Origin of the sequence: Delftia sp. 60 (assembly GCF_002754395.1) — a bacterium.
In the GTDB taxonomy this organism is placed as follows: Bacteria; Pseudomonadota; Gammaproteobacteria; order Burkholderiales; family Burkholderiaceae_C; genus Comamonas; species Comamonas acidovorans.
Genome location: NZ_PEFD01000001.1, coordinates 181147 through 295147, shown reverse-complemented (window position 1 = coordinate 295147; position 114001 = coordinate 181147). Strand labels below are relative to the sequence as shown.

Below are 114001 nucleotides of genomic sequence, written 5' to 3'. Positions count from 1 at the left end.
GCAGGCCATAGCGGCCCGCCTATGCGCGATTGCGAAAGGCGGGGTTGCAGCGCTGCGAAGCCGGGTTTGCCCCGACTCCGGCCCGCCGCCGCGCTCAGTCCGCCTGGATGCCGGCCACCTTGACCACCTGGGCCCATTTGCGCAGCTCGCTGCTCAGGCGCTCGCGCATCTGCTGCTGGGTGCCGGGGTCGGCCTCGGCGCCCGCCGTCAGCAGGCGCTGGCGCACGGCGGCATCGCGCAGCGCGGTGTTGAAGTCGGCGTTGATGCGCGCCAGCACGGCGGGCGGCGTGCGGGCCGGCGCAAACAGCGCGGCCCAGGAATAGGCCTCGTACTCGGGCAGGCCCGACTCGGCAATGGTGGGCACCTCGGGCAGCATGGCCGAGCGCTGGCGGCTGGCCACGCCCAGCACCTTGATGCGGCCGGACTTGATGTGCTGCAGCGCGCTGGGCGCATCGGCAAACATCAGCTGCACCTGGCCGCCCAGCAGGTCGTTCATGGCCGGCGCGCTGCCCTTGTAGGGAATGTGCTGCAGCTTGATGCCTGCATGCATGTTGAACAGCTCACCGGCCAGGTGCGTGCCGCCGCCATTGCCCGAGGAGCCGAAGCTCAGGCCGTTGCCGGACTTGGCCAGCGCGATCAGCTCGCGCACATTGCTGGCGGGCACCGAGGGATGGGCCACCAGGAAGACCGGGAACATGGCCGCAAAGCTCACGGGCGCGAAGTCGCGCTCTATGTCGTAGGTCATCTTCGGCTGCAGCGCCGGGTTCACCGCATGGTGGATGGAGCCCACGAACAGCGTGTAGCCGTCGGCAGGCTCCTTGGCAGCGAGGGCCGCGCCCACCATGCCGCCGGCGCCCGCGCGGTTGTCCACCAGGTTGGGCTGCTGCCAGATCTCGCCCAGCTTCTGGGTGAAGGCGCGCGCCGTGGTGTCCACGGGACCGCCGGGCGGAAAGGGCACGATGAAGCGCACGGGCCGCGTGGGCCAGGCATCGGCCGCATGGGCCACCCGGGCTGCGGGAAACAGGCTGCTGGCAGCCAGCGCGCCGCCGGCGGACAGCAGGCGGCGGCGCTGCGACGAAAAGGAAGACGGGCAAGAGGATGGGAGGGAAGACGGGGCATGGCGAAACTCCGGGCAACGGGCGGCGGCTTGCCGCGCGGCCCATTCTGGGCAAGCCGACCTGCGCCGTGTTTCGCGAATGTGGAAGGCGCGCTTCCAGGGCTCCCAAGCGGTGGAAACCCTGGGAAGCGGTCCACTCCGATGCCGCCTAGTGGCTGATCATCCAGGGCCGCCGCGAGGGCGCGGACTTTGCGCCGTTGGGCGCCGTCACCGTGGCGCTGCGCCGCCCCGATCCGCAGCAGCCGCAGCCTGCCGGGTGCCTGAGCCGCGCATAGTCATAGTCGCGCGAGCTGGCGGGCTCGTGGCGCGCGCGCTCGTTGGTGTCCATGGCGCGGCGCGTGCCGTCGGCCATCAGCGCCAGCCGGGGCGCGGCGGCCAGCACGCGCGCAGCAGCCGTGCCGCAGCCGGGGCAGGCCGCGGGCTCGTCGCGCAGGCGCAGCGGCCGCAGGGCCTCGAAGCCGCCGCATTGCACGCAGTCGTAGTCGTAGGTGGGCATGGGCGGACTCCTTGGCGTCAGCGCAGGTCGGGAGACAGGGGCATGTCGATGCTGCCGTCGAACTGGACGACCGGCCCCGCCGCGTTGGGGTTGATGTCGAAGTCGAAAATGCCCGTGGGCAGCCACAACGTGGCGCAGGAGTTGGGCACGTCCACCACGCCGCTGATATGGCCCTGCACGGGCGCCGTGCCCAGGATGGAATACGCCTGGGCGCCGCTGTAGCCGAATTTCTTCAGGTATTCGATGGCGTTCAGGCAGGCCTGGCGGTAGGCCACGTTGACATCCAGGTAGTGCTGCCTGCCGCTCTCGTCCACCGAGATGCCCTCGAAGATCAGGTAGTCGTCATAGCGCGGCGTGATGGGGCTGGGCTTGAAGATGGGGTTCTTGATGCCGTACTTGGCCATGCCGCCCTTGATGAGGCTGACCTTCATGTGCACCCAGCCGGCCATCTCGATGGCGCCGCAGAAGGTGATCTCGCCATCGCCCTGGCTGAAGTGCAGGTCGCCCACGCTCAGGCCGGCGCCATCCACATAGACGGGGAAGAACACCTTGGCGCCGCGCGAGAGGTCCTTGATGTCGCAGTTGCCGCCATGCTCGCGCGGCGGCACGGTGCGCGCGCCTTCGGCGGCGGCCTTGTCGCGGGCCTCGCCGCGCATCTGGCCCATGTGGGCCGTGCCGGCCGACGGCGGGTTGGCCAGGCCGGGCACGCGTTCGGGGTCGGTGGCGATGAGGGCGCGCTCGCGCTCGTTCCACATCTCCAGCATGGGCCGGTCAGGCAGGCAGCCGATGAGGCCGGGATGGATGAGGCCGGGGAAGTTCACGCCTGGTATGTGGCGCGAGCTGGTGAACATGCCCTTGAAGTCCCAGATCGATTTCTGGGCCGAGGGGAAATGGTCGGTCAGGAAGCCGCCGCCATTGTTTTTGGAGAAGAAGCCGTTGAAGCCCCAGAGGCTGTCGGGCTTGGCGCCGATGTCCAGCAGGTCCACCACCAGCAGGTCGCCGGGCTGGGCGCCCTTCACGCCCACGGGGCCGGACAGGTAGTGCACCGTGGTCAGGTCGATGTCGCGCACATCGTCGGCGCTGTCGTTGTTCTTGATGAAGCCGCCGGTCCAGTCGTAGGTCTCCAGGATGAAGTCGTCGCCGGGCTGGACCCAGCAGGCCATGGGAATGTCCGGGTGCCAGCGGTTGTGGACTCTTTCGTTGTCGGTGGGCGGGCGGTTCAGGTCCACCTTGATCAGCGTATCCGTCATGTGCAAAAACCTCCTGGGTGGGTGGGGATCGACAGCGGAGAACGGGCCGGAGTGCGGCGCGCCATTGCCGACCTTCCTGTGGCGCCACGCTAATGCCAAAGCGGCGGCGCGCCCTCGGTGCGCCGGCAGGCGGCGCAGGGCGGGTATGAAGAAAAGGCCGGGAATGCATAAACACCATAGCAGCCGTGCCCGCCGGCCCGCCTAGGCAGCAACCCTGGGTTGACAGCCGGGCGCCGGCACTGGTGAAGCCACCCTTCCAGATTGGCGAATTGAAGCGGCCCCGCGATGCGGGCATGCTGGCGGACAGCCGCTGCGCCCGCGTGCCGGGTGCAGCGCCAAGAACACCGAGAACGGAGACACCGCCCATGCACCTGAGCGCACAGACCCACTACCAGGCCGAACTCGATGCCGGCCGCTTCTGCATACAGCAGTGCCCGCAATGCACGCGCCATGTCTTCACCCCGCGCGAGCTGTGCCCGCACTGCGGCGCCAGCCCGCTGCGCTGGGTGCGCGCCAGCGGCCAGGGCACGGTCTACTCCACCAGCACCGTCGCGCGCAAGAGCGATGCCGGTGGCGACTACAACGTGGCCCTGATCGACCTGGACGAAGGCGTGCGCATGATGGGCCGCGTCGAAGGCATTGCGCCGGCCGACGTGCGCATAGGCCAGCGCGTGAGCGCCCATGTGGCGAGCAAGGACGGACGCGGCCTGGTGCTGTTCCAGCCCGCGCTGCAACCGGCTCCACAGGTTTCCCATGGAGGTGCAGCATGAGCGCCCGCATCCCCCAATCCACCCTGGACGCCGCCGCCGTGAACCGCCCGCTGCGCGGGCGCGTGGCCATTGCCGGCGCCGCCACCTATGGCTGTGGCGAGGCGCCCGGCATGGACGACATGACCCTGCTGGTGCGCGCCGCCCATGCGGCCGTGGCCGATGCGGGCCTGACCATGCAGGACATCGACGGCCTGGCCACCTGCAGCGTCAACGCGAGCATGTGGACCATGCCCGTGATCGAGCACCTGGGCATCAACCCCACCTATGTGGACGGCACGATGATCGGCGGCAGCAGCTTCATCGCCCACCTGCTGCCCGCCATCCGCGCACTGGAGGCCGGCCAGTGCAAGGCCGTGCTGGTGTGCTACGGCAGCGCCCAGCGCTCGGCCACCTTCGGCCGCAAGGAAGGCCAGGCGGCGCGGCGATTCCTGGACCCGCAGCCCTACGAGTTCCCCTACGAGCCCGTGCTGCCCGTGACCGCCTATGCGCTGGCGGCCGCGCGCCACATGCACGAGTTCGGCACCACGCGCGAGCAACTGGCCGAGGTGGCCGTGGCCGCGCGTGCCTGGGCCCAGCTCAACCCCGAAGCCTTCATGCGCGACCCGCTGACCATCGAGGACGTGCTCTCGGCCCGCCCCATCGCCAGCCCCTTGAGCGTGCGCGACTGCTGCCTGGTGACGGACGGCGCGGGCGCCATCGTGCTGGTGCGCGGCGAGCGCGCCCGCGACCTGCCGCGCCCCCCGTCTACGTGCTGGGCAATGCCACGGCCATCTGGAACCGCCAGATCTCCTGCATGCCCGACCTGACCACCACGGCCGCCGCGCAGTCGGGCGCCCAGGCCTTTGCCATGGCGGGGCTCACCGCTGCCGACATGGACATGGCCCAGGTCTACGACGCCTTCACCATCAACACCCTGCTGTTCCTGGAGGACCTGGGCTTTTGCGCCAAGGGCGAGGGCGGCGCCTTCGTGTCCAAGGGCGGTATCGCGCCCGGCGGGCGGCTGGCCGTCAACACCAACGGCGGCGGCCTGTCCTGCGTGCACCCGGGCATGTACGGCATCTTTGCGCTGATCGAGGCCGTGCGCCAGCTGCGCGGCGAGGCCGGCCAGCGCCAGCTGGGACGCCACCGCACGGCCGTGGTCCATGGCAATGGCGGCACCCTTTCCAGCCAGTCCACGGCTGTGCTGGGTACGGCCGAGGCGCTTTGATTCCGTAGAGAGAAGAAAGAACACCGCAATGATCCGCGACCAAGAAACCCTCGAAGCCCTGCTGGACAGCGTGCGCCGCTTTGTGCGCGAGCGCCTGGTGCCCGCCGAGAACGAAGTGGCCGAGACCGACGAGATTCCCGAGTCCATCGTGCAGGAGATGCGCAACCTGGGCCTGTTCGGCATGACCATCCCCGAGCAGTTCGGCGGGCTGGAGCTGACCATGGAGGAAGAGGTGCGCGTGCTCTTCGAGCTGTGCCAGACCGCGCCGGCCTTCCGCTCGGTGATCGGCACGACCGTGGGCATAGGCTCGCAGGGCATCCTCATCGACGGCACGCCCGAGCAGCAGGCGGCCTGGCTGCCCAAGCTGGCCACGGGCGAGATCATGGCCTCGTTCGCGCTGACCGAGCCCGAGGCGGGATCGGACGCGGCCTCGCTGCGCACCACCGCCATCAGGGATGGGGACCACTACGTGGTCAACGGCAACAAGCGCTTCATCACCAATGCGCCGCATGCGGGCATGTTCACGCTGATGGCGCGCACCGACCCGGCCAACAAGGGCGCGGGCGGCGTCTCGGCCTTCATCGTGGATGCGAAGTCGCCGGGCATCAGCTTCGGCAAGAACGACGTGAAGATGGGCCAGAAGGGCGCGCACACCTGCGACGTGTTCTTCGACAACGTGCGCGTGCCGGCGGCCAACCTCATCGGCCTGAAGGAAGGCCAGGGCTTCAAGACCGCCATGAAGGTGCTGGACAAGGGCCGCATCCACATCGCGGCCGTGAGCGTGGGCGTGGCGCAGCGCATCCTGCGCGACGCGCTGAACTATGCGCTGGAGCGCAAGCAGTTCGGCCAGCCCATCTGCGAGTTCCAGCTGGTGCAGGCCATGCTGGCCGACAGCCAGGCCGAGCTGTATGCGGCCGAGTGCATGGTGATCGACGCCGCGCGCCGCCGCGACGAGGGCCGCAACGTCTCCACCGAGGCCTCGTGCTGCAAGATGTTCGCCACCGAGATGGTGGGCCGCGTGGCTGACCGCGCCGTGCAGATCCTGGGCGGCTCGGGCTACCTGGCCGAGTTCGGCATCGAGCGCTTCTACCGCGACGTGCGGCTGTTCCGCCTGTACGAAGGCACGACCCAGATCCAGCAGATCATCATCGCGCGCAACATGGTGCGCGAGGCGCGCGCCGCATGAGCGCACCGGCCCCCGACCGCAATGCCTTCATGCGGCTGATCGGCGCCTCGCAGGTGCCCGCGCCGCCCGGCAAGGTCCATGTGCGCCTGCCCCACATGCGCGAGGAACTGCTCAACCAGCTGCCCGCCGCGCACGGCGGCGTGCTCATGACGCTGCTGGACTCCGTGATGTCGCGCGCCGCGGGCGAGCTGCCCGGTGCGCCATCGCAGACCGCCGTGACGGTGGAGATGAGCAGCCGCTTCCACCGCCCGGGCAAGGGCGCGCTGCTGGCCGAAGGCTGGGTGGTGCATGCCAACCGCAGCCTGTGCAGCTGCGCGGCGCAGTTGCTCGATGAAGACGGAAAGCTGGTGGCCACGGCCACCGGCACTTTCAAGTACTGGCTGGCACCGACCACGCTGGACCGGGGCACGGCCCAGGCCGACTGAGCGGGCGGCGGTCGGGGGGCGGCTGTTGGCCGGCGGCTACTCCAGCGTGAGCCGGCCCTGTGCGTCGGCCACCAGCAGCTCCACCAGCTCCTGGGCGAAGGACGGCAGGGCCTCCAGGCTGCGCACGCAGATCTGCATCTCGCGCACCGACCAGGCATCGGACAGCGGCACGATGGCGATGTCCATGGAATGCGCATGGCGGCTGGCGGCCGACTCGGGCAGCACGCCCACGCCCACGCCGGACTCGATCATGCGGCAGGCCGTCTCGAAGTTGCCCACCTGGATGCGCTGCTTGATGGGCCGGTGCAGCTGGTCGCTGGCCTGGCGCAGGAAGGCATGGATGGCGCTGGATTCGTGCAGGCCCACATGGTCCAGGTCCAGCGTGTCGGCAAAGGCCATCTGCATCTCGCCATCGAGCGCATGGCCGCGCGGCACGACCAGCACCAGGCGGTCGCGGCGGTAGGGCAGGGTCTCCAGGTTCTCGGTGCGCACCAGGCCGGCGACGATGCCGATGTCGGTCTGCCCCTCGGTCACGGCGCGCACGATGTCGTGCGACAGGCGCTCGCGCAGGTCGATGTTCACGTCGGGATTGCGGCGCAGGTAGTGGCGCAGCACGGGCGGCAGGAACTCGCCCAGCGAGGTGGTGTTGGCAAACACCCGCACATGGCCCTTGATGCCGCGCACGTACTCCTGCATGTCGCCGCGCAGATGCTCGATCTGGCCCAGCACCATGCGCGCATGGGTGACGAAGGCCTGGCCCGGCGGCGTCAGCGTCACGCCCTGGCTGGTGCGGTACAGCAGCTTGGTGCCGATGCTCTCCTCCAGGTTCTTGATGCGGGTGCTGGCCGCCGGCAGGGAGATGAAGGAAAGTTCCGCGCCACGCGTCATGCTGTTGGCGTCGGCGATGTGCACCATAAGGCGCAGATCCACAAGATCGAAATGCATGGCCATCCGGCATTGTAGAAAGCCGCAGGCTCCGGCACTGAGCCGCGCGCGTCAGTACAAACCGCAGTGCCGGCCCGTGCGCGAACGCGCGCTTTCACAAATGCGAAGCCGCAGCAGGCCCGCGCGCCGTAGCATGGGCCCATCTGCCCGGGATAGCCGCCTCAGCCCATGAACCACACAGAAACCCCCTCCCCCAGCCCCATCCACACCACGGCCACCCAGACCGCAGGAGCGCTGGGCCATCTGCGCGTGCTCGACCTCTCGCGCGTGCTGGCCGGCCCCTGGTGCACCCAGAACCTGGCCGACATGGGGGCCGACGTGATCAAGATCGAAAAGCCCGGCGAGGGCGACGACACGCGCCACTGGGGCCCGCCCTTCTTTCCCGATGCGCAAGGCAATCCCTCGGACAACGCCGTGTACTTCGCGGCCTGCAACCGCAACAAGCGATCGGTCACCGTGGACATGGCCACGGCCGAGGGCCAGCAGCTGATCCGCGAGCTGGCCATGCAAAGCGATGTGGTGGTGGAGAACTTCAAGACCGGAGGCCTCAAGCGCTACGGCCTGGACTACGCCTCGCTGAGCGCGCTGAACCCGCGCCTGATCTACTGCTCGGTCACGGGCTTCGGACAGACCGGGCCCTATGCGCCGCGCGCCGGCTACGACCTGCTGGTGCAGGCCATGAGCGGCCTCATGAGCATCACGGGCCGCGCCGACAGCGAGCCCGGCGGCGGCCCGCTGCGCGTGGGCGTGGCCGTGATCGACCTGTTCACCGGCATGTATGCGACCACGGCCATCCTGGGCGCCGTGGAGGCGCGCCACCACACGGGGCGGGGCCAGCACATCGACATGGCCTTGCTGGACGTGGCCATGGCCGTGCTGGCCAACCAGGGCGCGGGCTTCCTGAACACCGGCCATGTGCCGGGCCGCCAGGGCAACACCCACCCCAGCGTCGTGCCCTACCAGGACTTCCCCACGGCCGACGGCCGCATGCTGCTGGCCATCGGCAACGACGGCCAGTTCGCGCGCTTTTGCGGGGCGGCCGGCGTGGACTGGGCGCGCGACGAGCGCTTTGCCACCAATGCCGGCCGCGTCATCCACCGCGACGCGCTGATCCCGCTGATGGCCGAACTCACGCGCGGCCGGCCCACGGCCGAGTGGATCGCGCTGCTGGAGGACAAGGCCGTGCCCTGCGGCCCCATCAACCACATCGGCCAGGCCTTCGACGATGCCCAGGTGCGCGCGCGCGGCCTGCGCGTGGAGCAGGAGCGCTATCCGGGCGCCACGCCGCCTGCGGGCGAGACCATCAACCGCGTGGTGACCACGGCCAGCCCGCTGCGCCTGTCGGACACGCCCACCACGCTGCGCCATGCGCCGCCCGCCCTGGGCCAGCACACGGACGAGGTGCTGCGCGAGCGCCTGGGCCTGGACGCACAGCAGCTGCAGGCCCTGCGCGGCAAGGGCGTGGTCTGAGCGACTGGCGACAGACGCCGGTCGCCTTGATGCGCTGAAGTTTCCGATGCCCTGAAACCGGCCATCCGCAGACGCGGATGGCTTGGCTGCGGGCCTGCAAACGGCTTTTAGGACACGTCCTATCCAAAATCAGATGGCGGGCATCCTCATCCTCAGACGGTGCGGAAATAATTCCCACCACAGATGCAGATAGCCACTTTTTCCCTGTCCGAAGTCCCTAGGACAACTACCCGCAATGCCCGCCCCCAGCGCGCGGCAGCCGTCGCCGAACGCCTGGCTGCAGCGGGTACCCGCTTGCCAAACGGTGCAGGCGGATGGTTCGCAATCCTCTGCATCTTCCCCGCTGCTGCGGCATGCCCGCGAAGCGCCCGCCGCAGCGCAGGCGCACGGACAGGGCCTGCGCCATGAGGCCCCGCATCAAGGGCCGCATCTGCCGGACCTCGGGCTGGTTCCCCCCTGAGCGGGCACTGCGGCCCTCGTTTTCTCTTTCGCTGATACCCGTTCCACCTTGCTCTGCACGGCAGGCAAGGTGCGCCCTGCTGCACGCCTTTTTCCCCCTTGCCGTTCAAGGGACACGCCTACAGGACTTCGCCATGCAAGCCTTTCGCAATCTCAAGATCTCCTCCAAGCTGCTGCTGGCCTTCGTGGCCGTCCTGGCGCTGACCACCTTCGTGGGCCTCTATGCCGTGCTGCAGCTCAGCCGGATCAACCAGGCGTCCATCGATATCGCCACGCGCTGGATGCCTTCATCACGCATGTTGCTCGACATCCGCGCCACCACGGCCCGCTACCGCGTCAACGAGCTGCAGTACCTGATATCCACCAGCGAGCAGGACATCGGTGCCTTCGACAGGATCATGGGCGAGCTGTGGAAGAAGACCCAGACCAGCTACGACAACTACGCCAGCTTCATCAGCTCCGCGCCGGAGAAGGCCGCCTACGACGAACTGGGCCGGCTGCGCAACGAGTACGCCAAGGAGCACGCCATGGTCATGGCCCTGGCGCGCAATGACCGCAAGGACGAAGCCCTGGTGCTGGCCCAGGGCGAATCGCTGGAGCTGAGCCGACGCCTGTATGACCAGATCGACCGCATGGTGCAGATCGACCACGAAGGCGGACAGCAGGCCAACGACCACGCCAATGCCCTCTATCGCAGCGCACGCATCTGGGTGGTCGGCCTGCTGGGAGCCAGCATTTTGCTGGGGCTGGCCCTGGCGCTCACGCTGGCGCGCATCGTGGCGCGTCCGCTGAACGAGGCCCTGGGCGTGGCCCAGGCCGTGGCCGAAGGCGACCTGACGCGCCGCATCCAGGCCACCACCACCGACGAGACAGGCCAGCTGCTGCACGCACTGCACCGCATGGACCAGAGCCTCATCCACATCGTCCGGCAGGTGCGCAGTGGCACGGACTCGATCGCCACGGCCTCCAGCCAGATCGCCTCGGGCAACAACGATCTTTCGGTGCGCACCGAGCACCAGGCCAGCTCGCTGGAAGAAACCGCTGCCTCCATGGAGCAGCTCACCGTCACGGTGCGTCAGAACACCGACAACGCGCGCCAGGCCAACCAGCTGGCGGCCTCGGCCTCGGCCGTCGCCCAGCAAGGCGGCGAGGTGGTCTCCCAGGTGGTGGACACCATGGGCGCCATCCATGCCTCCTCGCGCAAGATCGCCGACATCATCGGCGTGATCGACGCCATCGCCTTTCAGACCAACATCCTCGCGCTCAACGCGGCCGTGGAAGCCGCGCGTGCCGGCGAGCAGGGCCGGGGCTTTGCCGTCGTTGCAGCCGAAGTGCGCGCCCTGGCGCGGCGCTGCGCCGATGCGGCCAAGGAGATCAAGCTGCTCATCGAGGACTCCAACGGCAAGGTCAGCACCGGATCGGCCCTGGTGGCGCAGGCCGGGCAGACCATGCAGAACATCGTCAGCAGCGTGCGCAACGTGACCGACATCATGGGAGAGATCACGGCCGCCAGCGTCGAGCAGACGGCGGGCCTGGAGCAGATCAACCAGGCCATCTCGCAGATGGACCAGGTCACCCAGCAGAATGCCGCCCTGGTCGAGGAAGCCGCCGCCGCCGCCCAGTCCCTGCAGGAGCAGGCCTATGGCCTGCAGCAGGCCGTGAGCGTCTTCAAGCTGGAGCAAGGCCTGGAACTCACCGCCCTGCCCGCAACCCCTCAGCCCATGCCGGCTCCAGGCCTGGCAAGGATCACCAGCGCTGCCCAGTCAGGCCGCTGGGAAGCGCATTGATCAGAAGGAATGGGCCATGCCCACGCCGAAAGCGGTGCGCGAGCTCTGGTTCTCGTAGCGCTGGTGTCCCAGGCTGGTGTAGAGCATGGTGCGCTTGGACAGCGCGTACTCGGCGCCCAGCGACAGCATGTTGTTGGTATCGCGGTCCAGCCGCTGGCGTGCATAGCTGGCCTTGAGCGTGGTCGCCCCGATGCCGTAGGTGGCGCCCAGCGAGACCATGCGCGACTTGTCGGGCCCCGTGCCGGGCGTGCCCGACTTGCTGCGGTCATAGGCCAGCATCACCGCTGCCGTGCCGATGCGGTACTTGCCGCCCATGTACAGGTCGGTGTCGCCGCTGCCGTTGCGCTCGTGCGCCAGCATGGCCGCCACCGCGCCCTGGTCGTAGTTGACCGACACCGAGCGCGCACGGCCCTGGCGGCCCGGCGCCTCGGTGCGCTCGGGCGAGGCGCTCAGGTGCAGCGAAAATCCGCCGAACTTGGGCGAGTCGTAGAACACGCCGTTGGACATGCGGCCGTACTCGGGCGAGCCGTTGTTGCTGGCGCGGTCGGTCGGCGTCAGGTAGTGGGCCATGTGCCAGGCCGGCGAGGCGATGCGGTTGAAGTTGCCCCAGGGATCGAACTGCCACTCCTGGCTCCACATGGCGCTGAGCGCGCGGCCCAGGCGCAGATGGCCCCAGCTGCCCTGCAGGCCCACGGTGGACTCGTCATGCCAGAAGGGCTTCTTCGGATAGTCCTCGGTCAGGCCCGTGTCCAGGTCGAAGCGCGTGCTCAGCCGGAAGGTGGCCTTCAGGCCACCGCCCAGGTCCTCGAAACCGGCAATCGCCAGGTTGCTGCGCTGAATCGTGCCCAGCTTGCTGGTCTTGTCGAAATCCCGGAACACGCCAGCGTCGAGATAACCGCTGATGGTGACGTTGGAGCCTGTGGCAGATGACTGGGCAGCCACCGGCAGGGCAGCCGCAACGGCGAGAGAAGCAAGGGTCAAGCGGGAGGTACAACGCATCCTGAACGGGTTCCTGGAAATGAAAGATGGCACAACACCGGCGCGGCCCGGGGGCATGCGCAAACGGCGACGGGGGTTGCCACGACAGAGGTGGCTGGAAGGTGCGCGGCGGGCTGGTGGCTTGCAGCGACTTGGAGGCAGCCAGGATGCAGATCGCAGCATGATCGCTGCACATTCATTACACATCCCGGCCAAAGACGTCATCCGCGCAGATGGCGAACGACAGCCGGCATTATGAAAGCTGGGGCCGGCGATGACCACGCCACCGTCAGGCCCGGTCAGTTTCGTAGCGTGGCGGCCCCGGGCCGGGGCCAGGTCGTCAGCGGCTGCGCTCGGTGCGCGAAACGTCCCAGAGACGGTTCATCTCGCTGCAAAAAGGCTGGGCGCAGGGCGCGCGGCCCTCGTACTGGCAGCCTTCGGTGGTGCAGAAATGCGACTGGTGCTCGAAGGCGCGGCGCTCGCGCGGCAAGGCGCCCGAGGCCTGGGCCGCCGCCATGTGCAGCCAGGGATCGTTGCGCTGCTGCAGCATCTGCTGCACCTCCTGCGCAAGCGCAGGCGAAAGCGAAGCCACCGAGGCCAGGCCGGCCGGCGACGCCATGGCGCCGCCCGCCTGGCGCAGCGGCTGCAGCTCCAGCAGCAGCAGGGCGCTGGTGCGCAGCGCATCGGCGCCACGCGGCTGCACCACCACGGCCACCGGCCCCGAGGCCAGCGATTGCAGCGAGGCATCCAGCGGCAGGCGCAGGCCCGGCTCCGTGGCCTGCGCGCCCGCCAAGGGCAGCGCGGCGCCCGCAGGCAGGGCCGCCGCCGCCGTGAAAGGGGCCGCACCCGGCGCGGAAGCCGATGCGGCCGCCAGCGCCATGGCCGCGCCCTGCGCCTGGGCCCAGGCCTGGGGCACCTGCAGGCTCAGCGTGAAGCCGCGCTCGCCCTGGGGCGTCAGCAGCGTGCCCTGCTGCACCCACCAGCTTTGCAGCGCGGGCAGGGTCTGGGTTGCGCCGCCTGCAACACCTCCAGGCGCGCTGGCACCGGCCTGCGGCGCCAGCCCCGATCCGGCCAGCAGCGCATCCACCACCTTGGCCTTGGCGGTTGCCACGGCCAGCGTCACTGCGGCAGCAGCGGGCTGCAGGGAGGCTGCGGCCTGCAATGCAGGCGAGGAAGATGCCGCCTGCGGCGCGGCGCCGGCCTGGGCAGAGGCCGATGTCCCCGTCTGCGGACTCTGGGATGGCTGCGCTTGCCCTCCGGCCGGCGCTGCACCAGCTGTCGTGCCGGCGGCCAGCGCCTGCAGCAACGCGGCCGATCCGGGCTGGGCCGCGAGCAACTGCAGGGCCTGGCCCTGCTGGGTACCTACTTGGGCCAGCAAGGCCTCCAGCAGCCGCCCCAGCGCCTCGGACACGCCGCTGGCCGGCCACTGCGGCGCGGGCGCGCCGGGGCTGGACTGGACCTGGCGCGCCAGCTGGGCCACCAATTGCTCGAAGGCCTGCAGGCGCAGGCTTTGCAGCATCTCGGGCGACCAGCGCACGGCCGTGGCCGCTGGCGGCGTGACGGGAATGGAGGGTGACGCGGGGGAAGCGGGTGACGCGGGGGAAGCCGGCGCCAACGCAGCGGACGGAGCCTGTGGCGCCACCGGCGCGCCAGCGGCCGGGCCGGAGACAGGCGCCGCCACTGGCAGCGGCAGCCCTGCGGCTGGGGACGGGACGGGCGGCAGCGGCGAACTCATGTCAGAGGCTCCGCCCGGGCCATCAGGCCGATTCCGGGTAGAACAGGCGGCGCGTGGGCGTGCTGCCCACGGCCTTGGCGATGGCGCCGATGTGGTCCGGCGTGGTGCCGCAGCAGCCGCCCACGATGTTGACCAGGCCTTCGGACGCGAATTCGTGCACCAGGCGGCTGGTGACTTCGGGCGTCTCGTCGAAGCCCGTGTCGCTCATGGGATTGGGCAGGCCGGCGTTGGGGTAGCAGCTGATGAAGGTCTCGGGCGCGGCCTTGTTCAGTTCCTGGACGTAGGGGCGCATCAGCGCCGCGCCCAGCGCGCAGTTCAGGCCGATGGACAGCGGGTTGGCATGGCGCACGCTGTGCCAGAAGGCCGTCACCGTCTGGCCCGACAGGATGCGGCCCGAGGCATCGGTCACCGTGCCGCTGATCATGATGGGCAGGCATTCGCCGCTTTGCTCGAAGGCCTCGTCCACCGCGAACAGCGCGGCCTTGGCGTTGAGCGTGTCGAAGATGGTCTCGACCAGGATGACGTCGGAGCCGCCCTCGATCAGCGCCAGCGTCTGCTCCAGGTAGGCCTGGCGCAGCTGCTCGAAATTCACGTTGCGCGCGCCCGGATCGTTCACGTCGGGGCTGATGCTGGCCGTCTTGGGCGTGGGGCCCAGGGCGCCGGCCACGTAGCGCGGATGGCCGGGCGTGCTGTACTTGTCGCAGGCCGCGCGGGCCAGTTGGGCGCTCTTGAGATTCATCTCGCGCGCCAGATCGGCCATGTGGTAGTCGTCCTGCGCAATCGTGGTCGCGCCGAAGGTGTTGGTCTCGATCAGGTCGGCGCCGGCGGCCAGGTACTTCTCATGGATGTCGCGGATCACGTCGGGGCGGGTGAGCGACAGCAGCTCGTTGTTGCCCTTGACGTCATGCGGGAAGTCCTTGAAGCGGTCGCCCACGCTGCCGGGGCCCGTGTAGCCCTGGCCCCGGTACTGGGCCTCTCCCAGCTTGAAGCGCTGGATCATGGTGCCCATGGCGCCGTCAAGAATGACGAGGCGCTTGGCAAGAATGGCGGGAAGCTCTTTGGCGCGGGTGTACTGGGGCAGGCTCATGGGCAGCGATTGTAGGAACTCCGGGGCGGCCGTGCCGGGCACGAGGATTCCCCCAGAAAAACTGTCTGCGCCCCAAACAAGAGGCGCGACCTATGAAACTAGCGCACCCCCACGCCAGAGACACCGAGGAAGGGCCTATGCCGGCCGCGCCGCCCCGCACCGAGGGTGTCGTCCCCCTCCCGCGTAGCGAGAGAGGGGGAAGCGGCGCAGCCGCTCAGGGGGTGCTAACCATTTCAGGTGCAGACAGAGACGACTTGAGCCGGCTGGCGGCTCAGGCTCACATACACATGGCCCACGCCGCTGTCGAAATATGCGGCCTCGTGGCGGCCCAGCTCCACCGATTCGCCGTTCTCGAACAGGATGCGCACCCGGCCCGAGAGCACCATCACGAACTCCTGGCCCGCATGGCGGATGGTCTCCGAGAATTCGCCGGCCTCGCGCGCATTGATCACGGCCACCAGGGGCTGCATCTTCTTGCCCGGGAAGGCGCCGCACAGCACGCTGTAGAGGTACTGGTCGGTCTCGTAGCGCTGCACGTCCTCGAAGCAGTCCTTGACCACGGTGGGCGTGTCGCCGGCCGCCTGCTGGGCGTCACCGACCATGAACAGCCGTGTCATGTCGATGTCCAGCGCATTGCCCAGCATGAGCACCTTCTCGTAACTCAGCGCGATCTGGCCGCGCTCGGCCTTGGAGATGGTGGACACGGCCAGCCCGCTGCTTTCGGCCACCTGCTGCAGCGTCAGGCCGCGCTCCTTGCGCGCCTTGCGCAGCTTGGCGCCCACTTCGTGCTTGCCCGCAGGCATGGCGGCGGCCGTGCGGGCGCCCGGCAGCACGGCGGCGAGGACCTGGTCCGGCGTGGGGAGAGTGCTGGACCTGGGGCTGGACCTGGGGCTGGATCTGGTGCGGGGGCTGGGCATGAAGCGGGCGATCGGGGCTGGCGACCGCCCGATTCTAGGGTCAGGCCCGGCCGTCAGGCGCCGCGCAGGCCGGCCCCGGGCGCCTGCCTGCGGCCCATGCGCAGCCAGCCCACCAGCGCGCAGGCCATGAGGGCGAAGCCGATGTAGCCATAGACCGGGTAGACCATGCCCACCAGCGTGATGAAGCCCGCGAAGCTGCCGCCCAGGGCCAGCACGCCCGCCACGCCCGTGCCCCAGCGAAAACGCGGCGTGCCGGCCGGCAGGATGCGGGCCACGAAGGCATAGAGCATGCCCACGGCCGTGTTGAGGATCATGCCGAAGATGACCAGCGACATCAGGTGCCCCAGCCAGGGCGAGATCTGCGTGGCCAGCGACAGCATGGGCATGGACAGGCCGCCCAGCGTGTCCATGCGCCAGTACATCGCGGCCGCGATCATCAGCATCAGCAGGCCCAGCAGCAGCCCGCCCGCCACGCCGCCCCACAGCGCCACGCGGCGCGAGCTGGCCTGCCCGCCCATGATCACCAGGAAGGGCATGCCCGCCACCACGTTGTAGGAGACATAGAGCAGCGCCGCCACCAGCCAGTGGCCGGCGCCCCGGGGCTGGGAGGCGGCGGCGGCCTCCAGTGCGGCCATGTCGCCGTGGGGCGTCAGCAGCACGTAACCGGCGACCACCACGGTCATGAACACCAGCAGCGGCGTGACGGCGCCGATGAAGGCGATCACCCGGCCCACGTCCAGGCAGACGATGAGCACCGTGGCGACGGTGGCCAGCACGCTGCCCCAGACCTCGGGCAGGCCCAGCCACTGGTGCAGCAGCGAGCCTGCGCCCGCCAGCATGACCACGGTGATGGCAAACAGGAAGAAGGTGATCAGCACATCGAACACCATGCCCACATGCCGGCCCAGCAGGGCCTGCACCACCTCCTTGTGCGAGCCGGCCTGCAGGCGCTGGCCCATGGTGGAGAACGCCATGGACAGGAAGACGAAGGCCAGGGCCGCCACCAGGCAGCCTGCCAGGCCGATGGCGCCAAAGCCCGCGAAGAACTGCAATATCTCCTGCCCCGAGGCGAAGCCCGCCCCGACGATGACGCCGACGAAGGCGCCGGCAATCCTGCTCACTTCCTTGAATGCACCCATGCCTGTCTCCTTGGATTGTTGTGTGTTGCGGGGGCTGAAAAGGTGAAAAAGGGATGACGGGTCAGGCCGCGAAGCGCGCCGGACTCAGCCGCAGGGCATCGACGCCCTGCGCCAGCAGCTCGGCGGGCAGCGGCTCGCGCATCAGCAGTGCGGCCGCGGCGGCCGAGGCGCCGGCCGCCGTCTGTATGCCGTAGCCGCCCTGCCCGGCCAGCCAGAAAAATCCCTCGCGCTGCGCATCCCAGCCGATCACGAAGTCGTCGTCGGGCGCAAAGCTGCGCAGCCCGGCCCAGACATGGCGCGGCCGGCGTATGCGCAGGCGGGTCAGTGTCTCGATGCGGTCTATGCCCATGGCCACGTCCAGCTCCTCGGCCACCACGTCGTGCGGCGGCACGGGATCGGCATTGGCGGGCGAGCCCAGCAGCTGGCCTGCATCGGGCTTGAAGTAGAAGCTCTCGTCCACGCCGATCACGGCAGGCCAGCCGTGGATGTCCTCGCCCTCGGGTGCGGCAAAGGTGAAGGCCGAGCGGCGCCGGGGCTCGATGCCCAGCGGCCGCGCGCCGCACAGCCGGGCCACGGCATCGGCCCAGGCGCCTGCGGCATTGACCACGGCGCGGGCGCGGACCTGCGACCCGTCCTGCAGCACCAGGGTCCACAGGCCCTGGCCATCACCATCCACCTCACGCTCGGCGCCGGACAGTTCGGCGCCGCAGCGCAGCCGCGCACCGGCACGCGCCATGCCGCGCAGAAAGCCCTGGTGCAGTTCGGCCACGTCGATGTCCATGGCGTCCAGGTCATGCACGGCGCCCACGAGCAGGCTCTCCTGCAGGCAGGGCACCAGGGCGCAGGCCTGGCGCGCGTCGATGCGCTCGGCGCGCAGGCCGTCACGGCGGTACATGGCCAGGGCCTCGTCCAGCTGGGGTTCCTGGCCGGCCGTTCCTATGTAGAGCACGCTGCGCGGCTGCAGCAGCGCGTGCTCGCAAAAACCTTCGGGCGGCGCGCTGTAGAAGCCACGGCTGGCGCGTGTCAGCGCGCGTATCTGCGCGGTGCCGTAGCTCTCCATGAACATGGCGGCCGAGCGGCCCGTGGCGTGGTATCCGGGCTGCGGCTCGCGTTCCAGCACCACCACCGAGGCGCCACCCCCGGCCAGCCGCCAGGCCACCGAGGCGCCGGCCATGCCGGCACCGATCACGGCGAAATCCAGAACCTGGCTTTCCATCATCCATCGCTCCATTTTTTTCCAATGAGAAAATTATCCGATAAGAAAAAATGAGGCAAGCCCCTGGTCCTCGTGGTTTTCACCGGGTACGCAGCACAAGAAAAAAGGGACGGCGCCTGGCCGTCCCTTGTGGCAGTGCGCGCCGCACGCTCAGGCCGGCGGCAGCTTTCCGTCCCAGCCACCGGCCAGGGCCTGGTACAGCGCCACGGCGGCGCGCAGGCCGCGCGCACGGCTGTCGGCAGCCGCGTCCTGGGCCGCATACAGGTCGCGCTGCGCATCCAGCACTTCGTACAGGCCCACGCTGCCCAGCTGGTAGCGGCGCTGCGCCAGTTGCTCGGCACGCTGGCGCTGCTCGGCGGCCTGCGCCAGGTGGGCGTCTTCGCTGCGCGTGCGCTGCAGGCGCACCAGGGCGTTCTCCGTGTCCTCCAGCGCCAGCAGCACGGTCTGCTGGTACTGGGCCAGCGCGGCCTGGGCGCCGGCCTCGCTGGCCGCGATGCGCGCCCGCACGCGGCCCACGTCGAGAAAGGACCAGTCCACGCCCAGGAACACGCTGCTGCGGGCGCTGGCGCCCTCGAACAGCGAGCCGCCGTGCAACGCCGTGCTGCCCAGCAGCCCGCCCAGCGACAGGCGCGGGAACAGGTCGGCCGTGGCCACGCCGATGCGTGCCGTGGCCGCATGCAGCCGTGCCTCGGCCACGGCCACGTCCGGGCGCCGGCGCAGCAGGCCGGCCGGCGTGCCGGGGTCGATGGCCGGCGGCAGCTGCGGCAGGGCGGCAGGCACATCCAGCGCGGCAATCAGCGCCTCGGGCACCTGGCCCGTGAGCACGGCCAGCCGGTGCTGCGCCATGGCGATCTGCGCCTGCAACGCGGGAATGCGCGAGCGCGTGGCCTCCAGCTGGGCCTGGGCGCGCGCCAGGTCGAACTCGGTGCCGCTGCCGTGCGCCAGGCGCAGCTGCACCAGGCGCAGCGTGTCCTGCTGGTTGGCCGCGTTGGCCTGCGCCAAGGCCAGGCGCTGCTGCCAGCCGCGCAGGTCGGCGTAGCTGCCCGCCACCTGGGCCGCAATGGCCACCTGCAGGGCCGCAAGGTCGGCCGCATCGGCGCGCAGGTCGGCATGCCGCGCCTCGATGCCGCGCCGCACGCGGCCGAACACGTCGATCTCCCAGCTGGCGGCCAATCCGGCCGTGTAGCTGCGCTGGCTGCGCGGGCCATAGAAAGCCTCGCTCTCGCTGAGCTTTTGCTGCGTGGCCCGGCCCGACATCGTGACCGTTGGCAGCTGGTCGAAGCGGCTTTCGCGCAGCAGCGCCTGGGCACCGTCCAGCCGCGCCAGCACCACCTGCAGGTCCTGGTTGTCGCCCAGCGCGCGCTCCACCAGCTGCGTCAGCTGCGGGTCCTGGAACTGGCGCCAGAAGGCGGCGTCAGGCTCGGCCTGGGGGGTGGCCGGTGCAGGCTCGGCCCGCGCGAACTGCGCTGCGGCCCGCGGCGCCGCAGGCGCCTTGAAGTCAGGGCCGACCGCGCAGCCGCCCACCAGGGCGGCGGATGCCAGCGCCAGCGCGTGGCGGCTCAGGGACTTGCGTATCTCAGGCATGTGGGGACTCCAGGGAGACGGGCTGGGCAGGCCCGGTGGAATGCGCAGGCGCATGCCCCGTCAGCGCGCGGCCCGAAAGCCGGCGCAGCGTGACGTAGAACACCGGCGTGAGGAACAGGCCGAACAGGGTCACGCCCAGCATTCCCGAGAACACGGTCACGCCCGTGGCCGCGCGCACCTCGCTGCCCGCGCCGCCACCGATGAGCAGGGGCACGGCCCCGGCGATGAAGGCGATCGAGGTCATGACGATGGGCCGCAGCCGCAGGCGGCAGGCCTGCAGCGCGGCATCGACGATGCCCACGCCGCGCAGCTCCAGCTCGCGCGCGAACTCCACGATCAGGATGGCGTTCTTGCAGGCCAGCCCCATCAGCACCACCAGCCCCACCTGCACGAAGACGTTGTTGTCGCCGCCGGCCAGCCAGACGCCGAACAGCGCCGCGCAGATGCACACGGGCACGATGAGGATGACGGCCAGCGGCAGTGTCCAGCTTTCGTAGAGCGCGGCCAGCACCAGGAAGACCAGCATCACGGCAATGGCGAAGACCACGGCCGCCGCATTGCTCTGCTCCACCTGCTGGTAGCTGAGGTCGGTCCAGGCCAGCTCGATGCCGCGCGGCAGCGTGCGCTGCGCGATCTCCTGGAGCTTGGCCAGCACCTCGCCCGAGGACAGCACGCGCGGGTCGGAGTCGCCGATCAGATCGGCCGCCGGGAAGCCGTTGTAGCGCAGCACCGGGTCGGGGCCGAAGCTGGGCACCACGGTGACCATGGAGCCTATGGGCACCATCTCGCCGCGCGCATTGCGCGTGCGCAGACTGGCGATGTCCTCCACGGTCTGGCGGTGGTCCGCGTCGGCCTGCAGCATCACGCGCCAGACGCGGCCGAAGGCGTTGAAGTCGTTGACGTAGACCGATCCCAGGTAGGCCTGCAGCGTCTGGAACAGGTCGGTCAGCGCCACGCCCTGGGCCTTGGCCTTGGTGCGGTCCACCTTGACTTCCAGCTGCGGGATGTTGGACTGGTAGCTGCTGACCGGGTAGGTCATGCCCGGCGTTTTGGCGATCTCGGCCTGGAAGGCCTGCAGCGCCTGCTGCAGCGCCGCGTAGCCCAGGCCCGCGCGGTCCTGCAGGAACAGCGAGTAGCCCGAGCCGTTGCCCAGGCCCTGGATGGGCGGGGGCATCAGCGCATAGGCGAAGCCGCCCTCGATCTGCGAGAACTTCGCGCCCAGCTCGGCATTGATGGCCTCGGCGCTGCGCGTGCGCTCGCCGAAGGGCTTGAGCATGATGTAGGCGCTGGTCAGGTTGGGCGTGGTCGTGGACTGCAGCGCGTTGAAGCCCGCGAAGGCGGCGACCATGTCCACGCCTTCCACGCTTTTGGCGGCATCGACCATCTGGCGCGTGACCGCATCCGTGCGGTTCAGCGAAGCCCCCTCGGGCAGCTTGGCGCCGCCGAACAGGTACAGCTTGTCCTGCAGCGGGATGAAGCCGCCCGGCACGGCCTGGAACAGCACGGCCGTGCCCGCCAGCAGCGCCGCATAGACCGCGAACACCAGGCCCCGGCGGCGCAGCGAATGCCCCACAGAGTTCTGGTAGCCGTGGGCGCTGCGGTCGAAGAAGCGGTTGAAGGGCCGGAAGAGCCAGCCCAGGCTGCGGTCCAGCCCGCGCGCCAGCGGATCGCGCGGCGCGCCGCGCGGCTGCAGCAGCTTGGCCGCCAGCGCGGGCGACAGCGTCAGCGAGTTGATGGCCGAGATCACCGTGGAGATGGCAATCGTCACGGCGAACTGCTTGTAGAACTGACCCGTCACGCCGCTGAGAAAGGCCATGGGCACGAAGACCGCGCACAGCACCAGGGCGATGGCGATGATGGGGCCCGAGACCTCCTTCATCGCCAGGTGGGCCGCCTCCAGGGGCGTGTGCCCTTCCTCGATGTAGCGCTCCACGTTCTCCACCACCACGATGGCGTCGTCCACCACGATGCCGATGGCCAGCACCAGGCCGAACAGGGTCAGCGTGTTGATGGAGTAGCCCAGCAGGTACAGCCCCGCGAAGGTGCCGACAATGGACACGGGCACGGCCAGCAGCGGGATGATGGAGGCGCGCCAGGTCTGCAGGAAGACGATGACCACCAGCACCACGAGGATGACGGCCTCGATCAGCGTGCTCTGCACCGCCTTGATGGAGTCGCGCACGAAGACCGTGGGGTCCCAGACCGTCTCGAAGGCCACGCCCTCGGGCAGGTCCTGGGACAGCTTGTCCATGGCCGCGTAGACCTGCTCGGCCACGCCCAGCGCATTGGCGCCCGGCGACAGGAAGATGCCGACGGCCGCCATGTTCTTCTTGTCGCTCCACGAGCGCAGCGTGTAGTCGCTGGCGCCCAGCTCGATGCGCGCCACGTCGGCCAGGCGCACGACCTGGCCGTCCGCGCCGCCCTTGAGCACGATGCTGCCGAATTCCTCGGGCGTCTTCAGCCGCCCGCGCACGTTGATGGACAGCAGCTTGTCCGCGCTCTGCGGACTGGGCTGCGCGCCCAATTGCCCGGCCGAGACCTGGATGTTCTGCTCGCGGATGGCGGCAATCACCTCGGGCGCCGTGAGCTGGCGCGCGGCCACCTTGTCCGGGTCCAGCCACACGCGCATGGCGTAGTCGCCCGCGCCGTAGATGCCCACATCGCCAATGCCCGGAATGCGTGCCAGCACGTCCTTGATCTTGAGCGTGACGTAGTTGCGCAGGTACAGCGCGTCATGCTGGCCGTCCTGCGACACCAGGCCCACGTACATCAGCGGCGTGGACGACTGCTTTTGCGTGGTCACGCCGAACTGGCGCACCTCCTCGGGCAGACGGCTCTGGGCCTGGCTGACGCGGTTTTGCACGCGCACGGCGGCCGTGTCGGGGTCGACGTCGGGGCGGAAGGTGGAGACCACCTGCAGGCTGCCGTCGGACGCCGCGACCGACTTCATGTACATCAGGCCTTCGACGCCGTTGATGGCCTCCTCCAGCGGCACGGCCACCGACTCGGCGACCTCCTTGGGATTGGCGCCCGGATAGGTGGCGCGCACCACCACGCTGGGCGGCACGACCTCGGGATACTCGCCCACGGGCAGCTGCGGAATCGCGACCAGCCCCACGGCGAACAGGATGATGGAGAGCACGACCGCGAAGATCGGCCGGTCTATGAAGAATTTGGAGAAGTCCATGGTGCTTCCCGGTTCACTGCGCGGCCACGGCGGGCGCCTTGGCCACCGCCGCCTGCCCATCGCCGGGCGCAGGCTTGGGGCTGATGGGCATGCCGGGGTAGTAGATGCGCTGCAGGCCGCCGACCACGAGGTGGTCGCCCGCCGCCAGCCCCTTGTCCACCACGCGCCGGCCATCGACCATGCGGCCCAGCTCCAGGTCGCGGCGCTCGGCCTTGTTGCCCTCGCCCACCACATAGACGTACTTGCGGTCCTGGTCGGTGAGCACGGCCTTGTCGTCGATCAGCAGCGTCTGCCGCTCGCCGCCCACGCCCTGCGCGTCTTGCAGTTGCACGCGCGCGAACAGGCCCGGCGTCAGCAGGCGGTCGGGATTGGGCAGGCGGGCGCGCATGCGCACCGTGCCCGTGCCTGCGTTGAGCTGGTTGTCGGTGAAGTCCAGGCTGCCCGCATGCGGAAAGCCTTCGTCGCCAGCCAGCCCCACACGCACGGGCCGCTGCACGGCGGGCCGCCCCTTGGTGTCCTTGGCGGCCTGCTGCTGCCGCAGGAAGCTGTGCTCATCCGCATCGAAGTAGACATACACCGGGTCCTGCGAAACCACGGTGGTCAGCACGCTCTGGTCGGCCTGGGCCAGGTTGCCCACGGTGAGCAGGGCGCGGCCCGCGCGGCCGGAGACCGGCGCGCGCACCTCGGTGAAATCCAGGTTGAGCCGGGCTGCCGCCAGCGCGGCCTCGGCAGCGCGCACCTGGGCGGCGCTCTGGGCCAGGGCGCCGGCGCGCGTATCGGCCTCCTCGCGCGAGACGGCATGCTCGGCCACCAGCTGGCGGGCGCGCTGGTCCTGGGTGCGGGCCAGCGCGGCGCCTGCGCGCGTGCGCTCCAGCTCGGCCTCGGCGCTGGCCAGGGCGGCGCGGTAGGGCCGCTGGTCGATCACGAACAGCAACTGGCCCTTCTTCACCTCCTGCCCCTCGCTGAAGGCAATGCGCTCGATATAGCCCGACACGCGCGGGCGCAGTTGGACCGACTCCACGGCATCGATGCGGCCGTTGAACTCGTCCCAGACACGCACGCTGGCCGGCACGACCTCGCTCACCAGCACCTCGGGCGCAGGCGGCGGGCCGTCGCTGGCGTGGGCATCGCCCACGGCCTGCGGGCGGCAGCCGGCAAGCAGGGCCAGCGCCGCCAGGGCGCCTCCAAACAGGGCACGCCGCAACGGCGGCGGTGGAAGAACGGGCATGGATCGACTCTCCTTGAGGGGGATGGGCAAGGCCCTGCTGCCGGGGCTGCGGCGGGGCCGGAAAAAGGGGCGGGACCGCAGGCTCTGGAGGCCTTCCAGGCGGTTGCTCACAATGGGTTGCATTCTTCAAGTTCAAGTGAACTTGAAGTCAAGATCCGCGCGCAAAGACACCACGAAAATTGAGGACGGTTTGCCGGGGACATTGCTGGCCGGATCGGACAAGCGCAGCGGCAATTGACCAGGAACGACCTGAAAAGACCTGGACAGGCGCGCACAGACGGACACACGCGCGTTGCCGCACCTGCAGGACGCCACCACTACACTGCAAGGCCATCTGACCCAGGGTGGCGGCCAGGTTTCACCAGGAACCGCCAGGTACCGCCAAAAGCCGCCGACTACTGCCGACGAACGCCGACACCCTCCATGGAAAAGCACTGGATGCCTGCCGCATGAATCTGCTTGCTCACGCCACACTGTCCCGGCCACAGGGACGCAACGAACGCATCAGCACCGTGAGGGTGCTGGCCCTGGAGATGCCGGGCGGCGACACCACGGCCACCGCAGCGCGCCATGTCGTGACCTTGCAGGTCACGCAATTGAAGGCCGGCGTCGTCGCGCAGGTCGATGACAGCACGCTCACCCCCTTGCCCCAGGCGCTGGAGCCTGCACGCCAGCGCGCGCTGGCCTACCTGCGCCAGCGCCTGGGCGCGGGCGATGTGCTGCAGTCCCATGAGGGCTTTGCGGAGCTGGATGCTGAAGCAGGCCCGGCGCCCTCCCCCGACCCGGCCCCGGGACAGGCCACGGTGCCGCCAGGCCTGCCGGAGTCGGCCCTGCAGGCCGGCGCCATTTCCGCCCTGTGCAAACGCCTGGACGGCAGCGCCTGGCGGCTGATGCCCTCGGGCCAGCAGGCCCGGTTGGTGTGGCGGCTGGCCGAGTATGCGGACCCCGCGCGCGGCGGCGCCGCCCAGCGCCTGCTGCATGCCCAGGTTCCACGCCTGGTGGCGCTGCTGGGCACCGGGGACGATCTGCTCGACTACTGCCTGGCCTACCTCATCGGGCGCCTGGGCGATGGCGGCGCAGCGGTGGCCCTGCAGGCGCTCTCGCAACGCGGCACCAGCGAGGCCACGCGCGATCTGGCGCACCAGGCCTGGCTGGCCCTGCTCGCGCCGCAGGAACGCCAGGCGGCGCTGCAGGAGTACCAGGCGCAGTGGGCCGGGATCCCCCCGCAGGAAAACGGCCCGAAAGAGGACGGACCGCAGGCCGAACAGGCCTTCTTCCAGGCACTTGGGCCACAGGCGCTGCTGGCGGCCGATGCGCTGGGCGCGCACGACGGCGCCGTCCACCAGCAGCTGCTGGCCTGGATGGAGCGCATCCCCTTCACACGCGCCTGGTGGCCGGCCCTGCGGCGCATCCACAAGCGTGCCGAGTGGCGGCGCGACCACGCCCTGCTGGCCGTGCTGCATGCGCGCTTCGATGGCCCGCGCGACGAGGGTGCCGTCTTCAGCCGCGACACCTCGCTGTACCTGCGCCTGCGCGGCTGGCGCCAGCTGCGGCGCATGGCCTCGGCCGACCACAGCGAAAGCGCCGCCCATGCCGCAGCCCTGCTCCAGGCCATGGACCGCTGCTGCGCGGGCCTGCCTGCCTCGCGCTCCGGCCGCCTGCCCGAATCGCGCTGGCTGCTCGCCGCCCGGCTGCTGTTGCCGCGCTGGCCGCAACTGCATGCCTCGGCCCGCGCCCACACCTGGTACACCGACGAGCCGCTGGACCTGCAGCAGCTGCCCGCGCAGCGCGTGGAAGGGCTTTCGGCCATGTGGGACGCCCACCCCGGGCAACTGCTGCAACTGGTGGTCCGTTCGCAGTCCACGCTGCTGCTGTGGTCGCTCACGCGCGCCCTGCAGGACCAGAAGGCCTTTCTGGACGGCCTCGATGCAGCGGCCACCGCGCCGCTGCTGCAGAAAACCTATGCACCGGCGGCTGCGCTGGGCCTTCAGATCGCGCAGCAGCGCATGGTCTCGCTGACCGACGATGCGGCGCGCCGGCCCTGGCTGCTGGCGCTTGCGCAATGCGGCGACGGGCCTGCCGCCAGCTACCTGGGCGCCTGGCTGTCGCGTGACCGCGCAGGCGCCGCGCGCGATGCCGAACTGGTGGCCGCCCTGCTGCTGTCACCGGCCGCCAGCTCGCGCACCCAGGGCCTGGCCCTGCTGTTTTATGCCGATGGTGCAGCCGTGGCCCTGGCCTTGCTGGCGGCGCTGCCCACGCTGGACACCGAAAGCCCCGCGCTGGCCGATATCCGCGATGCCGTGCAGGCGCTGTTCGATGGCAACGGTCCGCTGGCCTCGCAGGCCGCCAGCGTCCCGGCCCCGCCGCTGCACCACCTGCTGGCGCACTCGGTGACGGCGCTGGTGGAGATGGCCACCGCCTGGCTGCTGGCACACCCGCAGGGCCTGCAGACCCTGCCCCCGGCGGCGTTGCGCGGGCTGCTGGAATCCGAGGAACCTGCGCGCATGGCCTGCGGCATACGGCTCATGGGCAGCCTGGCCGATGACCTGCTGTGCGAGCAGGCCGCCATGCTGGCCGAATTCGCCGTATCACCGCATGCCGCCTTGCGCGCAGCGGCAGCGCCCCTGGTCGAGCGCCTGGCCGGCACTCCCCTGTACAACACGCGCTGCAATGCCCAGATCGCCGAACGCCTGCACGAAGTGCTGTTCCGCGCGGAAAAGGCCGAAGGCGTCCACGACGCGGCGCTGCGGCTGCTCACCGGCCCGCTGGCCGCCGTGGCCCCGGCCCGCGATGCCTCGGGCATCTGGCGCGCCCTGCAGGCTCAGGCCAAGGGCGCACAGCGCTACGGCGCCTGGGGCCTGAAGGCGCTGGACCTGCAGGCCTACACGCTGCGCCAGTGGTCCACGCTGGCCCGGCATGCCGATGCCGACGTGCGCGCCTTGAGCCGCCAGAGCATCGATGCGCAGCTCACCCCCATGGACCGGACCCTGCCCGAGCAGGCCGAACAGCTGCTGCCGCTGGCCGACGCCCTGTTTTCCGACACGCAGCAGTACGCACGCGAGATGTTCGGCCAGCGGCTGCCGGACGGCGCCCTGTCGCCGCAGCTGCTGCTCGGCTGGGTCGATCACGCCCAGCCCTGGGTGCAGGCCCTGGGCCGCCAGCGGCTCGCGCAGCACATGAGCGCGCCCGAGGCCAGCCTCTTCCTCACGCGCCTGGCCCAGCACCCCGCCACCAGCGTGCAGCTGTTCGTCACGCAATGGCTGCTCGCCCTGCCCGACGAGCCCGCACCGCAGCGCGCGGCGCGCCTGCAGGAGCTGCAGCCCTACTTCCTGGCCGTGCTCAGCCAGGTGCACCGCGCGCGCGCCAGCAAGACGCGCGTGCTGCATTTCCTGCGCAGCCAGGTGCAGGCGCCCGAGACCGCCGCCGTGGTGGCGGCCATCTTTGCGCGGCAGGTGGTCAGCGCCAGCCATGCCGACCAGCCCGACTATGTGGCCGGGCTGCGCGACATCGTGCAGCGCCATCCCCAGCTGGCGCAAAGCTTCATGCAGCCCCTGGCGGCGGAGCGGCGCGGCCAGGCCCCGTCTTCAACCTGAGCGCCGCAACAAGGCACGGAGTCGATCGGACATGGAATTTCGCTATCAGTACTACGGCAGCACGCAGGTCAACGACACGGCGGCCGAGCAGGCCTTCTCCTTCGCGCCCGACCTGCTGCGCCCACCCACGCGCTTCGACGGCCTGCTCCGGCGCGACGGCCCGGCCTACCTGCAGGTGCGCGAAGGGCTGTCCGCGCTGCACAGCGTGGTGGTCAGCGACCTGCGCACGCGCGGCCGCGACAAGACGGCCTACCGCGAATGGCTGCAGGAGCACGAAGCGCAAATGCTGGCCACCTTCATGGCCGACACCGGCGGCGCCCAGGCGCGCGCCAAGGAAATCAGCGCCGAACTCAAGAACCTGCGCGAGACCCGCAACCAGGTGCTCTCCCCCTTCTACAAGGCCCAGCGCAAGTACTTCGACTGGCTGTTCGTGGCCAACCGCGATGCCTGGTATGTGCTCGACCCCGTGATCACCGTGCACCCGGACCGGCTGCTGTTCGAGGCCTTCAGCCAGGACGAGTCCAGCTACTGCGCGGTCAGCATCCGGCACGAGGCCTTCGAGCATGCGGGCGAGCGCATCTGCGGCACCACCAACATCGATTACTCGGCCAGCCTCTACGAAGAATTCCAGAAGATCCGCAACTACCGGGACACGCGGCTGACGCTGGACCCGGCAGGCTTTGCCGTGCAGGTGGGCGGCGACCCCGCGCTGCGCGAGGAAAAGATCGACCTGCCCGACAGCTGGCTGCGCGGCTTCGTGCAGGTCTCCAGCGCCATGGCCCTGCCTGCCACCGTGCTGGAGCTGCATCCCATGGACCTGTTCAACATCTGCGCGCGGCTGCGTGCCCGGCGCGAGCGCCACGGCCCGCGCGCGCTGCGCTTCGAGCTGGCGCCGGGACAGCCGCCCACCGTGGTGTTCGAGCCCTGGGAGGAGCGCCTGGCCACCCGGCGCTCGCACGTCGTCAGCGATGCCATGGGCGCGGGCGGCGGCACCATCCGCCTGTGGGGGCGCCGCCGCCTGCTCACGCTGGAACGGCTGATCTCCCAGGCCACGCGCGTGCGCGTGCACCTGCTGGGCAGCGGGATGCCCAGCTTCTGGGTGATCGAGCTGGGCCTGGTCACGGTCACGCTGGGCCTGTCGGGCTGGAGCGCCAACGACTGGGCCGCCAGCGCACGCTTTCACCTGATGGCGCCGCAGGCCGAGGTCACGCCCGCCCAGGTCGAGGCCGTGGGCCGGCAGCTGCAGTCGTGCTGGCAGGCCGGCGCGCAGGATCTGGCCCAGGCCACGGGCCTGTCCACGGCCCAGGTGCACACGGCCATGACACGCTGGATGCAGGCCGGGCGCGCGGTCTACGACCTGGACGCCGGGCGCTACGCCTGGCGCGAACTGCTGCGCGAGCCGCTGACGACGCAGCAATTGCAGCCCGCCAACCCCGAGGAGGACAAGGCGCTGGCCCTGGTGCGCGGCAAGGCCATTGCCCCGCCGCGCATCGACCGCAAGGACGGGTTCAGCCGCATCACCGGCCAGATCCCGCGTGCCGACGGCAAACGCCTGTTCGACACCCAGCTCGAACTCGATGCCGACGAGCGCCTGACCGATGCGCGCTGCAGCTGCAACCACTACCAGCAGTACCGGCTGCGCCAGGGGCCCTGCGAGCACATGATTGCGCTGCGCCTGGTGGCGCAGCCCCAGCTCGATGCCGCCCGCCAGCCGACCGGCCCGCAGATGAAGGCCGCAGGACAAGGAGAAATCGCGTGAACCGCTTCAATTGCTCTACACTGCCACGCGGAGCGACGCGCAGGCTCTTGCAATCCGGGTGGTGTTTCGCCACCCTTGTGAACTGCCGTTTCATGCACCACGGGCGCCGTTTTCACTGTGCCACCCCAGCGACGGTATGCGTTTTCCTGAGTGGCTTGCCACAAGCGAAACACGCATACCGTCGCGGGGTGGCGTCGAGCGAACAGCTCCCGTCCCGTGAGCCCTGCGGGCTCTTCGACGAGAAGCGCGTCGCTCCATTTCTTTGCCCGCCGCACAGCGGCCGGGCCCGCCTTGCCGGGGTGGCCGCATGAGCCAGCCGCAACCCACACGCGCCGAGATCTACGAGCGCATCAAGGCCTCCAGCAAACAGGAAGTCATCCTCGACGAGATGCAGCGCCTGGGCTTCTGGCCCAAGGGCGAGGGACAGCCGCAGCTGGCCGCCGCCCACATCCAGCGCGAGGGCGAGCTGCAGCGCGAGCTGGCCGAGCTGCGCCAGCAGATCGCCGTGCGCCAGAACCCCGAGCGCGCATTGCGCCAGATGCGCAAGGAGCGCATGCAAAAGGCGCTGGCCCAGCGCGAGGAAACCAAACGCCGCCAGGCCCAGGAGCGCCACGACAAGGCGCTGGCCTGGCATGCGAAGCGGGCCACGCACGTGGGCTATCTGGGCCCCGGCATCTCCGCTGCCCTGCAGGGGCCGCAGGCCGGTGAGGCACCGCCTGCTGCCGGGGAACGCCGGCAGGCCGACCCGCAAAGGCTGGCCCGGCATAGCCTGCCGGAACTTGCCAATGCGGCGCAGCTGGCCGATGCCATGGGCATCACCGTGGCCGAGCTGCGTTTCCTGGGCTTTCACCGCGAGGTGGCCCGCACCCACCACTACCACTCGTTCACCCTGCCCAAGAAGACCGGTGGCGAGCGGCTGATCTCCGCGCCCATGCCGCGCCTCAAGCGCGCGCAGTACTGGGTGCTGGACAACATCCTCGCCAAGGTGCCCGCGCACGATGCCGCGCACGGCTTCCTGGCCGGCCGCTCCATCGTGAGCAATGCGGCGCCGCATGCGGGCCACGACGTGGTCATCAACCTGGACGTGAAGGACTTCTTTCCCAGCATTGCCTTCGGCCGCATCAAGGGCGTGTTCCGTCATCTGGGCTATGGCGAGGCCATGGCCACCCTCCTGGCCCTGCTGTGCAGCGAAAACCGCGCCCAGGCCTGGCAGGTGGATGGCGAAAAGCTCTTCGTCGGCGGCAAGGCGCGCGAGCGCGTGCTGCCCCAGGGCGCGCCCACCAGCCCCATGCTCACCAACCTGCTGTGCCGCCGCCTGGACCGCCGCCTGCTGGGCCTGGCCAGGCAGCTGGGCTTTGTATACACGCGCTATGCGGACGACCTGACCTTCTCCGCCTCGGGCGAAGCCGCGCGCGACAACGTGGGCCGGCTGCTGGGCCGCGTGCGCTGGATACTGCGCGACGAAGGCTTCACGCCCCACCCCGACAAGGAGCGCGTGATGCGCAAGGGCCGCCGCCAGGAGGTCACGGGGCTGGTGGTGAACGCGGACAAGCCCAGCGTATCGCGCCAGACGCGCAGGCGCCTGCGCGCCGCCCTGCACCGCGCCACGCAGGCCAGCGCCGGCAAGCCGGCGCACTGGCAGGGGCAGGCAGCCCAGCCCTCGCAATTGCTGGGACTGGCGCAGTTCGTGTACCAGGTCGACCCCGTGCAGGGCGGTCCGCTGCTGGGCCAGGCCCGCCAGCTCACGCGCAGCCCCATCGACCGCGCCAACGATGCCCTGCTGCAGGCCAGCCGGCAGGACCGCGCGGCGGCGCGTGCGCAGCCGCCCGCAAGCGTGCAGTTCCGGCGTCTGGCCGCCAGCGGGCAGGCGCCTGCGCTGGCCAGCGGCAAGACGTGGTGGCAGCCGGCCGAGCCGGCGGCACCCGTGATTGAGAAAACCGACCAGCAGCGGCGCGAACAGCGGCTGCAGGAGCGCGAGGCCGCACGCGCCCAGGCAGCTGCGGCCGCCCGGCCGGCCGTGGACACGCCGCAGCAGCAGCCCGCACAGGCGCAGGGCCCCGACACACAGGCCCCCGGCCCATCGCCGATGCCCGGCCTGCTGACCTACTGGGCGCAGATCGTGATCTGCTTCTTGCTGGGCACGGTGTTCCAGGCGCGCCTGATCACGCTGATCGGCATCGTGCTGGTCCTGCTCCTGCGCTACCGGCGCATACGGCGCTGGGATGTCTTTGCCGCTGCGATGGTGTTGGCCGTGCTGCTGGGCCTGGGGCTGCGGATGTCGTGATGTTCGCGGGGCCGCAGGCCTCAGAGGCCTGCTGCCCCGCCCGCCACGGGTGCGCTGCGCAGCGCCAGGAAGCGGCGCGGCGAAGTGCCCACCGCCTTGCGGAACATGGTCACGAAGGCGGGTGCGCTCTCGTAGCCCAGGGCATCTGCCACGGTCTGTATGCGCAGCCCCTCGGACAGCTTTTGCAGTGCGGTGAGCACATGCAGCTGGCGGCGCCACTGGTTGACCGTAAGCCCGGTCTCGGCCAGGAACAGCCGCGTCATGCTGCGCTCGCTCATGCCGATGCGCTGGGCCCAGTCGGCCAGCCGTGCCTGCAGCTGCGGCTGCTCGCACAGGGCATTGGTCATGCGGCGCAGGCGCCGGTCGTGCGGCAGGGGCAGGTGCAGTCCTTCGGGCTGCGCCGCCTGGATCTCGTCGAGCAGCACCTGCATGAGCCGGCCATCGCCGCTGTCGGGCTCGTAGTCCTGCGGCAGGCCCTGCACGCGGTCCAGCAGCGCACTGAGAAAGGGCGAGACGGCCAGCGCATGGCAGGGTCCGGGCACGGGGCGCACGGCCCCTGCCTCGACAAAGACCACGTAGCCGCTGGCCGCACCGCTGCAGCTGACGCGGTGCAGCGTGCCGCCCGGAATCCAGGCGGCGCTGCGCGGCGGCACCACGCAGACGCCCGCATCGGTCTCCAGCGTGATCAGCCCCGCATGGGTGACCATGAGCTGGCTCTTGCGGTGGGCATGGAAGTTCATCCCCCAGTCGCCGGGGCCCGACCGCATGGGAAGGACGATCACGGGACGGTCCACATGGTCGGGGTCCCACCTCTCGGGCAGGACTTTGAGCAGGGCGGAATCCACGGCATTCATGGTGTTTCTCTCAGTTCATGTCAATCGGTCATCAATCGGACCCGAGCAGCTCCCGTGCACGCTGCTGCGCCTCCTCGGTGGAGGCCACCAGCAGCATGGGATAGCCCCAGGCCTTGCCGAACATCTGTGCGAAGGCCTCGGCCTCGGCGCGCTTGTGCGCATCGGGCTCGGCGTGGACCAGGGCGCGCACCAGGCTTTTGAGCTCGGGGCGGCGGGCCTTCATCCACAGCACGACCTGCTTGCGCTCCTCGGGTGAGCGCTCCTCCTGGGACATGTCGCCGTCGCTGAAGAAGACAAAGGCCTGGCCGCGGGCCAGCAGGGCCGAGAAGTCCTCCAGCAAGCGGTCCACGGGCACGGCCTTGTCGCGCTCGTAGCCCATGCGGACCAGGGGAAAGCTGCTGCTGTCGATGTACATGGAAACCTCCGGCCGATGCCATTCAATACAAATGAGACCCATTACTGTATGAATGAACGGCAGCTGCGTCATTGCAGCACTCAGCCAAAGAATTTCGCAGTCCGGCCAGGACGCTCGCATGGGCGGTACAGACCCGGTTGCCCTGTTCCTGCGCTTTCGCTCAGAATGGCCGCATTCTTCGAGTTCAAGTGAACTTGAAGTCAAGCCACAAAGGAAAGCCACCATGAAAACCGAGGATGATCCGCTGCTCAGCATCGGCGACGTGGCGCAGCGCAGCGGGGTCAAGGCCTCGGCGCTGCGCTTTTACGAGTCGCTGAACCTGATCGAGTCCGTGCGCAGCGCCAGCGGCCATCGGCGCTACCACCGCTCGTCGCTGCGGCGCATCGCCTTCGTGGTGTTCGCCCAGCGCATCGGCTTCACGCTGGAGGAGATTGCCGTGCAGCTGGCCAAGCTGCCCAGCCGCCATGTCCCCACGGGCGGGGACTGGCAGAAGATGTCGCGGGTCTGGAAGCAGCGGCTGGACGACCGCATAGGCGAGCTGCAGCGGCTCAGCGAGAGCCTGGACCAGTGCATTGGCTGCGGTTGCCTCTCGCTGCGCCACTGCGTGCTGCACAACCCCGGCGACCTGTGCGCACAGAATGGCCCCGGGCCGCGCCGCTGGCTGGGCGACCCGCCGCCCGTGGCCATGGGCGGGCCCTGCCCGGGCCACTGCCACGACGAAGGCTGATCAGGACACGCGCCGTGTCGTGACGAAGTCCAGCACCGCCTGCAGCATGCGCTGCAGCGTGGGCTGGATCTGTTCGGCGCGCTCGGGCAGGTAGTCGAAGGGCAGGGCTTCCTGCATGTAGCTGCACTGCGTCATCTCCAGCTGCACGGCGTGGATGCCGGCCTCGGGCTGGCCGTAGTGGCGCGTGATGTAGCCGCCCGTGAAGCGGCCGTTGAGTATGGCGGTGTGGCCCGGCGCGGTCTGCGCAATGGCCAGCAGATGCTCGGCCAGCTCCAGCGCGCAGCTCGTGCCCTTGCCGGTGCCCAGGTTCAGGTCGGGCAGCTTGCCTTCGAAGAAACGCGGCAGCACCGAGCGGATGGAGTGCGCGTCCCACAGCGCCACGGTGCCGTGCACGGCCTTGAGGCGGTCCAGTTCGGCGCGCAGCTGTGCGTGGTACGGGCCCCAGATGGCTTCGCGGCGCGCGGCGATTTCGGCGTCTGCGGGCACATCGGCCGGGTCGGCGTACAGCGGCGTGTCGTCGAAGGTGTCCACGGGGCACAGGCCGGTGACGCTCTGGCCCGGGTAGAGGCTGGCGCCATCGGGCGGACGGTTCAGGTCCACCACATAGCGCGAATGCGTGGCCACGAGGATGGAGGCGCCCATGGCCTTGGCGAACTCGTACAGGCGCGGCAGGTGCCAGTCGGTGTCGGGCACGTGGCGGGCTTCCTCGGTCAGGCGCGCGGCGATGTCGGGCGGCACATGGGTGCCCGCATGCGGCATGGAGATCAGCAGCGGCGCCGTGCCCTGGTGGAAGACGAAGGGAGGGGGAGCGGTATCGGTCATGGTGTGATTCTGGAACGTTTCTGGCGGATTTTGCGGGCCCATGGCATGCGGGTGCCTCAGGATTGCAGGGTGGCCGTGCGCGCTGCGACAAAACCGCGGGCCGCCGCCTCGTGCAGCGCATGCCGGCCGGCCTGCACGCGGCGCTCGCCGCCCACCCACAGGCTGTGCAGGGCGCTGCTGCGGTGGCTGCCGAAGACATGGGCCGAGACCATGGCCTGCACCGGCAGGCCGGCCAGTGCCACATGGCCTGCGTCCAGCGCCAGGAAGTCGGCCTGCTGGCCCACAGCCAGCCCGGCCACGGAGCGGCCTGCGGCCTGGGCGCCGCCCTGCACGGCAGCGGTCCACAGCGCGGTGCCCACCTGCGGGTCGGGGCCGGCCAGCACATTGCGCTGGCGCAGCGACAGGCGCTGGCTGTATTCGAGCATCAGCAGTTCCTCGGCCGCGTTGACGCAGGCATGGCTGTCCGAGCCCACGCCCCAGACGCCGCCGTGGCCCAGCCATTGCGGCATGTCGAAGATGCCATCGCCCAGGTTGGCCTCGGTAGTGGGGCAGATGCCGGCCACGGCGCCGCTGCGCGCGGCGCCCGCGTATTCACCGGGCGTCATGTGGGTGGCGTGGACCAGGCACCAGCGTGCGTCCACGGGGGCATGCTCCAGCAGCCATTGCACGGGGCGCTGGCCGCTCCAGGCCAGGCAGTCGTCCACCTCCTGTGTCTGCTCGCCAATGTGGATGTGGACGGGTGCGCGCGCGTCCAGCGCCGTCAGGCCCTCCACGGCCACGCGCAGGCTGTCGGGCGGCACGGCGCGCAGCGAGTGCGGCGCCAGGCCCAGGGCCGCGCCTTGTGCGCGCGCCTCGGGCAGCAGGCGCTGCAGCAGGGCCAGCATGTTGTCCGTGCTGCGGATGAAGCGCGCCTGGTCGGCGCGCGGCGGCTTGCCGCCGAAGCCGCTGGTCTGATAGAGCACGGGCAGCAGGGTGATGCCCATGCCGGCCTTGCGCGCGGCGCGCAGCAGGGCCAGGGACAGCGTGGCGTCGTCGGCATAGGGCCGGCCATCCCGGTCGTGGTGCACGTAGTGGAATTCGCAGACCGAGGTGTAGCCGGCCTCCAGCATTTCCACGTACAGCCAGGTGGCGATGGCCTCCAGCGACTCGGGCGTGATGCGCGCGGCAAAGCGGTACATGAGGTCGCGCCAGCTCCAGAAGCTGTCCTGGGCCTCGGCGCGGTATTCGGTCAGGCCTGCAAAGGCGCGCTGGAAGGCATGCGAGTGCAGGTTGGGCATGCCGGGCAGCACGGGGCCGGGCGCGCGCGGCGCGTTGCCGGGCGGGGCGTCGGCCTGTACGGCCAGCAGGCGCCCTGCGCCATCCCAGCGCAGCAGCACATTGCGCGCCCAGCCCGTGGGCAGCAGCGCGTGCTCGGCGAACAGCGTGCGGCTGTCGGGTGTCTGGTCGATGCCGCTCATTGCCCGGCCTCCAGGATGTCGGCCAGCGCGCGCACGAAGCGTTCGTTGTCGGCCTCCGTGCCCACGGAGACGCGGATGAAGTGCTCGAAGCCCGGCTCCTTCCAGGGCTTGACGATCAGGCCCCGGGCCAGCAATGCGTCGTTCACGGGACCGTTGGGGCGGCCGATGTCGATGAACAGGAAGTTGGCCGCCGAAGGCGCCATCCGAAGTGCGGGCAGTGCAGGCAGGGCGGCCAGCCGCTGCGCCAGCACATCGCGCAGGCGCACGGTCTCGGCCACGCCGCGCTGCATGAAGTCCTCGTCACCCCAGGCCGCCAGCGCCGCCGCCTGGGCCGCCTGGTTGACGTTGAAGGGCGTGCGCACGCGGTCCAGCAGTTGCACCAGGGCCGCGTCGCTGGCCAGGCCGTAGCCCACGCGCAGGCCGGCCAGGCCCCAGGCCTTGGAGAAGGTGCGCAGCACGATCCAGGGCATGGCGCGGCCGCGCAGCAGGGCCAGCACGTCGGGGTAGCCGTCGGCGTGCAGGGCGTACTCGTAGTAGGCCTCGTCCACCACCAGCAGGGTCTGCGGCGGCGTGGCGTCCAGCAGGCGCACGAAATCGCCGGCGCTGAACATGCAGCCCACGGGATTGGAGGGATTGGCCAGCATGGCGATCTTGGGGCCGCGCGCCAGCGCCTGGCACCAGGCATCGACGTCGAAGCCCAGCGCGGGCGTCAGCTCCAGCAGCTCGACGCGGGCGCCCATCATGCGCGGGTAGATCTCGTGCAGGCCGAAGGCCGGGCGCTGGGTGAGCACGCGGTCGCCGGGCGAGAGAAAGGCCTGGCAGAGCATCTGCAGGATGTCCTCGGAACCGTTGCCCACGGCAATGGCCTCGGCCGGCACGCCGGTGCGCGCTGCGATGGCCGCGCGCAGCGCCGTGCATTGCGCATCGGGATAGGTGCCCACATGCAGGGCCAGGTCGGCCAGGGCGCGGGCCACGGCGGGGCTGGCGCCAAAGGGGTTCTCGTTGCTCGCCAGCCGCGCGATCTCGGTGACGCCGTAGCGCGCCCGCACGGCCTCGGAGGACAGGCCTGCGTTGTACGGCGGCAGCGGCGGCACTTCGGGGCGGGCCAGGGTGTGGATCGCGTGGAGGGCGGGAGCGTTCATAGGTCGAATACCTTGCCGGGATTGAACAGATGCAGAGGGTCCAGCGCCTGCTTGATGGCGCGCATCACGGCCAGTTCGGCCGGCGTGCGGCTGGCGCCGAGATAGGGCTTCTTGTGCAGGCCGATGCCGTGCTCGGCCGAGACGCTGCCGCCGAACTCGCCGACCAGGTGGTACAGCGCGGCCTCGACGCCTTCGCAGTCGCCGTTGGCGGTGGCACCGTCCACCGAGACATGCAGGTTGCCGTCGCCCACATGGCCGAAGAACAGCGAGTGGTGGCCGGGCCAGCGCGCGTCGAACGCGGCGCGGCAGGCATCGGCGAAGCGGCCGATGTCGGCCTGGGGCAGGCTGACGTCGAAGTTGACGGGCGGATGCATGTTTGTGTTGAGCTCGGCCGGCGCCTCGCGCAGCTTCCACAGCTGGCGCGCCTGTGCCACGGACTGGGCGATGACGGCATCGGCCACCTCGCCGGCCTCCATGGCCTCGCCCAGGGCCTCTTCCACGTCGGCGCGCAGCGTGGCCTCGTCCTTGCCGTCCACATCGATCAGGGCCAGCAGCGCATGCGCCTGGCCAAAGGGCGGCTGCAGCTTCTGCCAGCGGATGGAGGCCTGGATGAAGCTGTCCCACATCAGCTCGAAGGCCGCCACGCCGTTGCCAAAGCGCGATTGCATGCGCGCGAGCACGGACAGCGCCGCATCGAAGTCCGGCACGGCCACCAGGGCCGTGGCGCGGGCCTGGGGCGCGGGACGCAGGCGCAGCAGCACGCGCGTGACGATGCCCAGCGTGCCCTCCGAGCCGATGAAGAACTGCTTGAGGTCGTAGCCCGTGTTGTTCTTGAGCATGGGGCGCAGCATGGGCAGCACCGTGCCGTCGGCCAGCACCACCTCCAGGCCCAGCACCTGCTCGCGCATCATGCCGTGCTGCAGCACGCCGTTGCCGCCCGCATTGGTGGCCACGTTGCCGCCGATCTGGCAGCTGCCGCGCGCGCCCAGGTCCACGCCGAAGACCATGCCTGCGGCCACGGCCGCCTCCTGCACGGCCTGCAGCGTGGCGCCGGCCTGCACGGTCATCAGCGCGGTGCGCGCGTTCACGTCCTCGATGGCATTCATGCGCTCCATGGAAACGGCCACGGCACCCGCCACGGGCACGGCCGCGCCGGCCAGGCCCGTGAGCCCGCCCTGGGGCACGACAGGCACGCGGTGGGCCGTGCACAGGCGCATGAGCGCGCTGACCTCGTCGGTGCTGCGCGGGCGCACCAGGGCCAGCGGGCGCTGGGGCGGCGTGCCGCTCCAGTCGGTGTGGTAGCGATCGGGCACATCGTCGCCGCGCTGCGCCACTTCGGCGCCCAGGGTGGAAATCAATTCATCGAGAAACAGTGCATGGGACATGAGCAGGCTTTCAGTGGCTCCCCTGCCTGCGGGTCCGCACGATGCGGCCCTGGCGCACGATGGTGCAGTCAGGCTTGCTGCCGAACCAGTAGGCCAGTTCGGCCGCATGGCGCACGGGCCAGAGCACGAAGTGGGCGGGACGGCCGGCCGCGATCAGGCCATGCTCGTCCTGCAGGCCCAGGGCGCGCGCGGCATGGCGGGTGATGCCCGCCAGGGCCTCGGGAACGGTGAGCCGGAACAGGGTGCAGGCCATGTTGGCCATGAGCAAAAGGCTCAGGCAGGGGGAGGTGCCCGGATTGTGATCGGTAGAGACGGCCATGGGAACGCCCGCGGCGCGCAGGCCCGCGATGGGCGGCATGTGGGTGTCACGCAGCGTGTAGTAGGCGCCGGGCAGCAGCACGGCCACGGAACCCGCGCCGCGCATGGCGGCAATGCCGGATTCGGACAGGTGCTCGATGTGGTCGCACGACAGCGCGCCATAGCGGGCCGCGAGGGCCGCCCCCTCCATGTTCGACAGCTGCTCGGCATGCAGCTTGACGGGCAGGCCCAGGCGGCGTGCGGCCTGGAAGACCTGCTCGGTCTCGGCCAGCGAGAAGGCGATGCGCTCGCAGAACACATCGACCGCATCGACCAGGCCCTCGGCCGCCAGCGCGGGCAGCATGGTGCCGGCGACGAGGTCGATGTAGTCCTGGCTGCGCCCTGCGTACTCGGGCGGCAGCGCATGCGCGCCCAGGAAGGTGGTGCGCACGGTCACGCCCAGGGCCTGGCCCAGGCGCCGGGCCACGCGCAGCTGCTTGCGCTCGTGCTCCAGCGCCAGGCCGTAGCCCGACTTGATCTCGATGGCGCAGACGCCCTCGTCCAGCAGCTGCTGCAGGCGCGGCAGGGCCTGGGCGAACAGCTCGTCCTCGCTGGCCTCGCGCGTGGCACGCACGCTGGAGACGATTCCGCCGCCGGCGCGTGCCACCTCTTCGTAGCTGGCGCCGTCCAGGCGCATGGCGAATTCGTTGGCGCGCTCGCCGCCATAGACCAGGTGGGTGTGGCAATCGACCAGGCCCGGCGTGGCCAGCATGCCCTGGCCGTCATGGCGCGGCAGGGACGCATATGCGGGCGGCAGGGCCTGCTGCGGCCCGACCCAGGCCACGCGGCCCTGCTGCACCACGATGCAGGCATCCTCCGCGTCACCCACGGCCTGGCCGGCCTCGAACATGTCAGGCGCCAGGCGCAGGTTCTGCCAGCAGCCGTCGGCCGAAGAGGATGGAGCGAGTGCGGAAGCTGGTGCAGAAGCGGGTGCGTGGGGCTCGGTCATGGGGGGATTCCTTGGATGTCGTGGGTCGTCAGCAGGCTTGCAGCAGCACCTGCACCAGCCGCGCGTCGTCGGTCTGCGGCACCAGCTGCTGCGGGTCGGGCTGCTGCGCGCTCCACCACAGGCCCTGGCCGGGGATGAGCGCAGCGCCATCCGCCTGCCAGTTGCCCTGCAGCACCATGCACAGGCCGGCGTCGGCGCGGCCAGCGTCGGCAGCGCTGTCCAGCACCTGGACCTGCGCCCGCCACCGGCCGCGCCGCGCCATCACGTTGAAGTCGGTGGAAGTGCCGCCCAGCAGCGAGCAGCCCAGCGCCACATCGCCGGAGAAGGCAAACGGCTGCCAGCGCGCGTCCAGCACATGGTCGATGCCTTCGCCGCGCAGGTGCACGCCGTCGCCATCGAGCAGCATGATCTGCCGGTCCACGCCCGCAAAGGCCGAGAACGGGCCGGGCTGGTCGATGGTGGCCACGCTGATGCGCCAGCCGAAAGCCTCCATGCCCGCCCCGGGCGGCCAGCAGGCGATCTCGCGCGTGCTGCCGCCCCCGTTCTTCCAGGGGCTGGCGGCGATCTGGTTCAGGTCGAAACGCTGCATTGCCGTGGTGTCCTGCAAGCGGCTCACTTGACCATGGGCAGGTTCAGCTGATGGCGCTTGGCCGCAGCCACGGCAATGTCGTAGCCCGCGTCGGCATGACGCATCACGCCGGTGGCCGGATCGTTCCAGAGCACGCGGCCCAGGCGGGCGGCGGCCTCGTCCGTGCCGTCGGCCACGATGACCACGCCCGCATGCTGGGAGTAGCCCATGCCCACGCCGCCGCCGTGGTGCAGGCTGACCCAGGTGGCGCCGCCTGCGGTGTTGAGCAGGGCGTTGAGCAGCGGCCAGTCGCTGACGGCGTCCGTGCCGTCCTTCATGGATTCGGTCTCGCGGTTGGGGCTGGCCACCGAGCCGCAGTCCAGGTGGTCGCGGCCGATCACGATGGGGGCCTTGAGTTCGCCGTTCTTCACCATCTCGTTGAAGGCCAGGGCCGCCTTGTGGCGCTCGCCCAGGCCCAGCCAGCAGATGCGCGCGGGCAGGCCCTGGAAGCTGATGCGCTCGCGCGCCATGTCCAGCCAGCGGTGGGTGTGCTTGTTGTCGGGGAACAGTTCCTTGATCTTGGCGTCGGTCTTGTAGATGTCCTCGGGGTCGCCGGACAGGGCCACCCAGCGGAACGGGCCCTTGCCCTCGCAGAACAGCGGCCGGATGTAGGCGGGCACGAAGCCGGGGAAGTCGAAGGCGTTCTTCACGCCCTGGTCCAGGGCCACCTGGCGGATGTTGTTGCCGTAGTCCACCGTGGGAATGCCCATGGCCTGGAAGTCCAGCATGGCCTGCACGTGCTGGGCGCAGCCCTGGGCGGCGGCGGCCTTGAGCTGGGCATGGCGCGACGGGTCGGCGGCGGCGGCACGCCACTCGTCCACGGTCCAGCCCACGGGCAGGTAGCCGTTGATCAGGTCATGGGCGGAGGTCTGGTCGGTCACGATGTCAGGACGGGCGCCGCCGGCCTTTGCGCGGCGCACCAGCTCGGGCAGGATTTCGGCGGCATTGCCCAGCAGGCCGATGGAGATGGCCTCGCCCGCAGCCGTGTGCTGGGCGATGAGTTCCAGCGCGTGGTCGATGTCGCGCGCCTGCTTGTCCAGGTAGCGCGTGCGCAGGCGGAAGTCGATGCTGCTTTGCTGGCATTCGATGGCCAGCACGCAGGCGCCAGCCAGCACGCCGGCCAGGGGCTGGGCACCGCCCATGCCGCCCAGGCCCGCCGTGAGAATCCACTTGCCCGTGAGGTCGTTGTTGTAGTGCTGGCGGCCGGCCTCGACGAAGGTCTCGAACGTGCCCTGCACGATGCCCTGGGCGCCGATGTAGATCCAGCTGCCGGCCGTCATCTGGCCGTACATGAACAGGCCCTTCTGGTCGAGCTCGTTGAAGTGCTCCCAGTTGGCCCACTGGGGCACGAGGTTGGAGTTGGCCAGCAGCACGCGCGGTGCGTTCTCGTGCGTCTTGAACACGCCCACGGGCTTGCCCGACTGGATCAGCAGGGACTCGTCGGCCTCCAGCTTTTTCAGCGACTCCAGGATCTGGTCATAGCACTCCCAGTTGCGCGCCGCGCGGCCGATGCCGCCGTAGACCACCAGGGCCTTGGGGTTCTCGGCCACGTCGGGGTCCAGGTTGTTCTGCAGCATGCGGTAGGCGGCCTCGGCCAGCCAGTTCTTGCAGTGCAGTTCGCTGCCGCGCGGGGCGCGGATGACGCGGCTGGCGTCATAGCGGGGATTGGTGGCAGCCGTGGCAGCGTTGGCGTTGAGGATGGCGTCGTTGGCGTTCATGGCGATCTCCTGGATGCGGGGGGGGTGAGCGGTTGCGGGGTTCAGGCAGCCTGGTGGCTGGGCAGGTGGCGGACGATGGCCTGGGGCCAGTCCGTGGCAAGCGCCCACTGGCGCATGGTTTCGATGTCGGGTGCCAGGTAGCGGTCACGGTCCAGGTGCGGAACCTGGCTGCGGATCAGCGCGTACTGCGCCTCGATCAGTTCGGAGCTGTTCAGGCTGCGGTCGAAGTCCATGCCCTGGGCGGCGGCCATGGCCTCCACGCCCACGATGACGGCGGTGTTGCGCGCCATCTCGCCCAGGCGCCGCGCGCCGTAGGTGGCCATGGAGACATGGTCTTCCTGGTTGGCCGAGGTGGGCAGGCTGGTGACGCTGCTGGGGTGGGCCAGGCACTGGTTCTCGGCAGCCAGGGCGGCGGCCGTGACCTGGGCGATCATGAAGCCCGAGTTCACGCCGCTGTCGGCAATCAGGAAGGCCGGCAGGCCCGACAGGCCGGTGTCCAGCAGCAGGGCCATGCGGCGCTCGGAGATGGCGCCGATCTCGGCCAGGGCCAGGGCGATGATGTCGGCCGCGAAGGCCACGGGCTCGGCGTGGAAGTTGCCGCCCGAGATCACGTCGCCGTTGTCGAAGACCAGCGGGTTGTCCGAGGCGGCGTTGGCCTCGATCACCAGCACGCGGGCCGCATGGCTGAGGTTGTCCAGGCAGGCGCCCATGACCTGGGGCACGCAGCGGATGGAGTACGGGTCCTGCACGCGGCCGCAATGGGGGTGGGAGGTGTCGATGGCGCTGCCGTCCAACAGTTCGCGCACGGCGGCGGCCACGGCGATCTGGCCAAGCTGGCCGCGGGCCTCGTGGATGCGGGCGTCAAACGGTTTGACCGAGCCCTTGATGGCCTCCAGCGTCAGGCAGCCCGCCACCAGGCCAGCGGCGAACACGCTCTCGCCCTGGAACAGGCCCACCAGGGCCAGCGCCGTGGATACCTGGGTGCCGTTGAGCAGGGCCAGCCCTTCCTTGGGGCCGAGCACGAAGGGCTCCAGGCCCACGTGGCGCATGGCCTCGGTGCCGGACACCACCTGTCCATCGATCTTGGCCTGGCCTTCGCCGATCAGCACGCAGGCCAGGTGCGACAGCGGTGCCAGGTCGCCCGAGGCGCCCACCGAGCCCTTGGCGGGGATCACGGGCAGCACGTCGGCATTGGCCAGGGCCAGCAGCGCATCGACCAGCTCGGGGCGCACGCCCGAGTGGCCTCGCGCCAGGCTCACGGCCTTGGTGGCCAGCACCAGGCGCACCACGGCGTCGGGCAGCGGATCGCCCGTGCCCACGCTGTGCGACAGCACCAGGTTGCGCTGCAGCTCTGCCAGGCGGTCATGGGCGATCTTGGTGGAGGCCAGCTTGCCGAAGCCGGTGTTGATGCCATAGACGACCTGGTCCTCATCCACGATGTGCTGCACATGGGCCTGGGCGGCGCGCATGCGCTCGTAGGCGGGCGCCGCCATGGACAGGCGCACGCCGCCCTGCTGGATGGCCCGCAGCTGGGCCAGGCTGACCTGGCCGGGCTGCAGCGTCAGCGCGGTGCCGGGACGGGAGGTGAGGCCGGGAGTCGTGATGGTGTTCATGGTGATGCCCTGTCGGTGTCTGGGAGGGTGTGCCGGGATGGATGTCTATGCCTGTCTATACAATATCAATCGAAGCGGAACAGCGCAAGAGCGGGAACCCCGCCTTTCAGGCCTCAGCCGTCGTGCGATCCGCCGTCGGTGCGAAAGCGGCTGCCCAGCCGGTAGCGCATGCCCGGATGCACGCAGTGCACCCAGGTCACGGGCGTTCCCAGGTACCAGGTGCGGCGCGTCAGCGTCAGGCAGGGCTGGTCCGCGTCCATCTGCAGCCAGCGCGCCTGCTCGGGCGTGGGCAGCATGGCGTCCACCACATGCTCGATCTGGTCGAAGGGCACGTTGCGCACCAGATACACCGAAGGCTGGATCAGCGAGAAGTCCTGCTCCATGAAGTCCGGCGCCATGCGCGGGTTCACATGGCGGTCTTCCAGCTGCACGGGCACGTCGTTCTCGAAATGCACGCCCTGCAGGTGGAACACCGAGCTGCCCGCAGACAGCTGCAGCGAAGCGGCCGCCTCGGGCGAGGCCGACTCGCGGCGCACGCTGATCAGCTCGAAGCGGTGGTCATGGCCGCGCTGGCGGATCTCCTCGGCGATGTTGGCGATGCGCAGCAGCGTGGACTGCGGCTTTTCCTCGGCCACGAAGGAGCCCACGCCGGCCACGCGCACGATCACGCCCTGCTCGGCCAGCTCGCGCAGCGCGCGGTTGGCCGTCATGCGGGCCACGCCGAACTCCTGCACCAGCTCCTGCTCGGACGGCACGCGCTCGCCGGCCGACAGCGAGCCATCGGCGATCTTGCGCAGCACATGGTCCTTGACCTGCTGGTACAGGGCCATGGGCACCTCCGCCGTCGTTGCGGAAAGTCGGGAAGCCGTGGAACGCGAAGACATGGTGTGGGCAGTGGTCATGGAAAAGCGTCAGTGTGCAGCAGCGGCCAGCGACTCTGCGCGAATCTCTTCGGTCAGCCGGGCTTTCAGCTCCATGAACTCGGGCGAGGTCTTGACCGTGTAGTGCCGCGGATGCGGCAGGTTCACGGGGATATCGGCCTTGATGCGGCCCGGGCGCGCGCTGAACACGGCCACGCGGTTGGCCATGAAGATGGCCTCGTCGATGTCGTGGGTGACGAACATCACGGTCTTGCGCTCGGCCTCCCAGATGCCCAGCAGCAGCTCCTGCATGAGCACGCGGGTCTGGTTGTCGAGGGCGCCGAAGGGCTCGTCCATGAGCAGGATCTTGGGATCGTTGGCCAGCGCGCGCGCAATGGCCGTGCGCTGCTGCATGCCGCCCGACAGCTGCTTGGGAAAGTGGTTCTCGAAGCCGCGCAGCCCCACCTTGGCGATGAAGTAGTCGCTGCGCTCCTTTTGCAGCGCCTCGCTCACACCCTTCTCGCGCAGGCCGAAGCGGATGTTCTGGGCCACCGTCAGCCAGGGGAACAGCGTGTAGCTCTGGAACACCATGCCCCGGTCGGCGCCCGGCCCGTCCACGGCGCGGCCGTCCAGCAGCACCTGGCCCGTGGTCGGAAAATCCAGCCCTGCCGCAATGCGCAGCATGGTGGACTTGCCGCAGCCCGAGGGGCCGAGGATGGTGACGAAGTCGTTCTCGCGGACCTCGAAATCCACAGGCAGCAAGGCCTGCGTGCTCGTGCCCTTGTGGCTGGTGAAGGTGCGCGAAACACCTTGAATGGACAGCAGATTCATCACAGGGTGCTCCACTCGAACATGCGACGGTTGACGGTCTTGAAGATGAAATCGGACACCAGGCCGATGAGGCCGATCACGATGATGCCGAAGATGATCTGGCCCGTGTTCAGCAGCGCCTGGCTGTCGGTGATCATGTGGCCGATGCCCGAGGACGAGCCGATCAGCTCGGCCACGATCACATAGGTCCAGGCCCAGCCCAGCACCAGGCGCAGCGTCTCGGCAATGCCGGGCGCGGCGCCCGGGATCAGCACGCGGCGCACCACGCCGGTGTTGGAGGCGCCCAGCGTGTAGGCGGCCTCCACCAGGTCCTTGCGCGCGCCGCCCACGGTCACGGCCACCATCAGCGTGATCTGGAACACCGAGCCGATGAAGATGACCAGCAGCTTCTGCGTCTCGCCCACGCCGGCCCACAGGATCAGCAGCGGGATGAAGGCCGAGGCCGGCAGGTAGCGGCAGAACGACACGAAGGGCTCGAAGAAGGCCTCGACCGGCTTCCAGGCGCCCATGGCGATGCCCAGGGGCACGGCCACGACCGAGGCCAGGATGAAGCCGCCCATCACGCGCCAGACCGTCATGCCGATGTCGTGCAGGAAGCCGTACTCGGTGAACAGCAGCACGCCCTCGCGCGCCATGGTCATGGGGCTGGCCAGGAAGGTCGGGGAGACGAAGCCGCCCAGCGTCACAGCCGCCCAGACGAGAAAGAACAGCACGAAGAAGGCCACACCCAGCACCCACTTGGCCGTGGGGCTGACGGGCTCCAGCGGCGCCATGCGGCGGCGGCGGACGGGGGCTGGCGCCGCGGCGGGCGCGGGAGCGTGCGGTGTGGCGTGGGTCATGGGCTTGTTAGCCGGCTGGACTGCGGAAGTGGATGCGGCTTGCATGGTCATCCCCTGGCGGGCTTACTGGATGAAGCTGGCGTCGTACATCACGCCATAGTTCTCGGGGATGGAGCGGATGATGCCGGCCTCCTTGAGGATCACGGCCGACTCCTTCATGAAGGGCACCAGCTCGTTGGCGAAGAATTTCTGGTTGGCCTCCTTGTCGGACCACTTCAGGTAGGAGGCCGACTTGCCGAACTGCTCGCCACCCTGCTTGACGGCCGCGCCCATGATCTCGAAGGACTTGGTCTTGTCGGCCTCGATCATGGCCACCGCATCGAAGTACGACTGGGCCAGGGCCTTGGCGGCGGCCGTGTTCGCCTTGAGCCACTTGGGATCGCAGCCCACCGTGTCCATGACCATGGGGTAGTCGATGGTGGTGGCCAGGATCTTGCCCGCGGCCGGGTTGGCGCGGATGGTGGACAGGTAGGGCTCGTAGCTCATGGCCGCATCGTTCTGGCCGGCCACGAAGGCCTGGGCCGCGGGCTGGGGCTCCAGGGAGACGGTCTTCACATCCTTCATGGTCATGCCGTTCTTGTGCAGCATCCAGGCCAGGCCGAAGTACGGCGCCGTGCCCGGCGCGCTCACGGCCACCGTCTTGCCCTTGAGGTCGGCAAAGCCCTTGACGTCATTGCGCACGGCGATGCCGTCGGCGCCGTAGGACTTGTCCATCTGGAAGATCTGCACGATGGGCACGCCGTTGGTGTTCCAGGCCACATGCGTCTCGATGGTGGTGGCCGCGCACTGGATGGCGCCCGAGGCCAGGGCCAGGTGGCGGTCCTTTTGCGGAATCATCTTCAGGTCCACCGCCAGGCCGTTCTTCTTGAAGATGCCGGCCTTGTCGGCCAGGGTCAGCGGCGCAAAGCCGGTCCAGCCCGACATGCCCAGGGTGATCTTGGTCTCCTGCGCGGCAGCGGGCTGCAGTGCGGCGGCAAGGCAGAGGGCGGCGGCCAGCGGCCCCAGGGGCAGGCGGCGGAACGTGGGGATCGAACTCATGTGGCACTCCTCGGTCGGGAAAGCAAGTTGGCGATGGCAGTTTCGGGGTCCGCAGGCAGACCAGTGCGGGAGCCCGAAGTGTGTTTTTGCCGACCGGACATGTATATACAGGATTACCCGGCAAACCGGTGATGGAGCGAGCATCCTGCATCTACCTGCGATCAACACGGAGAGCAACAGCAAATGCCGTGCCAACCAAGCTTGTCCATACAACCTGGGGAAAATCCCGGGTAGCAGCTCACCACCGTGGTGCATGCCACGGGGCTGCGCGCCGCTACGGTGCAATCACGGCACGTGCCACCTTCAAGAACGGTGCAATCAGCGGCGAGGCATTGCCCGCCGGCACGGCCAGCACCACGCCCTGGGGGGCCACGCGGCCCCGGATGCGGCGGCAGGCCAGGCGCTGGCCATCGTGGGCGCGGTCCACCACCGGCCGCGTGGTCAGCACGCTCAGGCCGTGGCCGTTGGCCACCATGGAGCGCAGCATTTCGATGGAGGCGAACTCATGGGCCACCAGCGGAGTCACGCCGGCCTCGCGGAACAGCGACAGGAAATACTCGCGGCTGTGCGGCAGGTTGATCAGGACCAGCGGGTAGCGGGCCACCTCGGCCAGCCCCACGCTGGTCCTGGCCGCCAGCGCATGGCGCTGCGGCAGCAGCACATAGGGCGGCAGCGCCGCCACGGGCAGCAGCTCCATGCGGGGACGCGCCAGGCCCGTGTCGTACTGCAGGGCCGCATCGAGCTCGCCGCGCTCCACCTGCTGCGTGAGCGAGGCGATGTCGCCCTCCACCAGCTCCAGCGCAATGCCGGGGTGCAGGCGCTGCATCTGCGCCAGCAGGGCCGGCACCCAGCGCGCGCCCAGCGTGCTCAGAAAACCCAGGCGCAGCACGCCCGCCATCGCCGCCGTGCGCGGCCCCTGCAGGCTGCGTGCGCCGTCCAGCAGCGCCTGGGCCTCGCGGCTGCGCACCGCGCCGGCCGCCGTGAGATCCAGCCCCCTGGCATGGCGGCGCACGAACAGCGCCTCGCCCCACAGCGCCTCCAGGTCGGCAATCGCCTTGGAGATGGACGGCTGGGACACGCCGATGGCCTCGGCCGCGCGCGCCGTGCTGCCATGGCGTGCGGCGGCCACGAAATACTCCAGCTGGCGCAGGCTGATTTGGATCATTTTTTTGAATGCAGTGAATCAGGAATGAATATTTTCCATTGATTCAATCCCGCGCCAGCATGCAGCCATAGACCCCCCGTCCAAGGCTGCACCCATGACCGAGTCCACCCCCCTCACCGCCCGCCCGCTGGACGGCGTGCGCATTCTCGACTTCACGCGCGTGCTGGCCGGGCCGCTGTCCACGGCCCTGCTGGCCGACCTGGGCGCCGAGGTCGTCAAGATCGAGCCGCCGCAGGGCGACGACTACCGCGCCATCGGCCCCATGAACAACGGCGAAAGCGCGCTGTTCACGGTGATGAACCGCAACAAGCAAAGCCTGGTGCTGGACCTCAAGCACCCCGAGGCCGTGGCCCTGGTCCACGAGATGGCGGCCCAGGCCGACGTGGTGGTGGAGAACTTCCGGCCCGGCGTGGCCGAGCGCCTGGGCATCGGCGCAAGCCAGTTGCGGGCGCTCAATCCGCGCCTGGTCTATGTCAGCGTCTCGGGCTTCGGGCAGACCGGGCCGCTGGCCCACCGGCCGGCCTACGACATCATCGTGCAGGCCATGAGCGGCCTCATGGAGGCCACGGGCGAGCCCGATGGCGCGCCCACCGTCGTGGGCGAGGCCGTCAGCGACGTGGTGGCCGGCCTGTTCGCCTCCTGGGCCACGCTGGCCGCGCTGCTGCAGGCGCGCGCCACGGGACAGGGCCAGCAGGTGGACGTGGCCATGTTCGACACCACGCTGAGTTTTCTGGCCACCTCGGTGGCGCGCTACCTGTTCACGGGCAGGCCCGCGCGCCGCGTAGGCAACCGCCATCCGCTGTCCGCGCCGTTCGGCGTGTACCGCGCAGGCGACGGCCACTTCGCGCTGGCCGTGCTCAACAACAAGCTGTTCGCCGCCGCCCTGCAGGCCATGGAGCTGGGCAGCCTGGCCGGCGACCCGCGCTTTGCCAGCGACGAATCACGCTCGGCCCACGAACCCGCGCTGCGCGAGGCCATCGAGGCCTGGGCCGGCCGGCATGAAGTGGCTCAGGTGGTGGCCGCGCTGGATGCAGCGGGCGTGCCCGCCGCCCCCATCTGGAACATTGCCCAGGCGCTGGAGTCGCCCCAGAGCCAGGCACGCGGCCTGCTCGGCGCGGTGCAGGACCCGCGCCTGCCCGGCCTGCGCCTGCCCACCCAGCCCGTGCATTTCAGCGGCGCCGCACCCAACCGCGCCGAGCGCGCACCGGCCCTGGGCGAGCACACCGACGCCCTGCTCTCGCAGTGGCTGGGCCGGGGCGCCGAAGCCATTGCCGCGCTGCGCGCATCCGGTGCCCTGGGCACCGCAGGCGCCGCCCCCTCTTCCCCATCACATTGAGCGAACCTCCATGAACTTCCAACGACTGGGCACCACCGCCGACGACCACGCCATTGCCGATGCCGTGGCCCGATTTGCCGACGACGCACTCGCCCCGCTGGCGCAGCGCATGGACGAAGAGGCACTGTCCGCCACCTGCCATGTGCCGGGCCTGTCGGCCCTGGGCGTGATGGGCATGAACCTGCCTGAGGCCCTGGGTGGCCCCGGCGTCACGCCCACGGCCATGCTGCTGTCCCTGGTGGCCATCTCGCGCGCCTGCGCGGCCACCTCGTCCATGATCGGCGCCCACTACCTGGGCACGGACGCCGTGCTCATCGGCGGCGACGACGCCCAGCGCCAGCAGTGGCTGCCGCGCTGCGCCAGCGGCCAATGGCTGGCCGCCTTTGCGCTGACCGAGCCGCGCGGCGGCTCCCACCCGGCCGACATGCGCACGCGCGCCGTGCGCGATGGGGAAGACTATCTGATCACGGGCGTCAAGCACTTCATCTCCAACGCCGCCGAGGCGCGCTTCATGGTGGTCTTCGCCAAGACCGACATGGAGGCCGGCGCGCGCGGCGTCAGCGCCTTCATCGTGCCGCGCGATCTGCCCGGCATCCAGGTCTCGGCCCCAGAAAAACTCATGGGCATCCGCGGCGGCCATGCCTTCGAGGTCTCGCTGGACGGCGTGCGCGTGCCTGCCAGCCACCGGCTGGGGGACGAGGGTACAGGCTTCAAGACGGCGATGAAGGTGCTGGACAACAGCCGCCTGGACGTGGCGGCCACCGCCCTGGGCGTGGCCGAGGCCGCCCTGGCCGCCGCCGCGCAATGGGCCAATCAGCGCCTGGTCGGCGGCGAGCCACTGGCCACCAAACAGGGCATCCAGTGGAAGCTGGCAGACATGAAGCTGCGCCTGGAGGCATCGTGGGCACTGACGATGCAGGCCCTGGCCTTGCGCCAGGCCGGCCAGCCCTTCACCCAGCACTCGGCCATGGCCAAGCTCCATGCGTCCGAAATGGTGGGCTTCGTCACCGACGAAGCCCTGCAGATCCACGGCGGCTACGGCTACACGCGCGAAATGCCGCTGGAGCGCCTGGTGCGCGATGCACGCATCCTGCGCATCTACGAGGGCTCGTCCGAAGTGCAGCGCAGCATCATTGCGCGTGGGGTGCTGGGCGGCAGCTGAATGCAGCAGCGGGTGGCTAGGAGAAATCTGAAAATGGCACCCTCGCGCCCGGAAAAGGCCATTGATGCAGAGCGGCTCAAACCCCAGGTCTTCCCTGGACCTTGCGAGGGGGCGCAAAATGGCGGCTGTTGCGGCCTTCGGGCCGCAGCGCATTTTTTGCGGGAAGCGCCCGCATCCCGCTCCCTCCCGCGCCAGCCGCCTCTGCCGAAAGAAGTCCCCGTTGTCCGCCGCGCATTCCGTCCTGCAAGCCGTGTTCGGCTACGAACAATTCCGCGGTCCGCAGGAAGCCATCGTCTCGCACGTGGTCGCCGGCGGCGATGCGCTGGTGCTCATGCCCACGGGTGGCGGCAAGAGCCTGTGCTACCAGGTGCCGGCCATCGTGCGCCAGCAGCAGGGCCACGGCGTGGCGGTGGTGGTGTCGCCGCTGATCGCGCTCATGCACGACCAGGTGGGCGCGCTGCACGAGGCCGGCGTGAGCGCGGCCTACCTGAACTCCACGCTGTCCTATGACGAGACGCAGGAAGTCGAATGGCGCCTGCAAAGCGGCGACATCACCCTGCTGTATGCCGCGCCCGAGCGCCTGAACACGCCGCGCTTCCTGGGCCTGCTCGACGACCTGCATGCCCAGGGCAAGCTGTCGCTGTTCGCCATCGACGAGGCGCACTGCGTGAGCCAGTGGGGCCATGACTTCCGGCCCGAATACCGCGCGCTGAGCGTGCTGCACGAGCGCTATGCGGGCGTGCCGCGCATTGCGCTCACGGCCACGGCCGATGCGCTGACGCGCGCCGACATCGTCGAGCGGCTGCAGCTCGAGAGCGCACGGCATTTCGTCAGCAGCTTCGACCGCCCCAACATCCGCTACCGCATCGCCGAGAAGAAGGACGTCAGCAACCAGCTGCTGCGCTTCATCGAGCGCGAGCACGAGGGCGAGGCCGGCGTGGTCTATTGCCAGTCGCGCAAGCGCGTGGAGGAGCTGGCCCAGACGCTGAGCCAGGCCGGCGTGCCCGCCCTGCCCTACCACGCGGGCCTGCCCTTCGAGACGCGCCAGCTGCACCAGGACCGCTTCCTGCGCGAGGACGGCATCGTCATCGTGGCCACCATCGCCTTCGGCATGGGCATCAACAAGCCCGATGTGCGCTTCGTGGCCCATGTGGACATGCCCAAGAACATCGAGGGCTACTACCAGGAAACCGGCCGCGCAGGCCGCGACGGGCTGCCCGCCGATGCCTGGATGGCCTACGGCCTGTCCGACGTGGTCAACCAGCGCCGCATGATCGACGAAAGCCCGGCCGAGGACACCTTCAAGCAGGTCATGCGCGGCAAGCTCGATGCCCTGCTGGGCCTGGCCGAGGCCACGGACTGCCGCCGCGTGCGGCTGCTGGCCTACTTCGGCGAGCAGTACGGCCTGGGCGCACCGGGAGAAGACGCAGAGACGGACATTGAAGGCAGGCCGCTGCAGCGCGTGGCAAAGACCGCCTGCGGCAACTGCGACAACTGCATGGAGCCCCCGGCCCTGTGGGATGGCACGGACGCCGCGCGCAAGCTGCTGTCCACCATCTACCGTGTGCACGAGGCCAGCCAGCTGACCTTTGGCGCGGGCCACATCATGGACGTGCTGCGCGGCAAGGACACCGAGAAGGTGCGCCAGTACGGCCACGACAAGATCTCCACCTTCGGCCTGGGCAAGGACTACAGCGAGCCACAGCTGCGCGGCGTGATGCGCCAGCTGCTGGCCACGGGCGCCCTGGGCCTGCACAAGATCACCAGCGAGAACAGCGGCCACAGCTTCGACACCCTGTGCCTGGCCGATGGCTCGCGCGACGTGCTGCGCGGCAATGTGCCCGTGCAGCTGCGCGAGGCCGTGGCCGCGCCACGCACGCGCACCTCCAAGCGCGCCACCCAGCCCAACGCGGCCGCTGCCAGCCTGGGCCCCGATGCCCAGGTGCGCTTCATCAACCTCAAGGCCTGGCGCGCCGAGGTCGCGCGCGAGCACAACCTGCCGGCCTATGTGATCTTCCACGACGCCACGCTGGCCGCCATTGCCGAACGCAACCCGGCTTCGCTGGACGACCTGCAGGGCATCAGCGGCATGGGCGCCAAGAAGCTCGACGCCTACGGCGCCGAAGTGCTGCGGGTGGTGGCCACGGGTTGAGGCGCATAGCCCTCATGCACATCGCATGGGGCTGGGCTTCACCATGAGAAAAGGCCTGCACCTCCATGGCGGCAGGCCTTTTTCGTGAAACCGGAACCCCTTACTGCGCCAGCACCCTGAAGGTCAGCGTGTAGTTGTTGCCGTACTGCGGCGCGGCGGCGCCGGCGGGGGCGTCGGCGCGGTAGCGCACCAGGGCCAGGTAGATGCCGGACTTGGGCAGGGCGTAGGAGATGCGGCCCTCGCCATCGGTGGTCAGTGCATCCACGCTGTGCTGGCTGGCCAGGTCCATGGCCGAGCGGAAGATTTCCACCTTCTGCGCGGCCAGCGGCTTGCCGTCGTATTGCACGGTGAAGTCGAACTTCTCGCCCGCGAACAGGTCGGCGGGATGCGTGACGGGCACGATCTCCAGGCCCTTGCCTGAGGGCGCGAGCGCGGCCCGGCTGGGCTTGCCCACCGTGATGTAGGTCTCGGAGACCGACAGCGACTGGTAGTGGCTGAGCAGCTTGGCATCGGCCGGCGTGGGCGTAGCGGGATCACGCGCGGTCTCCACCTTGCCGTTGCGCTCCCACGAACGGAAGACGGCGCCCAGGCGCGGGCCGGTGCTCACGCGGTAGGTGCCCTTCTCGTCGGGCAATTGGTGCTCGGCCACGGTGCGGGTCTTGAACTGGCGCACATCGGCCATGGGCGTGACCGAGCCGTCGGGCGCCGTCACGGTGAAGCGCGTTTCGCCAAAAGCCACTTCGGGGATGAAGAACTTGTCGGCAAAGCTGGCGTCCACGCTGATGACGGCCCGGGGCGAAGCCTCGAAGCTGGTGGGCAGCAGGTAGGGCGTGTGGGCCTGGGCAGAGATGCACACGGCCGACAGCAGCGGCAGCCACCAGGCCAATCGCTTGGATGGGGTTTTGGCCATGTCCGCTCAGGGCTTCTTGACGTCGTTCTTGTCCACGACGCCATCGGCATTGACGTCGGCTTCCTTGAAGCTGCGTTCGGCGATGGCCATGTCTTCTTCCACGGTGTATTTGCCGTCGCGGTTCCTGTCCACGATGCCGAAGCGCACATGGGCCTGCTTCATGGACTGGGCATAGCGCTCGTCGGGCTGGCGGCCCGCGTACTGCTGCTTGAGGCGGGCCTCGAACTCGTCCACGTACTCCTTCTCGCTGAGCCAGCCGTCGCCATTGGTGTCGCCGGCCAGGAAGCGCTGCTTGCGCACGGTGTCGTACTCCTGGCGCGTGACCACGCCATCACGGTTGGCGTCGTAGCTGCCCATGAAGGCAGACTGGCCATGCCCGCCCGCAGGCTGGGCCGGGCCGCTGGCGGACGGTGCCGTGGGCGATGCGCAGGCGGTGAGCAGGGCCGCCAGGCCGGCAGCGGCCAGCATGCGGTGGGACAGAGAGAACTCGATCATGAAACGACTCCTGAAGTAGGCAGATACAGCGGCGGCTGCGATGGTGGTGGAGGCTTTCCGGCCGACACCGCCGCTGTAGGGAAGGCCGGCCGGCCCCTGGAGAAACTCCTCGGATCCGCGCCACGCGGCAAGTGAAGGTGGCGTGGATGCAATGGCATGGTGCGCAGGGTGCTCAGAACGCAACGTTCATGGACACGGCGAAGGTGCGGCCCGGGTTGCTCAGCAGCTCGATGTCGCGGCGGTCGCGCGCCACGCCGGGCTGCAGGCTGCGGGTGCTGGAATAGTCCCAGTAGCGCTTGTCGCCCAGGTTGTAGATGCCGGCGTTCAGGCGCACGTTCTTTGCGACCTGCCAGTAGCCGGCCAGGTCGAAGATGGCATAGCCGGGCACGCGGAACAGCTCGGTGGTCGAGTCGGTCAGGCCGGTGCCCGCGTTCAGGTAGCTGTCGCGGTTGGTGGCCACGGCCTGCTTGCCCGCGACGAAGGTGCCGGTCAGGTTCAGGCCCCATTGCCGGGCCGGTGCGTCATAGCCCACGCCGACGATGGCCTTGCGCGGCAGCACGCTGTCCAGCGGCACATCCTTGTCGCCTGCGTAGTAGGACTTGGAGGTGCCGCGGCTGATGCCCAGCGCCCAGGTGGAGTACAGGCCCCTGGCGGCGGGCATCCACTGGCCGTGGTCCAGGCGCGCGCTGGCCTCGAAGCCGTAGATCTTTGCGCTGTCGCGGTTCTCGGCCTGGTAGATGGTGCCGATGTGGGCGGGCACGTTGACGAACAGGTCGGGACGGCCCGCGCGCAGGTAGCGCGTGTAGGCGATGAAGTCGGAGTACCTGGTATAGAAGACCGAGCTGTTGAAGGTCACGCCCGGCGTGGGCGAACCCTTGAGGCCGAAGTCGAAGGCATTGCTGCTTTCCTCCTTCAGGTTGGGGTTGCCCACCAGGGCGTACTGGCCTGCCGCGTTGTAGTTGCTGGCCATGTTCCACGAGCCGAAGATCTCGCCGGCCGAGGGCGCTCGCCCGCTGCGCTTGAACTGGGCATAGGCGCTGAACGTGGGCGTGAGGTCATAGACCAGGGCCAGGCTGGGGCTGAGGATGGTGTTGCCGCGCGTGCCGCCGTAAATCTTTTCCACATCGGCGGCCGTGAGCACGCCCGAGACGAAGTTGTCCAGGTCGCGCGTCTTGATCTCCACGCGGTCCACGCGCAGCGCGGGAATCAGCGCCAGGCGGCGGCCACCGGCCTGGAAGCTGATCTCGTCCTGCAGGAAGGCGCCGTAGCGGCGGGTGGTGGTGTCGGGCTGGGGCTTCATAACGGGCGTGCCGGTAGCGAAAACGTTCCACGGACGCTCCGTGTCCTGTGTCGATGCATTCACGCCAAAGCTCAGGCGGTGGCGGTCGATGCGCTTGTCGCCCGTGCTCGAGAAACCCCAGGTGCGCGTCTCATTGCCGGAGACGTTGTGCACCTTGGCGCCCGTGGCCAGCGTGGTGGTGTCGGTAACGTCGTTGGTGTCCGTGTTCTGGAAGTACAGCCGCGTGTCCAGCTGGTCCACCCAGGCGCCGGCCGGTGTCCACAGGTGCTGCAGCTGCAGCGTGTTGCGACTGGTGTCGCTGTTCTGGCGCGAGCTTTCGGTGATGCTGGTGTTGGTGGTGTCCCAGCCGTGGAAGGAGGTGTCGTTCTTGCGGCGGTACAGGTCGGCCGACAGCACCAGGCGGTGGGCCGGGTTGATGCGCAGGCCGCCCTTGAGCAGCAGCGCGTTGGAGTTCCAGTCGTCGGGATAGCTGTTGACGATGGCGCTGTGGTTGCGCGTCTCGTGTCCGTCGCGGCGCGAGTAGGCGATCAGGCCGTCGAGGTCGCCCGAGCGGCCAGCGGCCGTGAAGCTCTCGTTCCAGGAGCGGTCGGCCGTGTCGTGGCCGATCTTGCCGCCCAGGTAGGAGGTCTTGCCGCCCACCAGGTAGTCCTCGGCGGACTTGGTGCGAAAGCCCACCGAGCCGCCGATGCCACCGGCCGCGCGCCGCGCCGTGGTGGTGCCGGAGAGGATGTCCACGGCCGAGAACATCTCGGGGTCGATGAAGTCGCGGCCCACGCCGAAGGTGTTGGCGCCGACACGGCTCACATAGGGGCGCGTGGTGGCGTCGGGCATCTCGACGCCGTCCACATCCATGCCGATGCGGTTGCCCTCGATGCCGCGGATGTTGTAGCCCGTGGTGCCCGAGCGGTCGAAGCTGCTGCGGTTGCGGCTGGTGCCCGAGGCCGTGCCCGGCGCTGAGACCAGGGGCTGGTAGCGCACCACGTCGGCCATGCTGCCGGCCTGCTCCAGCGCCGGGCCGCTGACGGTGGTGGAGGCGCCCGGCGTGCGCTGCACGGGCTCGGCTGCATCGACCACATCGACCTGGGCCAGCGCCTTGGTGGGAGCCTGCGCCATCAGCCGGGCCTCATCGTCCGCAGTCTGCGCATGCGTCTGCGTCTGTGCCCAGGCGCCGGGCGAGGCCAGACCGATCACGGCGGCCTGCACGGCCACGGCCAGCAGGCTGTGCCGCAATGCCGGCGTGCGCGAGGGATTGCGGGAGAGGGAGAGGAAAGACGAACGCGAAGACACAGCCATGGCGGGAATCGGGGAAAGAGGGTTGCTGGCTAGCTGCCGACCTGTCCGCGGAGTGCTCTTGCGAGACCATTGCTCCCCCCGTGTGTGATTGTTCCTGCTGGCTTTCCGCGATTCTCCCATCAATTGATAATGATTATCATTTGTTTTGTCTCATTTACGTCACAGGGGCCGATCCAGGCTCCGCGCGGGCCTCCTCCACAAACCCCACACAAAGACTCGACAGCGCAGCAAGATTGCCCGCTCACACTGCGGCGGCTGAATATCTGGAGCCCTTTGCTGTGATCAATAACGCCCAACTTCTGGCCGACGAAGCCAAGTACTGCTCGTTCGGGGATACCGTCCACTACGTCAACCCGCCCAAGATCTTCTCGGGCTGCGAAGGCAGCTACATGTACGACGAGGCCGGCACGCCCTACCTTGATCTGCAGATGTGGTATTCGGCCGTGAACTTCGGCTACAAGAACAAGCGCCTCGAGCAGAAGATGATCGAGCAGCTGCAGACCCTGCCCCAGGTCGCCAGCCAGTACCTGCACCCCACCAAGATCGAGCTGGCCAAGTTCATCGCCCAGGATGCGGAGCGCAAGTGGGGCCATGCCGGCCGCGTGCACTTCAACGTGGGCGGCGCCCAGGCCATCGAGGACTCGCTCAAGGTCGTGCGCAATGCCAGCGGCGGCAAGAGCCTGATGTTCGCCTTCGAGGGCGGCTACCACGGCCGCACGCTGGGCGCCTCCAGCATCACCTCCAGCTACCGCTACCGCCGCCGCTACGGCCACTTCGGCGACCGCGCGCAGTTCATCCCCTTCCCCTACCCGTTCCGCCGCCCCAAGGGCATGACGTCCGAGGAGTATGCGGACTCCATCGTCCGGGAATTCGCGCGCAAGTTCGAGAACGAGTACCACGCCATCTGGGACCCCAAGACCAACCAGTGCGAGTACGCGGCCTTCTACGTGGAGCCCATCCAGGGCACGGGCGGCTACGTCGTGCCGCCGCCCAACTTCTTCAAGGGCCTCAAGAAGGTGCTGGACGACCACGGCGTGCTGATGGTGGTCGATGAAATCCAGATGGGCTTCTGGCGCACCGGCACGCTGTGGTCGGTGGAGAACTTCGGCGTCAAGCCCGACGTGCTGGTCTTTGCCAAGGCGCTGACCAACGGCCTCAACGCCCTGTCGGGCCTGTGGGCGCGCGAGGAGCTGATCAACCCCACCATCTTCCCGCCGGGATCGACGCACTCCACCTTCGCCTCCAACCCGCTGGGCACGGCCCTGGGCCTGGAAGTCATGAAGATGACCCACGAGATGGACTTCGGCCGCCAGGTGCGCGAATCGGGCGCCTACTTCCTCGAAGGCCTCAAGGAGCTGCAAAAGCGCCACAAGGAAATCGGCGACGTGGACGGCCTGGGCCTGGCGCTGCGCGCCGAGATCTGCACCGAAGACGGCTTCACGCCCAACAAGGCGCTGCTGGACAAGATGGTGGACATCGGCCTCGAAGGCGGCCTGGAATACCAGGGGCAGAAACGCGGCCTGGTGCTGGACGTGGGCGGCTACTACAAGAACGTGATCACCTTCGCGCCCTCGCTGATGATCTCGCGCCCCGAGATCGACGAAGCCATGGTCCTGCTGGACCAGTTGCTCACGAAAGCCAAGGCGGCCTGAAGGCGCGATGCCCGCAGAGCGCCTGCACAACCAGCTCGAACCCCCAGGCCTGCTCGCGCAGTTCGCGGCCCATCCTCCCGAGGGCTTCGCACTGCTGCAGGACTGGCCGGCGCCGGCCTTCACGGCGCCCTTCGATCTTCTGACCACGGCGGACGACGCGCTCAAGGCGCGTCTTTTGTCGTTGCCCGGTGGCGGCTGGCTGTCGCGCCGGCTGCGCCTGTCCACCGACTTCGTGGGCACCACGGTCAGCGAGTACGCCGTGCTGCCCATGGGCATCCCTGCCGCCCGGCAGGCTGCCGCGCTGCGTGCGCGCGCAGGCCGGCGCATGCTGACCATCGTCAAGGACCTGCCCCAGGATTCACCGCTGCTGCCGGACGCCGACAACGCCCACGCACGGGCGCTGGCGCAGGCCCTGGCCGATGCGGGCTTCATCCTGGTCGAGGGCCAGGCCCTGGCCCATGTGCCCATCGACTTCTCCAGCCTGGACGAATACCTTGCGCGCCTGTCCAGGAGCCGCCGCCAGAACCTGCGCCGCAAGCTCAGGAGCCGCGCGCAGCTGCAGGTGCAGCGCATTCCCACGGGCGCGGCCTTTGCCGATGACGCCTGCGTCGATGCCTACTACGCGCTGTTCGATGCGGTGTATGCGCAAAGCGAGATCCACTTCGACAAACTCACGCGCGATTTCTTCGCGGCCCTGCTGCGCGATGCAGGCAACGGAGGCACCGTGTTCGAGTACCGCGCGCTGCAGGACGACGGCACGCCCGGCGCGCTGCTGGGCTGGAACCTGTGCTTCGAGCACGGCGGCAAGCTGATCGACAAGTACATCGGCCTGTCCTACCCGGCCGCGCGCGAGGCCAATCTCTACTTCGTGAGCTGGATGGTCAACCTTGAATACGCCATCGAACGCGGCCTGAGCCACTACGTGGCCGGCTGGACCGACCCCGAGGTCAAGGCCCAGCTGGGCGCCAGCTTCACCTTCACGCAGCATGCGGTCTTCATCCGCAATCCGCTGCTGCGCGCACTGGGCCGGCGCTTTGCCGGCCACTTCGAAAGCGATCGCCAATGGAGCGAACAGAACTGAATGCCCAGCCCGTGGTGCTGGATGTGGATGGCTCGGTGGGGACCTTGCCCGGCGAGCTGCGCCTGCCGCTGCAGGACTGGCAGGAGCAGGTGCGCTTTGGCTGCGGCCTGCGCCGGTTTGCGCAGTTCCGCGCGGCACTCGACGCGCAACTGCCCGCCGCGCATGGCACGGCCCTCATGGGCAGTGGCGACTTCCACCACCTGAGCTGGCCGCTGATCGAGCGCTGCATCACCGCCCAGGCCCTGTCCGCGGGCCGGCCGCTGCGCGTGGTCGTGCTGGACAACCACCCCGACAACATGCGCTTTCCCTGGGGCGTGCACTGCGGCTCCTGGGTCCGGCGCGTGGCCCTGCATCCGGCCGTCTCGCATGTGCATGTGGCCGGCATCACCTCCGGCGACATCGGCCGCGCGCACGCCTGGGAGAACTACCTCACGCCGCTGCGCGCCGGCCGCCTGAGCTACTGGAGCGCGGGCGTGGACACGGGCTGGGCGCGCCGCCTGGGCGTGGATGCCGCCTTTCGCGGTTTTGCCAGCGTGGCCGACTTGTCGCGCACGCTGGCGCGCATGCTGCGCGAGCAGGCCCAGCCCACCTACCTGAGCATCGACAAGGACGTGTTCGCGCCCGAGGTGGTGCGCACCAACTGGGACCAGGGCCGCATGCAGGAAGGCGAGGCCCTGGACATCATCGGCGCGCTGGCCGGCCAGATCGTGGGCAGCGACATCACGGGCGATGTGTCCTCCTGGCGCTACACGACCTGGTGGAAGCGCTGGATGAGCGCCGGAGACGGCCAGGACACGCAGATCGACGCGCAGACGCTGGCCACCTGGCAGCTGGGCCAGCATGCCTTCAACGAACGGCTGGTCGAATACATCCAGACCTGCACCAGCCCCTAGGATCCGTTCACACCCCGCATCCCCCACGTCCGCGCACCGCGGCCGACCGCAAGACAGGAGGCAACCCCATGATCGACCGGCTGACCGAAAGACTGCTGCAGCGCAGTTTCACACCCCTGGTGCGCAAGGGACTGCTCGAAATCTGCCTGCCCTGGGGGCGCATGCTCGCCTTCGGCGACGGCGGCCAGCCGCAGGCACGCATCCGCTTCACGGACAGGCGCGCACTGTGGGCCCTGATGCGCGACCCGGACCTGAACCTTGGCGAGATGTTCATGCAGCAGCGCCTGGTGGTGGAGCGGGGCAGCATCTACGACGTGCTGGAGCTCGTGCTGCGCAACGCGCGCAACCTGCCCGTGCCGGCCAGCGTGCGGCTGCTCGATGCCTGGCGCATGCGGCTGCGCCCGCTGCTGCAGCACAACCGCCGCAGCAAGGCGCGCGCCAACGTGGCGCACCACTATGACCTCGACGACCGGCTCTATCGGCTCTTTCTGGATGGCGAGCGCCAGTACTCCTGCGCCTACTTCGAGCATGGCGACGAAAGCCTGGAACAGGCCCAGCGGGCCAAGATGCGCCACATCGCCGCCAAGCTGCTCGTGGAGCCCGGCCACCGCGTGCTGGACATAGGCTGCGGCTGGGGCGGACTGTCGCGCTACCTGGCCGAGGTGGCTGGCGCGGGCCATGTGACGGGCGTGACACTGTCCGGCGAGCAGCTGGCGGGCGCCCGCCAGCGTGCCGGCCAGTCCCCGTGCGCAGACCGCCTCAGCTACCGCCTGGAAGACTACCGCGACACGCGCGGCACCTTCGACCGCATCGTCTCGGTGGGCATGTTCGAGCATGTGGGCACGCGTTTTCACGACGCCTTCTTCCGCCAGTGCCGGGAGCTGCTGTCCGACGATGGCGTGATGCTGCTGCACTTCATCGGCAACAGCGATGTGCCCGACTTCAACAATCCCTGGATAGAGCGCTACATCTTCCCGGGCGGCCACATTCCATCCCTGTCGGAGTTCACGCCGGCCATCGAACGCAGCGGCCTGGTGGTCACCGATATCGAAGTGCTGCGCCTGCACTATGCGCGCACGCTGCGGCTGTGGCGCGAGCGCTTCATGGCGCGCCGCGACGAGGCCGCCGCGCTCTACGACGAGCGCTTTTACCGCATGTGGGAGTTCTATCTGTCCATGTCGGAAGCCGCCTTCCGCTACCAGGACATCGCCATTTTCCAGGTGCAACTGGCACGCCGCCAGGAAGCGGTTCCGCTCACGCGCGACTATGTCGCCGAACGCAGCCAGGCCCTGCGCGGGCGCGAGCCACCGGCCGGCGCCACGACACAACCCGGCGCCACGCAGGCCACAGCCGTCAGCCAGGCGCGGCGTGCGGCCTCTCCAGCAGACTGAGCAAGGCCTCGAAGCGCGCGTCGTCGAACCACAGGCTGTTGCCCACGGCCACCAGGCGCCGTGCCCAGTCGCGCCCCTGGTCCACCACGTCCTGGCGCGCCAGGCCCAGCACATGGTCGTAGCGGCCATAGTCGGGCAGCACATGGACGAAGGGCAGCGACAAACCCCAGCCCCGCCCCCATTGCGCGCGCAGCAGCGCATCGCGCGTGGCGGCATCGCGCAGGCGCAGCAGCAGCACGGGCCAGACGCCTTGCGCACCCGGCACGGTGTCACCCACCACCTCGACCCCATCGAGGGCCGACAGCCAGGCGCCGCGCTCACGGGCCTGGCGCTGCAGTTGCTGCTGGAAATCCGCCAGCCGCGCCAGCGCGCGCCGGCCCACGCGGCGGCGCCAGGCGCCCAGTTCATGGCAGGGAATGGCGTCGTCGAAATCATCGCCGGCGGCCTGCACCCAGTCGCTGCGCGACAGCGCATCGCGCAGGGGACGGCCATAGGCCAGGTCCAGCCCGGCGGGGCGGTACAGCGCCGCATAGCCCAGCAGCTCCAGGCTGCGGCGCAACTCCCAGCCCCGGTCCTGGCGCACGCTGGCCGCATGTGTCTCGCGCAGTGCCTCGCGCAGCGCGGGGTCGCGTGCCAGCAGCACGCCGCCCTCGAAGGTGGTCAGGCCCTTGCCCACGGCCAGGCTGTAGAAGCCCACATCGCCCTGCCAGCCCACGGGCTCGCCGCGCAGGCGTGCGCCCAGGGCCTGGGCCGCGTCCTCCACCACCCAGGCGCCCACGGCGCGCGCGCAGTCCACGGCCGTGGCCACGTCGGCCACGCGGCCGCACAGATGCGTGGGCAGCACGGCCAGGGTGCGTTCGCTGCACAGGGCGCGCAGGCGCGTGGGGTCCATGTCCAGCGTGTCGGGATGCAGATCGCACAGGCGCAGTTGCAGGCCGCAGTGCGCCACGGCCAGGGCCACCAGCGGGCAGGTATAGGCGGGTGCGATGACTTCGCTGCGGCCCGGCGCCAGGCGGCGCAGGGTCTGCAACGCCACCATCAGCGCCGAGGTGCCCGAGCATTCAAGCTGCACGGCGGGCACGCCCAGCCACTGCGCCAGCGCCGTCGCCAGGTCCGCGTCGCCCCAGGGCAGCAGGTCGGCCGCGCGCAGCGGCAGGCCCGCCGTGGGCGGCAGCACGCGTTCAGCCACGGTGCGTGCCGTGCTCGGCCGAGGCCGCCAGATGCGCGGCGCCCGCGCTGGCCGAACCCGCGCCCGGGTTGCCGCCCGCATGGCCCGGCGTGTCATCGTCTGCGCCGGGTCCCTCGGCCTCCTGCGTCTCGCTGACGGCCAGGCAGGCGATGCCGGCCACGATGAACAGGCAGCCGATGATCTGAGGCATGCCTATGCGCTCGTCGAACAGCCAGTACGACAGCGCCAGCACGGAAAGAATCTCCAGGTGCGATGCCGCAAAGGCCGGGCCGATGGGCGCGCGCTTGAGCAAGGTCATCCACGAGAAAAAGGCGCCGATGTAGCCCACGAAGGCGCCATAGATCCAGGGCTGGCCGAACACGCGCGCCAGCCAGGCCGTGGAGAACTCCAGCGGCAGCGCCGCATTGCCGGCCTGCTTGAAGCTCAGCTGGGCCAGCGTGTCGAAGGCCATGAGCACCAGAAAGCCGATGAAATAAAAGCGCTTCATTTCAATGGAGGCCCACGATGGCGACGCCTATGGACACGAGGACAATTCCGGCGACCCGCATGGGTGCCAGCTTCTCGGCAAACAGCAGCCGGCCCGCGATCATGATGGCCACGATGTTGATGGAGCCCAGCAGCACGCCTTCGGACAGCGGCACCAGCGAGAGAAAGGCCAGCCACAGCACGAACTCGGCCACATAGCAGCCCACGCCCAGCCACAGCCAGGGCCTGGAGGCCATGAAGCGCCAGCGTGCCAGGCCGTCGAGGTCACCGGGCTGGCTGGCGGCGGCCTTGAAGGCCAGCTGGCCCCCGCTGTCCACCAGCACGTTCAGCACCCACAGCGTGATGACCAGCGGCGAGAGATCACTGCCCATGCCGTGCGGCCTCCGCAGCCCGCACCTCGCGGGGGCGGCACCGCTGGCGATGCGCGCCACGAATTCGGTGGTGCGCGCGATCACGGTGCGGCGGTCGCGGTCAATGGTGACCATGTGGTAGCTGTTGTCCAGCAGCACCAGCTCGACATGGGCCTGGCTGGCGCCATGCACGATGTCATGGGCGTTGGCCACCGAGGAGATGTCGTCGTTGCGCGCATGGATGACCAGGCAGGGCGAGCGCAGCTGGGGCAGTCGCGCCAGCACATGGGCCGAGAGGCGGCGCAGCTCGATGATGGACCACCAGGGATTGCCCGGCAGGCCGGCCGCCGCGCTGTCGCCCGAATGCATTTGCTCGACCACGCGCGCGCGCAGGGCCTCGTCCTTGATGCCGTAGGGCGGCTGCTCCATGAACACGCTGTGGCGGCCAATGCCCAGCGCGCGGAACAGCGGCAGCAGGAAGGCCAGGCGCGTGTAGAAGGGAATGCTCCAGCCGTCGTAGCGGAAGGTGGTGGACAGGGCGCAGACGCCGTCCACCTTGTCGGGGTGGCGCTGGGCCACGGCCAGGGAGAGCACGGCGCCCATGGACAGGCCGCCGACCACCACATGGTCCATGTGCTGCGACAGCCGCTGCAGGCCGGCCTCCACGCTGGCCAGCCAGTCGGTCCAGCGCGTGTCCACGAGATCTTCCATGCTGCCGCAATGGCCGGCCAGCTGGACCGCATAGACGGTGAAGCCCTGCTTGTTCAGCCCCTTGGCCAGCAGGCGCATTTCGGCAGGCGTGCCCGTGAGCCCGTGCACCAGCAGCACGCCGGTGCGCGCGGCCGCGCCCGTGCCGGGCATGACGAATTCATGCTCGGTCACGCAAACGTTGTCCAGCCCCGTGGCAGGCTCGCTGCGCTGAACCAAGGAGAGCCCATCACTCAAATTCATGTCAATTTTCCATGACGCTGCGCGTCGCCCTCTGACCGTGAAACTGGCGTGCCCTGAAGCCAGAGACACCGAGGAAGGGCCTTGGCCGGCCGCGCCGCCCCGCACCGAAGGTGTCGTCCCCCTTGGGGGGCGCCGTGCAACGGGAAGGCGCGAAGCGACTCAGGGGGTGGTATGTCATGCCAGCGCCTCCAGGCCCAGGACCACCTTGTCGAGCAAGGCCGTGGCCTGCTCGAAATGCTCGAAGGGCGCATGGGCGATGCCCCGGCTTTCGCAGTGGGCGATGAGCTTGTACTTGGCCAGCACGAAGTCGGCCCGGCCCGAGACGCAGAAGTCCGAGGTGCTGTCGCCCACGTAGAGCACGCGGCCGTGCAGGGCCTGCTGCTCGGCCAGGCGCTCGCATTTGCAGTTGCCGCTGGCGCGCGTGCACTGCGCGCTGGCCCAGGGAGAGTCCAGGCGCCAGCTGCGCTCGCCGGTCTGCACCAGGCGGTTGGCGATGACCTGCAGATGGCCCAGGCCATGGCGCTCCAGCACATGGCGTATGGCGTAGTCGATGCCGTCGCTGACCACCTGCACCACCATGCCGTGGGCCTGGGCGGCCGCGACGAAGCCGGCAAAGCCGGGGTCGATCTCGATGGTGTCCAAGTGGGCGCGCAGCTCGGCCTCGTCCATGTCCAGCAGCGCGACCTGGCCCTTCATGCATTCGCGCGAGCCGATCTCGCCGCGCTCCCAGGCGTCTTCCAGTTCCTGCCAGCCGGGCTTGCCGAAGCGGTTGAGCAGGGTGTCGGTCACGTCCAGCAGGCTGATCGTGCCGTCGAAGTCGCTTTGCACCATCCAGCCGGGGGCGGCGGTGTCCAGATACAGGGGAATGCGCTTATTCATGAAACTGCACCCTTACGTTTTGACCCACGCGCACGGCGGCGGCGGGAGCTTGCTCGAAGACCAGCACGCACTCGATGACACGCACCGGCCCGCGCTGCTGGTCGTCCTGCAGCCGCGCCGTGCCATAGACGGGACTGATGCGCAGCACGCGTGCCGAGGGCAGCTGCTGCTGTGCGGCGCCATCGGCGTCCAGCGTCACCGTGGCCCGCATGCCTTCGCGCACGGCGGCGGCGAAGCTTTCGTTGATTTCGGCGCGCACCTGCAGCGGGCGCTGCGGCAGCAGCACCACGGCCGGCGTGCCGGGCACGGCCTGGCTGCCCGCGTGGGTGGCCAGGCGCACCACGGTGCCGGCCTCGGGTGCGCGCAGTTCCTGGCGCTTGTGCTGGGCGCGCAATTGTTCGAGCTTGCGCTGTGCCACCTGGGCCTCGGCCGCGGCCACGTCGATCTCGGCCTGGGCATCGCGCAGCGCCTGCGCGGCCTCGTCCACGTTCTGCGCATCGGCGGCGCCCTCGCGCGCTGCGGCCTGCCAGCGCGACAAGGTCTGCTTGAGCTGGGGCAGGCGCGCGGCGCGTGCCTTCTGGCGGGCCTTGGCCAGCTGGGCCTCGGACTCGGCCACGGCCAGGTCGGCCTGGCCCGTATCGTCGGCCAGCCTCAGCAGCAACTGGCCGCGCTGCACGGACTGGCCTTCCTTGACGGACAGCTGCTGCACCACGCCGGCCACGGCGGGCGACAGGTCCAGCAGGCCGCCTTCCACCTCGATCTTGCCGCGCGCCACGGCCACGGCCGCCGGGCCGTTTTGCTGCGCCTTGGCGCTGGCCTGGCCGGCATTGGCAGGCGCATCGTGCGAAGGACCGCAGCCCGCCAGCAGCGCGGCGGCGGCCAGCGCCGCAGCCAGACCGGCAGTGGACGCGGCAAGGCCGCTCAGGGGGTACTTCATTCTTTTTCCTTCAACGGGGAGGTCTGGCGCCAGTCGCTGCGGATGGCGCCGTCCTCCATGCCGAGCACGCGGTCGGCATGGCGCACCAGGCGCGGGTCATGGCTCACGCACAGCACGGTCGTGCCATGGTTGCGCGCCGCGCGGTGCAGGATGTCGATGACGCGCTGGCCGCTTTCGGCATCCAGCGCACTCGTGGGTTCGTCGGCAAACAGCAGCTGCGGCGCCTTGGCCATGGCGCGCGCGATGGCCACGCGCTGCTTTTCGCCGCCCGACAGTTCGGCCGGGCGCATGTGGGCGCGGTGGGACAGGCCGACCTCGTCCAGCGCCTGCTGGGCGCGGCGCAGGGCCTCGTCGCTGCGCAGGCCCATGTAGCCCAGGGGCAGCTGCACCTGCTCGATGGCCGTCAGCGCCGGGAACAGGTTGAAGCCCTGGAAGACGAAGCCCGTGTGGCGCAGGCGGAATTTCTCCAGCGCCCGCGTGCCCAGCTTGCCCAGGTCCTCGCCCAGCGCCATGGCGTGGCCGCTGTCGGGCGCCTGCAGGCCCGACATCAGCGACAGCAGCGTGCTCTTGCCGCAGCCCGAGGGCCCGGAGATCAGGCTCAGCTCGCTCGGGTACAGCGACACGGACAGGCCTTGCAGCACCTGCACGCTGACCATGCCCGACAGGAAGGACTTGCACAGGCGCACGGCCTCCAGGCTGGGTGCCGTGCGGGGCGCCGCCGTGGGCGCGGGGGAGTGGGCATTCATCACGTTCATGGGGTCTGGCCGTCTTCAGCGCAGCAGCGTGGCCGGGTCGGCACGCAGCAGGCTGCGCATGGCGCCCAGGCCCGACAGCAGGGACAGCACGGCCACCAGCACGGCGCAGGCCAGCACGGCCGATGCGTTCAGCGCCACGGGCACGCGGTAGGCCATGGCCAGGGCCAGCAATACGGCGCTGGCCAGCGCGGCCATCACAAAGCCCAGGCCGCCGATCCAGCAGGCCTGCTCTACCACCACGCGGCCCAGTGCCGCGCGGCTCACGCCCAGCGCGTTGAGCACGGCGTACTCGCGCGAGGAAGCGGCCACCACGGCCTTGAGCGACTGGCTGGTGACCACCGAGCCCACCAGGCAGACGATGACGGCCATGAACAGCACGCCCGCGCCGGCGCCCGTGTCGAACATCCAGTAGCGCTGCGAGCGCCGCGCGAATTCCCTGGCCGTCCAGGCCTCGTAGGGGCCGAAGCTGGGTGTGGGCTGGTTCAGGCGCTGCTTCACGGCCTTGGCCGAGGCGCCCGGGCGCACGCGCGCCACGAAATAGGTGCTGCCCTGGCCGGGGTCGCCCGCAATCTCGCGGGCCGTGGCCAGCGAGGCCAATACGTTCACGCCGCCCAGGCCACGCAGGCCGTCCACGGCCGCCACCACCTGCACGCGGTGGTTGTTGACCCAGGCCACGCCGCCTTCGCTGGTGCCCAGGGTCTGCAGGTCGGCCCGGTCCACGATCACGGCGCCGGTCTCGCGCAGGCGCTGGCGCTGCCAGGGCTGGAGCACGTGGGAAAACAGCATGGAGGCGTCATCGGTGGCAATGCCCGACAGGTAGACCGACACGCCGCCGCCGTGCTCGCTCGCAGCGCCGCCGGCGGCCGAGTCCGAGCGCCAGTCGCCGTCCACCCAGACATAGGGCTCGACCGCCGCGACATCGGGGTCCATGCGCAGGCGCATGTCCACGTCGCGGCCGATGGTGCGGCCGAAGTTCACGCTCTGCGTGCCCGGATAGCCGATCCACAGGTCGGCCGAGGAAGCCGTCACATACAGCGCGGCCGAGCCGAAGATGCCCAGCACCAGCGCGGCCTGCATGGCCAGCAGCACGCCGGAGAAGCCCACGGCGAAGACGGAGGGAATGAAGCGGCGCCACTCGTGCACCAGCGTCTTGCGTGCCAGGGCGATCATGAGGGCGCTCCTTGTGCGAGCGGAGCCAGTGGAGCCATGCCGCTGTCGGCAGCGTCCTGGTCCTCGGCCGGCAGCGGCGCGCCGCCCAGGGCCTTGTACAGCGCCACGTAGGCCAGCGCATGGGCGGCCAGGGCCGTGGTCTGCTCGCTGCGCGCCTGCAGCGCGGCGCGCCGGGGCGCCAGGCCGCCGAATTCGCTGTCCAGGCCCAGCTTCAGGCGCTGGTCCTGCACGCGCTCGCGCTCGGCCAGCACCTGCTGGGTGGACTGCAGCGAGGCGATGCGCTCGCGCTGGGCGTCCAGCGCGGCCAGTGCGGACTCGACCTCGGCCACGCCGTCGAGCACGCTCTGGCGGTAGGCCTGGATGGCGGCCTGCAGCGCCAGCTCGCTGGCGTCGGCCTGGGAGCGGCGGCGGCCCCAGTCGAACAGGGGAATGTCGATCTGCGGCCCGAAGGTGGGTGCGTTGTCCTGCGTGGTACGCAGGTTCTGGGTGATGTTGAACGAGTACAGCAGCGAGCCGCCGATCACGAAGCGCGGATACAGCGCCGCATGCGCAATGCCCTGCTCGGCCGCCGCGCGTTCCACGGCGGCCTGCGCCACCTGGATGTCGGGGCGCGTGCGCAGCAGGTCAGCCGGCAGGACGGCCACGCCCAGCGCCTGGGGGCCGGGCAGCGGGGCCTTGGCATCGGCCTGCAGCCACTGCGCATCGGGCCGCGTGCGGCCCAGCAAGGCGGCCAGCATGTGGGCGCTGCGGGCCTGGGTTTCGCGCAGGCTGGCACGCAAGGCCGCGCTCTGGCCGGCCTGCAGTTGCAGCTGGTGCACGGCCTCGGCCGTGCCCAGGCGCTGCTGCTGGCGCACCTGGGCCAGTTGCAGGGCACGCGCATCCAGCAGTGCCTGTTCGTCGATCAGGGCGCGCTGGCGCTGGGCCATGCGGATGTCCAGATAGCGGTGGACCACATCGGCCACCAGGGCCACGCGGGCCGCCTGCAGGCGGCCCCGTGCGTCAAGCACGGAGGCGGCGGCATTGCGCTCGCCGGCCTCGCGGGCGCCGAACAGGCCCAGGTCCCAGCTCACGTCGATGCTGGCGTGGAAATACGAGTCGATGGCCGCAATGTCCTGCAGCGTGCGCGCACCGGCCGTGAACACGGGCCGGAAGGCCGAGCCGGCCGTGCCGGCCAGCAGCCGTTGCTGGCGCAGGCGCGACTGGGCCTGGGACAGGTCGAGGTTGGCGGCCAGCGCCTCTTCGACCAGGGTGTTGAGGGATTCGTCGCCCCAGGCCTTCCACCAGCCCTGCAGGTCGGGCGCTGCGGCCGAGCCAGGTGTACCCGGCGCGGCGGCTGGCAGGGGCTGCGTCCACTGCGTGGGCACCGAGCCGTCAAGCTGCGCCGGAGGCGGCGAGGAGCAACCGGCCAGCGCCAGGGCGGCGCCCAGGCACAGGCTGGAGAGGCGATGCGTCGCGGCGGCGTGGTTCACGGGATGGACAGGCGGGAGGGGATGATTGAGGGGAGGGCCGGGAAAACGAGGCCAGGGAACCATGTCCCCGGATGGCCATTGGACGCGGCCAAGCTTGCGCGAGGTTGCAGGCTTTATGGAGGAAACATGGAGAGCGCAGCGCCTTGCGGGAGCCTCTCTGCCCCAACCCGGGCAAGAGCCAGTTGCGGACCGCCCGATCACCGCGGACTCGGATGATTCCGAGTTTATTTTCAGAACGCTCCAATTCCAAGGCCGCATGCAGGTCAGTACATTGGCCGGATATCGCGCCCTATGCCACCCGTCCCAAGGCATTGATCCATATCTTCCAGGCTGGAGTTCACAGCATGTCTTTCACAGCCATCTTGCGCCATGCATTGGCCACGCCTCTCCTCTTGATTTTTTGTATGGCCCCTATTTCATCCTGGGCCCGTTGTTCCTCCCAGGGCTGGAATGCCCAGTTTCCGGGTTCAGCCAACACCCCCACCATCGTCAATGAAAATTATCCGATTGGCAGCGTTGTCTATTCCAGGACAATGAATTTACAAAATACCGGAGCCGGCAGCTACCACATTTCTTGCGACAATGATTTTTATTACATAGAAGGCATTGGAACGGAAAGCGGTGGAATATATTCCACCGCCATTCCCAACCTGGGCATGAGAATCACGTGGGAAAGAGCCGCGCCTTATTCAGGGTCCATGCTGAAACAGGGCATATTCCATTCACTGCCAAGCAACAACATGACCCTCGAGCTCGTGAAAACCGGAGAACTCACATCTGGCGGTTCCCTGAATGGCAGCTTCGCACGAATCTACTCAGGGACCAGCAATGCCCGTGACTTGCTGGCCACGATATTCTTTTCAAGTGGCATCACCGTCAACGTCAGCAGCCGCCCCAGGCCGCCGACCTGCCGGGTGTCCACGGGCAAGATCGACGTGACCATGGCCCCCGCCCCGTTCGCCGATTTCAAGGGAATCGGGTCCGTCACGGCAGCCAAGGACTTCAGCATCGAGTTGACCTGCGCGGGAGGCGAAGCCAATACACGCCTGACCGCCTTCATCACGCTGACGGATGCCACCCAGGCAACCAACCGATCGAGCACGCTGACGCTGGCCCAAAATTCCAAGGCCCGGGGTGTCGGCATACAGGTACTGAGAAACAACGTGCCCGTGAGCTTCGGCCCCGACTCCGGCAGCCTGGGCAATGCCAACCAATGGAATGCGGGCCAGGCCGCACAGGGGCAGAACAGCCTGAAGATTCCGCTGAGCGCGCGCCTGGTGCAGACAGCCGGCAGCGTGACACCTGGCATGGCCTATGGCAGGGCGACCTTCACGATGAGCTACCAATAGCCGCTGAGGGGCCCGCAGGAAATGAACAGCGCCAGCCTTGCGCGCGATTGCAGACTTCGTGGAGCCAATATGGAGGGGCGGCGGCATCCAGGGCATCGCACCATAATGTGCGCCTGGCCCTGCCAGCTTTCCCATGAACTCCACAGCACAGCCAACGGCAACCACCCCCCTCGTGCTCGTCGTCGAAGACGAGCCCGCCATCGCCAGCATCCTGACGGCCTATCTCGAGCGGGACGGGCTGCGTTCGCGCATGGCCTCGGACGGCCAGGAGGCGCTGCAGCTGTTCCGCCTGCTGCGGCCCGACCTGGTGCTGCTGGACATCCACCTTCCCGGCATGGACGGCATCGACGTGCTGCGCGCCATCCGCGATGACAGCCAGACGCCTGTGATCATGGTCACCGCCCTGGCCGATGATGTGGACAAGCTGCTGGCCCTGCGCCTGGGCGCCGACGACTACGTGGTCAAGCCCTTCAATCCGCCCGAGGTCGTGGCCCGCGTGCGCGCCGTGCTGCGCCGCACCCAGGCACGCAAGAACCCGGCGCCCGCGCCCATCCGCGTGGGTCCCATCGAGATCGACTCCGAGGCGCACAGCGCCGTGGTCTACGACAACGAGGGCCGCGCCCTGCCGCTGCCCCTGACGCTGACCGAATTCCGCCTGCTGGCCTGCCTGGCGGCCCAGCCCCGGCGCTGCTTCTCGCGCTCCCACCTGATCGAGCACTGCCTGCCCGAGAGCGATGCGCTGGAGCGCGTCATCGACTCCCATCTGTCCAAGCTGCGCCGCAAGCTGCAGCTGGCCGGCCAGGAAGGCCTGATCGAGACCGTGCGCGGCATTGGCTACCGGCTATGGCCCTGGGACTGAGGCCCAACCGCATCTGGGTGCGCTTCGGCCTGTGGATCACGGCCACCGTGCTCAGCACCATTGCCCTGCTGGCCATCGGCGTGCTGGTGTTCTCGGAGATCCAGTACCGCGACTTCTACAGCAGCCTGCCGCCGGCCGTGCAGATCGAGCTGGACGAACTCAACGCCCAGTCGCTGGAAGACAGCCCGCGCGCCATGCAGATCTACGGCCAGTACTGGACGGGCGATCTGCTGTTCGGCGAGAAATGGTCCCTGGTCATCGGCCTGCTGGTGTGCCTGCCCTTCGGGCTGGCGGTGGGCTTCTGGGTCTCGCGCCTGGTGACGCGGCCCCTGGCGTCCATGGTCGAGGTGGCCAAGCGCGTGGAGCTGGGCGACTTCAGCGCGCGCGCCCTGCCCGGCAAGGCCCATGGCGAGATGGCCGAGATGGTGGTGGCCTTCAACCGCATGATCGATTCGCTGGAGACGCTGGAGGCCGAGCGCCGCGCCACGGCGGCCTCGATCTCGCACGAGCTGCGCACGCCGCTGACCGTGCTGCAGGCGCGCCTGCATGCCATCTGCGACGGCGTCATCGCCGCAGACGACACCGAGCTGAACACGCTGCTGTTCCAGGTCGAGCACCTGGGCCGGCTGGTCGGCGACCTGCACACGCTGTCCATGGCCGATGCCGGCCAGCTGTCGCTGCAAAAGCAGCGCCTGGACCTGGCCGAACTCGTGGCCGAGACGCTGGACCACCTGCACCCCCAGCTCCTGCAGCATGGCATGCAGCTGGAGATGCACCTGCCCGCGCCCAGTGACATCGGCATGGCCGACATCCGTGCCGACGCCGACCGCATGCGCCAGATCCTCTCCAACCTCGTCAGCAACGCCATCCGCCATGCGGCCAGCGGCGCATGGCTGGGCGTGGCGCTGACGGTGGAATCCGATATCGAGGGCCGTGCCTGGGCCGTGCTGCGCATCAGCGATGCCGGTCCCGGCCTGCCCAGCGAGCTGCGCGCCCACCCCTTCCAGCGCTTTGCCCAGGTGCCCGGCAAGCGCCGTCGCGAGGGCTCGGGCCTGGGCCTGTCCATCGTCAAGGCACTGACCGTCTCCCAGGGCGGCAGCGTGGAGGCCGACGACTCCGAGCAGGGCGGTGCCCGCTTCACGCTGCGCTTTCCGCGCGTCTGATCCTGCGCCGCTGGAGGCCGCCGGGGCCGCTGCTGGGTCCGCTACGCGGACGGAGCCTGCGCCTCGCGCAGCAGCGCATGGATGGCCCAGCCCAGCGGCGCGCGCAGCTGCTGAAGCGTCTGCTGCGGCCCCAGCGCCAGCAGCGACTGCGACACCCAGCCATAGGTCAGCGTGTGCAGCAGCCGTGCCAGGGGTTGGGCCGGCGCGGGCAGCGGCGGATCGCAGTCCTGCAATGCCGTGCCCCACAGCTGTACATAGGCCTGGTAGTGACGGCGGAAGGGCTCGGGCGCGGACACCTTGCGCTCCAGCATGAACAGCGCGGCCCACATCGGCGCCTCGCGCGCAATGCCGTCGACCAGGGTGTCCAGCAGGCGGTCCACGCGCGTGGCCAGCGGCATGCCGGCACTGTCCTGCAGCGTTTGCAGCCCCTGGGCGTGCAGGGCCTGCACCTGGCGGTGGATGCACATGGCCGCCAGCGTGTCCATGTTTCCGAAGTATTCATAGAAGGTGCCCAGGCCCACGCCGGCCACGGCGGCCACCTCGCGCACCGTGGTGCGCTCGTAGCCCTGCTCGATCACAAGCCGAACAAAGGCGTCCTGCAGCGCCTGCGACGTGGCCTGCGCGCGCGATTGCAGGGGGCGGCGCCGCACTTTGGGCGGCTGCGGCTGCTGCCGTGAAACCCGAACACCTTTGCTGGGCATTTTTCCTAGACTTTTGCGTTGAGACCAACGATCACGGAGACACGCATGAGCACCGGCCAGACATTGCAGACAGGGCACACCTGGAACACGCACGACGTCCTGAACCAGGTCGACGAACTCACCGACTTCAACCTGCTGGAGGCCGACCCTGCCCTGGCCGAGGCCCTTCAGCGCAACGGCGCCGCGCGCCACATTCCTTCGCTGTCGCGCTATGCGCAGCAGCTGGGCGAGCGCGCCACCTGGGAACTGGCCGAGCAGGCCAACCGCCACACGCCCGAGCTGCACCGCTTCGACGCGCGCGGCCGCATCATCGACGCCGTGGAGTTCCACCCGAGCTGGCACACGCTGCTGGGACTATACCGGCAGCAGGGGCTGATCTCCCTGCCCTTCGAGGACAGCAGCGCGGGCCGCTGGAGCGCCTGGGCCGCAGGTTTTTACCTGCACGGCCAGGTCGAACAGGGCACGCTGTGCCCGGCCACCATGACCACGGCCGCCATCCCGCTGCTGCAAAAGGAACCGGCGCTGTGGCAGCAGCTGCAGGGCAAGCTGTTCAGCCACGAATACGATCCGCGCGACCTGCCCGTGGCCGACAAGGCATCGATGTGGCTGGGCATGGGCATGACCGAGAAGCAGGGCGGCTCCGACGTGCGCGCCAACACGACGGTGGCCATGCCGGTGCACGCCGGCGGGCGTGGCGGCGAGTACCTGCTGCGCGGCCACAAGTGGTTCTTCTCGGCACCCATGTGCGATGCCCACCTGGTGGTGGCGCGCATGGGGGAAGGCGGTGGGCAGGCCTGCTTCTACGTACCGCGCTGGCGCCCGGACGGCAGCAGGAATGCCGTGCGCGTGCAGCGCCTGAAGGACAAGGTGGGCAACCGCAGCAACTCCAGCAGCGAAGTGGAGTTCGAGGACGCCTGGGGCATCCTGATGGGCGAGGAAGGCCGGGGCATTCCCACCATCATCGAGATGGCTACCTACACCCGCCTGAACTGCGTGCTGGGCAGCGCCGCCATCCTGCGCTCGGCCACGGTGCAGGCCCTGGCCTATGCACGCCGGCGCAGCGTCTTCGGCAAGCTGCTGGCCGAGCAGCCGCTGATGCGCACCGTGCTGGCCGACCTGGCGCTGGAAAGCGAGGCCGCGCTGCAGATCGCCATGCGCCTGGCCCAGGCCTATGAGCGTGGAGGCGACGAGGGCGATCCGCTGGAGCGCGCCTGGAAACGCATCATGACGCCAGCGGCCAAGTTCTGGGTCTGCAAGCGCGGCGTGGAGCTGACGGGCGAGGCCATGGAGGTGCTGGGCGGCAACGGCTATGTGGACACGGGCGTGATGGCGCGCCTGTTCCGCGAGGCGCCCGTGAACTCGATCTGGGAAGGCTCGGGCAACGTCATGTGCCTGGACGTGCTGCGTGCCATCTCGCGCGAGCCCGACGGCGCGCAGCTGCTGCTGCAGGACCTGATCGACACGGCAGCGGGCGAGCCCGCGTTGCTGCAGCAGGCGCAATCGCTGGCCCGGCGCCTGTCCGGCCCGCCTGACCAGATCGAGGCCCAGGCACGCCGCCTGGTGCAGGACCTGGTGCTGCTGGCCCAGGCCTGCCTGCTGCGCCGCCATGCGCCGCCCGCCATGGCCGATGGCTTCATCGCCACGCGCCTGGGGGCGCAGCAGGGCGCCATGGTGGCGGGCGCCTTCGACCCCGCAGGCCTGGACATCGCCGCCATCCTGCAGCGCGCGCTGCCCGCCTGAAGCGGCCGCCGGCCCACCACACAACAAAGCACAAGGAGACAAGACATGAACCTGCTCGACGCCTTCGACAGCGCCGTGCGCAAGACGCCCGCCAAGGCCTTTCTGCGCGACCGCGGCGCCTCCATCAGCTATGCCGACATGCAGCGGCGCTCGCAGCGCGCGGCCGCCGTGCTCCAGGCCCAGGGCGTGGGCCGGGGCGATACCGTGGCCCTGATGTGCCTGAACACGCCGGGCTTTGTCGAAGCCCTGTTCGGCGCCTGGCGCCTGGGCGCCGCGCTGGTGCCCGTCAACCACAAGCTGCAGGCGCCCGAGCTGCAGTACATCCTCGACCACGCGCAGTGCAAGGCCCTGGTGTTTGACGCCGCACTCGCGCCCGTGGTCGCCGCCGCGCAGCACCCCTGCGCCCGCCTTGTGACCGAGGCGCAAGAGGCAGTCACGGGTGTCCAGGACTGGGACACGCTGGTGGCAGCCGCCAGGCCCATGGAAGGCACGCGGCCCGCCGATGGCGACATCGCCCAGGTGCTCTACACCTCGGGCACCACGGGCCGGCCCAAGGGCTGCCTGCTGAGCCACCGCGCCGTCACGCTGGCGGCGATCACGGCCGCGCTGGGCCTGTCCATCACGCGCGAGGAACGCACGCTGATGGCCATGCCCATCTGGCACTCCTCACCGCTCAACAACTGGTTTGGCGGCACGCTGTACATGGGGGGCACCGTGGTGCTGCTGCGCGAATACCACCCGCAGCATTTCCTGCAGGCCGTGCAGGACGAGGGCGTGACGCTGTACTTCGGCGCCCCCGTCTCCTACTTTGCGCCGCTGCAGATGCTGCCCGACTTTGCCCGCTACGACCTGAGCAGCGTGCGCGCCTGGGTCTACGGCGGCGGCCCCATCGGTGCCGAGATGGCACACAAGCTGGCCACGGCCTACCGCAGCGACCGCTTCTACCAGGTCTACGGCATGACCGAGACCGGCCCCACGGGCACCACGCTCTACCCCGAGGAGCAGGTGGAGCGGGCCGGCTCCATCGGCCGCGTGGCCCTGCCCGGCGTGGACATGCGCGTGGTGCGCGACAACGGCGAGGATGCCGGCCCCGGCGACACCGGCGAGATCTGGCTGCGCACCGGCAGCGTGATGGACGGCTATCTGCACGACGCCCAGGCCACGGCTGCCGCCTTCGCACCGGGCGGCTGGTACCGCACGGGCGATCTTGCGCGCCTGGACGACGCGGGCTACCTCTTCATCGTGGACCGGACCAAGGACATGGTCATCACGGGTGGCGAGAACGTGTATTCCAAGGAGGTGGAGGACGCGCTGTCGGCCCATCCCCAGATCGCCGATGTCGCCGTCGTGGGCCGGCCCCACGCCGAATGGGGCGAGACCGTCGTCGCCCACGTGGTGCCGCGCGGCGAGGCCGCGCCGCAGGCCGAGGCACTGCAGCAGTTCCTGGCCGACAGGCTGGCGCGCTACAAGATCCCGCGTGAATTCGTCTTTGCGGCCAGCCTGCCGCGCACGCCCACTGGCAAGCTGCAGAAGTTTCTGCTGCGTCAGGAGCGCAGCGCCACCTGAGGCGCCGGCCTCCTGCGTGGCCTACTTCGCGGCCTTGAAATCCGACTCGCTCATGCCGCGCCGCCAATAGGCCACGACCAGCTGCTCGTGCTTTTCCAGCCCGCGCTCCTCGCGCGCCCACTGGCGCACGGCCTGGGCGGTGTCGAACTCGCCAGCGGCCCAGACGAAGCGGCTGGGTGGATGACCGGCCAACGCATCCGGCCAGCGCACGGCGCGCAGCGCGTCGATCAGCAGCGTGGTGGTGCCGGCCTCGGCAGCGCCCCGGTGCAGCCAGTGCCATTGCAGACCTTCGGGCGCCTGCACGGGCTGCTCGTCCTGCGGACCCTGGACTTCGGCAAACACATGGCCGCGCGTGTGCGCCGGCAGGGCGGCCGCAATGCGCAGCATGGCCGGCAGGCCGGTGTCGTCGCCGGCCAGCAGCATCCAGTCGGCCGGGGTGGCCGTGCGCCCGCCGGGGCCGGTCATGCCGATGCGCTGGCCCGGCTGGGCGCGCGCGGCCCAGGCGGACCCGGGGCCGGCGTCCTCGTGCAGCACGAAATCCACGTCGATCCATCCGTTGGCGCCGTCTTGGGCCACACCCATCGCACGCATGGTGTACGTGCGCATGTCGAGGCGCATGTCGCCCTCGGGCAGGCGCAGCAGGCCGCTGGCCGACAGCGTGGGCCATTCGGGCTCGGTCACGCCCGGCTGCGGAAACAGCAGCTTGACGTGGATGTTGGTGTCCTGCGCATAGCGCGCCATGTCGTCACAGGCAAAGCGCACGCGGCGCATGTGCGGCGTGAGATCGCGCACGGCCAGCACCCGCAGCTCGCGGAAGGCCGGCGGGCGCTGCAGCGCGGCGCCGTCACCCTCCCAGGCCAGGGAGCCGTCGGCGGCGCCCGTGGCCTCCAGCAGCAGGTGGGCCAGCATGAGCTTCATGTCCTGCAGCAGCTCCACGCCGGGTGCCGCCACCTCGGCATGGACCTGCCGGCCCTCCAGCCACAGCTGGCCCCGGCCACCTTCGTAGTCGGCCACCCAGCGCGCGCCTTCGCGGCGCACGGTGATGTCGTGCTCCTGCATGTGCCCGACGATGGCGGCGATGGCCTCCTCGGCCCTGTCCATGCGCACCGAAGTGCGTGCCTGCAGCTGTGTCATTGACGGATGTCCTTTCGTTCGGTGATTGCAGCATCGCGCGGCGCCCGCGGGGTTTGCGCCAGCCCCGCCGACGTTTGCGCAGCGCGCCCATAAGCCCATAAGCCCATCAGGCCCTCAGAGCCTGGCGCGCACCAGCTTGGGAGAGATGCCGAAGCGGCGCTTGAAGGCCGTGGAGAAATTGGCGGCGCTGGAATAGCCGGCCGCATGCGCGACCTCGGAGACGCTGCAGCCCGTCTGCTCCAGCGCGGCCCAGGCGCGTTCCAGCCGCTGCTCGCGCCGGTACCCGTCGATGCTCGATCCGTAGGCCAGGCGGAACTGGCGCTGCAGGGCGCTGGCGCTCAGGCCGACCTCGCGCGCGATCTCGGCCAGCGGGCGGCAGCCGTCGCCGCCGCTGTCCAGCAAGGCCTTGAGGCGCGCCATGCGCCGGTGTTCGCGCACGCCCAGCACGCCCGGCACGGTCTGCGCCGGATCGGGCTCGGGCGCGTCCAGCGCCTGCACGGCCTCGTGCACCAGCTCCAGCGCGCGGCTGGCCAGCAGCAGGGGGGCAGAGCCTTCGCGCGCCAGCTGGATGATCTGCTCGGCCACCGCCACGGCGCGCGGCGATGGCTGCCAGGGCTGTATGGCCAGCAACTGCTGCTCCATCCAGTGCCGCAGCAGCGGTGGCGCGACCATGGGCAGGGCCTGGGCGGCAAACCATTGCGGCTGAACGGTGATGCTGAGCTTGCGCTCGAACTTGCCGCGCCGCCAATGCCGCATGAACATGTCGCCGGGCCGCGAATGGATGACGGCGCCGCAGGCCTGCACATGGGCACCGGCCGGGCTGGCGGGCGCCACCTGCATCTGCAGGCCCTGGCTGCCGAAGGCCACGTCCACGCAGCCCTCCAGCAGCACGACCAGGTGCAGCCCCGGCACGGCCGGCGAACGCGTGCTCATGGTGCGCAGGTCGCGCGCCTCCACGCCATGCAGCCACAGGCCGGGCTGGACCTGCCAGGACTGCAGGTGCCCGGCCAGCAGCGCGTCCTCGGCCGTGACCTCGGCGTCGAGGATGCGGTAGTCGGGACCGCTGAAGTCGCAGGCACGCAGCGTGCCCCGCCCCAGCCAGCGCGGAGGGCGTGCAGGTGTTTGGACAGAGGAAAGAGCCATGGCCAGCCGGAGCGGTGTGCGCCCCAAAGACAAGAATGATTCTCATTTTATGGATCGCGCCGGTGCGGCGCTTTCTGCGGGGAATCCATGGCGTGCCCTGCCGCGCGCCCGGGCCGCCGTGCGCCACAATGCGTGATGCTCAGCCTCCAAGACATCCAGAACGCCGCCGACCGCCTGCGCGGCGCCGTGCTCGAAACGCCCTGCGTGGAATCGCGCACGCTGTCCCAGATCACGGGAGCGCAGGTCTACCTCAAGTTCGAGAACCTGCAGTTCACGGCCTCGTTCAAGGAACGCGGCGCCCTCAACAAGCTGGCCCAGCTCTCGCCCGAGGAGCGCGCACGCGGCGTGGTCGCCATGAGCGCCGGCAACCATGCCCAGGGCGTGGCCTACCACGCGCAGCGCCTGGGCGTGCGTGCCGTCATCGTCATGCCGCGCTTCACGCCGGGGGTGAAGGTGGAGCGCACGCGCGGCTTCGGCGCCGAGATCGTGCTGCACGGCGACTCCCTGGCCGAGGCGCGCCAGCACGCCTACACGCTGGCCGAGCAGCAGGGCCTGTGCTTCGTCCACCCCTATGACGACGAGCAGATCGCGGCGGGCCAGGGCACGCTGGCGCTGGAGATGCTGGCCGAGCAGCCCGACCTGGACCAGCTCATCGTGGCCATCGGCGGCGGCGGCCTGATCGCGGGCGTGGCCACGGCGGCCAAGGGGCTGAACCCGGACATCGAGATCATCGGCGTGCAGACCCAGCGCTTTCCGTCCATGTTCAATGCCGTGCGCCAGGCCGGGCTGCCGATGGGCACCTCGACCATCGCCGAGGGCATTGCCGTCACCCAGCCCGGCGCGATCACGCAGGAAGTCGTATCGCGCCTGGTGGACGACATGCTGCTGGTCGACGAAGGCGACATCGAGCAGGCCGTGCTCATGCTGCTGGAGATCGAGAAGACCCTGGTCGAGGGTGCGGGCGCCGCGGGCCTGGCCGCGCTGCTGCGCCATCCGCAGCACTTCGCGGGCAAGAAGGTGGGGCTGATCCTGTCGGGCGGCAACATCGACCCGCTGCTGCTGGCGGCCATCATCGGGCGCGGCATGGTGCGCTCCGGGCGGCTGGCGCGCATCAAGGTCAGCGCGCGCGACGTGCCCGGCGTGCTGGCGCGCATCACGGCCACGGTGGCGGCGGCGGGCGCCAATATCGAGGAAGTCCACCACCAGCGCGCCTTCACCATGCTGGCCGCGCAGAGCGTGGAAATCGAGCTGGTGCTGCAGACCCGCAACAAGGCCCACATCGAAGAGGTCATCGCTGCCCTGCAGGCCGAAGGCATGCAGGTCAACGCCGTCTAGAGCCCTAGCAGGCCCCTGGCCCCTTGTGTCATGGCTTTCCCCGAAGGCGCGGGCGGGCAGGCCTGCCTAGAATGGGGCATCCCCATTGGCAGCCAGGAGCTTTTGCATGTCGCATGATCCCGCAGCGAACCACGGCGAGCAGTCGCCCCCCGAAGACGCCACCGAGGCCATCGTCCCCTATATGCCCGTCATCCTGCCCCTGGCAGGTGCCGTGATGATGTTTCTGCTGGCCTTCATCGCCGTCAACATGGCCTGATACGGCCCCTTCGCCCCCTGCTCCGAGCCCCGCTTTGCGGGGCTTTTTGTTTGCCTATTGCATAGGCAAACAGACAGAGCATCTTGCATATTTCAATGCACAGAATGCATAGTTTTTGCCATTCGTTTGCTGACAAATTCGTGACCGCTCCCTAGAATCGAATCCCCAGCCGGTGCGCCGCCAGCTTCCGCCAGCGCCGCCTCGCCGCCCCGAGAAGAGCTTCCTTCGCGCGCCGACTGAACAAGAGCCCGTTTCTCAAAGTTGGTGCGGCAACAGGCGCGTCCCCTTTGAAAAACTGGTTTTTTCAATTGAAGGAAGCTCCGCGATGAACGCACCCGTCATGCAAGGCCTGAACATCCAGGCCCCTGCCTACGTCAAGAACAGCCGACTGATCGCCTGGGTGGCCGAGATGGCCGCACTGTGCAAGCCCGCCCGGATCCACTGGTGCGACGGCTCCCAGGAAGAGTACGAGCAGCTGTGCCAGCAGCTCGTCGATGCCGGCACCTTCAAGAAGCTCGATCCCGTCAAGCGCCCCGGCAGCTACCTGGCCTGGTCCGACCCGTCCGACGTGGCGCGCGTCGAGGACCGCACCTACATCTGCTCGGCCAACAAGGAAGACGCAGGCCCGACCAACAACTGGATGGCCCCGAACGAGATGCGCGCCACGCTGCAGCCGCTGTTCGACGGCTGCATGGCCGGCCGCACCATGTATGTGGTGCCTTTCTCCATGGGCCCCCTGGGCTCGCCCATCGCCCACGTGGGCGTGGAGCTGTCCGACAGCGCCTATGTGGCCGTCAACATGAAGATCATGACCCGCATGGGCCGTGCCGTGTATGACGTGATCGGCGTCGAAGGCGAGTTCGTTCCCTGCGTGCACACCGTGGGCGCGCCCCTGGCCGAAGGCGAGAAGGACCAGACCAGCTGGCCCTGCAACAAGACCAAGTACATCGTCCACTACCCCGAGACGCGCGAAATCTGGAGCTATGGCTCGGGCTACGGCGGCAACGCCCTGCTGGGCAAGAAGTGCTTTGCGCTGCGCATCGCCTCCACCATGGGCCGCGACCAGGGCTGGCTGGCCGAGCACATGCTCATCCTGGGCGTGACCAACCCCCAGGGCAAGAAGTACCACGTGGCTGCGGCCTTCCCCAGCGCCTGCGGCAAGACCAACTTCTCCATGCTGGTGCCGCCCAAGGTCTTCGAAGGCTGGAAGGTCACCACCATCGGCGACGACATCGCCTGGATCAAGCCCCAGGCCGACGGCTCGCTGCGCGCCATCAACCCCGAAGCCGGCTACTTCGGCGTGGCTCCGGGCACGAACTACCACACCAACCCCAACTGCATGGCCAGCCTCGACAAGAACGTGATCTTCACGAACGTCGCGCTGACCGATGACAACGACGTGTGGTGGGAAGGCATGGACAAGGACACCGGCAAGCAGCCCGATCACCTGATCGACTGGCAAGGCAAGGACTGGACGCCCCAGATCGCCCGCGAAACCGGCGCCAAGGCCGCCCACCCCAACGCCCGCTTCACCGTGGCCGCGACCAACAACCCCGCGCTGGACGAAGCCTGGGACGATCCCAAGGGCGTGAAGATCGACGCCATCATTTTCGGCGGCCGCCGCTCCACCACCGTGCCGCTGGTGACCGAGGCCCGCAACTGGACCGAAGGCGTCTACATGGCCGCCACCATGGGTTCGGAAACCACGGCCGCCGCCTTCGGCGCCCAGGGCGTGGTGCGCCGCGACCCCTTCGCCATGCTGCCGTTTGCCGGCTACAACATGAGCGACTACTTCCAGCACTGGCTCACGCTGGGCGCCAAGATCGAAGGCCAGGGCGCCGTCCTGCCCAAGATCTTCACCACCAACTGGTTCCGCAAGAACGCCGATGGCAAGTTCGTCTGGCCCGGCTACGGCGAGAACATGCGTGTCCTGAAGTGGATGATCGACCGCCTCGAAGGCCAGGCCCAGGGCGAGCAGACCGCCTTCGGCATTGCGCCCCAGTACGCCGAGATCAACTGGACCGGCCTGGACTTCTCCGCCGACCAGTTCGCCAGCGTGACCAGCATCGACAAGGCCGCCTGGGCCGAGGAAATGCAGCTGCACACCGAGCACTTCGACAAGCTGGCCCACAAGCTGCCCCAGGAGCTGCTGGTGACCAAGGCCGAACTGGAAAAGCGCCTGGGGACATAAAGCTCCCCCTGAGCGGCTACGCCGCTTCCCCCTCTCGCTTCGCGGGGGGACGGCACCCTCGGTGCGGGGCGGCCCTTCCTCGGTGCCCCTTGCTTTGAGCAGCGCCAGTTTCATGGACTGTGGAAGATGCACAGAACAATGAATCCCTGAGTAGCTCTCGACCCATGGAAAAAGCCTCGCAGTGCGAGGCTTTTTTGTGGCGTTTCAACGACGCCCCCCAGACAACAAAAAAGCCGCGCCTTGTGGGCAGCGGCTTTTTTGGAGGAGCACCGAAAGGCGCCCCAGGCAGAGATCAGTTGCCTTGACGATCCATGGCGCGGGCCAGATCGGCCATCAGACGGGCGTCCTGCAGGGCGGCATTCCAGATGCGCTCGTCGGCAGCGGCCTGCTGGCGGCTCTCGGTCCAGGCGCGGTAGCCGGCGCGGGCCATCATGGCAGCGCGGCGGGCGGGAGCGGAGAACAGGGCCAGGCCCATGAAGGCGGCAACCCACAGCACCACCCAGGCGCCCAGCATGTGGCCGTCGGTCCAGTTGTGGGCGACCTCGTTGACCACCACCATCAGCGCGGCCACCAGGGCAGCGAGCAGCAGGGCGCTGGCGCCACGCTTGCCGGAGAAACGCTTGGCAGCGCTCTTGCGGTCATCGGCGGCTTGATAGACATGCACCACACCAGGGTGCTCGACACAGTAGGAGTTGTAAATGAAGTTGCTCATGGCAGATAAACCCAGTTAAATAGCCGCTTTTGACGGCGTGGCGGGCGACTAGGTGTAACTATAGGGTTTACCCTAGAGCTCTTCAAATTTATATCTTGAATCTGTAGCATTCACGCCAGTGATGACTCAGCGCCCGCCGCCATGTCTGCCCTGAACTTCCGCACACTGGATCTGAACCTGCTGCGCGTCTTTGACGAGGTGATGGCAGAGCGCAGCCTGACGCGGGCGGCCCACAAGCTGGCCATCACCCAGCCGGCCGTGAGCAACGCCCTGCGCCGCCTGCGCGAGGCGCTGGGCGACGAGCTCCTGGTGCGCCAGGGCCAGGGCGTGGAGCCCACGCCGCGCGCGCTGGCGCTGTGGCCCGTGATCCGCGAGGCGCTGCAGCAGCTGCAGGACACGCTGACGCCAGGCGAATTCCATCCTTCCACCGCCACCGCCACCTTTGTGCTGGCCATGGCCGACGCCACGGCGGCCACGCTGATCCCGCCCATGTTCAGCCTGCTGGAGCGCGAGGCGCCCGGCGTGGGCATCCGCGTGCTGCCGCTGACCACGCGCGACCCGCGCGGCCTGCTGGAGGCCGGCGAGGCCGACATGGCCGTGGGCTACTTCCCCGCCGCGCTGGCCGACCTGACGGCGCGCGCGCAGTCGGGCGCCCTGGTGGCCTTCGACAGCCGGCGCCTGTACGAAGGCGAGTACCTGTGCGTGATGCGCCAGGGCCATCCGCTGGCCGATGTGCCGCTGACGCTGGACAACTACTGCGCGGCGCGCCACATGCTGGTGAGCTTCTCGGGCCGCTCCTTCGGTTTCATCGACGAGGCCCTGGCTTCGCTGGGCCGCACGCGCCAGGTGGTGCTCACCGTCAACCAGTTCTTCACGGCCGGGCGCGTGGTCATGAACTCCAACCTGCTGACCATCCTGCCGCGCCACTTCGTGCCCGTGACCGGCATGGCCGACAAGCTGGTGCTGCGCGAGCTGCCCTTCGACGTGCAGCCCGTGCATGTGGACGCGCTGTGGCGCCGGCGCGGCCAGCACCCGCAGGCCTATGAATGGCTGCTGCGCACGCTCACGCGCTCGGCCGAGGCCACCTTCCCGCACACCTGAGAGCGTGTTGCGGGGGCGCGCGCCAGCGCAGGTTCTACACTTGGCCGCATGAAGATCCAGCTGCTGTCCGACCTGCACCTCGAGGCCCATCCGCATTTCATCGCCGAGCCCGCACCCGATGCCGACGTGCTGGTGCTTGCCGGCGACATAGGCTCCTACCAAAGCGGCAGCCTGCTGCAAGGCGAGCACTTCGGGCTGGAGCGTTTCTCTCCCCTGCCCCAGTACGCGGGCTGGCCCTGTCCCGTGATCTTCGTGCCGGGGAACCATGAGTACGACATGCAGGACTTCGACGCCGCCCATGCCCGCCTGCGCGCCGCCTGCGAGCGCATGGGCATGGTCTGGCTGGAGCGCGAGACCGCCGTGCTGGGCGGCGTGCGCTTCGTGGGCACCACGCTGTGGAGCGACTACGACGCCATGTCCATGCACGAAGGCGTGAGCGACCTGACCCGGCTGCTCAAGCTGCGCGAGAAGGCCTTCCGCGCCGCCAACTTCTACCTGCACAAGACCGGCGGCACGCGCGGCGGCGAGCCCTTTCTGGCCGAGCCCATGCGCGAGCAGTCGCTGGTCTGCCAGCAATGGCTGCGCCAGGCGCTGGCCCGGCCTTTCGACGGCCCCACGGTGGCCGTCACGCATTTCGCGCCCAGCCTGCGCAGCGCCGATCCGCGCTATGGCCTGGTGCCCGGCACGGCCGGCTTTTGCAATGTGCTCGACGATCTGCTGCCCTTTGCCGATCTGTGGCTGCACGGCCACCTGCATTCGCCCAGCGACTATGTGGCCGAGGGCCTGCGCGACGATGGCAGCGCCTGGCGCTGCCGCGTGGTGGCCAACCCGCTGGGCTATGCACGCAAGGGCGAGCAGGAGGGCTTTTTCCCGCGCTCTACCATCGAGTTGCCGGTGCACATGACCGCAGGGGCGGCAGAGGTGGCAGATGCGCCGGTCCGCGCTTGACCTGGATCAAGCACTCCATCCCGGCTTGGGCTTAGTCTTGGGCCATACCAAAGGAGGACTTTCATGAACATCCTGCTCGCAGTCGATGGCAGCCCCTACACCCAGAAGATGCTGGCCTACCTGACCTCGCACCCCGAGATCCTGGGCTCCGCCCACAGCTACAGCGCCATCACCGTCCAGCCCCAGCTGCCGGCCCGCGCGCGCGCCGCCCTGGGCAAGGAGGTGGTGGACGAGTACTACGCCGAGGAATCGACCAAGGTGCTGGACCCCGTGTGCAGCTACCTGGCCGAACACGGCGTGCAGGCCACGCGCCTGAGCAAGGTGGGCCCGGTCGCCGACTCCATCATCAAGGCCGCCGAGGAAGGCAAGTTCGACCTGCTGGTCATGGGCACGCATGGCCATGGCGCGCTGGGCCGCCTGGTCATGGGCTCGGTCAGCACCCAGGTGCTGGCCGGCAGCCAGGTGCCGGTGCTGCTGATCCGCTGATCCGCTGCACCGTGGACATGCGGCGCCCATAACCAGAAAAAGCAAAGCGCAGGCTTCACGGCGCAATGAACCAAAGACGGCTCCCCGCGGGAGCCGTCTTTTTTTGCATGGCAGCTTGCCACCATCGTGCATGGCCTGCCGTCACCGGGCTGTCACAGCCGCCTTTTACAGTCGCGCGATTTGTCACACAGGGGATGGTGAGCATGCGCATGGATACTTTGGATTGGCGGCACAAGGCGATTGCAACGGCCTGCCTGGCCCTGTGTGGCGCTGCATGGTCCGCGCCCTTCACCCCGGGCAACCTGGTGGCCTACCGCGTGGGCACCGGCACGGGCGCCCTGCCTGTGTACCTGGACGAGTACCGCGTGGACGGCACCCTGGTCCAATCGCTGCCGCTGTCAGGCGGTGCAACGCCGCTGACGGCCAGCAGCAAGGGCTCGGAAGGCCTGCTCAACCGCTCGGACAATGGCCTGTGTCTGGTGGTTCCCGGCTATGCCGTGGCCACCGGCGGCACCGAGCCCAACGGCGTCACGGCAGCGGCGGCCCAGCGCGCCGTGGCCGTGGTGGGATTCGACTCCGACGTGAAAAGCCTGCGCCCGCTTGGCACCACGGCCTTCAGCAAGGACACCATCCGCGGGGCAGCCAGCAGCGACTGCGGCGCCGTCTGGGCCAGCGGCAAGGGCACGGCCACGGCCAACAATGGCGTCTGGCACGTGGCTGCCGACGGCACGGGCATCTCCCAACTGAACAGCAGCAATGTCCAGGGCCTGGCGGTCGCCGGCGGCCAGTTGATCGCCGCCATCAACGGCGGCTCGCTCAACCAGATCGGCACGAATTTGCCGACCACGGGCATCCAGACGGCCCTGCCCCTGGCGGGCCTGACGCCCTCCACCTACCGCGGCATCGCCTTCCTGCAACTCGATGGCGGCCCCGCCCTGGCGAACACCGTCTACGTGGCGGACAACGATACCGGCGCCATCCGGAAATTCCGCCTCTCGATGGACGGCACCAGCTGGCAGCCCGCAGGCTCCATTGCCGGCCTGTCCAAGGTCCACGGCCTGGCCGCCTTCGATACCGGCGGCGGCAATGTGATGCTGATGGCCACCGACACCACGGGCCGCCTGTACCGCGCCTTCGATCACGGCGGCTACGCCGGCACGCTGTCGGGCACGGCCGAGTCCATCGCCGCGCCGCAGGACGGCGTGTTCTATGGCGTGGCCTGGGCTCCGCTGGAGACCGTGCCGGCGACCGTGCCCGCCGCCCCCTCCAACCTGGCGGCCACCCCGGCCGGCAACCGCGTGACGGCCGCCTGGGACGCCGTGCCGGGCGCCGCCTACTACGTGGTGGAGCTGTCGCAGGACAGCTTTGCATCGGTAGCCTCCACGGCCGTGGCCCTGGGCAACAGCCAGGCGCTGGAAGGCCTGCAGCCCGGCAGCTATACGCTGCGCGTGCGCGCCGTCAACGGCCTCGGCGGGAGCACGGCTGCAGTGAGCGTGCCTTTCATGGCCTCGGCCCCGCCGACGGCCTCGCTGCCCGAACTGACCGCGTTTTCCGGCGTGGTCGGCGACGCCAACGACCCGCTGGCCTCGGCAGGCATCGGCTTCACGGTGCAGGATGCGGGGGGCGCTGGCGGCGTACAGGTCACTGCGCGTTCGAGCAACCAGGCGGTGGTGGCCGACGCCGGCCTGGCCGCGTCCAACCAGGCCGGCAACGCCGTGCTCAGGATCACGCCCACCGGCGTGGGCTATGCCGACATCACCGTCACGCTGACCAACGCGGGGGGCGCCTCCGTCAGCCGCACCATCAAGTACGCGGCCTCGGCCAACACCGCGGCCAACACCAGCCCGCGCTGGCTGGCCGGGCGCTCGGACGCATCGACGGCCATCGTCATCGATGCCGCCACCATGCTGGTGGGCGACGACGAGGCGCCCGCCCAGGATGCCTCGGGCAATGCGCTGCCGGCCGGCAACTCCTTCTCGGCCTATGGCCCGGCCGGCGGGCTGCCCATCAAGCCGCTGATGCTGGACAGGACCGCTCTGGGCCTGGCCGATGCCGCCGCCTGCACCGCCCCCGGCCTCACGGGCCTGGACAGCTGCAAGAGCGACGAGGAAATGGACATCGAGGCCAGCTTTGCCCTGGACAGCCGCGTGTACGTGGCGGGCTCGCACTCCAACAACAAGAGCGGCAAGTCGCGCACCGACCGCTGGCGCCTGGCGGCGATGGATGTGACCGGCTCCGGCGCCTCCACGGCGCTGACCGCCAGTGGCTACTACCGCTGGCTGCGCGAGGACCTGCGCAGCTGGGACGCGGCCGCGCATGACGGCCTTGCCGCCAACTACCTGGGCCTGGTGGCCAGCTCGGACGGCGGCGCCACCAAGGCGCCCGAGGCCGAGACGATGAGCGGCTTTTCCATCGAAGGCATGTCCACCAGCCCCGACAACGGCGCCGCCTGGCTGGGCTTTCGCGCGCCGCTGGTGCCGGCGCCGGGCGCGCCCGCCGTCACGGCCGACGACGCCACGGGCCGCACGCATGCGCTGATCGTGCCCGTGACCAACTTCGCGGCCCTGCCTGCGGCCGATGGCGGCAGCAAGGGCAGCGCGACCATGGGCCAGCCGATTCGCCTGGACCTGGGCGGCCGCGGCATCCGCGAAATCCGCAAGAACGCGGCCGGCGAGTACCTGATCATTGCAGGCCCCTCGGCCAGCGCCACGGGCACCGCGCCGCGCAACTTCCAGCTCTACTCCTGGGATGGCCGCGTGAACCGCGCAGGCCTGGCCCTGAACCTGCGCCCGCGCGCTGCCGAACTGGCCGCCATCACCGTGCCCAATACCGCCTGCTCGGCCGAAGGCATAGGCGCCATGCCGGCCAGCCTGGACGCAGGCGGCAGCGTGGACATCATCAGCGACTGCGGCGATGCCGATTTCTACGGCGATGGCACCGTGGCCAAGGACCTGCCCTATGCCGCCTGGAAAAAGGCGCGCCTGGACAGCCTGGCGGTGCCGGCGCTGTCCACCGTGGCCCTGTCCGCCCAGGCCGTGGACCAGACATCGGCCGCGGTCCAGGCCACGCCCAGCGTGGGCGGCAGCCTGCGCGCCGTGGCCCTGCCCGCCAATGCGCCCGTCCCCAGCTGGGAACAGGTCATGGCCGGCCTGGATGCCGCCGGCCTGCCAGCCCCTGCCAGCAACACGGTCAGCACCACAGCCGGCACGGCCGCCACGCTGTCCTTCACCGGCCTGGACCCTGCCGTGAGCTACCGCGTGCATGCGGTCAACCTGCCGGCATCGGGCACGGCCAGCGCGCCGGCTGTGCTGGCCCTGAGCAAGCCCGTGCCCATCGGCACGCAGATCGGCACGGGCAGCAACACGGCGGGTGTCAGCAACGGCACGGGCAATGTGGGTGCAGACCAGTGGCAGTTCGCCTCGAACTCGGCAGGCTTTCAGCCCGCGCCCTCGCAAAGCCCGCTGCCGGGCAACCTGCGTCTGCCCTACGGCAGCCTGAGCTTCGTGCTCATGGGCGGCACGCCGGGCTCCATGGCCACCATCCGCATGGACCTGCCTGAAGCCGCGCCCGCCCAGGCCACGCTCTGGAAGTACGGCCCCACGGCCGCCACGCCCACGGCGCACTGGTATGAGCTGAGCGCCTCGGCCTACCGCTTCGCACCCGACCGCCGCTCGGTGAGCTTCGACATCACCGACGGGCAGACGGGAGACAGCGACCTGACCGTCAACGGCGTCATCGTGGACCCCGTGGCGGTGGCCGCGCCTGCGGCCCTGCCGCCCGGCGCCACGGCCACCCCCGTGCCCGGCCTGTCCACACTGGCCCAGGCGCTGCTGGCGCTGGCCCTGGGCGGCATGGCCGCACTGCGCCGCCGCCGCGGCTGACGCCAGCCCCCGCCAGCACCGGCAGCGCCCGGTGCCCCTTCAAGCCCCTGCACGGTTCGCCGCGCAGGGGCTTTTTGCTGCGGCCTGGGAAAACCCTGAATCCACCGTGTTGACGGGGCTTGTTGCAAAAACAATAATTACCACGTTAACTAAATTCACACCATGCAGATTCAGCCCTTTCTCCTGGATGACGGCCTTGCGCTGGGCACGGTCTACGGCACGCTGCTCAACCAGCAGGCCACCGTGCAGCGCCTGTCGCCGCAGTTCGACAGCGCGCCCTACAAGGCCGCTCCGCGCGCCCCCGTGCTCTACCTCAAGCCACGCAACACCTGGGCACGCGACGGCGCATCGGTGGCCGTGCCGGCCGATCCCGGCGAGGTCCGCGTCGATGCCAGCATCGGCCTGGTGATCGGCCGCAGCGCCACGCGCGCCAGCGAAGCAACGGCTATGGACCATGTGGCCGGCTGGCTGATCGCCAGCGACCTCACGCTGCCGCACGAGAACTACTACCGCCCCGCCATCCGCCAGCGCTGCCGCGACGGTTTCTGCCCGCTGGGCGCCCTCGTTCGCGGCACAGGCTTTGACGCACAGGCGGCCACGCTCACGGTGTCCATCAATGGTGAACAGGTCTGGCAGCGCGGTTTTGCCGACCTGGTGCGCTCGCCCGCAAGGCTGCTGGCCGACGTGACCGAATTCATGACGCTGTCGCCCGGCGACGTGCTGCTGCTGGGCCCGGGCGAAGGCGCGCCGCTGGCGCGGCCCGGGGACCGCGTGGTCATCGAGGTGCCCGGCCTGGGCCGGCTCACGCATTCGGTGGTGGCAGAACAGGGAGCAGCAGCATGAAGCACGGACGCGTCATCTTCGAAGGACAGACCCTGCAGGTCACCAAAGGCCCGCACGGGCAGGTGCAGTTGCCCGATGGCCGCCTGGTGGCGGAGACCGCCGTGCAGTGGCTGCCGCCGCTGCAGTTCGGCACGGTCTTCGCGCTGGGCCTGAACTATGCGGACCATGCCAAGGAAATCGCCTTCAACAAGGCGCCCGAGGAACCGCTGGTCTTCCTCAAGGGCCCGAACACGCTGAACGGCCACCACGGCCACACGTACCGGCCCGCCGACGTGGCCTACATGCACTTCGAGTGCGAGCTGGGCGTGGTCATAGGCAAGACCTGCCGCAACGTGCGCCGCGAAGACGCCTACGGCGTGGTCGCCGGCTACTGCACGGCCAACGACTACGCCATACGCGACTACCTGGAGAACTTCTACCGGCCCAACCTGCGCGTGAAGAACCGCGACGGCGCCACGCCCGTGGGCCCATGGTTCGTCGATGCGGCCGATGTGCCCGACCCCATGAACCTGCGCCTGCGCAGCTGGGTCAACGGCGAGCTCAAGCAGGACGGCAGCACGCGCGACATGGTGCATGACATCCCCTCGCTGATCGCCCACCTGTCGGGCTTCATGACGCTGAACCCCGGCGATCTCATCCTCACCGGCACGCCCGACGGCGTGGCCGACTCCCGCGTGGGCGACGAGATCGTCACCGAGATCGAAGGCCTGGGCCGCCTGGTCAACACCATCGTCGGCGACGCGCCGGCCGCCTCCTGAAACCCATCGCACACGCCAAGGAATCCCCATGCGCATTGACCACCTGATCGACGGCAAGGCCGTCGCCGGCAAGGACTACTTCGAGACCGTCAACCCCGCCACCCAGGAGGTGCTGGCCGAGGTCGCCGCTGGCGGCGAGGCCGAGGTGCAGGCCGCCGTCGCCGCCGCGAAGAACGCCTTCCCGAAATGGGCCAACACGCCCGCCACCGAACGCGCCAAGCTCGTGCGCAAGCTGGGCGACCTGATCGCCCGCCATGTGCCCGAGATCGCGCAGACCGAGACCAACGACTGCGGCCAGGTCATCGCCCAGACGGGCAAGCAGCTGGTGCCGCGCGCGGCCGACAACTTCTACTACTTTGCCGAGATGTGCACGCGCGTGGACGGCCACACCTATCCCACGCCCACGCACCTGAACTACACCCTGTTCCACCCCGTGGGCGTGTGCGCGCTGATCTCGCCCTGGAACGTGCCCTTCATGACGGCTACCTGGAAGGTGGCGCCCTGCCTGGCCTTCGGCAACACGGCCGTGCTCAAGATGAGCGAGCTGTCGCCCATGACGGCCGCGCGCCTGGGCGAGCTGGCGCTGGAAGCGGGCATTCCGCCCGGCGTGCTCAACCTGGTGCACGGCTACGGCAAGGACGCGGGCGAGCCCCTGGTGCGCCACCGCGATGTGCGCGCAGTCTCGTTCACGGGCTCGACCCAGACCGGCAACCGCATCGTGCAGGCCGCCGGCCTCAAGAAGTTCAGCATGGAGCTGGGCGGCAAGAGCCCCTTCGTGATCTTTGACGACGCCGACTTCGAGCGCGCGCTGGATGCAGCCGTGTTCATGATCTTCTCCAACAACGGCGAGCGCTGCACGGCCGGCAGCCGCATACTGGTGCAAAAGGGCATCTATGCGAAATTCGTCGAGCGCTTCGTGGAGCGCGCCAGGAAGATCACCGTGGGCGATCCGCTGGACGAGTCCACCATCGTCGGCCCCATGATCAGCGCCAGCCACCTGGCCAAGGTGCGCCACTACATCGAACTGGGCCAGAAGGAAGGCGCCAGCATGCTGTGCGGCGGGCTCGATGCGCCCGTGCTGCCCGAGCGCGTGCGCAAGGGCAACTACGTGCTGCCCACGGTGTTTGCCGATGTGGACAACCGCATGCAGATCGCCCAGGACGAGATCTTCGGCCCCGTGGCCTGCATCATCCCCTTCAGCGACGAGGCCGAGGCCGTGCGCCTGGCCAACGATATCCAGTACGGCCTGTCCAGCTACGTCTGGACCGAGAGCGTGGGCCGCGCCCACCGCGTGGCCGCCGCCATCGAGGCCGGCATGTGCTTCGTCAACAGCCAGAACGTGCGTGACCTGCGCCAACCCTTCGGCGGCACCAAGGCCTCGGGCACGGGCCGCGAGGGCGGCAGCTGGAGCTACGAGGTCTTCTGCGAGCCCAAGAACGTGGCCGTCTCGCTGGGCTCGCACCATATTCCGCACTGGGGCGTCTGAACGGGCGACCAGCGACAACGACAAAGAGAACCGAGGAGACAAGACATGCAACGCCGCCATTTCCTGCAATCCACCGCAGCCACCACGGCCGCAGCGCTGATGCTCCCGGGCCTTTCCCAGGCCCAGCCCGGTAGCCCGGCCGGCACCTGGCCCGCAAAGCCGCTGCGCATCATCGTGCCCTTCACGCCGGGCGGCACCACCGACCTGGTGGCGCGCCTGGTGGGCACCGAGCTGGGCAAGTCCCTGGGCCAGCCTGTGATCGTGGAGAACAAGCCCGGCGCGGGCACGGTGATCGGCGTGGACTATGTGTCCAAGCAGCCGGCCGACGGCTACACCCTGGTGTGCGTGGCCAACAGCTTCACGGCCAACAAGACGCTGGTGAAGAACCTGCCCTACGACACCACGCGCGACCTCAAGCCCGTGGCGCTGATGGGCCTGTCCGAGCATGTGCTGGCCACCCACCCGGGCAGCGGACTGAAGACGCTGGCCGATCTGCGCAGCCGCGCCAAGGCCAGGCCCGGCGAGCTCAGCTATGCCTCGTTCGGCAACGGCACCTCGGCCCATCTGTCGGGCGCGCTGCTGTGCCAGGAGATGGGCATCGAGATGGTCCACATCCCCTACAAGGGCCAGGGCCCGGCGCTGGCCGACCTGCTGGGCGGCCAGGTGGACGTGATGTTCGGCAACTGGCCCGAGTTCCGCGGCCATGTGCAAAGCGGCAAGCTGGTGGCACTGGGCATGGCCACGCGCCAGCGCTCGCAGTTCGCTCCCCAGGTGCCCACGCTGGCCGAGCAGGGCGTGGCGCTGGAATCCAACTCCTGGCAGGGTCTGCTGGCACCCGGCGCCACGCCCGATGCGCTGGTGCAGCGCATCAACGCCGCCGTGGTCAAGGCCCTGGCCGAGCCCGCCGTGGTGGACGCCTTCGCGCGCGGCGGCATCGTCTCGCAGGCCGGCACGGCGCAGCAGTTCGCAGCCTTCGTCACCAGCGAAATCGCCAAGTACGAAGCCATCATCCGTCGCGCCAACATCACGCTGGGTTGAGGCTGGACCACCGGGAGACGCCATGAGCCTGTACACCATGCAGAAATTCCTGTTCCAGCTCAACCGCGAGCCCGAGGTGCAGCGGCGCTTTGCCGAGGACCGCGCCGCGCTGCTGGCCGAGTACGCGCTGGAGCCCGAGGAGTACGAAGCCATGTTCCAGGGCGACATCGGCAAGCTCTACGTGCTGGGCTGCAACGGCCAGCTGCTGATGCACTTCGCGCCGCTGCTGGGCATGCCCTGGGCCGACTACCTGCAGGCCATGCGCGAAGGCGTGCAAAAGCACGGACCGGTGCGCGCGGGCGTCTACGCGATGACGACAGCCACCAACGAAAAGATCGCAGGAGTTTGAGATGAGTCTGGTATTTGCAGGCGTTTGCAGCCACGCGCCCGGCATCACGGGCCGCGCACACCTGGCCGATCCGGCCGCCAGGGATGCCTTCCATGCCGCCTTCCGCGACATGGGCGCACGGCTGGAGGCGGCGCGGCCCGATGCCGTGATCGTCATCGCGGCCGAGCACTTCGCCAACTTCTTCATGAACAACATGCCGGCCTATGCCATCGGCATGGCAGACCACTACGAAGGGCCCATCGAGGACCCGGCCTGGCTGGGCATAGAGCGCCACCGCATCCCCGGCAATGCCGAACTGTCGCGGCGCCTGATCACCGAGGTCATGCAGACCGTGGACGTGGCCTTTGCCGAGGAGTGGAAGTTCGACCACGGCATCATGGTCCCGCTGCACTTTCTGACGCCGGCCTATGACAAGGACATCATCCCCGTCAACATCAACTGCCAGGGCCCGCCGCTGACGCCGCTGCACCGCGCCTGGGCCTTTGGCGAGGCCCTGCGCCGCGCCTGCGACAAGGCGCCCGAACGCATCGCCATCGTGGGCACGGGCGGCATCTCGCACTGGCCGGCCACGCCCGACTCGGGCAAGGTCAACTGGGAATGGGACCAGCAGTTCATGGACCGCTGGTGCCGCAACGACCGGGACGCGCTGCTGTCGTACACCGATGCCGAGACCTACCGCGACGGCGGCCAGGGCGGCTTCGAGATCCGCAGCTTCATCGCCGTGGCCGCTGCCGCGCGCGGCGCGGGCCAAGTGCTGTACTGCCAGCCCATTCCCATCTTCGCCGTGAGCTGCACGGCCGCCACCATGGAGGTGGCCTGAATGCCGCACGTGGTCATCCTCTACACGGCCAGCCTGGACGCGCACACCGACATGACGCAGCTGTGCCGCGCCCTGGCCGACACCATGCTCACCGTGCGTGCCGAAGACGGCGCCCAGGTCTTTCCCACGGGCGGCACGCGCGTGCTGGCCTACCCCGCGCCGCACAGCGCCGTGGCCGATGGCGGGGCCGCAGGCCGCGCAGCGGGCGGCGATGGCGACTACGGCTTCATCTACATCAACCTGCGCATGGGCCGGGGCCGCTCGGCCGCCGTGCAGCAGCAGGCAGGCGACGCCCTGCTGGCCTGCGCGCGCCGCCATCTGCAGCCGCTGTTCGCGCAGCGCCACCTGGGCCTGACCGTGCAGGTCGATGAAAGCCCGGGCCAGGTGTATGACGGCAAGCACAGCACCCTCCACCCCCTCTTTTCCAGGCCTTGAAATGTTTTCCCAAGAACTGTTGACCCAACTGGCCCAGGAGCTCGACCGCAGCGAGAAGACGCGCGTGCAGGTCGAGCATTTCTCCAAGCGCTTTCCCGGCATGACCGTGGAGGATGGCTACCGCGTCTCGCGCGAATGGGTGCGCCTGCAGATCGCGGCGGGGCGCAAGGTGATCGGCCACAAGATCGGCCTGACCTCGCGCGCCATGCAGATATCGAGCCAGATCGACGAGCCCGACTACGGCACCCTGCTCGACAGCATGCTCTACCGCTGCACGCCGGGCCAGGTGCTGGACATCCCGGCCGCGAACTTCATCGCGCCGCGCGTGGAGGTGGAGCTGGCCTTCGTGCTCAAGGCGCCGCTGCGCGGCCCGGGCCTGCCCGGCGGCAAGGAGATCACGCTGCAGGACGTGCTGGACGCCACCGACCATGTGACGCCGGCCATCGAGATCATCGACGCGCGCATCGAGCAGTTCGACCGCCACACCAAGGCCATGCGCAAGGTCTACGACACCATCAGCGACAACGCGGCCAATGCGGGCATCGTGGTCGGCGCCGGGCAGGCTGTTCCCGGGGTGCTTGACCTGCCCTGGTGCGGCGCCATACTGCGCTGCAACGGGGTGGTCGAGGAGACCGGCCTGGCTGCCGGCGTGCAGGGCCATCCCGCCATCGGCGTGGCCTGGCTGGCCAACAAGCTCTCGCCCTGGGGCGAGGCCCTGGAGGCCGGCCAGACCGTGCTGGCCGGCTCGTTCACGCGCCCCGTGGCGGCCCGGGCCGGCGACCTGTTCGATGCCGACTACGGCCCGCTGGGCCGCCTGCAATTCCGTTTTGTCTAGGCGCCGTCGTCCCGACGCCTGCCCCGCCCTTATTGGAGATTTCCCATGCCGCTTGCACTGCGCGACCCCAGCCTGCTCAAGAACCTCTGCCTGATCGATGGCCAATGGCTGGCCGCCGACGATGGCAGCCGCATCGACGTCCACAACCCCGCCACGGGCGAGTCCGTGGGCCATGTGCCCCGCATGGGCGAGGCCGAGACGCAGCGCGCCATTGCCGCCGCCGAGCGCGCCTTCACCCTCTGGAAGCAGCAGACCGCCGAGGCCCGCGCGCGCCTGCTGCAGCGCTGGTTCGAGCTGATGATGGAGAACCAGGAAGACCTGGCCCTGATCATGACCAGCGAGCAGGGCAAGCCCCTGGCCGAGTCGCGCGGCGAGATCGCCTATGCGGCCTCCTACGTGCAGTGGTTTGCCGAGGAAGCCCGCCGCATCTACGGCTCCACCGTGCCCGCGCCCTGGGCCGACAAGCGCATCATCGTGACCAAGGAGCCCGTGGGCGTCTGCGCCGCGATCACGCCCTGGAACTTCCCGGCCGCCATGATCACGCGCAAGGTCGCGCCCGCCCTGGCGGCGGGCTGCACCATCATCGTCAAGCCCGCGCAGCAGACACCGCTGTCGGCCCTGGCCATGGCCGAGCTGGCCCAGCGCGCCGGCATTCCCGAGGGCGTGTTCAGCGTGATCACGGGCTCCTCGCGCGCCATCGGCGGCGTGCTCACGGCCAGCATGGCCGTGCGCAAGCTGACCTTCACGGGCTCCACCGAAGTGGGCCGCGTGCTGGCCGAGCAATGCGCGCCCACGCTCAAGAAGATGTCGCTGGAGCTGGGCGGCAACGCGCCCTTCATCGTCTTCGACGACGCGGACCTCGATGCCGCCGTCGAAGGCGCCATGGCCTCCAAGTACCGCAACACCGGCCAGACCTGCGTGTGCGCCAACCGCCTGCTGGTGCAGGACGGCGTGTACGACGCCTTCATGGCCAGGCTCAAGGTCGCCGTTCAGGCCCTCAAGGTGGGCAACGGCCTGGAGGCCGGCGTGGGCCAGGGCCCGCTGATCGACCAGGCCGCCGTGGACAAGGTCGAGGAACTGGTGGCCGACGCCGTGAAGAACGGCGCCGAGGTCGTGCTGGGCGGCAAGCGCCACGCGCTGGGCGGCACCTTCTACGAGCCCACCATCCTGGCCAATGCCACGGACCGCATGCGCATCGCCAGGGAAGAGGTCTTCGGCCCCGTGGCGCCCGTGTTCCGCTTCAAGACCGAGGAAGAGGCCATCCGCATGGCCAACGACACCGAGTACGGCCTGGCCGCCTACTTCTACGCCCGCGACGTGGGCCGCGTGTGGCGCGTGGGCGAGGCGCTGGAGTACGGCATGGTGGGCATCAACAGCGGCATCATCAGCACGGCCGTGGCGCCGTTTGGCGGCGTCAAGCAGTCGGGCATGGGCCGCGAGGGCGGCGCCGCCGGCATAGAGGAATACCTGAGCACCAAGTACCTGTGCATGGGCCACTGAGGCCCGGACAATCACACCATGCAGACACCTGTGAACCGCTTCAAGGCCGCCATTGCGGCCGACCAACCCCAGATCGGCCTGTGGCTGGGCCTGGCCGACGCCTATTCGGCGGAAATCTGCGCGGGCGCCGGCTTCGACTGGCTCCTGATCGACGGCGAGCATTCGCCCAACGACACGCGCACCCTGCTGGCGCAGTTGCAGGCCATCGCGGCCTATCCCGACAGCCATGCCATTGCCCGCGTGCCCATGGGACACGGCGAGGTCGGCGAGATGCTGATCAAGCAGTACCTGGACATCGGCGTGCAGACCCTGCTCGTGCCCATGGTGGACACGGCCGAGCAGGCCGCGCGCATCGTGCGTGCCGCGCGCTATCCGCAGGCCGACGGCCAGGGCGGCATCCGCGGCATGGGCGGCGCACGTGCCTCGGCCTGGGGCCGGCGCGCCAACTACGCCCATGAAGCCAACGCCCAGGTCTGCGTGCTGGTGCAGGTGGAAACGCGCCAGGCGCTGGCCCACCTGGACGCCATTGCCGCCACCGAGGGCGTGGACGGTGTCTTCATCGGCCCGGCCGACCTGTCGGCCTCCATGGGCCATATCGGCAACCCCGGCCATCCCGAGGTGCAGGAGGCGATTGCCGACGCCATCGCCCGCATACGCCGCGCGGGCAAGGCGCCCGGCATCCTCACGCCCAACGAGGCCCTGGCGCGCAAGTACCTGGAGCTGGGCTGCACCTTCACGGCCGTGGGCCTGGACACCAGCGTGTTGGTGCAGGCCACCAGCGCCCTGGCTGCGCGCTTCAAGCAGGCAGCGGCCCCCGCGCCGAAAAGCCAGACCTATTGAGGCCCCGGCCTGACAAGGCGCCCGCAACGCCGCTCCGGGGAGGGAGCGGCGGCTGCATAGAATCCAGCCGACAGATGCTGCCGAACATGCCCCAGACCACGCCCTCTTTTGCCCCCGAGCCGCTGCGCGCCTTCTCGCGCTCCCTGCCCATGGCGCTGCTGCGCGCCCGCGAATCGGTCATGGTGCGCTTTCGGCCCATGCTGCGCGCCCATGGCCTGACCGAACAGCAGTGGCGCGTGCTGCGCGCCATGGCGGCGGTCACGCACAGGCTGCGGCCCATGGAGCTGTCGCAGGCCACCTACATCAGCATGCCCAGCCTCTCGCGCCTGCTCAAGACGCTGGAAGGCCGGCAGCTGGTGGAGCGCTCGCGCCACGCCAGCGACATGCGCGGCGCCGAGTTCGAGCTCACGGCGGCCGGCCACGCCATCGTGGCAGAGATCGCGCCGCATTCCTCCGAGACCTATGCCGAGATCGAGCGCCTGGTGGGCCATGAAGAGATCGAGCAGCTCTACGCCCTGCTCGACCAGGTCGTGCAGCGCCTGGGCGCGGCCGACGGCAGCCAGGCCGAGGAATAGCCGCCCCGGCACGCCGGTCGGGCACTGCCGGGCACAATCGCCCCATGCCGCAGCCGATTGCCGTCATCGACTTTGAAACCACGGGCATGGCGCCCGCCCAGGGCGCGCGTGCCACCGAGGTCGCCATCGTGCTGATCGAGGGCGGCCAGGTGGTGGACCGCTTCCAGAGCCTGATGCGCACCGGCGCCTGGATACCGCCCTTCATCACGCGGCTGACCGGCATCACCAATGCCATGGTCGCAGCCGCGCCGCCCGCCGAGGAGGTAATGCGCGATGCCGCGCGCTTTGTGGGCAGCGCCCCCATGGTGGCGCACAACGCGGCCTTCGACAGCAAGTTCTGGCAGTCCGAACTGGCCCTGGCCGGCGAGGCCGCGCCCCAGCCCTTTGCCTGCACCGTGCTGCTGTCGCGCCGCATCTACCCGGAGGCGCCCAGCCACAGCCTGAGCCGGCTCACCGCCCACCTGGGCCTGCCCGTGGCCGAGCGTGCCCACCGGGCGCTGGCCGATGCCGAGATGGCCGCCGCCCTGCTGGCGCGCATGCAGCAGGACCTGTGCCTGCGCCACGCGCTGGCCTGGCCCGAGCATGCTCTGCTGATGCAGCTGCAGCGCTGCACGCGGGCCCGCATGAAGGCCTGGCTGAACGAGAACGCCGCGCCCGCCCAGATGAGCATGGCGCTGTGAGCCGGCGCCGCGCACACAGGGCAAAGACCTCCCTGGCAGAGGCCCCATCGGCCGCTTCTGCCGGCATCCGCACCCATAATGCAAGGTTGCTGCCCGGCTCCGGGCGCCCGTCCCAAACGCTGCAGCCCTGCTGCGGCCTTGCTGCCGCCTGGTTCTTGCACCCGTGAATTCCGCACTGCCTCCCGCCGCCATGGCCGCCCTGCCTCCACAGTCCCCGTTCTCGTCGCGCGAGTTCCGCGACGCGCTGGGCCAGTTCGCCACGGGCGTGACCATCGTCACCGCACGCAGCCCGCAGGGCCATCCGGTGGGCGTCACCGTGAGCTCGTTCAACTCCGTCTCGCTCACGCCACCGCTGGTGCTGTGGAGCATGGCGCTGTCGGCGGCCTCGCTGCCCGTGTTCCAGCATTGCTCGCACTACGCCATCCACGTGCTGTCGGCCTCGCAAAAGCCCCTGGCCGAGCTGTTCGCGCGCAAGGGCGTGGACCGCTTCGCCAACACCGCCTGGCGCAGCTCGGCACAAGGCGTGCCGCTGCTGTCCGAAGCCACCACCGTCTTCGAGTGCCGCAACCGCCATCGCCATGAAGAAGGCGACCATGTGATCTTCATCGGCGAGGTCGAGCAGTGCAGCCACCAGGCCGGCCACACGCCGCTGCTGTACCACGCAGGCCGCATGCACACGGGCGGCCTGGGCTGATACCGGGCCTGCGGCAGCACTCCCGTCGCCTCTTTCGGCGACTCCCCCATTCCCGCTCCTTCCCGCCTCCGGGTAATCCCCGGTCCGGGAAATCGGTGTCTGCGCATATTGTATATACAGGCCTATACATCCGATCGCAGACCCATCCGCAGGCTGATGAAGCCTGTGGATGCGGCAGCCATTTCACCAATGACGGGGGGAGACAGCACATGAGTTCACCATCTGCAGGCAGCCTGCACCGAGGGCTGTCGGCCCGCCATATCCGCTTCATGGCACTGGGCTCGGCCATAGGCACGGGGCTGTTCTACGGCTCGGCCAAGGCCATACAGCAGGCGGGGCCCTCGGTGCTGATCGCCTACCTGCTGGCGGGCGCGGCGGTCTACATGGTGATGCGCGCGCTGGGCGAGATGGCCGTGCACAACCCCGTGCCCGGCTCCTTCGGCCAGTACGCCAGCGATTACCTGGGGCCGTTCGCCGGCTTCGTCACGGGCTGGACCTATACCTTCGAGATGGTCATCGTCTGCCTGGCCGACGTGACGGCCTTCGGCATCTACATGGGCTTCTGGTTTCCCGAGGTGCCGCGCTGGATCTGGGTGCTGTCCATCGTCTGCTTCATCGGCGCGCTCAACCTGTGCTCGGTCAAGGTGTTCGGCGAGATGGAGTTCTGGCTGTCCCTGCTCAAGGTGGCGGCCATCATCGCCATGATCGGCGGCGGCCTGGGCATCATGGTGTTCGGCTTCGGCATGGCGGCCGGCCAGGCGCCCACCGGCGTGCAGAACCTGTGGGTGCACGGCGGCTTCATGCCCCATGGCGTCTCGGGCCTGATCGCCTCGCTGGCGGTGGTGGTGTTCGCCTTCGGAGGCATCGAGATCATCGGCATCTCGGCCGGCGAGGCCAAGGACCCGGCGCGCGTGATCCCGCGCGCCATCAACGCCGTGCCGCTGCGCATCCTGCTGTTCTATGTGCTCACGCTGTTCGTGCTGATGAGCATCTTCCCCTGGCCGCAGATCGGCAGCCAGGGCAGCCCCTTCGTACAGATCTTCAGCGGCCTGGGCATTTCCTCGGCCGCCACCATCCTCAACATCGTGGTGATCTCGGCGGCCGTGTCCGCCATCAACAGCGACATCTTCGGCGCCGGCCGCATGCTGTACGGCATGGCGCACCAGGGCCAGGCCCCCGCCGGCTTCGGCCGTGTCTCGCGCCATGGCGTGCCCTGGATGACGGTGGTGGTGATGGCCGTGGCGCTGCTGGCCGGCGTGGTGCTGAACTACCTGATCCCCGAGGACGTGTTCCTGCTGATCGCCTCCATCGCCACCTTCGCCACGGTCTGGGTCTGGCTGATGATCCTGCTGTCGCAGTTCGCGGCGCGCCGCCGCATGAGCCCGCAGCAGGTGGCCGCGCTGAAGTTCCCGGTCCCGCTGTGGCCCGCCGCGCCGCTGGCCGCCATCGCCTTCATGCTGCTGGTGCTGGGCGTGCTCGGCTACTTCCCCCACACCCGTGCAGCCCTGGTCGTGGGCGGCCTGTGGATCGTGCTGCTGGGCGCCGCCTACCTGCTGTGGGTGCGCCCCGCCGCCGCGCGTGCGCAAAGCGAGGCGATGCGGCCTGCGGCGAACGCGAACCCTTAGTCGAACTCGACCTCGGTGGCCACCACCATCGCGCCATCGACCGAGAGCCGGCCCTTGACCTCGACCACGCGCCCCACGGCAATTTGGGCAGCGCTGCCATCCTCGAAGCGCGCATTGCGATAGTCCACGCGCACGCCGCGCAGCTCGAAGATGCCGGCCAGGCTGTCGACAGCGGTGATGCGGCCCTCGATCTCGAAGCCATCGTCACTGTCCAGCCGCAGCTTGCGCTCGACCTCGGAGGCGCGAAGCACCCCGTCCTGGAACATACCCTCGACCTCGACCAGGTCGCCCACGGCAAGGCCTGCGGGCAGGCGTGTGGCGCTGCCCGCGTCCACGCTCAGGCCGTCCACGACGAAGCGGGTCGGCGAGTCCATGCGGGTGATATGGCCGGTGACGTCCGCCTCCACGCCCGCCTGTTCGGGCAGCGTGGGACGCTGCACCGACAGTGCGGTGGCCACCCACAGGCCGGCGGCATCGGGCTGGCGCGCCAGTCGCAGGCTGACCACGTCGCCGGCAGCCAGCGCGGCGGCAACCTGCACGCCGCTCCAGTTGACGACGGCCTCGCCGATGCGCAGGGTGCGGCGCGACATGTCAACGGCATCCACAGGCGCGCGCAGGCGCCAGGGCTCGTCGGCGTCATCCTCGATCTCGATGCGGCTGGCAAGAATGCGGCCCTGCGCATCGCGCAGGCCGTGGACTTCCAGCACACGGCCGACCTGCAGCGCCGCCGCGCGGCCGTCCTCGAACACCGTGGCCGCATCGACGATCACGGTCTGGCCCAGTACGGTCAGCCGGTCGCCCACGACCGCGCTCAACGGACCTTCCAGATCGCTGCGCACAAGAATCTGGCGGGCCATGGCGCGCGCCACACCGTCGCTGCCGGTGGTCACGGGGTCGGCCGTGACATGGACCGCCATGCCCAGCTTGAGCGCATCGCTGGCCAGCAGGACGCCATCGCCATCGGTGATCCGGGCCTGGCGCTCGTCATACCGCACCCCATTGACCAGGATGGAGCCGAAGCCGTCAATGGTGCCCGACGCATAGCTGGCGCTGGGAGTGACCGGCGTGGGGGCGGGCTTGTCAGCCCCGCCGCCGCCACCGCCGCAGGCGGCCAGCAGCACGGACAGCGAGAGCGCGCCAGCGCCCAGGGCCCGGTGCAATGGCGGGGCGGAGCGGGAAAAGCGAAGAAAATGCATGGTGTTCGATGCCAGAAAGAAACAGATGAAAAGGCACCGCGGCGGGGCCATCGGTGCAACCGCCTGCAGTGTCGGCAAAGGCGCCTAAACCGCGCATGAATGGCGCGTTCATGCACTGTTTAAGAACGTGCACATAAGATGCGTGGCCGTGAAACTCCGCCTCGCACTTGCTGCCTTGCTGGCCTTGCCGCTGGCGCCCGCCTCTGCCACCACGCCAGCGGAGCATGAAAGCGTGCGCCGCGAGGTGCAGTCGAAGCGCCTGCGGCCCTTGGCGGAAATCCTCCAGGACGTGCAGCAGCGCCACAAAGGGCGCGTCATCGACATCGAACTCGAGCGCGGCGCCGACGGCCGGCGCTGGTACGAAATCAAGCTTGCCAATGGCCAGCGCACGGAGATCTATATCGATGCAGTCACGGGACAGGACATCCCCCGGCCGGGCGCGACCACCGCCGTGCTGATACCCATGTCCGCCGTGGCGGCAGCCGTCACCCGCTTGCATCCCGGCACCGTGCTGCAGATCGAGCTGGAGGAAACGCGCAGCCCCAGGCCCTACTACGAGATCCAGCTGCTCACGCGCGAAGGCCGTGAGCAGCTGCTGCGCGCCGACGCCCAGACGGGCCGCATCCTGGTGGAGCCTGTCCTGAGCCGGGAGCAGGCCGCCACGCTGCAACCGCTGCCGCGCATTCTTGAGGAGCTGGAGCGCAAGTACCAGGCCCGTGCCACAGAGGCCGAGCTCAAGATCGACGTCCGGCAGCGCGCCTACTACGAGGTCGAGTTGCAGCTGAGCGCCGGCCGCAGCATCGAAGTGCATGTGGATGCGTACAGCGGCCAGCCCATCGAAGAGGACGGACTGCGCTGATGCGGGTGCTCATCGTCGAAGACGACGCCGATCTTGCGGCAGGCCTGCAGGCCATCCTGCAGGAGGCCGGCATGCTGGCCGAGTGCTGCGCGGACGGCCGCCTCGCCCAGGAACTGGGCAGCGTCGAACACTATGACGCCGCCTTGCTGGACCTGGGGCTGCCAGGACAGGACGGCGTCTCGGTGCTGCGCCATTGGCGCGAGCAGGGCCGCTCCTTTCCCGTGCTGGTGCTCACGGCCCGCAACCGCTGGAGCGACAAGCTCACGGCCTTCCAGGCCGGCGCGGACGACTACCTGACCAAGCCCTTTCTGCACGAGGAGGTCGTCACGCGGCTGCGCGTGCTGCACCGGCGCGCAGCAGGCGGCAGCCGGCCCCTGGTGCAGATAGGCCCGCTGGCCTACGACACCATGGCAGACCGCTTCACGCTCGAAGGTCGGCCGCTTGCGCTGACCGCGCAGGAGCAACGCATCCTGAGCTTTCTGACCAACCGGCATGGACAGCTCGTCAGCCGCGCCGACATCAGCGAGCATGTCTATGCACGCGACCTGGACCCGGACTCCAACACCGTGGACGTGCTGGTCGGCCGCATCCGCCGCAAACTGTCCCCGCATGGCCTGATCCATACCGAGCGCGGACGGGGCTTTCGCCTGCAGCAGGCCAGCGGCGACCATGCGTCCTAGGCACTGGGGCCTGTCGGAGCGCCTGCTGGCACTGAGCCTGGTGGCCACGCTGGCCTGCGGCACGGCCGCCAGCTGGCTGCTGCGCGAGCAGTTGCACGATGCGGTGCTGCGTAGCTTCAAGGCCGGCCTGCAGGACCGTGCCGAGCGGCTGCAGGCCGAGCTGCAGTCCCCTGGGCCCCTGACCGGACAGGGCACGCGGCTCAATCGCGGCGAGTTCGGCCGCATTTTCTCGGGCTGGTACTGGACACTGGAGCAGGACGGGCGGCTGCAGCAGTCGCGCTCGGTCTGGGACGACAGCCTGGAGCTGGACGACGCCCGTCCCTGGCCCCGGAACAAGGGCAGCGAGACGCTGCTGTCGCTGCGCGGGCCGCAGGGGCGCGAACTGCTGGGCCTGCGCCGCAGCTTCGATGTCGCGGGCCGGCGCGTGCAGCTGCATGTCTTCGGCCCGCTGGACGGTACGCGCCAGGAATGGCGCCGAATCGACCGCATCCTGCTGGTCACCGAGCTGGGCCTGGTCGCCGCGCTGCTGCTGTGCACGGTGGCGCTGGTGCGCCTGGGATTGCAGCCGCTGCGCAGCCTGCAGCAGGCGCTGCAGGACATGGAAGACGGCACACGCACGCAGCTGGGGCGGCACTTCGGCCCCGACCTGGACCCGATTGCCGAGGCCGTGGACCAGGTGCTGCAGCGCAATGCCCAGGTCGTGGAGCGCGCGCGCCACCAGGCGGCCGACCTGAGCCATGCGCTCAAGAAGCCGCTGGCCGTGCTCGGCATCCAGGCACGCGGCCATCAGGTCGATGGCCCATGGCTGCGTGACCAGGTACAGGCCATGTCCCACACCATCGACCGCCATCTGGCGCGCTTCGCCAGCGGCGCCGGCAGCGCCGGCAGCGTGGCGCTGGATGAGGTGCTGGCCCGGCTGCTGGATGCCATGCGCCAGATCCACGCCCAGCGGCGCCTGTCCTGGTCCATGCAGACCTCCACGCTGCTGCCCGGCCATGGGCTGCGCTGGCGCGGCGCGGCCTCGGACCTGGAGGAGATGGCGGGAAACCTGCTGGACAACGCCGGCAAGTGGGCGCGCAGCCGCGTCACGCTGGCCGTGTGCCAGGACGGCACGGCGACGCTGCTGCAGATCGATGACGACGGCCCAGGCCTGGCGCCGGAGCATCTCGCGCAGGCCATGGAGCGCGGTGTACGCTTCGACGAACAGGCCCAGGGCCACGGCTTGGGCCTGGCCATCGTGCGCGACATCGCCGAGACCTATGGTGGATCGCTGGAGATGGGGCCGAGCCCGCTGGGCGGGTTGCGCTGCACGCTGCGCCTGGGCTGAGCACGGCGCCGGGCAGCGCTCAGCGCGAGGCGTCGGGCAGTTCGATCTTGACTTCGAGCACTTCCAGGTTTTCCTGGCGCTCCAGGTGCACCTTGATGTCGTTGACGTCGATGTCCACGTACTTGGAGATCACCGCCATCAGCTCCTTTTGCAGCGCAGGCAGGTAGTCGGGACCGCCGCCATTGCCGCCCACGCGCTCACGCGCGAGGATGATCTGCAGGCGCTCCTTGGCCACAGAGGCCGTCTTCTTCTTTTCTCCGAGCAGGAAAGAGAGCATGGACATGGCCGCTTACCTCCCCCCGAACATGCGTTTGAAGAAGCCGGGCTTTTGCGCTTCGGTGAAGCGCATGGGCTTTTCTTCGCCCAGGAAGCGCGCGACCACGTCCTGGTAGGCCTCGGCCACGTCCGAGCCCTGCATGTGCACGGCGGGAATGCCCTGGTTGGAGGCCTGCAGCACGGTTTCGGATTCGGGCACGACGCCGATCAGCTCGATGCGCAGGATGTCCTGGATGTCCTCCAGCGACAGCATCTGGCCGTCCTGCACGCGGTTGGGGTTGTAGCGCGTGATCAGCAGGTGTTCCTTGACGCTCTCGCCCGCGATGGCGCGCGCGGTCTTGGAGCTGAGCATGCCCAGGATGCGGTCGGAGTCGCGCACGGAGGAGACTTCCGGGTTGGTCACGACCAGGGCCTCGTCGGCGAAGTGCATGGCGATCAGGGCGCCGCTTTCGATGCCGGCCGGCGAGTCGCAGATGATGTACTCGAAGTCCATGCCCGACAGGTCGTCCAGGATCTTCTTGACGCCTTCCTGCGTCAGCGCATCCTTGTCACGCGTCTGGGAGGCGGCCAGCACGAAGAGGTTGTCGCACTGCTTGTCCTTGATCAGGGCCTGGTTGAGGTTGGCCTCTCCCTGGATGACGTTGATCAGGTCGTAGACCACGCGGCGCTCGCAGCCCATGATCAGGTCCAGGTTGCGCAGGCCCACGTCGAAATCGATGACGGCGGTCTTGTGCCCGCGCAATGCGAGGCCCGATGCGAAGCTGGCGCTGGTGGTGGTCTTGCCCACGCCACCCTTGCCGGAGGTCACGACGACTATTTTGGCCATGTTTGCACGGTTCCTTAAAGACTGGAGAGCAAAGAAGAGGGGTCCGGTGTCATACCGGCTCGATGAGGATTTTCTCGCCGTCGAGACGCACCTTGGCGGGCCTGGCAGCCACGTCCGCCGGGAGATCGGTCTCGATTGTGCGATAGATGCCGGCAATCGACAGCAGCTGTGCTTCCATGCAGGTGCTGAAGATGCGCGCCTCGGTGTTGCCGCGTGCCCCGGCGATGGCCCTGCCGCGCAGCGGCGCGTAGACATGGACGTTGCCGTCGGCGATGACTTCGGCGCCATAGCTGACCATGGCCAGCACCACGATGTCGGTGCCGCGCGCATAGACGCGCTGGCCCGAGCGCAGCGGCTTGTCCACGATGAGGGCGTCGGCCTGGGGAGCAGGCACCTCGCGCACCACCTCGACCTCGCGCACGACTTCCTGGATCTCGATCTCGGGCACCGTGGGCCGCACGGGTGCGGCCTCGGGCGCGGGCGCCAGGCCTGCGGCACGCGCCGCCTCCATCTGCGCCGGGCTGCCGCCGCGCACGGCCACGGGCACGGTGCGGTGAAAGCGCAGCGCCTCCACGAGCACGGCGAAGTCGATGGCCTCCTCGGCCTCGCGCACATGGGCCAGGTCGATCAGTACGGGGTCGTTGTCGAAGAAATCCGGGTCGTCGGCCAGGCGCTGGGCCAGGTCGGCCACAAGCGCACGTACGTCGGTATCCCGCAGGGTCACGGCCACCACGGGCAGCTGCGCGCTCTTGAGGTCGAAGCTGGGGCGGGCAGTACTCGTCGTTTCAACGGCCATGGGACTGGGAGTGCGGTGGATGGGAGAGTTGCCTCTCGACGCGCAAAGTGTACTGTGTGCGCAGTACATGGGCGCCCACTCCCGCCGGGAGGCCGGCACCGGGGAGTGTCCATTTGTGTTGTGTCACATACGGCCCATGCCCCCGTGGCGGGGGCCGGGCGGGCCCGGTCACTGAAACCGGGGCTTACGCTTCTCCACGAAGGCCATCACGGCCTCGCGGTGGTCGGCGGTCTTGTGGGCCAGGGCCTGGTAGCCGGCGGACAGCTCCAGCAGCGACTCCAGCGTGCTGTGCTCGCCCTCGCGCAGCAGGCGCTTGGTCATGCGCATCACGGCGCCGGGGTTGGCGGCGATCTTGTCGGCCAGCGCGCGCGCCGTGGGCAGCAGCTGGTCGGCGGGCACGACGCGGCTGACCAGGCCGCAGGCCAGGGCCTGCTGCGCGTCGATGGCCTCGCCCGTGAACGCCATCTCGGCCGCCTTGGCGCGGCCCACGGCGCGCGGCAGCAGCCAGGCGCCCCCGTCCCCGGGGACGATGCCCACGCGCACGAAGCTCTCGGCAAAGGTGGCCGTCTCGCTGGCGATGCGGATGTCGCACATGCAGGTCAGGTCCAGCCCCGCGCCGATGGCCGGGCCGTTGACGGCGCAGATCACGGGCACGTCCAGCTGGTTGAGGGCACGCGGAATGCGCTGTATGCCCTGGCGGTACTCCTCGCGGATGGCATCGGGCGTGAGCGCGTCGTCGAAGAAGCGCTGCATGTCCTTGACGTTGCCGCCCGAGCTGAAGATGGGGCCGGCGCCCGTGAGGATGACGGCCTTGACCGAGGCATCGCGCCGGATCTCGTCGCAGACCTGCACGAATTCCTCCACGGCCGTGTTGCCCGTGAGCGCATTGCGCGTCTCGGGCTGGTTCATGGTGAGGGTCCAGATGGCGCCGTCGCGCGCTATGTTCAGAAAGGGCATGGATGGGGTTCCTTCGAGAGCCTGTCAGGCGGTGATATCGGTGGTGGAGCGGATCAGATCCAGGGTGCTGCCCGCGTGGCCATGGACCAGCGCGGCGCCTGCCACGCCATGCCAGTACGACTCGGAGCCGGCCGTCTGGCGCCAGGCATGCAGGCGGCGCGTGAGCAGTTGCAGGTCGTATTCCTCGGTGAAGCCCATGGCGCCGTGGATGGCGTGGGCCGCCTCGGCCACGGCCAGCGCGGCCTGGCTGCAGCGCGCCTTGGCCACGGCCACGCGCAGCCGATCGGGGAAGACGCCCTGCCCCGCGCAGCCCAGCCGGGCGGCCATGCGCGCGGCGAAGACATGCTCGCTCATCACCGCCAGCTGGTGCTGAATGGCCTGGAACTTGCCGATGGGGCGGCCGAACTGCTGGCGGTCATTCGCATACTGCAGCGTGCGCTGGAACACCTCCATGAGCGCGCCCGCCAGCTGCGCCGCCACCAGGCCGGCCTGCAGCGTGCGCAGGTCCAGCCCACCCGGCAGGGCGATAGCGGGAGCAGGTGCTGCGCAGACCTGATCGGCGCTCCAGCGCAGGTTCACGTCCAGGCAGAAGGCCGCTGGCTCGCACTGCGCCTGCGCCACGGGCAGCAGGCTCCAGCCCTGCGCATGCTGCACCAGCACGCTGTCCGCCACCGCGCCCAGGCGCACGGGTGCGCAGTGCAGGCTGCCATCCGGCTGGAGCAGGCCTTGCGCCAACGCGATGGCGCCTGGTGGACGCTCCGCCCCCGCGCCCGCCAGCAGCGCGCGCGCCAGCATGGTCTCGCCCAGCGGCACGGGCAGCGCATGGGCGCCGGCCTGCGACCACACATCGAACAGCTGCGCCAGCGCCAGCCCCGCGCCGCCCGCGTGCTCAGGCACCAGGGCATCGGCAAAGCCGGCCTGCTCCAGCGATTGCCACAGCGCCCGGGGCGAGCCCCCGGCCTCGATGGCGCGCACCCGCGCGGGCGTGCACTCGCCCTGCAGCAGCTGGCGTGCGGCGTCGGCAAACAAATCGTCTTCCATGTCTCTCTCCATTCATGACACATGACGCCAGGCCTTGGGCGTTCCGTTTGAAACTGGCGCGCCCCAACTCAAGGGAACCTTATTCAACGCAGGCCGAGGCCACGCGCGATCATTCCGCGCAGGATGTCGCGCGTGCCGCCGCGCAATGAATACGAAGGCGCAACCTCCGTCACGTAGTTGAGGGTGCGCAGCAGCTCCAGCGGAACCTCGGACGCCTCGCGTGCGAACAGGTCGTCGGCGATGGCGGCGGGAATGGACTGCTCCAGCGTCGTGCCCAGCTCCTTGACCAGGGCCGCCTCGACGATGGGGCTTTCGCCGCGCACCAGCTTGTCCTGCACGGCCACCGACATGGCGCGCAGCGGGGCCAGCTCGGTGAACACGCGGCCGGCCAGGCGCAGCGCGCCTTCGCTGCGCTCGCCCGTTGCACGCAGCCAGGCCAGCCATTCGTCGAACAGCACGATGCTGGAGAACAGCCGCTCAGGCCCGCTGCGTTCGAAGGCCAGCTCGGCCGTGACCTGCTCCCAGCCCTGGCCTTCCTGGCCGATCAGGGCGTCGGGCGGCAGCTGCACGTTGTCGAAGAAGACTTCGCAGAAATGGCTGTCGCCCGAGAGGTCGGTGATGGGCCGCACGGTCACGCCCGGCAGCGACAGGTCCACGATGACCTGGGACAGCCCCTTGTGCCGGTCACCCGCCTCGCCCGAGGTGCGCACCAGGGCGATCATGTAGTGGCAGTGGTGGGCGTTGGTGGTCCAGATCTTCTGGCCGTTGAGCACGAAGCCCTTGTCGTTCGGCACGGCGCGCGTCTTCACGCTGGCCAGGTCCGATCCCGCGCCGGGCTCGCTCATGCCAATGCAAAAGAAGGCCTCGCCCCGGCAGATGCGCGGCAGGTAGAACCGCTTTTGCGCCTCGGTACCGTACTTGAGGATCAGCGGGCCGCTCTGGCGGTCGGCAATCCAGTGCGAGCCCACGGGCGCGCCGCAGGCCAGGTATTCCTCCACCAGCACATAGCGCGTGAAGGCGCTGCGCCCGCCGCCGCCGTACTCGCGCGGCAGGGTGACGCCGATCCAGCCCTTTTCGCCCAGCTGCCGGCTCAGTTCGGCACTGTAGCCGCCCCAGGAGCGCGCACGCACATGGGGCGGCAGGCCGCTTATGGCCTGGGCGAGGAAGGCGCGCACCTCGGCGCGCAGGGCTTCGTCCTCGGCGGGGATGCGGGTCAGGGCAAGGGAATCAAGCACGCTCATTGCAGGGCTCCATGGTTGGACCCCACTCTAGGCAGCCGGTCTGTCGCAGTCCAATATTAAAAACCGCGCCACTGATATCGTTTGAATATCAGGCGGCCTGTGCCTTGGCATGCTGCGCCGCAAAGCCCACATACCAGTCCAGGCAGCCCGGGTTGGCCATGGCCTCCTTGTTGACCACCTTGTCCAGCGGCTGGCCCAGCATCAGCTTCTTGATGGGCAGCTCCTGCTTCTTGCCGCTGAGCGTGCGCGGGATTTCGGCCACCTGCACGATGTCGTCGGGCACGAAGCGCGGCGACAGGGCCTGGCGGATGGCGCCCTGCAGGCGCGCGCGCAGGGCGTCGTCCAGATCCACGCCCGGGCGCAGCACCACGAACAGCGGCATGTAGCTTTCGCGGCCCAGGTATTCGAGGTCCACGACCATGGAGTCCAGCACTTCGGGCAGGGCCTCGACGGCGCTGTAGATCTCGCTGGTGCCCATGCGCAGGCCGTGGCGGTTGATGGTGGCGTCGCTGCGGCCGTAGATGATGCAGCCGCCCTCCGGGAGGATGCGTATCCAGTCGCCGTGGCGCCAGACCGGGCCCATGGCGGCGGGGCCGTCGCCGCCGCCGGGCGCGCGGCCATGGCCGGCCGGGTACATGTCGAAGTAGCTGGACAGGTAGCGCTTGCCGTCCGCATCGCCCCACAGGTACAGAGGCATGGAGGGGATGGGCTGGGTGCAGACCAGCTCGCCCACCTCGTCGATGACGGGCTGGCCCTGCTCGTTCCAGGCCTCCACGGCCGCGCCCAGCTGGCGGCACTGCATGATGCCCGGCTGCTGGGGCAGTTCGCGGTGGCCGCCGATGAAGGCGCCCGCGAAGTCGGTGCCGCCCGAGATGTTGTTCCACCAGATGTCAGGCCGCCCCATGCCTGCGAACTGCGCCGTGCCCCAGCTTTGCACCTCGGGCGACAGGGGCGAGCCCGTGGTGCCCAGGCTGCGGATGCGCGACAGGTCGCCGCACTGCGCCAGCTCCACGCCGGCCTTCATGCAGTTGGCGTAGAAGGCCGCGCCCGAGCCGAAGCTGGTCACGCCGGTCTCGGCCGCGAAGCGCCACAGCACGCCCCAGTCGGGCCTGTCCTTGCTGCCGCCGGGGCTGCCGTCGAAGATCACGCAGGTGGTGCCGCCCAGCAGGCCCGAGACCTGGGCATTCCACATCACCCAGCCCGTGGAGCTGTACCAGTGGTAGCGCTCGCCCCAGCTGTTGGGGTGGTAGCTGCAGCCCACGTCGTTGTGCAGGGCCTCGAGCTGCAGG

At 69.4% G+C, this 114001-nt stretch carries 95 protein-coding genes and 3 pseudogenes (1 of these 98 cut by a window edge); 46 read left to right on the top strand and 52 right to left on the bottom strand.

Annotation, left to right across the window (positions count from 1 at the left end; translation table 11 throughout):
* Window positions 1–94 precede the first annotated feature (94 nt).
* The 3 genes from CLV01_RS01280 to fmdA all read right to left on the bottom strand — a co-directional run bounded on the left by CLV01_RS01280 (window position 95) and on the right by fmdA (window position 2863).
* Window positions 95–1060 carry a tripartite tricarboxylate transporter substrate binding protein gene (locus tag CLV01_RS01280; RefSeq protein ID WP_099735271.1) on the bottom strand — a complete coding sequence of 322 codons (966 nt, stop codon included), beginning with the start codon at window positions 1058–1060 and terminating at the stop codon, window positions 95–97.
* Between the two features lie 205 nt (window positions 1061–1265).
* Entirely contained in the window at window positions 1266–1613 is a 348-nt protein-coding gene (locus tag CLV01_RS01275; RefSeq protein WP_099732541.1) for a zinc ribbon domain-containing protein, read from the bottom strand.
* 17 nt (window positions 1614–1630) lie between these two features.
* Complete coding sequence (gene fmdA, locus CLV01_RS01270) at window positions 1631–2863, bottom strand: formamidase (protein WP_013800071.1); 1233 nt, start codon at window positions 2861–2863, stop codon at window positions 1631–1633.
* A gap of 365 nt (window positions 2864–3228) precedes the next feature.
* Between fmdA and CLV01_RS01265 the strand changes: the two genes are divergently transcribed.
* The 4 genes and pseudogenes from CLV01_RS01265 (at window position 3229) to CLV01_RS01250 (ending at window position 6451) form a co-directional block, all read left to right on the top strand.
* Window positions 3229–3633, top strand: a complete 405-nt coding sequence (locus CLV01_RS01265) for a Zn-ribbon domain-containing OB-fold protein (protein ID WP_099732542.1) — start codon at window positions 3229–3231, stop codon at window positions 3631–3633.
* Window positions 3630–4840: pseudogene (locus CLV01_RS01260) on the top strand (thiolase). The gene CLV01_RS01265 and the pseudogene CLV01_RS01260 overlap by 4 nt, the downstream one beginning before the upstream one ends.
* Window positions 4841–4868: 28 nt before the next feature.
* The gene (locus CLV01_RS01255; RefSeq protein WP_099732543.1) at window positions 4869–6026 is read left to right on the top strand and encodes an acyl-CoA dehydrogenase family protein; all 1158 of its coding nucleotides are present in this window, start codon (window positions 4869–4871) and stop codon (window positions 6024–6026) included.
* Entirely contained in the window at window positions 6023–6451 is a 429-nt protein-coding gene (locus CLV01_RS01250) for a PaaI family thioesterase (protein WP_099732544.1), read from the top strand. The genes CLV01_RS01255 and CLV01_RS01250 overlap by 4 nt, the downstream gene beginning before the upstream one ends.
* A gap of 36 nt (window positions 6452–6487) precedes the next feature.
* On the opposite strand, the gene CLV01_RS01245 is transcribed toward CLV01_RS01250, so the two are convergent.
* Complete coding sequence (locus tag CLV01_RS01245) at window positions 6488–7402, bottom strand: LysR family transcriptional regulator (RefSeq protein WP_012202113.1); 915 nt, start codon at window positions 7400–7402, stop codon at window positions 6488–6490.
* A 162-nt stretch (window positions 7403–7564) separates the two neighbouring features.
* On the opposite strand from CLV01_RS01245, the gene CLV01_RS01240 reads away from it, so the two are divergent.
* Entirely contained in the window at window positions 7565–8866 is a 1302-nt protein-coding gene (locus CLV01_RS01240) for a CaiB/BaiF CoA transferase family protein (protein ID WP_099732545.1), read from the top strand.
* A 593-nt stretch (window positions 8867–9459) separates the two neighbouring features.
* Window positions 9460–11112, top strand: coding sequence for a methyl-accepting chemotaxis protein (locus CLV01_RS01235; RefSeq protein WP_071953894.1), 1653 nt, complete (start codon window positions 9460–9462; stop codon window positions 11110–11112).
* On the opposite strand, the gene CLV01_RS01230 is transcribed toward CLV01_RS01235, so the two are convergent.
* From CLV01_RS01230 to CLV01_RS01190, 9 genes are all read right to left on the bottom strand, one after another.
* A complete protein-coding gene (locus CLV01_RS01230; protein ID WP_012202110.1) occupies window positions 11113–12111 on the bottom strand; it encodes a porin in 999 nt (332 codons plus the stop codon).
* 319 nt (window positions 12112–12430) lie between these two features.
* Complete coding sequence (locus tag CLV01_RS01225) at window positions 12431–13825, bottom strand: Fe-S oxidoreductase (protein ID WP_099732546.1); 1395 nt, start codon at window positions 13823–13825, stop codon at window positions 12431–12433.
* Between the two features lie 22 nt (window positions 13826–13847).
* Window positions 13848–14912 carry a homocysteine S-methyltransferase family protein gene (locus CLV01_RS01220; protein ID WP_034397648.1) on the bottom strand — a complete coding sequence of 355 codons (1065 nt, stop codon included), beginning with the start codon at window positions 14910–14912 and terminating at the stop codon, window positions 13848–13850.
* A 233-nt stretch (window positions 14913–15145) separates the two neighbouring features.
* A complete protein-coding gene (locus CLV01_RS01215) occupies window positions 15146–15829 on the bottom strand; it encodes a helix-turn-helix domain-containing protein (protein WP_012202107.1) in 684 nt (227 codons plus the stop codon).
* A gap of 53 nt (window positions 15830–15882) precedes the next feature.
* A complete protein-coding gene (locus tag CLV01_RS01210; protein WP_012202106.1) occupies window positions 15883–16968 on the bottom strand; it encodes a YkvI family membrane protein in 1086 nt (361 codons plus the stop codon).
* A gap of 61 nt (window positions 16969–17029) precedes the next feature.
* Entirely contained in the window at window positions 17030–18184 is a 1155-nt protein-coding gene (locus CLV01_RS01205) for an NAD(P)/FAD-dependent oxidoreductase (protein ID WP_180288347.1), read from the bottom strand.
* A gap of 150 nt (window positions 18185–18334) precedes the next feature.
* Window positions 18335–19768 (bottom strand): efflux transporter outer membrane subunit, encoded by a 1434-nt coding sequence (locus tag CLV01_RS01200; protein ID WP_099735018.1) that lies wholly within the window; start codon window positions 19766–19768, stop codon window positions 18335–18337.
* Entirely contained in the window at window positions 19761–22955 is a 3195-nt protein-coding gene (locus CLV01_RS01195; protein ID WP_099732548.1) for an efflux RND transporter permease subunit, read from the bottom strand. Before CLV01_RS01195 ends, CLV01_RS01200 begins: the two co-directional genes overlap by 8 nt.
* 13 nt (window positions 22956–22968) lie before the next feature.
* Entirely contained in the window at window positions 22969–24183 is a 1215-nt protein-coding gene (locus CLV01_RS01190) for an efflux RND transporter periplasmic adaptor subunit (protein WP_099732549.1), read from the bottom strand.
* 449 nt (window positions 24184–24632) lie between these two features.
* On the opposite strand from CLV01_RS01190, the gene CLV01_RS01185 reads away from it, so the two are divergent.
* From CLV01_RS01185 to CLV01_RS01175, 3 genes are all read left to right on the top strand, one after another.
* Window positions 24633–27776 carry a hypothetical protein gene (locus CLV01_RS01185; RefSeq protein ID WP_099732550.1) on the top strand — a complete coding sequence of 1048 codons (3144 nt, stop codon included), beginning with the start codon at window positions 24633–24635 and terminating at the stop codon, window positions 27774–27776.
* 31 nt (window positions 27777–27807) lie between these two features.
* Window positions 27808–29535, top strand: a complete 1728-nt coding sequence (locus CLV01_RS01180; protein ID WP_099732551.1) for an SWIM zinc finger family protein — start codon at window positions 27808–27810, stop codon at window positions 29533–29535.
* A 307-nt stretch (window positions 29536–29842) separates the two neighbouring features.
* Complete coding sequence (locus tag CLV01_RS01175) at window positions 29843–31819, top strand: reverse transcriptase family protein (protein ID WP_099732552.1); 1977 nt, start codon at window positions 29843–29845, stop codon at window positions 31817–31819.
* A gap of 20 nt (window positions 31820–31839) precedes the next feature.
* On the opposite strand, the gene CLV01_RS01170 is transcribed toward CLV01_RS01175, so the two are convergent.
* Both CLV01_RS01170 and CLV01_RS01165 read right to left on the bottom strand, forming a co-directional pair.
* Window positions 31840–32673, bottom strand: coding sequence for a helix-turn-helix domain-containing protein (locus tag CLV01_RS01170; RefSeq protein WP_034397632.1), 834 nt, complete (start codon window positions 32671–32673; stop codon window positions 31840–31842).
* 31 nt (window positions 32674–32704) lie between these two features.
* Window positions 32705–33088 carry a hypothetical protein gene (locus CLV01_RS01165; RefSeq protein ID WP_099732553.1) on the bottom strand — a complete coding sequence of 128 codons (384 nt, stop codon included), beginning with the start codon at window positions 33086–33088 and terminating at the stop codon, window positions 32705–32707.
* A gap of 223 nt (window positions 33089–33311) precedes the next feature.
* On the opposite strand from CLV01_RS01165, the gene soxR reads away from it, so the two are divergent.
* Window positions 33312–33815 (top strand): redox-sensitive transcriptional activator SoxR, encoded by a 504-nt coding sequence (soxR, locus tag CLV01_RS01160; protein ID WP_088166487.1) that lies wholly within the window; start codon window positions 33312–33314, stop codon window positions 33813–33815.
* On the opposite strand, the gene hutG is transcribed toward soxR, so the two are convergent.
* The 13 genes from hutG to CLV01_RS01095 form a co-directional block, all read right to left on the bottom strand.
* On the bottom strand, window positions 33816–34679 hold the full coding sequence (gene hutG, locus CLV01_RS01155) for an N-formylglutamate deformylase (protein WP_051941033.1): 864 nt from the start codon (window positions 34677–34679) through the stop codon (window positions 33816–33818).
* Window positions 34680–34693: 14 nt separating this feature from the next.
* The gene (locus CLV01_RS01150) at window positions 34694–36094 is read right to left on the bottom strand and encodes a formimidoylglutamate deiminase (RefSeq protein WP_099732554.1); all 1401 of its coding nucleotides are present in this window, start codon (window positions 36092–36094) and stop codon (window positions 34694–34696) included.
* On the bottom strand, window positions 36091–37236 hold the full coding sequence (locus tag CLV01_RS01145; protein ID WP_099732555.1) for a histidinol-phosphate transaminase: 1146 nt from the start codon (window positions 37234–37236) through the stop codon (window positions 36091–36093). Before CLV01_RS01145 ends, CLV01_RS01150 begins: the two co-directional genes overlap by 4 nt.
* Entirely contained in the window at window positions 37233–38621 is a 1389-nt protein-coding gene (locus tag CLV01_RS01140) for an FAD-binding oxidoreductase (RefSeq protein WP_099732556.1), read from the bottom strand. The genes CLV01_RS01145 and CLV01_RS01140 overlap by 4 nt, the downstream gene beginning before the upstream one ends.
* Before the next feature lie 10 nt (window positions 38622–38631).
* Window positions 38632–39927, bottom strand: coding sequence for an imidazolonepropionase (hutI, locus tag CLV01_RS01135; protein ID WP_099732557.1), 1296 nt, complete (start codon window positions 39925–39927; stop codon window positions 38632–38634).
* A gap of 28 nt (window positions 39928–39955) precedes the next feature.
* Entirely contained in the window at window positions 39956–40516 is a 561-nt protein-coding gene (locus CLV01_RS01130; RefSeq protein ID WP_043783094.1) for a HutD/Ves family protein, read from the bottom strand.
* A gap of 23 nt (window positions 40517–40539) precedes the next feature.
* Complete coding sequence (gene hutU, locus CLV01_RS01125; RefSeq protein WP_016447381.1) at window positions 40540–42273, bottom strand: urocanate hydratase; 1734 nt, start codon at window positions 42271–42273, stop codon at window positions 40540–40542.
* Between the two features lie 41 nt (window positions 42274–42314).
* A complete protein-coding gene (gene hutH / locus CLV01_RS01120) occupies window positions 42315–43886 on the bottom strand; it encodes a histidine ammonia-lyase (protein WP_088166481.1) in 1572 nt (523 codons plus the stop codon).
* Window positions 43887–43999: 113 nt separating this feature from the next.
* On the bottom strand, window positions 44000–44770 hold the full coding sequence (hutC, locus tag CLV01_RS01115) for a histidine utilization repressor (RefSeq protein ID WP_049801468.1): 771 nt from the start codon (window positions 44768–44770) through the stop codon (window positions 44000–44002).
* A gap of 27 nt (window positions 44771–44797) precedes the next feature.
* Window positions 44798–45577: an ABC transporter ATP-binding protein gene (locus tag CLV01_RS01110; protein WP_012202086.1), complete on the bottom strand. Its 780-nt coding sequence runs from the start codon at window positions 45575–45577 to the stop codon at window positions 44798–44800.
* Window positions 45577–46416: an ABC transporter permease gene (locus CLV01_RS01105; protein ID WP_046240485.1), complete on the bottom strand. Its 840-nt coding sequence runs from the start codon at window positions 46414–46416 to the stop codon at window positions 45577–45579. Before CLV01_RS01105 ends, CLV01_RS01110 begins: the two co-directional genes overlap by 1 nt.
* A 63-nt stretch (window positions 46417–46479) precedes the next feature.
* The gene (locus CLV01_RS01100; protein WP_043823311.1) at window positions 46480–47454 is read right to left on the bottom strand and encodes an ABC transporter substrate-binding protein; all 975 of its coding nucleotides are present in this window, start codon (window positions 47452–47454) and stop codon (window positions 46480–46482) included.
* A gap of 274 nt (window positions 47455–47728) precedes the next feature.
* Entirely contained in the window at window positions 47729–48619 is an 891-nt protein-coding gene (locus tag CLV01_RS01095; protein WP_034397621.1) for a LysR substrate-binding domain-containing protein, read from the bottom strand.
* Window positions 48620–48713: 94 nt separating this feature from the next.
* Here CLV01_RS01095 and CLV01_RS01090 point away from each other — a divergent pair, with 94 nt between their 5' ends.
* The 3 genes from CLV01_RS01090 (at window position 48714) to CLV01_RS01080 (ending at window position 53269) form a co-directional block, all read left to right on the top strand.
* Window positions 48714–49955 carry a CaiB/BaiF CoA transferase family protein gene (locus tag CLV01_RS01090; RefSeq protein WP_043823313.1) on the top strand — a complete coding sequence of 414 codons (1242 nt, stop codon included), beginning with the start codon at window positions 48714–48716 and terminating at the stop codon, window positions 49953–49955.
* 10 nt (window positions 49956–49965) lie between these two features.
* Window positions 49966–51117 (top strand): acyl-CoA dehydrogenase family protein, encoded by a 1152-nt coding sequence (locus tag CLV01_RS01085; RefSeq protein WP_099732558.1) that lies wholly within the window; start codon window positions 49966–49968, stop codon window positions 51115–51117.
* Between the two features lie 220 nt (window positions 51118–51337).
* Complete coding sequence (locus tag CLV01_RS01080) at window positions 51338–53269, top strand: RecQ family ATP-dependent DNA helicase (protein ID WP_034397618.1); 1932 nt, start codon at window positions 51338–51340, stop codon at window positions 53267–53269.
* Between the two features lie 100 nt (window positions 53270–53369).
* Here CLV01_RS01080 and CLV01_RS01075 read toward each other — a convergent pair whose 3' ends face one another.
* The 3 genes from CLV01_RS01075 to CLV01_RS01065 all read right to left on the bottom strand — a co-directional run bounded on the left by CLV01_RS01075 (window position 53370) and on the right by CLV01_RS01065 (window position 57267).
* A complete protein-coding gene (locus tag CLV01_RS01075; RefSeq protein ID WP_071953906.1) occupies window positions 53370–54179 on the bottom strand; it encodes a DUF4198 domain-containing protein in 810 nt (269 codons plus the stop codon).
* A gap of 6 nt (window positions 54180–54185) precedes the next feature.
* Window positions 54186–54674, bottom strand: a complete 489-nt coding sequence (locus CLV01_RS01070; RefSeq protein WP_012202078.1) for a hypothetical protein — start codon at window positions 54672–54674, stop codon at window positions 54186–54188.
* 172 nt (window positions 54675–54846) lie between these two features.
* Window positions 54847–57267, bottom strand: a complete 2421-nt coding sequence (locus CLV01_RS01065; RefSeq protein ID WP_099732559.1) for a TonB-dependent hemoglobin/transferrin/lactoferrin family receptor — start codon at window positions 57265–57267, stop codon at window positions 54847–54849.
* Between the two features lie 278 nt (window positions 57268–57545).
* Here CLV01_RS01065 and CLV01_RS01060 point away from each other — a divergent pair, with 278 nt between their 5' ends.
* The 4 genes from CLV01_RS01060 (at window position 57546) to CLV01_RS01045 (ending at window position 62284) form a co-directional block, all read left to right on the top strand.
* Window positions 57546–58919: an aspartate aminotransferase family protein gene (locus tag CLV01_RS01060; protein WP_034397609.1), complete on the top strand. Its 1374-nt coding sequence runs from the start codon at window positions 57546–57548 to the stop codon at window positions 58917–58919.
* A gap of 7 nt (window positions 58920–58926) precedes the next feature.
* A complete protein-coding gene (locus CLV01_RS01055) occupies window positions 58927–60000 on the top strand; it encodes a GNAT family N-acetyltransferase (RefSeq protein ID WP_099732560.1) in 1074 nt (357 codons plus the stop codon).
* Window positions 59982–60893, top strand: a complete 912-nt coding sequence (locus CLV01_RS01050) for a hypothetical protein (RefSeq protein WP_013800035.1) — start codon at window positions 59982–59984, stop codon at window positions 60891–60893. The genes CLV01_RS01055 and CLV01_RS01050 overlap by 19 nt, the downstream gene beginning before the upstream one ends.
* Window positions 60894–60961: 68 nt before the next feature.
* Window positions 60962–62284 carry an SAM-dependent methyltransferase gene (locus tag CLV01_RS01045; RefSeq protein ID WP_099732561.1) on the top strand — a complete coding sequence of 441 codons (1323 nt, stop codon included), beginning with the start codon at window positions 60962–60964 and terminating at the stop codon, window positions 62282–62284.
* On the opposite strand, the gene CLV01_RS01040 is transcribed toward CLV01_RS01045, so the two are convergent.
* From CLV01_RS01040 to CLV01_RS01005, 9 genes and pseudogenes are all read right to left on the bottom strand, one after another.
* A complete protein-coding gene (locus CLV01_RS01040) occupies window positions 62247–63473 on the bottom strand; it encodes a DegT/DnrJ/EryC1/StrS family aminotransferase (RefSeq protein ID WP_099732562.1) in 1227 nt (408 codons plus the stop codon). The genes CLV01_RS01045 and CLV01_RS01040 overlap by 38 nt on opposite strands.
* On the bottom strand, window positions 63466–63960 hold the full coding sequence (locus CLV01_RS01035) for a DMT family transporter (protein WP_012202071.1): 495 nt from the start codon (window positions 63958–63960) through the stop codon (window positions 63466–63468). The genes CLV01_RS01040 and CLV01_RS01035 overlap by 8 nt, the downstream gene beginning before the upstream one ends.
* A gap of 1 nt (window position 63961) precedes the next feature.
* Entirely contained in the window at window positions 63962–64330 is a 369-nt protein-coding gene (locus CLV01_RS29800; protein ID WP_012202070.1) for an EamA family transporter, read from the bottom strand.
* A gap of 144 nt (window positions 64331–64474) precedes the next feature.
* Window positions 64475–65098: pseudogene (locus CLV01_RS01030) on the bottom strand (alpha/beta hydrolase); the annotation flags it as partial.
* Between the two features lie 336 nt (window positions 65099–65434).
* Window positions 65435–66139, bottom strand: coding sequence for an MtnX-like HAD-IB family phosphatase (locus CLV01_RS01025; protein WP_099732563.1), 705 nt, complete (start codon window positions 66137–66139; stop codon window positions 65435–65437).
* A complete protein-coding gene (locus tag CLV01_RS01020) occupies window positions 66132–67076 on the bottom strand; it encodes an HlyD family secretion protein (RefSeq protein ID WP_034397595.1) in 945 nt (314 codons plus the stop codon). Before CLV01_RS01020 ends, CLV01_RS01025 begins: the two co-directional genes overlap by 8 nt.
* On the bottom strand, window positions 67073–67831 hold the full coding sequence (locus tag CLV01_RS01015; protein WP_013800028.1) for an ABC transporter ATP-binding protein: 759 nt from the start codon (window positions 67829–67831) through the stop codon (window positions 67073–67075). The genes CLV01_RS01020 and CLV01_RS01015 overlap by 4 nt, the downstream gene beginning before the upstream one ends.
* A 15-nt stretch (window positions 67832–67846) precedes the next feature.
* Window positions 67847–69001, bottom strand: a complete 1155-nt coding sequence (locus CLV01_RS01010; protein ID WP_012202065.1) for an ABC transporter permease — start codon at window positions 68999–69001, stop codon at window positions 67847–67849.
* Window positions 68998–70470 carry an efflux transporter outer membrane subunit gene (locus CLV01_RS01005; RefSeq protein WP_099732564.1) on the bottom strand — a complete coding sequence of 491 codons (1473 nt, stop codon included), beginning with the start codon at window positions 70468–70470 and terminating at the stop codon, window positions 68998–69000. The genes CLV01_RS01010 and CLV01_RS01005 overlap by 4 nt, the downstream gene beginning before the upstream one ends.
* 344 nt (window positions 70471–70814) lie before the next feature.
* Here CLV01_RS01005 and CLV01_RS01000 point away from each other — a divergent pair, with 344 nt between their 5' ends.
* From CLV01_RS01000 to CLV01_RS00990, 3 genes are all read left to right on the top strand, one after another.
* Window positions 70815–71819 carry a fimbrial protein gene (locus CLV01_RS01000; RefSeq protein WP_099732565.1) on the top strand — a complete coding sequence of 335 codons (1005 nt, stop codon included), beginning with the start codon at window positions 70815–70817 and terminating at the stop codon, window positions 71817–71819.
* Window positions 71820–71952: 133 nt separating this feature from the next.
* A complete protein-coding gene (locus tag CLV01_RS00995; RefSeq protein ID WP_013800025.1) occupies window positions 71953–72678 on the top strand; it encodes a response regulator in 726 nt (241 codons plus the stop codon).
* Window positions 72663–73841 (top strand): sensor histidine kinase, encoded by a 1179-nt coding sequence (locus CLV01_RS00990; RefSeq protein WP_012202061.1) that lies wholly within the window; start codon window positions 72663–72665, stop codon window positions 73839–73841. The genes CLV01_RS00995 and CLV01_RS00990 overlap by 16 nt, the downstream gene beginning before the upstream one ends.
* Window positions 73842–73882: 41 nt before the next feature.
* Here CLV01_RS00990 and CLV01_RS00985 read toward each other — a convergent pair whose 3' ends face one another.
* Window positions 73883–74542 carry a TetR/AcrR family transcriptional regulator gene (locus tag CLV01_RS00985; RefSeq protein ID WP_043780208.1) on the bottom strand — a complete coding sequence of 220 codons (660 nt, stop codon included), beginning with the start codon at window positions 74540–74542 and terminating at the stop codon, window positions 73883–73885.
* 45 nt (window positions 74543–74587) lie between these two features.
* On the opposite strand from CLV01_RS00985, the gene CLV01_RS00980 reads away from it, so the two are divergent.
* Window positions 74588–76282, top strand: a complete 1695-nt coding sequence (locus CLV01_RS00980; protein ID WP_099732566.1) for an acyl-CoA dehydrogenase family protein — start codon at window positions 74588–74590, stop codon at window positions 76280–76282.
* A 45-nt stretch (window positions 76283–76327) separates the two neighbouring features.
* Window positions 76328–77848, top strand: coding sequence for a class I adenylate-forming enzyme family protein (locus tag CLV01_RS00975; protein ID WP_099732567.1), 1521 nt, complete (start codon window positions 76328–76330; stop codon window positions 77846–77848).
* 21 nt (window positions 77849–77869) lie between these two features.
* Here CLV01_RS00975 and CLV01_RS00970 read toward each other — a convergent pair whose 3' ends face one another.
* A complete protein-coding gene (locus CLV01_RS00970; protein WP_099732568.1) occupies window positions 77870–78982 on the bottom strand; it encodes a siderophore-interacting protein in 1113 nt (370 codons plus the stop codon).
* Window positions 78983–79096: 114 nt separating this feature from the next.
* On the bottom strand, window positions 79097–80125 hold the full coding sequence (locus tag CLV01_RS00965) for a helix-turn-helix transcriptional regulator (RefSeq protein WP_097205508.1): 1029 nt from the start codon (window positions 80123–80125) through the stop codon (window positions 79097–79099).
* A gap of 135 nt (window positions 80126–80260) precedes the next feature.
* On the opposite strand from CLV01_RS00965, the gene CLV01_RS00960 reads away from it, so the two are divergent.
* From CLV01_RS00960 to CLV01_RS00955, 3 genes are all read left to right on the top strand, one after another.
* Window positions 80261–81460 carry a threonine ammonia-lyase gene (locus CLV01_RS00960; RefSeq protein ID WP_034397582.1) on the top strand — a complete coding sequence of 400 codons (1200 nt, stop codon included), beginning with the start codon at window positions 80261–80263 and terminating at the stop codon, window positions 81458–81460.
* Between the two features lie 106 nt (window positions 81461–81566).
* Entirely contained in the window at window positions 81567–81716 is a 150-nt protein-coding gene (locus tag CLV01_RS29025; protein WP_013800017.1) for a hypothetical protein, read from the top strand.
* Window positions 81717–82041: 325 nt separating this feature from the next.
* Entirely contained in the window at window positions 82042–83907 is a 1866-nt protein-coding gene (locus CLV01_RS00955; protein WP_063327825.1) for a phosphoenolpyruvate carboxykinase (GTP), read from the top strand.
* A 292-nt stretch (window positions 83908–84199) separates the two neighbouring features.
* Here CLV01_RS00955 and CLV01_RS00950 read toward each other — a convergent pair whose 3' ends face one another.
* On the bottom strand, window positions 84200–84619 hold the full coding sequence (locus CLV01_RS00950; protein WP_047472899.1) for a hypothetical protein: 420 nt from the start codon (window positions 84617–84619) through the stop codon (window positions 84200–84202).
* A gap of 141 nt (window positions 84620–84760) precedes the next feature.
* On the opposite strand from CLV01_RS00950, the gene CLV01_RS00945 reads away from it, so the two are divergent.
* The 18 genes and pseudogenes from CLV01_RS00945 (at window position 84761) to CLV01_RS00860 (ending at window position 103513) form a co-directional block, all read left to right on the top strand.
* Entirely contained in the window at window positions 84761–85720 is a 960-nt protein-coding gene (locus CLV01_RS00945; protein WP_013800015.1) for a LysR family transcriptional regulator, read from the top strand.
* Between the two features lie 48 nt (window positions 85721–85768).
* Window positions 85769–86668, top strand: coding sequence for a metallophosphoesterase (locus CLV01_RS00940; protein ID WP_099732569.1), 900 nt, complete (start codon window positions 85769–85771; stop codon window positions 86666–86668).
* 63 nt (window positions 86669–86731) lie between these two features.
* The gene (locus tag CLV01_RS00935; protein WP_012202049.1) at window positions 86732–87154 is read left to right on the top strand and encodes a universal stress protein; all 423 of its coding nucleotides are present in this window, start codon (window positions 86732–86734) and stop codon (window positions 87152–87154) included.
* 209 nt (window positions 87155–87363) lie between these two features.
* On the top strand, window positions 87364–91035 hold the full coding sequence (locus CLV01_RS00930; RefSeq protein WP_257221164.1) for an IPTL-CTERM sorting domain-containing protein: 3672 nt from the start codon (window positions 87364–87366) through the stop codon (window positions 91033–91035).
* A 162-nt stretch (window positions 91036–91197) separates the two neighbouring features.
* The gene (locus tag CLV01_RS00925; RefSeq protein ID WP_099732570.1) at window positions 91198–91878 is read left to right on the top strand and encodes a fumarylacetoacetate hydrolase family protein; all 681 of its coding nucleotides are present in this window, start codon (window positions 91198–91200) and stop codon (window positions 91876–91878) included.
* On the top strand, window positions 91875–92636 hold the full coding sequence (locus CLV01_RS00920) for a fumarylacetoacetate hydrolase family protein (RefSeq protein WP_099732571.1): 762 nt from the start codon (window positions 91875–91877) through the stop codon (window positions 92634–92636). Before CLV01_RS00925 ends, CLV01_RS00920 begins: the two co-directional genes overlap by 4 nt.
* Window positions 92637–92664: 28 nt before the next feature.
* Window positions 92665–94122: a 5-carboxymethyl-2-hydroxymuconate semialdehyde dehydrogenase gene (gene hpaE / locus CLV01_RS00915; RefSeq protein WP_099732572.1), complete on the top strand. Its 1458-nt coding sequence runs from the start codon at window positions 92665–92667 to the stop codon at window positions 94120–94122.
* A gap of 42 nt (window positions 94123–94164) precedes the next feature.
* Window positions 94165–95160, top strand: a pseudogene (locus tag CLV01_RS00910) (tripartite tricarboxylate transporter substrate binding protein); the annotation flags it as partial.
* A 22-nt stretch (window positions 95161–95182) separates the two neighbouring features.
* Window positions 95183–95509 (top strand): aromatic ring-opening dioxygenase subunit LigA, encoded by a 327-nt coding sequence (locus CLV01_RS00905; protein ID WP_099732573.1) that lies wholly within the window; start codon window positions 95183–95185, stop codon window positions 95507–95509.
* Window position 95510: 1 nt separating this feature from the next.
* Window positions 95511–96329, top strand: a complete 819-nt coding sequence (locus CLV01_RS00900) for an extradiol ring-cleavage dioxygenase (RefSeq protein WP_099732574.1) — start codon at window positions 95511–95513, stop codon at window positions 96327–96329.
* On the top strand, window positions 96330–96764 hold the full coding sequence (locus CLV01_RS00895) for a 5-carboxymethyl-2-hydroxymuconate Delta-isomerase (RefSeq protein WP_012202041.1): 435 nt from the start codon (window positions 96330–96332) through the stop codon (window positions 96762–96764). It begins immediately after the preceding gene.
* Between the two features lies 1 nt (window position 96765).
* Window positions 96766–97599, top strand: a complete 834-nt coding sequence (hpaH, locus tag CLV01_RS00890) for a 2-oxo-hept-4-ene-1,7-dioate hydratase (RefSeq protein ID WP_099732575.1) — start codon at window positions 96766–96768, stop codon at window positions 97597–97599.
* Window positions 97600–97644: 45 nt separating this feature from the next.
* Window positions 97645–99099: an NAD-dependent succinate-semialdehyde dehydrogenase gene (locus CLV01_RS00885; protein WP_099732576.1), complete on the top strand. Its 1455-nt coding sequence runs from the start codon at window positions 97645–97647 to the stop codon at window positions 99097–99099.
* 18 nt (window positions 99100–99117) lie between these two features.
* Complete coding sequence (locus CLV01_RS00880) at window positions 99118–99939, top strand: aldolase/citrate lyase family protein (RefSeq protein ID WP_012202038.1); 822 nt, start codon at window positions 99118–99120, stop codon at window positions 99937–99939.
* 86 nt (window positions 99940–100025) lie between these two features.
* Window positions 100026–100514, top strand: a complete 489-nt coding sequence (hpaR, locus tag CLV01_RS00875) for a homoprotocatechuate degradation operon regulator HpaR (RefSeq protein ID WP_013800005.1) — start codon at window positions 100026–100028, stop codon at window positions 100512–100514.
* A gap of 44 nt (window positions 100515–100558) precedes the next feature.
* Entirely contained in the window at window positions 100559–101194 is a 636-nt protein-coding gene (locus CLV01_RS00870) for a 3'-5' exonuclease (RefSeq protein ID WP_043823367.1), read from the top strand.
* A gap of 190 nt (window positions 101195–101384) precedes the next feature.
* Window positions 101385–101888: a flavin reductase family protein gene (locus CLV01_RS00865; protein WP_012202035.1), complete on the top strand. Its 504-nt coding sequence runs from the start codon at window positions 101385–101387 to the stop codon at window positions 101886–101888.
* A 209-nt stretch (window positions 101889–102097) separates the two neighbouring features.
* A complete protein-coding gene (locus tag CLV01_RS00860; RefSeq protein ID WP_047470186.1) occupies window positions 102098–103513 on the top strand; it encodes an amino acid permease in 1416 nt (471 codons plus the stop codon).
* On the opposite strand, the gene CLV01_RS00855 is transcribed toward CLV01_RS00860, so the two are convergent.
* Window positions 103510–104709, bottom strand: coding sequence for a DUF5666 domain-containing protein (locus CLV01_RS00855; protein WP_099735020.1), 1200 nt, complete (start codon window positions 104707–104709; stop codon window positions 103510–103512). The genes CLV01_RS00860 and CLV01_RS00855 overlap by 4 nt on opposite strands.
* 148 nt (window positions 104710–104857) lie before the next feature.
* Here CLV01_RS00855 and CLV01_RS00850 point away from each other — a divergent pair, with 148 nt between their 5' ends.
* Genes CLV01_RS00850 through CLV01_RS00840 form a run of 3 tightly spaced genes read left to right on the top strand, consistent with a single transcriptional unit; the run spans window position 104858 to window position 107575 of the window.
* Window positions 104858–105568 carry a PepSY domain-containing protein gene (locus CLV01_RS00850; protein ID WP_224986229.1) on the top strand — a complete coding sequence of 237 codons (711 nt, stop codon included), beginning with the start codon at window positions 104858–104860 and terminating at the stop codon, window positions 105566–105568.
* The gene (locus tag CLV01_RS00845; RefSeq protein ID WP_013800000.1) at window positions 105568–106248 is read left to right on the top strand and encodes a response regulator transcription factor; all 681 of its coding nucleotides are present in this window, start codon (window positions 105568–105570) and stop codon (window positions 106246–106248) included. Before CLV01_RS00850 ends, CLV01_RS00845 begins: the two co-directional genes overlap by 1 nt.
* The gene (locus tag CLV01_RS00840; RefSeq protein ID WP_099732577.1) at window positions 106238–107575 is read left to right on the top strand and encodes a sensor histidine kinase; all 1338 of its coding nucleotides are present in this window, start codon (window positions 106238–106240) and stop codon (window positions 107573–107575) included. Before CLV01_RS00845 ends, CLV01_RS00840 begins: the two co-directional genes overlap by 11 nt.
* A gap of 19 nt (window positions 107576–107594) precedes the next feature.
* Here the strand turns inward: CLV01_RS00840 and minE are convergent, their stop codons facing one another.
* The 7 genes from minE to CLV01_RS00805 all read right to left on the bottom strand — a co-directional run.
* Window positions 107595–107858 carry a cell division topological specificity factor MinE gene (gene minE / locus CLV01_RS00835; protein ID WP_012202033.1) on the bottom strand — a complete coding sequence of 88 codons (264 nt, stop codon included), beginning with the start codon at window positions 107856–107858 and terminating at the stop codon, window positions 107595–107597.
* 6 nt (window positions 107859–107864) lie between these two features.
* Window positions 107865–108677 (bottom strand): septum site-determining protein MinD, encoded by an 813-nt coding sequence (minD, locus tag CLV01_RS00830; RefSeq protein WP_099732578.1) that lies wholly within the window; start codon window positions 108675–108677, stop codon window positions 107865–107867.
* A gap of 49 nt (window positions 108678–108726) precedes the next feature.
* The gene (gene minC / locus CLV01_RS00825; protein ID WP_017405687.1) at window positions 108727–109473 is read right to left on the bottom strand and encodes a septum site-determining protein MinC; all 747 of its coding nucleotides are present in this window, start codon (window positions 109471–109473) and stop codon (window positions 108727–108729) included.
* 168 nt (window positions 109474–109641) lie between these two features.
* A complete protein-coding gene (locus tag CLV01_RS00820) occupies window positions 109642–110430 on the bottom strand; it encodes a crotonase/enoyl-CoA hydratase family protein (protein WP_065344942.1) in 789 nt (262 codons plus the stop codon).
* A 24-nt stretch (window positions 110431–110454) separates the two neighbouring features.
* The gene (locus CLV01_RS00815; protein ID WP_099732579.1) at window positions 110455–111471 is read right to left on the bottom strand and encodes an acyl-CoA dehydrogenase family protein; all 1017 of its coding nucleotides are present in this window, start codon (window positions 111469–111471) and stop codon (window positions 110455–110457) included.
* 83 nt (window positions 111472–111554) lie between these two features.
* Window positions 111555–112712, bottom strand: coding sequence for an acyl-CoA dehydrogenase family protein (locus tag CLV01_RS00810; protein ID WP_099732580.1), 1158 nt, complete (start codon window positions 112710–112712; stop codon window positions 111555–111557).
* 88 nt (window positions 112713–112800) lie between these two features.
* Window positions 112801–114001, bottom strand: the 3' portion of a protein-coding gene (locus CLV01_RS00805) for an acetoacetate--CoA ligase (RefSeq protein WP_099732581.1). 863 nt of this gene lie beyond the right edge of the window; 1201 of the gene's 2064 nt are visible here — the last part of the coding sequence; its start codon lies beyond the right edge, outside the window; it ends in the stop codon at window positions 112801–112803.

Excerpts from the sequence above, each read along its gene's own strand:
- hutI (WP_099732557.1), bottom strand. The coding sequence starts at position 39,927 with ATGACCGAGCCCCACGCACCCGCTTCTGCACCAGCTTCCGCACTCGCT.
- CLV01_RS01180 (WP_099732551.1), top strand. The coding sequence starts at position 27,808 with ATGGAATTTCGCTATCAGTACTACGGCAGCACGCAGGTCAACGACACG.
- CLV01_RS00975 (WP_099732567.1), top strand. The coding sequence starts at position 76,328 with ATGAACCTGCTCGACGCCTTCGACAGCGCCGTGCGCAAGACGCCCGCC.
- CLV01_RS01140 (WP_099732556.1), bottom strand. The coding sequence starts at position 38,621 with ATGTCCCATGCACTGTTTCTCGATGAATTGATTTCCACCCTGGGCGCC.
- CLV01_RS01015 (WP_013800028.1), bottom strand. The coding sequence starts at position 67,831 with ATGAACGTGATGAATGCCCACTCCCCCGCGCCCACGGCGGCGCCCCGC.
- CLV01_RS01000 (WP_099732565.1), top strand. The coding sequence starts at position 70,815 with ATGTCTTTCACAGCCATCTTGCGCCATGCATTGGCCACGCCTCTCCTC.
- CLV01_RS01110 (WP_012202086.1), bottom strand. The coding sequence starts at position 45,577 with ATGAATCTGCTGTCCATTCAAGGTGTTTCGCGCACCTTCACCAGCCAC.
- CLV01_RS01050 (WP_013800035.1), top strand. The coding sequence starts at position 59,982 with ATGGAGCGAACAGAACTGAATGCCCAGCCCGTGGTGCTGGATGTGGAT.
- CLV01_RS00810 (WP_099732580.1), bottom strand. The coding sequence starts at position 112,712 with ATGAGCGTGCTTGATTCCCTTGCCCTGACCCGCATCCCCGCCGAGGAC.
- CLV01_RS01020 (WP_034397595.1), bottom strand. The coding sequence starts at position 67,076 with ATGAAGTACCCCCTGAGCGGCCTTGCCGCGTCCACTGCCGGTCTGGCT.
- CLV01_RS00840 (WP_099732577.1), top strand. The coding sequence starts at position 106,238 with ATGCGTCCTAGGCACTGGGGCCTGTCGGAGCGCCTGCTGGCACTGAGC.
- CLV01_RS01090 (WP_043823313.1), top strand. The coding sequence starts at position 48,714 with ATGACCGAGTCCACCCCCCTCACCGCCCGCCCGCTGGACGGCGTGCGC.
- CLV01_RS01100 (WP_043823311.1), bottom strand. The coding sequence starts at position 47,454 with ATGAGTTCGATCCCCACGTTCCGCCGCCTGCCCCTGGGGCCGCTGGCC.
- CLV01_RS01210 (WP_012202106.1), bottom strand. The coding sequence starts at position 16,968 with ATGGGTGCATTCAAGGAAGTGAGCAGGATTGCCGGCGCCTTCGTCGGC.
- CLV01_RS01190 (WP_099732549.1), bottom strand. The coding sequence starts at position 24,183 with ATGCCCGTTCTTCCACCGCCGCCGTTGCGGCGTGCCCTGTTTGGAGGC.
- CLV01_RS00935 (WP_012202049.1), top strand. The coding sequence starts at position 86,732 with ATGAACATCCTGCTCGCAGTCGATGGCAGCCCCTACACCCAGAAGATG.
- CLV01_RS00950 (WP_047472899.1), bottom strand. The coding sequence starts at position 84,619 with ATGAGCAACTTCATTTACAACTCCTACTGTGTCGAGCACCCTGGTGTG.
- CLV01_RS00900 (WP_099732574.1), top strand. The coding sequence starts at position 95,511 with ATGAGTCTGGTATTTGCAGGCGTTTGCAGCCACGCGCCCGGCATCACG.
- CLV01_RS01095 (WP_034397621.1), bottom strand. The coding sequence starts at position 48,619 with ATGATCCAAATCAGCCTGCGCCAGCTGGAGTATTTCGTGGCCGCCGCA.
- CLV01_RS01085 (WP_099732558.1), top strand. The coding sequence starts at position 49,966 with ATGAACTTCCAACGACTGGGCACCACCGCCGACGACCACGCCATTGCC.
- CLV01_RS01225 (WP_099732546.1), bottom strand. The coding sequence starts at position 13,825 with ATGAGTTCGCCGCTGCCGCCCGTCCCGTCCCCAGCCGCAGGGCTGCCG.
- CLV01_RS00870 (WP_043823367.1), top strand. The coding sequence starts at position 100,559 with ATGCCGCAGCCGATTGCCGTCATCGACTTTGAAACCACGGGCATGGCG.
- hutC (WP_049801468.1), bottom strand. The coding sequence starts at position 44,770 with ATGTCTTCGCGTTCCACGGCTTCCCGACTTTCCGCAACGACGGCGGAG.
- CLV01_RS01045 (WP_099732561.1), top strand. The coding sequence starts at position 60,962 with ATGATCGACCGGCTGACCGAAAGACTGCTGCAGCGCAGTTTCACACCC.
- CLV01_RS00995 (WP_013800025.1), top strand. The coding sequence starts at position 71,953 with ATGAACTCCACAGCACAGCCAACGGCAACCACCCCCCTCGTGCTCGTC.
- CLV01_RS00965 (WP_097205508.1), bottom strand. The coding sequence starts at position 80,125 with ATGGCTCTTTCCTCTGTCCAAACACCTGCACGCCCTCCGCGCTGGCTG.
- CLV01_RS00895 (WP_012202041.1), top strand. The coding sequence starts at position 96,330 with ATGCCGCACGTGGTCATCCTCTACACGGCCAGCCTGGACGCGCACACC.
- CLV01_RS00985 (WP_043780208.1), bottom strand. The coding sequence starts at position 74,542 with ATGCCCAGCAAAGGTGTTCGGGTTTCACGGCAGCAGCCGCAGCCGCCC.
- CLV01_RS00855 (WP_099735020.1), bottom strand. The coding sequence starts at position 104,709 with ATGCATTTTCTTCGCTTTTCCCGCTCCGCCCCGCCATTGCACCGGGCC.
- hutG (WP_051941033.1), bottom strand. The coding sequence starts at position 34,679 with ATGGGCCCGCAAAATCCGCCAGAAACGTTCCAGAATCACACCATGACC.
- CLV01_RS01130 (WP_043783094.1), bottom strand. The coding sequence starts at position 40,516 with ATGCAGCGTTTCGACCTGAACCAGATCGCCGCCAGCCCCTGGAAGAAC.
- CLV01_RS01265 (WP_099732542.1), top strand. The coding sequence starts at position 3,229 with ATGCACCTGAGCGCACAGACCCACTACCAGGCCGAACTCGATGCCGGC.
- CLV01_RS01175 (WP_099732552.1), top strand. The coding sequence starts at position 29,843 with ATGAGCCAGCCGCAACCCACACGCGCCGAGATCTACGAGCGCATCAAG.
- CLV01_RS01105 (WP_046240485.1), bottom strand. The coding sequence starts at position 46,416 with ATGACCCACGCCACACCGCACGCTCCCGCGCCCGCCGCGGCGCCAGCC.
- CLV01_RS00945 (WP_013800015.1), top strand. The coding sequence starts at position 84,761 with ATGTCTGCCCTGAACTTCCGCACACTGGATCTGAACCTGCTGCGCGTC.
- CLV01_RS01205 (WP_180288347.1), bottom strand. The coding sequence starts at position 18,184 with ATGGAAAGCCAGGTTCTGGATTTCGCCGTGATCGGTGCCGGCATGGCC.
- minE (WP_012202033.1), bottom strand. The coding sequence starts at position 107,858 with ATGTCCATGCTCTCTTTCCTGCTCGGAGAAAAGAAGAAGACGGCCTCT.
- minD (WP_099732578.1), bottom strand. The coding sequence starts at position 108,677 with ATGGCCAAAATAGTCGTCGTGACCTCCGGCAAGGGTGGCGTGGGCAAG.
- CLV01_RS00955 (WP_063327825.1), top strand. The coding sequence starts at position 82,042 with ATGAACGCACCCGTCATGCAAGGCCTGAACATCCAGGCCCCTGCCTAC.
- CLV01_RS00940 (WP_099732569.1), top strand. The coding sequence starts at position 85,769 with ATGAAGATCCAGCTGCTGTCCGACCTGCACCTCGAGGCCCATCCGCAT.
- hpaE (WP_099732572.1), top strand. The coding sequence starts at position 92,665 with ATGCGCATTGACCACCTGATCGACGGCAAGGCCGTCGCCGGCAAGGAC.
- CLV01_RS01245 (WP_012202113.1), bottom strand. The coding sequence starts at position 7,402 with ATGGCCATGCATTTCGATCTTGTGGATCTGCGCCTTATGGTGCACATC.
- CLV01_RS00920 (WP_099732571.1), top strand. The coding sequence starts at position 91,875 with ATGAAGCACGGACGCGTCATCTTCGAAGGACAGACCCTGCAGGTCACC.
- CLV01_RS00925 (WP_099732570.1), top strand. The coding sequence starts at position 91,198 with ATGCAGATTCAGCCCTTTCTCCTGGATGACGGCCTTGCGCTGGGCACG.
- CLV01_RS01055 (WP_099732560.1), top strand. The coding sequence starts at position 58,927 with ATGCCCGCAGAGCGCCTGCACAACCAGCTCGAACCCCCAGGCCTGCTC.
- CLV01_RS00980 (WP_099732566.1), top strand. The coding sequence starts at position 74,588 with ATGAGCACCGGCCAGACATTGCAGACAGGGCACACCTGGAACACGCAC.
- CLV01_RS00905 (WP_099732573.1), top strand. The coding sequence starts at position 95,183 with ATGAGCCTGTACACCATGCAGAAATTCCTGTTCCAGCTCAACCGCGAG.
- CLV01_RS01250 (WP_099732544.1), top strand. The coding sequence starts at position 6,023 with ATGAGCGCACCGGCCCCCGACCGCAATGCCTTCATGCGGCTGATCGGC.
- CLV01_RS01220 (WP_034397648.1), bottom strand. The coding sequence starts at position 14,912 with ATGAGCCTGCCCCAGTACACCCGCGCCAAAGAGCTTCCCGCCATTCTT.
- CLV01_RS01035 (WP_012202071.1), bottom strand. The coding sequence starts at position 63,960 with ATGAAGCGCTTTTATTTCATCGGCTTTCTGGTGCTCATGGCCTTCGAC.
- CLV01_RS29025 (WP_013800017.1), top strand. The coding sequence starts at position 81,567 with ATGTCGCATGATCCCGCAGCGAACCACGGCGAGCAGTCGCCCCCCGAA.
- hutU (WP_016447381.1), bottom strand. The coding sequence starts at position 42,273 with ATGAACGCCAACGACGCCATCCTCAACGCCAACGCTGCCACGGCTGCC.
- CLV01_RS01200 (WP_099735018.1), bottom strand. The coding sequence starts at position 19,768 with ATGCCTGAGATACGCAAGTCCCTGAGCCGCCACGCGCTGGCGCTGGCA.
- CLV01_RS00885 (WP_099732576.1), top strand. The coding sequence starts at position 97,645 with ATGCCGCTTGCACTGCGCGACCCCAGCCTGCTCAAGAACCTCTGCCTG.
- CLV01_RS00845 (WP_013800000.1), top strand. The coding sequence starts at position 105,568 with ATGCGGGTGCTCATCGTCGAAGACGACGCCGATCTTGCGGCAGGCCTG.
- CLV01_RS01165 (WP_099732553.1), bottom strand. The coding sequence starts at position 33,088 with ATGTACATCGACAGCAGCAGCTTTCCCCTGGTCCGCATGGGCTACGAG.
- fmdA (WP_013800071.1), bottom strand. The coding sequence starts at position 2,863 with ATGACGGATACGCTGATCAAGGTGGACCTGAACCGCCCGCCCACCGAC.
- CLV01_RS01195 (WP_099732548.1), bottom strand. The coding sequence starts at position 22,955 with ATGGACTTCTCCAAATTCTTCATAGACCGGCCGATCTTCGCGGTCGTG.
- CLV01_RS01070 (WP_012202078.1), bottom strand. The coding sequence starts at position 54,674 with ATGATCGAGTTCTCTCTGTCCCACCGCATGCTGGCCGCTGCCGGCCTG.
- CLV01_RS01145 (WP_099732555.1), bottom strand. The coding sequence starts at position 37,236 with ATGAACGCTCCCGCCCTCCACGCGATCCACACCCTGGCCCGCCCCGAA.
- CLV01_RS01065 (WP_099732559.1), bottom strand. The coding sequence starts at position 57,267 with ATGGCTGTGTCTTCGCGTTCGTCTTTCCTCTCCCTCTCCCGCAATCCC.
- CLV01_RS01150 (WP_099732554.1), bottom strand. The coding sequence starts at position 36,094 with ATGAGCGGCATCGACCAGACACCCGACAGCCGCACGCTGTTCGCCGAG.
- CLV01_RS01185 (WP_099732550.1), top strand. The coding sequence starts at position 24,633 with ATGAATCTGCTTGCTCACGCCACACTGTCCCGGCCACAGGGACGCAAC.
- CLV01_RS00930 (WP_257221164.1), top strand. The coding sequence starts at position 87,364 with ATGGATACTTTGGATTGGCGGCACAAGGCGATTGCAACGGCCTGCCTG.
- CLV01_RS00970 (WP_099732568.1), bottom strand. The coding sequence starts at position 78,982 with ATGACACAGCTGCAGGCACGCACTTCGGTGCGCATGGACAGGGCCGAG.
- CLV01_RS01075 (WP_071953906.1), bottom strand. The coding sequence starts at position 54,179 with ATGGCCAAAACCCCATCCAAGCGATTGGCCTGGTGGCTGCCGCTGCTG.
- CLV01_RS00820 (WP_065344942.1), bottom strand. The coding sequence starts at position 110,430 with ATGCCCTTTCTGAACATAGCGCGCGACGGCGCCATCTGGACCCTCACC.
- CLV01_RS29800 (WP_012202070.1), bottom strand. The coding sequence starts at position 64,330 with ATGGGCAGTGATCTCTCGCCGCTGGTCATCACGCTGTGGGTGCTGAAC.
- CLV01_RS01240 (WP_099732545.1), top strand. The coding sequence starts at position 7,565 with ATGAACCACACAGAAACCCCCTCCCCCAGCCCCATCCACACCACGGCC.
- hutH (WP_088166481.1), bottom strand. The coding sequence starts at position 43,886 with ATGAACACCATCACGACTCCCGGCCTCACCTCCCGTCCCGGCACCGCG.
- CLV01_RS00960 (WP_034397582.1), top strand. The coding sequence starts at position 80,261 with ATGCTCAGCCTCCAAGACATCCAGAACGCCGCCGACCGCCTGCGCGGC.
- CLV01_RS01230 (WP_012202110.1), bottom strand. The coding sequence starts at position 12,111 with ATGCGTTGTACCTCCCGCTTGACCCTTGCTTCTCTCGCCGTTGCGGCT.
- CLV01_RS01170 (WP_034397632.1), bottom strand. The coding sequence starts at position 32,673 with ATGAATGCCGTGGATTCCGCCCTGCTCAAAGTCCTGCCCGAGAGGTGG.
- CLV01_RS00865 (WP_012202035.1), top strand. The coding sequence starts at position 101,385 with ATGGCCGCCCTGCCTCCACAGTCCCCGTTCTCGTCGCGCGAGTTCCGC.
- CLV01_RS01025 (WP_099732563.1), bottom strand. The coding sequence starts at position 66,139 with ATGAATAAGCGCATTCCCCTGTATCTGGACACCGCCGCCCCCGGCTGG.
- hpaR (WP_013800005.1), top strand. The coding sequence starts at position 100,026 with ATGCCCCAGACCACGCCCTCTTTTGCCCCCGAGCCGCTGCGCGCCTTC.
- CLV01_RS01255 (WP_099732543.1), top strand. The coding sequence starts at position 4,869 with ATGATCCGCGACCAAGAAACCCTCGAAGCCCTGCTGGACAGCGTGCGC.
- CLV01_RS01275 (WP_099732541.1), bottom strand. The coding sequence starts at position 1,613 with ATGCCCACCTACGACTACGACTGCGTGCAATGCGGCGGCTTCGAGGCC.
- CLV01_RS00815 (WP_099732579.1), bottom strand. The coding sequence starts at position 111,471 with ATGGAAGACGATTTGTTTGCCGACGCCGCACGCCAGCTGCTGCAGGGC.
- CLV01_RS00860 (WP_047470186.1), top strand. The coding sequence starts at position 102,098 with ATGAGTTCACCATCTGCAGGCAGCCTGCACCGAGGGCTGTCGGCCCGC.
- soxR (WP_088166487.1), top strand. The coding sequence starts at position 33,312 with ATGAAAACCGAGGATGATCCGCTGCTCAGCATCGGCGACGTGGCGCAG.
- hpaH (WP_099732575.1), top strand. The coding sequence starts at position 96,766 with ATGTTTTCCCAAGAACTGTTGACCCAACTGGCCCAGGAGCTCGACCGC.
- CLV01_RS01215 (WP_012202107.1), bottom strand. The coding sequence starts at position 15,829 with ATGCCCAGCCCCCGCACCAGATCCAGCCCCAGGTCCAGCCCCAGGTCC.
- minC (WP_017405687.1), bottom strand. The coding sequence starts at position 109,473 with ATGGCCGTTGAAACGACGAGTACTGCCCGCCCCAGCTTCGACCTCAAG.
- CLV01_RS01235 (WP_071953894.1), top strand. The coding sequence starts at position 9,460 with ATGCAAGCCTTTCGCAATCTCAAGATCTCCTCCAAGCTGCTGCTGGCC.
- CLV01_RS00880 (WP_012202038.1), top strand. The coding sequence starts at position 99,118 with ATGCAGACACCTGTGAACCGCTTCAAGGCCGCCATTGCGGCCGACCAA.
- CLV01_RS01010 (WP_012202065.1), bottom strand. The coding sequence starts at position 69,001 with ATGATCGCCCTGGCACGCAAGACGCTGGTGCACGAGTGGCGCCGCTTC.
- CLV01_RS00990 (WP_012202061.1), top strand. The coding sequence starts at position 72,663 with ATGGCCCTGGGACTGAGGCCCAACCGCATCTGGGTGCGCTTCGGCCTG.